Origin of the sequence: Micromonospora sp. NPDC093244 (genome assembly GCF_040683695.1) — a bacterium.
Taxonomy (GTDB): domain Bacteria; phylum Actinomycetota; class Actinomycetes; order Mycobacteriales; family Micromonosporaceae; genus Micromonospora.
The window spans coordinates 282,408-396,396 of record NZ_JBFBEO010000002.1 but is presented as its reverse complement, the minus strand read 5'-3'; the positions used below and the strand labels follow the sequence as shown (position 1 = coordinate 396,396).

The following is a 113,989-nucleotide window of genomic DNA, read 5'->3' as shown; positions in this document are numbered from 1 at the left end:
CCACAGTGGGGGCGAGGTTGACGGTGATGCCGAGCGCCGCCAGTTCCGCGCCGATGGCCTGGTAGACGCGGCGGGTGAGCGCCACGTCGCCGATCGCGCCGAGGGCGGCGTTGCCGGGGTACGGGCTGCCGGTGGCGTGCGCCAGCCGGGTCACGTCGCCGCCCTCCTCGTCGATGGCGATAAGCGCGTCCGGGCGGCCGGAGCGCAGCGCTGCCGTACTGGCCGCCACCTGGGCCGGGTCGTGCACGTTCGTGCCGAACAGGGTGTGCCCGGCCAGCCCGTCGGCCAGCAGGTCGACCGCCCAGTCCGGCGGGACCGGCCCCGGGTACGCGGCGAGCAGGGTGCCCAGCGCGAGCCGACGTAGTCCTGGATCCAGCCCCACGTGATCGTCCTCCTTCGGTGCCGGCGGGGTCGCACCTCGTACCGGCGGTGGTCTACGCCCTGCCGGGTCGGCCGAGCGCTCCGCCCACGGGTGGCCGTTACGCTACGGCTACCCGTTCGCAGGTCGGTTTACAGTTAGCAAAGTTTACTAAAACTAGAGGACGTGGCATGAGTGCGACCCGGCTGCCCGGTACCCCCCGTCTGTTGCGGGCGCTCAACGACCGAGCGGCACTGGAACTGCTCCTGGAGCGGGGCCCGCTGACCCGCGCCCGGCTCGGGGAGCTGACCGGGCTGTCCAAGGTCACCGCCTCCCAGCTGGTCGAGCGGCTGGAGGAGCGCGGTCTGGTCAGCCGGGTCGGCGAGCAGGCCGGCGGGCGAGGGCCGAACGCGCAGCTCTACGCCGTGCGCCCGTCCAGCGCCCACGTGGTAGGGGTGGACGTCGGCCCGGACCGGGTGGTGGCCGCCTGCGCCGACATCACCGGCGCCGTGATCGGCCGGGTGGAGCAGTCCACCCGGGACACCGACGACCCGGTGGGCGTGGTGCACAACGCCGTGGTGCAGGCCGCGAGCAGCGCCCAGGCGCAGCTGAGCAGCGTACGGCGGATCGTCCTCGGCACGCCGGGTCTGGTCGACCCCGGCACCGGCGACATCACCTTCGCCTTCAACCTGCCGCGCTGGCACAGCGGTCTGCTCGCCGCGCTGCGGGACGACCTGCACACCCCTGTGGTGTTCGAGAACGACGTCAACCTGGCCGCGGTCGCCGAGGCGCAGTCCGGCGCCGCGCAGGGGCTCGCGGACTTCGTGCTGGTCTGGGTGGGTGCCGGCGTCGGTCTCGCGATCATGCTGGGTGGGCGGCTGCACCACGGCAGCAGCGGCGCGGCCGGAGAGATCGGCTACCTGCCGGTGCCGGGCGCGCCCATTCCCCGCGACGTCTCCCGCCGCGCCAAGCCGGCCTTCCAGCAGCTGGTCGGCGGAGACTCGGTGCGTGCGGTGGCCCGCGAACACGGGTACCCGGACGCGGACGCCGCCGATGCCGTCCGCGCCGCCGTCGCCGACGGCGCCAGCGGTGGCGCGATGCTCGACGAGCTGGCCCGCCGGCTCGCGCTCGGTGTGGCAAGCACCTGCGTGGTGCTCGATCCGCCGCTCGTGGTGCTCGCGGGTGAGGTCGGCCAGGCCGGCGGCGCGGCCCTCGCCGAGCGGGTCCAGCAGGAGGTCGCCGCGATCACGCTGGTCCAGCCTCGGGTGGTGCCCACCGGGCTGACCGAGGAACCGATCCTGCACGGCGCGCTGCGCACCGCGCTCGACGCCGTCCGCGACGAGGTGTTCGGCTCCACCGTCGGCTGAGCGCGCTGGGCCGGTCATGTGAAGAAATATTTCACCGCTCGACGGCGGGTTGCAACCTCTTGCCGAGTCTGTGCGGGCCCGTCGGGCAGCCCGGGGCCGCCCGACGGGCCGGCGATCAGATCAGATCGCGACGACGGAACACGGCGAACGCCGCCGCCGTCAACCCACCGGTGATCAGGAGCAGGACCAGCAGCGCGGGCCCCCAGGTCAGGCTGTAGAAGCCCTCGCAGGTGACCCCCGGCCGGCTGCCGGCGCAGAGCTGGGAGTCCCAGAACCGGGCCTCACCGGTGAGCCACGCCCCGATGTGACTGGAGAGCATCAGCAGATCCGGCCGCCGGGCGTCGACGATCTCCAACACCAGACGGCCGCCCAGCTCCCACACCACCGCGTACGCGGCGACCGCGCCGAGCGCCGCCGAGGTGTGCCGACCCAGCGCCGCGATGGCGAAGCCCAACGCGGTGGCCAGCAGCACAAGCACCAGGCCCCGCCCGTGCACCGCGCCCAGGGAACGCCAGAAGTCACCGCTCAACCGGCCCGCCAAACCGGCGGTCTGCCCGATCACCCAGAACGTCGCGAGATAGAACAACGACGCCACCACCGACACCACAAGCACCCCGCCGAGCAGGGTGCCCAGCTTCGCGCCGAGCACCGTCAACCGACGCGGACGCCACAGCAGCAGGTTCACCACACCGCCGGAGTTCAGATCCGCGCCGATGTAGGAGGCGCCGACCAGGAACCCGAACAACACGAGGAACGCGATCAGGAAGTACAGCAGCGACTGGGCCTCTTTGGCGAAGCTGAAGACGCCCGGCAGGAAGTCGGCAGCGACCGGCAGCCGTTCGGACCGCAGCGGGTCCAACTCCGAGCAGTCCGCGGGGTACCAGGCACCTGTCTCGTCCACCGGCGTCAGGCCGTTCTGCCGGTCCAGGCACGCCTGGTGGGCGCGCTCCAGGTCCCGGCGAGCCTCAACCGCCTTCGCCCGCGCCGAGGCCACCTCGTCGGCGTTGGGCTTGTGCGAGCCGGCAAGCGTGGTCGCCGCGGTGACACCGAACGCCAGCACCAGCAGGACGACCATCAACTGCACGAAACGGCGCGCGGACAGCCGCTCCACCTCGGCCCGGACCAGGTTCACGCGTCCACCCCCCGTACGTCGAGATCGATCAGGTCGCCGTCGGCACCCGGCAGGGGCGTCGCACCGTCGACCTGGCGGGGCACCGAGGGATGCTCGCCGGCCCCGGTCAGCTCCAGGAAGACGCTCTCCAGATCCGGCCGCAACGGCGTCAACTCACCCACCCACAGCCCCTGCTCGCCGAGCACCCGGCTGATGACTGTCGAGTCGGTGACCCCGCCCACCACAAGCGCCTCAGCGTCGACGGCCACCACCAGTCCGGCCGCCCGCAGCAGCTCGACGGCGCGCTCCGGCTCGGCCACCCGGACCAGGAACTCGTGCCGGTCATGGCCGGCCAGCACCTCGTCCACCCGGCCGGTCGCCACCCGCCGCCCCCGCGAGATGATCGTGACGTGGTCGCAGATCAGCTGGATCTCGCCCAGGATGTGGCTGGACACCAGCACCGTCACCCCGGACGCCGCCAGCGACCGCATCAGGTCCCGCATCTCCCGGATGCCTGCCGGGTCCAGACCGTTCGCCGGCTCGTCGAGGATGAGCAGCCGAGGATCCTTCAACAGCGCCGACGCCACAGCCAGGCGCTGCTTCATGCCCAGCGAGTAACCCCTCACCCGTTCGTCACCCCGGTCGCGCAGACCCACCAGATCCAGCGCCTCGTCCACCCGCGACACCGGTACCCCACCGGCGCGGGCCAGCAGCCGCAACGTGCGGTACCCGGTGAAGTTGCCGAAGAACTGCGGGCTCTCCACGATGGCGCCGACCTGGGCCGCCACCCGGGGCAGCAACTCCGGCGACGGCTCGCCAAGCACGCTCATCCGCCCGCCGTCGGCCCGGACCAGCCCGAGCAGGGCGCGCAGGGTGGTGGTCTTGCCCGAGCCGTTCGGCCCCAGGAAGCCGTGGATCTGACCCTCCTCGACCAGCAGGTCGAACCCGTCGACCGCCACCCGTTTGCCGCCGCGCAGGCTGCGGAAGGTCTTCCGCAGGCCCTCGATCTCGATGACCGCGCTCATCCGCGCGGCTCCGTACCCCGACCGAGCATGGGTCGTCCTCCGGGTGTGGTGATCAACGACACGGTGCCCCACCCTATGGCCGGGGCGCCGCCCGTGGGGGGCGCCGCGACGTTGCGTGGTTGGATGGAGTGGTGACTGGTGACCTGATCCCCGGCGCTGCCGACACCACCTCCGGCGCCGCTACCGTGGACCCGGATCTGGTGGTCAGCCTCGACGGCGTCGGCGTACGCAGGTCCGGCACCGCGCTGTTGCAGGACCTGACCTGGCGGGTGGAGTTGGACGAGCGCTGGGTCGTCCTCGGGCCAAACGGGGCCGGCAAGACGACGCTGCTCAACCTCGCCGCCGGCCGGCTGCACCCCACCACAGGTGTCGCGCACGTGCTCGGTGAGCGGATCGGCCGCACCGACATCAACGAGCTGCGTACCCGGATCGGGCTCTCCACCGCCGCCCTCGCCGAGCGGCTGCCCGCCGACGAGCAGGTCAGCGACGTGGTCGTGACGGCCGCCTGGTCGGTGGTCGGCCGCTGGCGGGAGAACTACGAGCGCGGCGACGAGGCGCGGGCGCGAGCCCTGCTGAGTCAGCTCGGCATCGGCGGCCTCGCCGAGCGCCGCTACGGCACCCTCTCCGAGGGCGAACGCAAGCGGGTGCAGATCGCCCGTGCCCTGATGACCGACCCGGAGCTGCTGCTGCTCGACGAGCCGGCCGCCGGGCTCGACCTGGGTGGCCGCGAGGACCTGGTCGCCCGTCTCGCCGAGCTGGCGTACGACCCGGACGCCCCGGCCCTGGTGCTGGTCACCCACCACGTGGAGGAGATCCCGCCCGGGTTCACCCACGCGCTGCTGCTGCGCGAGGGCTCGGTCGTTGCCCAGGGACTGCTGGCCGAGACGCTCACCGGCGACAACCTCTCCAAGACCTTCGGCCTGCCGCTGGTGGTCGAGCGGTCGGGCGGCCGCTACACCGCACGCGCCAGCTGACGGGGCGGAGGGCCTGACGTGTCCCAGACCCGGGTGGTCGTGGTGGGCAGCGCCAACATGGACCTGGTCGCGATGGCGCCCTCGCTGCCCCGGCTGGGCGAGACGATGCTCGGCACCGACTTCGTGATGGTGCCCGGCGGAAAGGGCGCCAACCAGGCGATCGCTGCGGCGCGGGCCGGCGCCTCCTGCGCCTTCCTCGGCGCGATCGGCTCCGACGCGTTCGGCGTCACGCTCAGGGCGCGGATCACCGCGGCCGGCGTGGACACCGCCCAGCTGCGGGTCGCCTACGGCACCTCCGGGGTCGCCCTCGTGATGGTCAACGCCCAGGGGGAGAACGCCATAGTGGTCACCCCCGGCGCGAACGACGCGCTGGTCGGCCTCACCGACGAGGAGTTGGCGACGGTACGCGGGGCCGACGTCCTGGTCGCCCAGCTGGAGATCCCGGTGCAGACGGTGACCGCCGCCGCGACGGCCGCCCGGGCCGCCGGCACGCGCGTCATCCTGAACGCCGCACCGGCCCGGGACCTCCCTGCGGAGCTGCTCGCGGCGGTGGACCTGCTTGTCGTCAACGAGGGCGAGGCGCAGGCCCTCACCGGCCGGGGCCGGGAGGAGCCGCGGGCGCTGCTCGACCTGGCGCCCCGGGCCGTGCTCACCCACGGCGGCGCGGGCGCCTGGTACGTCGACCGGGACGGCACCGACCTGCACGTACCCGCGTTCCAGGTGGACGTGGTCGACTCCACGGCGGCGGGCGACGCGTTCACCGCCGCGCTCGCCGTCGGCTGGGGCGAGGGGCGTGACCTGGTCGACGCGGTGCGCTGGGCGTCGGCGGCCGGCGCCGCCTGCGTCCGCCGACTCGGCGCGTCGGTGGCGCTGCCTCAGCGCGCCGAGATCGACGAGCTGTACGCCAGGGGCTGACCCCCGCTCCGCTCAGCCGACGGGTTCCTCGCCGAGCCGCTCACCTCGGCGACGCAGCATGCCGAGGCCGGGGATGCCTGCGACGGCGAGCTTGAGGTCACGGGTGACGTCGAGCAGGTCGTGCAGGTCCGGTCCGACCCGGTCCAGGGTGGCAAGGATCGGCAGGATGTCGGCCGTCAGGTGTTCCTTGAGCTTCGGCAGTTCGTCGATGAGGTGGATCGCCGCGGTGATCTCCTCGTGGCTCAGTTCCTCGACGAACCTCCCGGCCATCGGGGCGGCACGGCGCAGCGCCGGCTCGTACGCCGACAGCAGTTCCGCGGCGGTGGCCGCCGCCTGCGCCGCGGTGCCCACTGTGCTCGCGGCGCTGCCCGCCACCGCGTCGGCCTCGGTGACAACCGTGGCGGCCTGCCGGGCGACCTGGTCGGCCTCGCTGACCACGGCGGCGGCTGCCGTCGCCACCCCGGTCGCGGTGTCGATGGCTGTGGTCGCGGCGGCGCTGATGACCGCCACCTCACGCACCGCCGCCTCGGCGTCGGTGAGCACCCGGTCGGTCCGGTCCAGGGTCCCCTCGATCCGGTCCACCACGCCGTTGATCCGGGTGAGCAGGGCTTCCACGCCGTCCAGCACCGCGAACGCGCGGGCCGGCACGGTGGCGAGCGAGGCCGCCGAGCCGAGCGCCTGGTCGACGGCGGAACGGGTCAGGCCGACCATCGCGGCCGGTGTGGGGAGGGGGATCGCCATGGGATCCAGTGTGCGTCGCCCGCGCCGCAACCGCTCGTCCGGCGTCACCTGCGGTGCCGCCCGCGGCGGTAGGGTGCCGGCATGCCGGCACCCTCGCCGCACCGTCGTCCGAGCAACCGGACCGCCGTCCTGCTGGCCGTGGTCGCGGCGGTCGCCGCCGCACTGGGCACGCTGGTTCTGGTACGCGCCGACGCCGGCCTCACCGTCCGCCACCTCACCGTCGACGGTGTGCCGTTGACCGAGGTGCGCGCCGAGCTGCCGACGCCCGACGTCCGGCGTCCCGGCGTGGTCGTCGCGCACGGCTTCGCGGGCTCGGCCCGCCTGATGCGCCCGATCGCCGACAGCGTCGCCCGTCGGGGGGCGGTCACGCTGCTCGTCGACTTCGCGGGGCACGGCGCCAACCCGGCGCGGCTCGACAGCGCCACCTCCGACACGACGCTCGCCGCCGACCTGGACGTCGCCGTCGGGTACCTGCGTTCCCGGCCGGACGTGGACCCGGAGCACATCGCGCTCGTCGGGCACTCGATGGGCGCCGGGGCGGTCACCCGCTACGCGGCAGGGCACACGGAGATCGCCCAAACGGTGGCGATCTCGCTGCCCGACGCCGGCGAACTGCCCCCGGGACGACCGACGCGGCTGCTGCTGATCGTCGGCGGCTTGGAGTTCCCCGGTTTCCGGCGTGCCGCCGACGACGCGGTCCAACGGGGTGCGGCGGTGGGCCGGCGACCGGCGGTGGTGGTACCGGGCGTGGAGCACATCTCGGTGCTGTTCGCCCCGCGCACCCACGAGGAGATCGTCAACTGGCTGCCCAGCCTCGACGGAACCGCCGCGCCACGGCCGCTCGTCCGGCTCGCCGGAGCGGCGCTGCTGCTTGTCGCGTTCGGGGTCGGCGTGGTTCCGCTCGCCGCCCTGCTGCTGCCTCGAAGGCCCACCGGCGGCCCGCCGGCCGATCCGGTGCCCGCGACAGCGGGCGGCCTGCCGGGCCTCGTCGAGGCCGTGCCGGCGCTGCTCGGGTTGGCTGCCGTCGCCGCTGGTGTCGGCGCGGTCGCCGCCGCGGTGCTTCCCACGGCCCGTATTCCACTCGCAGTGGGCGGCTACGTCAGCGTATTCCTGCTGGTCACCGGCCTGCTGGTGCTTGTCGGGCACAGGTGGTTGCCGGGCGGGCGACAGGCGACTCCCACGTCGGGATCCGGCCAGGCTGTGGCCGCCCGGCCCCGGGCCGTGGTCGCCGCCCTTGCCCTGACCGGGTACGCGGTCCTCTCCGTCGCGCTGCCGATCCACATTGGGCTGACGTCGGCGCTGCCGGTGGGCTCCCGCTGGTGGCTGCTCCCGCTGGTGGTCGCCTCCTGCCTGCTGTTCCTGCTCGGCGTCGAGGTGGTCGCCGCCGGCCGGGCCGGTCGGCACCTGCTGGTCGTAGCGGTCACCGTGCTGGTGCTGACCGGGTCGGCGCTCGTCGGTCTGGCACCCGGGTTCGTGCTCCTGGTGGTCCCGCTGTTCGTGGTTCTGCTCGGATGGCACGCCGCCTGGGCGGCGGTACTGCGGCGGTACGCGGTCCCGCGCTGGCTGCTGGCCACGCTCGGCGCCGTCCTGGTGGGCTGGCCGATCGCCACCACCCTGCCGTTGAGCTGACCGGTCATCGATGGTCGCCCTGCTGTTCGACGGCGCGCTGCACGGCCCGGTAGATCTGGCCGAACCGCAGCGCGTCAGGCGTGCTTAGCAGCAGATCCTCCCGGCCGTGGTGCTGCACCCACAGTTCGTGCACGTGGCTGCCGCGTTCGTAGGAGCGGTCCAGCCACCCGAGGGGAATCTCCAGGAACGGGATCGACGCCAACGCGCCCACCGCGAAGGCGGCGAGGACGACAAGCGTCACCTTCCAGTTGCCGCGTTCCTGCGCCGACCAGACCAGCGAGACGACGCAGATCAGCGCGACAAGCGGCGGCAGCGAGAGCAGCAGTACCAGGACACCGCGACCGAGCACCCGGCCGCGCACCGCGAGCGTCTTCGGACCGCGCGCGTGCCAGACGTACGTCACGTCGGAGAGGGCGACCACGTGACCACCCGAACGAATCGACTCGGAGGTCACCTGCACCGCGTCGTCCCGGTAATAGAGGGTCATCACTAAGCCTAACCACCGGCGGGCAACCCGCCCCGCGCGTTCTCCGCCGCCGCGACGGCGGCGCAGAACGCCCGCAGGCTTGTTGGCTAGCGTCGGCTGGTCGGGCGGGCCGGGTTGGTGTGCTCGACCGCGCGCTGCACCGCCCGGTAGATCTGACCGAAGCGCAGCGAGTCGCCGGTGCGCAGCAGCCGTACCGGCTGGCCACGCCAGCGGGCCCACATCTCCAGTTGACGGCTGCCCCGGGCGTACGAGCGGTCCAGGTGTTCGAAGAGGAAGTCGGCGACCGGCCCGACGGCCAGCCCGACGAGCACCGACGCGCCGACGATCGCGATCGTCACGGTGGGGGAGCGGTGCAGCCAGACGGCCACGGCGATGCCGAGTACCGCGGCGATCAGCGGGCCGGCCAGTGCGGCGCCTATCGCGCCCCGGCCGACGAGCACCCGCCATGAGCGGGTGCCCCGACGGTGCCAGACCATGGTGATCTCGGCCAGTGGGTAGCTACGGCCGTCCACCCGGACGGCGGTGGAGGTGACCTGCACCGACCTGTCGTCGTAATACGTGATCATGGCTGGACTCCCGCCCGCGGGGCTGACACCACACTACTTACCCAAACGAGCCGGGTCGTAAGGTTGGCACGCGACTTCGACGAGGAAGTGAGGGCAGCGTGGGCGACTTCGTTCGGCTGGAGACCACTGACGGCATCGGCACCATCCGGCTGGAGCGGCCGCCGATGAACGCGCTCAACACCCAGGTGCAGGAGGAGTTGCGCGCCGCCGCCACGGCGGCCACCGAGGACCCCGGGGTCCGCGCCGTGATCGTGTACGGCGGGGAGAAGGTCTTCGCCGCCGGCGCGGACATCAAGCAGATGGCCGAGATGTCCTACGTGGACATGGCCGACCGGGCCGCGAACCTGTCAAGCGCGCTCGGCGCGATCGCCCGGATCCCCAAGCCGGTGGTCGCCGCGATCACCGGGTACGCCCTCGGTGGCGGCTGCGAGTTGGCGCTTGCCTGTGACTGGCGGATCGTGGCCGAGGACGCCAAGCTCGGCCAGCCGGAGATCAAGCTCGGCATCATCCCCGGCGCGGGCGGCACCCAGCGGCTGGCTCGCCTGGTCGGCCCGGCCCGCGCCAAGGATCTGATCATGACAGGTCGGATGGTCGACGCCGAGGAGGCGCTGCGGATCGGCCTGGCCGACCGGGTGGTACCGGCGGCCGAGGTCTACGAGGCAGCTGTCGCGTACGTGAAGCCGTACCTGACTGGGCCGGTGCAGGCGCTGCGCGCGGCGAAGCTGGCTGTGGACGGCGGCCTGGACATGGACCTGAACTCGGGCCTGGCCTGGGAGAGTCAGCTCTTCGCGGCGTTGTTCGCCACCGACGACAGGCGTGAGGGCATGACGGCCTTCGTGGAGAAGCGCAAGCCGGACTTCACCGGCCGCTGACGATTAGTCGAGAACGGTTCACATTGTTCCTACCGGCCAGTAGCGTGGGGCCTCGGTCACGAGGGACGAAGGGGAGCGGCGAATGACGGAGCGGATCGAGGGTCACGGCGGAGAGTTGGCGCTGGCGGCGTTACGCGCGCACGGCATACGGGAGATGTTCACGCTGTCCGGCGGGCACGTCTTCCCCCTCTACGACGCCGCGCACAAGACCGACTTCCCGATCTACGACGTCCGGCACGAGCAGTCCGCGGTCTTCGCCGCCGAGGCGGTGGCCAAGCTCCAGCGCCGCCCCGGCCTCGCCGTGCTCACCGCCGGCCCCGGCGTCACCAACGGCATCTCCGGCATGACCAGCGCCTTCTTCAACGCCTCCCCGGTGCTGGTGTTGGGGGGCAGGGCGCCCGCGTTCCGCTGGGGCTCGGGCAGCCTCCAGGAGATGGACCACCTGCCGCTTGTCGCCCCGGTCACCAAGCACGCCGAGACGGTGTTCAGCACCGACGACATCCCGCGCGCGGTGGGCGCCGCTCTCACCGCCGCGCTCACCCCGCACCGCGGCCCGGCGTTCCTCGACTTCCCCCTGGAGACTGTCTTCTCCGTCGCCGAGGTCGAGCTGCCCGCCGTGGCGGGCGTCGACCCGGTCGTGCCCGACCCGGACGAGGTCGGCCGCGCCGCTCTGCTGATCGCCGCGGCGCAACGACCTGTCATCATCGCCGGCTCGGACGTGTACGCGGGTGACGCGGTCGCCGCCCTGCGCGAGGCGGCCGAGGCGTTGCAGGTGCCGGTCTTCACGAACGGCATGGGTCGCGGCTCGCTCCCGCCGGAGCACCCGCTCTCCTTCGCCAAGGCCCGTCGGGCAGCGCTCTCCGGCGCCGACGTGGTCGTGGTGGTCGGCACCCCGCTGGACTTCCGGCTCAGCTTCGGTGACTTCGGCGACGCCAAGGTGGTGCACATCGTCGACGCGCCCAGCCAGCGCGCCGCGCACGTGCAGCCGGCCGCCGCACCCGCCGGCGACCTGCGCCTGATCCTCTCCGCGCTTGCCGACCACTCCGGTGACCGGGCCGACCACAGCGACTGGATCGCGGACCTGCGCACCGCCGAGGACGCCGCCAAGGCCCGCGACGCCCAGGAGATGGCCGCCGAGACCGACCCGATCCGCCCGGCGCGCATCTACGGCGAACTGCGCCGGGTGCTGGCCCGCGACGCGATCACCATCGGCGACGGCGGTGACTTCGTCTCGTACGCCGGTCGCTACCTGGAGCCCGCGCAGCCCGGCACCTGGCTGGACCCGGGCCCGTACGGGTGCCTGGGCACCGGCATGGGCTACGCGATGGGCGCCCGGGTCAGCCACCCGGACCGGCAGATCTGCGTGCTGATGGGCGACGGCGCGGCCGGCTTCTCGCTGATGGACGTCGAGTCGCTGGTCCGCCAGAAGCTGCCCGTGGTGATCGTGGTCGGCAACAACGGCATCTGGGGGCTGGAGAAGCACCCGATGCGGGCCATGTACGGCTACGACGTGGCCGCCGACCTCCAGCCGGAGCTGCGCTACGACACGGTGGTCAGCGCGCTGGGCGGGGCGGGGGAGACGGTCGCGAAGGCCGCCGACCTGGGGCCGGCGTTGCAGCGGGCGTTCGACTCCGGTGTGCCGTACCTGGTGAACGTGCTCACCGACCCGACCGACGCGTACCCCCGCTCGTCGAACCTGGCCTGAGTCGCACCCGCCGCCGCCGTCGCCCCCAGCGGGGTGGCGGCGGCGCGCTCACACCTCGGGCCGGTCGCCCTCACGCGGGGGCTCACCGTCGCGTCGGCGCAGGTCGTCCTCACGCCGGCGCAGATCCTCCTCCCAGCGGCGGAACAGTTCCTGGTCCTGCTGCTGGGCGCGTTCCTGCACGGAGCGGAGGAATTCGGGGTCGTCGTCGGGAGCGAGCGGGCGACGCGGCCGTTCGACAGTGCCACCGCCGGTCGGCCTGGTCCCCCGGGTGCCGGGCTCCCTGCCGGCGACGAACCAGGCGATCGATCCGACGAGCGGGAAGAACAGGATGATCAGCACCCAGGCGATCCGGGGGAGGGTGCGGATCTGCCCCTCCTCGGCGGAGAGACAGCTGATCAGCGCGCAGACCGCGAGGACGATCTGCACCAGGAAGAGGAGTACGCCAAGCCGGGCCATCCACCCATCATGGCGCACCCGGTCGCGTCACCACAGTCCGCGAAGCGCGAGCAGCACGCCCAGCGCCGCGAGCGTGACGGTGCCGAGTGCGACGAGGGGCAGCGTGCGGCCGCCGGTACGTGCCGGTCCGGTGCCGGTGCCCCGGGGCCAGCACAGCGCGAGCAGGGCTCCCCAGACCAGCACGGCGACCCCGGCGGCCAGCGCGCCGGCGGTGCCGCCTGTCGACCCGAGCCGCACGGCCAGCGCGGTCACCACTGTCAACGCCAGCATCATGCGCCGCCACGACAACCGGGTCCGTTCCGGCTGCAACCCCGGATCGCGTCCGGCGCTCACCCTTCGCCGACCGCCCTGACCAGCACGGCGACCACCAGCAGCGCCGCGCCGGAGCCGACGGCGATGGCGAGCACAGCGGGAAACCGGGAGGCCGGCAGCTCCTGACCGAGCCGGATGGCCCGTTCGGTACGCGCCCAGTGGTCCACCGCGCGGATCGCGACGAGGCCGCCGAGCAGCAGCAGCGCTACCGCGATCACCTCCCGCAGGTGGCTCATCGGCAGCGGCGGAAGGAACTGCGCGGCGGCCAGCCCGCCGCCGACGAGCGCGAGGCCGGTACGCAGCCAGGCCAGGAACGTCCGCTCGTTGGCCAGCGAGAACCGGTAGTCCGGTGGCTCGCCGACCGAGCGCAGGTCCGCCGGGTCGAACCACCGTCTCATCGCCTCCCACACGCTGCCGATTATCCGCTTGATCTCCGGCTTAGCCTGAGCCGGTGACCGATCTCGACGTACTGACGCTGCGTGACGCCTACGACAACCAACTCCGTCCGGAGATCCCCGACCCGGTACCGGCCGGAGTGACGGTGGAGCGGGACGGGCCGCTGGTCCGGATCCTCGGGCTGGACGCGGGTGGATTCCTCACCTACCGCGACCTGGGCGGACTGACCGGCACCGAGCTCGACGAACTGATCGCCCGGCAGGTGCACCTGTTCCGCGAGCGTGGCCAGTCCGTCGAGTGGAAGCTCAACGAGCATGACGAGCCGACGGATCTGCCCGACCGCCTGCGCGCTGCCGGCTTCGTGCCGGAGGAGCGGGAGACCGTCGTGATCGGGCCGGTCGCGCCGCTGGCCGCCGCGCTGCCTGTCCCACCCGAGGGGGTACGCCTGCGTGAGGTGACCTCCCGGGAGGACCTGGAGCGGATCGCCGCCATGGAGGAGGAGGTCTGGCAGGAGGACCGCTCGCACCTCGTGTGGGGGCTGGCCAAGGAGATCGACGCCGACAGGCACTCGATCACCGTCGTGGTGGCCGAGGCGGACGGGACGGTGGTGAGCGCGGGTTGGGTGCGTTTCCCGGCGAACACCGGCTTCGCCACCCTCTGGGGTGGCTCGACCCTGCCGCAGTGGCGTCGCAGGGGCATCTACCGGGCGCTTGTCACCTACCGGGCCCGGCTGGCCGACCAGCGGGGTCGGACGCTGTTGCAGGTCGACGCGTCCGAGGACAGCCGGCCCATCCTGCAACGTCTCGGTCTCGTCCCGGTCACCACCACCACCCCGTACGTCTACACTCCGTGATCATGGAGCAGCGGTTGACGGACGAGGAGCGGTTGACCCTCAAGACCGGTGCGTTCGGCGCCGTCCTCCTGGTCACCAACGCCGATCCGGGGATGGTGGGCGTGTTCCGGGAGAGCTTCGCCGCCTCCGGCGCGCTGGCCGGCGCCAGCGGCGTGGTCAAGGAGGCGCTGACCACCGGCCCGCTGCCCCGGCTGCCCCGCGACTCCGAGTTGGAGATCGAGTCGGTGGTTCTTCCGGCGCTCACCGGGGCGGTCCGGATCCTGCGGGAGAAGGCGCCGGCGGACGTCGAGACGTACCGCTCGGTGGTGTTGACGGCGGCGGACCGTGCGGCCCGGGCGCACAACGGGGTGGCGCCGGCGGAGGTGGCGGTCATCGACCGGATCCGGGGCGCGTTGGCCGAGTGGGCCTGACCGCGCGGGTGTCGGTGAGCTGTGTCACTCTGAGTGCCCGGGAGCCGCAACCTACTGGCAGGTAACATGGCGTCGTGGGCAACCGCACAACAGCCCGCGGTTGACCAGGCGTCGACCGACGCGCGAGGCTGCGGCCCAGACCGGGCGAGCGAAATCGCATCACCACACAGGAGGGTCGTCGAAGCGCGATGAATATCGTCGTACTCGTCAAGCAGGTGCCTGATTCGGGCGCGGACCGCAACCTGCGCAAAGACGACAACACCGTCGACCGTGGTTCGGCGAACAACGTGATCAATGAGATGGACGAGTACGCCATCGAGGAGGCGCTGAAGATCAAGGAGGCGCACGGTGGCGAGGTCACAGTCCTGACCATGGGTCCGGACCGGGCGACCGAGTCGATCCGCAAGGCGCTCTCCATGGGCCCCGACAAGGCCGTTCACGTGGTGGACGACGCCCTGCACGGGTCCTGCGCGGTGGCCACCTCGAAGGTGCTCGCCGCCGCGCTCGGTCAGCTCAACGCCGACCTGGTGATCTGCGGCGCGGAGTCCACCGACGGCCGGGTCCAGGTCATGCCGCACATGATCGCCGAGCGGCTCGGTGTCGCGGCGCTCACCGGCGCCCGCAAGCTCACCGTCGACGGCGGCACGCTCACCGTCGAGCGGCAGACCGAGGAGGGCTACGAGGTCGTCACCGCCTCCACGCCGGCCGTGGTCTCCGTCTGGGACACCATCAACGAGCCGCGGTACCCCTCGTTCAAGGGGATCATGGCCGCCAAGAAGAAGCCGGTGCAGACCTTCTCCCTGGCGGACCTCGGCGTCGCGCCGACCGAGGTGGGCTTCGACGGCGCCACCAGCGCCGTGGTCGAACACTCCAAGCGTCCGCCGCGCTCCGGCGGCGCCAAGATCACCGACGAGGGCGAGGGCGGCGTCAAGCTGGTCGAGTTCCTCGCCACCGAGAAGTTCGTGTGAGAGCGGGTCTGGACATGTCTGAGGTTCTCGTCGTCGTCGAAGCCACCAAGGAATTCGGCGTCAAGAAGGTCACCCTGGAGATGCTCACCCTCGCCCGTGAGCTGGGTACGCCCAGCGCGGTCGTGCTCGGCGGCGCCGGCGCGGCCGAGGCGCTGAGCGGCAAGCTGGGCGAGTACGGCGCGGAGAAGATCTACGCCGCCGAGGGTGACGAGATCGACGGCTACCTGGTGGCCCCCAAGGCCACCGTGCTGGCCGAGCTGGTCCAGCGGGTGCAGCCGGCGGCCGTGCTGCTGGCGTCGGCTCAGGAGGGCAAGGAGATCGCCGCCCGCCTCGCCGTCAAGCTGGACAACGGCATCCTGACCGACGTCGTCGGCCTGGACGCCGACGGCACCGCCACCCAGGTGGCCTTCGCCGGTTCCACGATCGTCAAGTCCAAGGTCACCAAGGGCCTGCCGCTGGTCACCGTGCGACCCAACTCGCTCACCCCGAGCCCGGCCGCCGCCACCCCGGCGATCGAGCAGCTCACCGTGTCGGTCACCGACACCGACAAGCTGGCCAGGGTCGTCGAGCGGGTCGCCGAGCAGAAGGGCTCCCGCCCCGAGCTGACCGAGGCCGGCGTGGTCGTCTCCGGCGGCCGCGGTGTCGGCAACGCCGACAACTTCAAGCTGGTCGAGGAGCTGGCCGACCTGCTCGGCGGCGCCGTGGGCGCGTCCCGCGCAGCCGTCGACTCCGGCTTCTACCCGCACCAGTTCCAGGTGGGTCAGACCGGCAAGACGGTCTCCCCGCAGCTCTACGTGGCACTGGGCATCTCCGGTGCCATCCAGCACCGGGCCGGCATGCAGACCTCGAAGACCATCGTCGCGGTCAACAAGGACGGCGAGGCGCCGATCTTCGAGCTGGCCGACTTCGGCGTGGTGGGCGACCTGTTCAAGATCGTCCCGCAGGCCGCCGAGGAGATCCGCAAGCGTAAGTGACCCCCTGCGCGACAGTGGCCGCCCCGACGTGTCGGGGCGGCCACCGCCTTTTCCAACGAGGGAGCTGATCGGCGGGCCGGGGAGCTGAGCCGGCCCACCGATCAGCCCGTCAGGGTGCCCCTCAGCAGGCTGTCGCCGGAGTGGCGGGTGTTGTTGTCGAACTGCTCGGCGGAGACGTCGACCACCGAGTAGGTCTTGAGGTCGACGTTCGGGGGCAGCGGCAGCAGAGCATCGGAGCCGCCCCCCAGGGTGCCGACCGAGAACATCTCCATCGTCGTCGGGTTGATGAGCCAGACCTCGTAGTACCCCGGGACGCTCGGGAGATTCGCCACATGCAGATACAGTTGGCCGTCCTGCAGAACCCGGGCGTCACCAGTGGCCGCCGGCGGTGTCGATCCGTACGCCGCGAGTGGCGCGCGGGCCACCACCGCCTGCGGCGGAGCGGGAGTCGGGTCGTCCGAGCGCAGTACGGAGGCCGTCCCCACCACACCGACCGCCGCGGCGGCCGCCGCGGTCACCGCGACCGACGCCCAGCGGGACCAGCCCCGGCCCCGGCGGGACCGGCCCGCCGAATCCAGGCGGGTGACCGTCGTGCGGGTGGCCGGCTCGGCCGTCGTGCTGTTCGCCTGCTCAGGCACCTGTTGCCGGCGGGAGTCGGAGAGCGACGGCAGGGCTTCCGCTGCTCTGATCTCCGCCGCGATGCCCTGCCAGATGTGCTCCGGCGGGTCGGGCAGGTCGGCGAGGCCCTGCGTCTCGGCGCCGAGGCCGGCGACCTGCTGGAGCGTCGCCATCTCCGCCCGGCAGTGCGCGCAGGTGTCGAGGTGGGTGCTCTCGCCGTTGTCCGCCTCGCTCTCACCGAGCGCCAGAAAGACCAGCCGGTCGTGGTCCAGGTGCTGCACCGTCCACCTCCCATCTGCGTTTCAAGCTCGCCATGCCGCGCCGGATATGACTCTTCACAGTGCCCAGCGGTACGCCTGTCACCGCCGATATCTGCTGGTGTGTCAGGTCGTCGTAGAACGCCAACTCCAGCATGCGCCGTTGGTCGTCCGGGAGTCGGGCCAGCTCGTCGGCGATGACCAGCCGGTCCACCACCCGGTCGGGGTCCGGGCCCGTCTGCGCCGGCTCGGGCAGCTGGCGGACCGTCTCGGCCACCCGGGTCTCCCGGGCCGAGGCCCGCATCCGGTCGATCACCTTGCGCCTACCGATGCCGAGCAGCCAGCCGATCAGCGACCCCTTGGCTGGATCGAAGGTGTCCCTTCCCAGCCAGGCGGCGACGAATGTCGCCTGGGTCACGTCCTCGGCGTCGGCGCGGTTGGCCAGCATGGTGGTGGCCAGGTGCAGCACGGCGCGGCCGTAACGGTCGTAGGCCTCGCGCAGCGCCGCCTCGTCGCCAGCGCGGAACCGGAGGGCTGTGTCGTCCACCGGAGGGTCTGGATTCTGGGGTGGCGCCGTCATCAGGCGGCTCGCCTTCGATGGGGCATACCCGACTGTAGCTGCCACAGCCTCCGCCCCACTTTCCCGGTCGATGTCATCTCACCTGCTCTTCGTCTTTCGGCATCGATCTGGATGCGGACGAGACCGAAAAAGAAAAGTGCGTCCGGGCGCATCCGTCCGCCTCGGAGCCGGCGTAACCCGTTCTGCAAGCCAGGCCTGACGAATCAGCAGTAATCACCAGGAGGCAGACATGCAGCTCTCGTACTTCCGTCGGGTCGCCGCGGGCGGCGCCGTCGCCGCGCTGGCCTTCGCCGGCGTCGGCGCGTTCACCGCCACCCCCGCGTACGCCGCCACGTCGAAGGTCTCCGTCGTGCACGGCATCCCGGACACCCCTGTCGACGTGTACGTCAACGGCAAGAAGACGCTCGACAACTTCAAGCCCGGTGACGTGGCCGGCCCGCTGAACCTGGAGGAGGGCGACTACGACATCGCGCTGACCAAGCCGGGCGAGCCGGTCGGCAGCGCGATCCTCAAGGTCGACAACGCTGCGGTGCCGGGTGGGGCGAACATCAGCATCGCCGCGCACCTCGACGCCGCCGGCCAGCCGAAGATCACCCCGTTCGTGAACGACGTCTCCAAGGTCGACGCCGGTAAGGCCCGGCTGATCGTCCGGCACACCGCCGCCGCCCCCGAGGTGGACGTGCGCGCCGGTGGCACCCCGGTCTTCAAGAACCTCACCAACCCGAACGAGGCCAAGGGTGACGTCGACGCGGGCAACGTGAAGGCGGACGTGGTGCTGGCCGGCACCGACACCGTGGCCATCGGCCCGGCCGACCTCAACCTCAAGGAGGGCACCGCGACGATCGTCTACGCGATCGGCTCCGCCGAGGGCAAGACCCTCGACGTGGTCGCCCAGACCATCACCGGTCTGCACTCCGCCCCGGGTGGCGTGCCCAGCGGTGACGGCGGCCAGGCCGGCACGGGCGTGAACACCTGGTGGTACGTGCTCACCGGCGCCGGCGTGCTCCTGCTGCTCGGCGGTGGGGTGCGGATGGCCACCGCGCGGACCGGCCGCAAGTGACGGTGCGCAACCGCGGCGCGCTGGCGGCCCTGGCCGCCGGCGTTGCCGCGCTCACCGTCGCCACGCTCGTGGCGTGCGGCTCCCAGCCGGCCGGGGACGTGGGCGCCGACGAGGCGGCCAACCTCGCAACCGCCACCCCGACCCCGTCGGCCAGCGCGGCCGAGGGCCAGTCGGTCCCGGTGACCGCCGGGGAGCTGCCGGCCGGGGCGGAGATCGTCCCGCCGGTCCGGCTGGCGATTCCGGCGATCGACGTCACCGCCACGATCAACGCGGTGGGCATCAACAAGCGGACCAACGAGTTCGAGGTGCCGCCGAGCGTCGACAAGATCGGCTGGTACCGGTACGGCCCCGGCCTGGAGGCGGGCGCCGGCTCGGTGGTCATCGCCGGTCACGTGGACAGCGCCCAGCAGGGCAAGGGCGCGTTCTTCCGGCTGCGGGAACTCGACCAGGGCGACACCCTGACGGCGACCGGCAGCGACGGCAAGGCCCGCAAGTACCGGGTCGTGGCCCGGGAGGAGTACGACAAGACCAAGATCCCGTTGGACCGTTACTTCGCCCGGGACGGCAAGCCGCGACTGACCCTGATCACCTGCGGTGGGCCGTTCGACGCCAAGGCCCGTAAGTACCGCGACAACATCGTCGTCACCGCGGTGCCCGCCTGAGCGGGTGCGTGGTCGCGAGCGGTCGGGGTGGGGAGACCCACCCCGACCGCTCGCGCACAGGGCCCCTCCGCCCTCCGCATCCCGACCCCTCGGCCGTAGGCTGAACGGTGATGGCTTACCTGGATCACGCGGCGACGACTCCGATGCTCGACGAGGCACTGGAGGCGTACGTCGCCACCGCCCGCGAGGTCGGCAACGCGTCCTCCCTGCACGCGGCGGGTCGCCGTGCCCGCCGCCGGGTCGAGGAGTCACGCGAGCGGGTGGCGGCCGTTCTCGGTGCCCGGCCGTCCGAGGTGATCTTCACGGGTGGTGGCACGGAGAGCGACAACCTGGCGGTCAAGGGCATCTTCTGGGCCCGCCGGGACGCCGGCTCGGACCGTCGGCGGGTGGTGTCCAGCGCCGTCGAGCACCACGCCGTGCTGGACGCGGTCGACTGGCTCGCCGAGCACGAGGGCGCCGAACTCGGCCTGCTGCCTGTGGACGACGCCGGTCGGCTCCACCCGGAGACACTGCGCGCGGAGTTGGCCGCGCACGCCGACCGGGTGGCGGTGGTCACCGCCATGTGGGCGAACAACGAGGTGGGCACCGTCCAGCCGGTGACCGAGTTGGCCGCCGTCGCCGCCGAACACGGCGTGCCGTTCCACACCGACGCCATCCAGGCGGTCGGTCAGGTGCCTGTCGACTTCGCCGCGAGCGGGGCCGCCGCGCTGACCGTCACCGGGCACAAGCTGGGCGGCCCGACCGGCGTGGGCGCTCTCCTGCTCGCCCGGGACGTGGCCGCCACACCGCTGCTGCACGGCGGCGGTCAGGAACGCGACGTCCGCTCCGGCACGCTCGACACCGCAGGCATCGTCGCCTTCGCCGTCGCCGTGGAAGCGGCGGTGAAGGGCCAGCAGGAGTACGCGGCCCGGGTGGCCGCGCTCCGCGACGACCTGATCGAACGGGTCCGCCGGGCGGTGCCCGAGGTGATCTACAACGGCGACCCGGTCGACAGGCTGCCCGGCAACGCGCACTTCTCCTTCCCCGGCTGCGAGGGCGACGCCCTGCTGCTGCTGCTCGACGCCCACGGCATCGCCTGTTCGACGGGCTCGGCCTGCTCCGCCGGCGTGGCGCAGCCCTCACACGTGCTGCTGGCGATGGGCGCCGACGACGACCGCGCCCGCTCCTCGTTGCGTTTCACACTCGGCCACACCAGCACCCAGGCCGACGTCGACGCCGTCATCGCGGCCCTCCCGGCGGCGGTCGAACGAGCCCGCCGGGCCGCCGCACCCCGTACCCCTCGCTGACCAGCGGGGGAGCCCGCTCGCGCCGGTGCGACCGGGTGGGCGGGAGACCGGGGCGGTTCGGGGTGGCGGATAGGCTTGTGCGGGGCACGGCGAAGGCGCGCGGGGGGATGGGAGTGGGCTGGTGAGGGTTCTGGCGGCGATGTCGGGCGGGGTTGACTCGGCGGTGGCGGCGGCGCGGGCGGCGGCGGCCGGGCACGACGTGACAGGTGTGCACCTGGCACTGGCCCGCAACCCGCAGACCTACCGCACCGGGGCGCGCGGCTGCTGCACCCTGGAGGACTCCCGCGACGCCCGTCGGGCCGCCGACGTCATCGGCATCCCGTTCTACGTCTGGGACATGGCCGACAGGTTCCACGAGGACGTGGTGGACGACTTCGTGGCCGAGTACGCCGCCGGTCGTACGCCCAATCCCTGCCTGCGCTGCAACGAGAAGATCAAGTTCGCGGCGGTCCTGGACCGGGCGGTCGCCCTGGGCTTCGACGCCGTGGTCACCGGCCACCACGCCCGGCTCGGCCCGGACGGGCTGCTGCGCCGCAGCGTCGACGTGGCGAAGGACCAGTCGTACGTGCTGGCCGTGCTCACCCGCGAGCAGCTGGACCGGTCGATGTTCCCGCTCGGCGACTCGACGAAGGCGCAGGTCCGCGCGGAGGCCGCCGAGCGGGGCCTGGCGGTGGCCGACAAGCCTGACTCGCACGACATCTGCTTCATCGCCGACGGCGACACCAGGGGCTTCCTGGCCGGCCGGCTCGGCGAGGCGCCCGGCGATGTGGTGGACGCGAGTACCGGCGCGGTGGTGGGCAGCCACACCGGCGCGTACGCGTACACGGTGGGTCAGCGTCGGGGGCTGCACCTGGACCGGCCGGCGCCGGACGGGCGGCCCCGCTACGTGCTGTCCATCACGCCGAAGACCAACACGGTGACCGTCGGCCCGGCCGAGGCGTTGGAGGTGTCCGAGGTCCGGGCCGTCCGCCCGGTCTGGACCGGCGGCGCGCGCCCGGACGCCCCGGTGGAGTGCGAGGTGCAGTTGCGGGCGCACGGCGACGTGGTGCCGGCAACCGTCGCCCTCGACGGCGACCTCCTGCACGCCGAGCTGCGCCGGCCGGTACGCGGTGTCGCCGCCGGTCAGGCCATCGTGGCGTACCGGCCGGACCCGGCCGGCGACGTGGTCCTCGGCTCGGCCACCATCGCCGGCTGAACGTCCGGTCGCCGCACGGCTCGCGTCCGGACCGGGATAGCCTTCGGCCGTGACAGATCAGGCGTGGCCCTGGCCGGCTGGCGCGGCGACCGGAATTGGTTCGCTGCCCGGCACCGACATCGCCGAGGCGCAGAGAGTGGTCCTCGGTGAGCTTCCCGCGCTGCCCCATCTGCCCGAGTTGCCGGCCCGTGGTCCGGGGGCCGACCTGATCGGCCGTACGGCCGGGATGCTGGTCGAGCTGCCCGTGGAGCTGTACGCGGGCCGGTGGCGGGTCGCTCCCCGCCCCGGGCGGGACCTGCGGCGCTCCCGCGACCTGATGGAACGCGACCTGGACCAGCTGGCCGAGCAGGCCGAGGAGTACGCCGGCCCGATCAAGGTGCAGGCCGGTGGCCCGCTCACCCTGGCCGCCTCGCTGGAGCTGCCGATCGGCGGCCGGCTGCTGCGCGACCCGGGCGCGGTCCGGGACCTGACCGGCTCCCTGGCCGAGGGTCTGCGCGCACACGTGGCGGCGGTCGCCAGGCGGCTGCCCCGGGCCTCGGTGCTGCTGCAACTGGACGAACCGTCACTGCCGACAGTGCTGGCCGGGCGGGTGCCGACCGAGAGTGGGCTGGGCGCGTACCGGGCGGTGGAGTCGACGGACGCGGCGGACCTGCTGCGCACTGTCGTCGAGGCGGTCGGCGTGCCGACGGTGGTGCACTGCTGCGCTCCGGAGGTGCCGCTGGAGCTGATCCGTTCCACAGGCGCCGTGGCGGTGGCCCTCGACCTCGACCTGGTGACCGACCTGGATCCGCTGGGCGAGGCCATCGACGCCGGCCTCGGGTTGCTGGCCGGGGCCGCGTCGGCCCGGCCACCGTCGGCAGGTGGCGCGCCGACCTCCGCGCAGGTGGCCGACCGGGTACGTCAGCTCTGGAACCGCCTCGGCTTTCCTCGCCGGCAGCTCGCCGAGCAGGTCGTCGTCACACCCGCCTGCGGCCTGGCCGGGGCCACCCCGCAGTACGCCCGGGCGGTGCTCGCGGCGTGCCGGGACGCCGGCCGGCGGTTCACCGAGGACTGACGTTTTCCTGTCGTACCCGGTGGGCAGGATGACGGTCATGATTGGACAGCTGCGTTCAGTGGTGATCGACTGCCCCGACCCGCGGGGGTTGGCGGCGTTCTACGCCGAGTTGCTCGGTATCCCTCTGGGCGAGGGTGACTCCGACGACGAGTGGGTGGTGCTGGGCGGGCCACCCGGGCACCAGCCCCGGCTGGCGTTCCAGCGGGCGCTCAACCTGCGTCCGCCGGCCTGGCCCGATCCGGAGCGGCCCCAGCAGTTCCACATCGACGTGACTGTCGAGGACATCGAGGCCGCCGAGAAGGCGGCGCTCGCCCTGGGCGCCCGGCGGCTGCCCGGCGAGGGTGACGGCTGGCGGGTCTACGCGGATCCGGCCGGCCATCCGTTCTGTCTCTGCTGGGACTGACCCCGGCGGGGTTGCGGCGGCCGGGCATCATGGCCGCCGTGACTCCTCCCTCCGCCCTGCGCGCCTCCGGCTCCTTCTTCGGCCTCGCCTACGGTGACGCGCTGGGCAAGCCGACCGAGTTCCTGTCCGTGGCCGAGATCGAGCGCCGGTACGGCCCGACGGGTCCCCGGGAGTTGTCGGGCGAGCCGGCCCTGGTCACCGACGACACCCAGATGGCGTTGGCGGTGGGGTGGGCGCTGCACGAGGCGCCGTCGCTCACCCCGGAGGCGGTGGAGCCGTTGCTGCGGCGACGCTTCGTGGCCTGGTCGGTCAGTCCGGACAACAACCGCGCCCCGGGGATGACCTGCCTGCGGGCCTGCGCCGAGCTTGGTCGCGGGCTGCCCTGGCAGGCGGCGACAGTCGTCGGGTCGAAGGGGTGCGGGGCCAACATGCGGGTCACCCCGGTCGGGCTGCTCGACGTCGACGCGGACACGCTCGCCGGTCTGGCCCAGTTGCAGGCCGGGCTGACCCACGGGCACCCGACCGGGCTGGCCGCCAGTGAGCTGACCGCGTACGCGGTTCTCGCCCTGCGCGGCGGCGCCGCCCTGCCGGAGCTTCCCGCGCTCCTCGTCGAGCGGGCGCGGTCCCAGCGTGGGGTGTATCAGGAGCGTTGGCTGGGCGACCTGTGGCAGCGCGCGGGCGCCAGCTCCCCGGAGGCGTTCAGCGTCGAGGGCTGGGACGGGTGCCTGGCGGTGCTGGGTCGGCTGACGGCGGCGCTGGAGCAGCCGGACGACGGGGGCGACCCGTGCCGGGTCACAGGTGAGGGCTGGGTTGCCGAGGAGGCGCTGGCAACCGCGCTGCTCTGCGCCGTACGACACGCCGACGACCCGGTATCGGCGCTGGCCCGGGGTGCGACCACCGCCGGCGACTCCGACTCGATCGCCGCCCTGGCCGGCGCGTTCGTGGGCGCCGCGGCCGGGATGGCCGCCTGGCCGGCCGGGTGGGCCGACCGCATCGAGTACGCCGACCAGCTCGCCACCCTCGGCGCCGCCTGGGACTGACCGGGGCGGTCAGCTGGTGGGCAGGTGGCGCAGCGCGCGGACCTGCTGCCACAGGTCGGCGTCGCAGCTGCCGGCACGGTCGGCGAAGTCGGCCGAGCTGATCCGGATCGGCTCGGTCAGGCTCAGGTAGCTGTCGTGCTCGGCCCCGGGGTCCCAGTCCCGGGTGGGGATCCGGACGTGGTCGTCCCTGTCGCTCTTGTCCTGGCTGGTGATCTTCAGGACGTCGGCGCCCCGCGAGTCGGCGCGCAGCACGAGACAGGGGCGCACCTTCGATCCGCTGCCGTCGGCGTACGGCACGTCCGCCCACCAGATCTCGCCGGCTGCCGGAGTGCCGCCGGCCCGGTCGCTGTCGCCCGACCGCGGCCGGGGTCGGCCGGCGTCGCGTGGACGCGGTGGGGTGGGGCGACTGCCGCGGGTGTCCCGACCCGGTCGGGTGCTCGGAGGCCTGTTCGCCACCCGGTGCCGCCAACTGTTCCACGCCCAGCCGGCGGCCACCGCCAGCAGGATCACCGCCGCCCAGAGCAGACCGTCGCGCATGCGTACCTCCTCGTGCGACACCTGCCGCTTCGTCCGGCGATCCTCGCACGCGGCGGCCTGCCGCGCCCGGCAGCGCCCCGGCGGCCGTGGCGCCGCTCGGCGTCCGGTGGGCACGGGACGGCCGGGCTCCGACAGGCGCGGGCGGCCGGCGGATTGTCACCCCGGCCCGATACCGTGCCGGAGTAGCGTGATCAGGGAGGTCGCAGGCGTGTCCGAAGGTGGCGGGGTGTCCGAGGAGCAGATCGGCCAGCAGGTCAGCCCGGCTCAGGAGGCGGCGGCCGGCGTGGAGCCGCCGCCGCAGGCGCGCGAACGGCACGCCACCCTGAGCCGCGAGTTGACCGAACATCAGTACCGCTACTACGTGCTTGACGCGCCGACCATCGCCGACGCCGAGTTCGACAGGCAGTTGCGCGAGCTGGAGGCGCTGGAGGAGGAGTTCCCGGCGCTGCGTACGCCCGACTCCCCGACCCAACGGGTGGGCGGCACGTTCTCCACCGACTTCACCCCGGTCACCCACGCCGAGCGGATGCTGTCACTCGACAACGCCTTCGCCGACGAGGAGTTGGCGGCGTGGGCCGAGCGGGTCGAGCGGGATGCCGGCGGCCCGGTGCCCTACCTGTGCGAGTTGAAGGTCGACGGGCTGGCGATCAACCTCACCTACGAGGGGGGCCGGCTGGTCCGCGCGGCCACCCGGGGTGACGGGCGCACCGGCGAGGACGTCACCGCCAACGTGCGCAGCATCAGGGACGTGCCCGGGCAGCTCACCCCCAGCGCCGAATATCCCGACATCCCCGAGTTGCTTGAGGTCCGGGGCGAGATCTACTTCCCGGTCGCCGGGTTCGCCGACCTCAACGCGGGGCTTGTCGAGCAGGGTCGGGCACCCTTCGCCAACCCGCGCAACGCCGCGGCGGGCAGCCTGCGGCAGAAGGACCCACGGGTCACCGCCTCCCGACCGCTGCGCCTCGTGGTGCACGGCATCGGCGCCCGTCGGGGGTTCCAGCCCACGGCGCAGTCCGAGTCGTACGCGGCGCTCAAGGCGTGGGGGCTGCCGACCAGCGACCGCTGGCGGGTGGTTCCGGATCTGGCCGGTGTGGCGGAGTACATCGCCTACTACGCCGAGCACCGGCACGACGTCGAGCACGAGATCGACGGCGTGGTGGTCAAGGTCGATCCGGTCTCGATCCAGGGTCGGCTCGGGTCGACAAGCCGCGCGCCGAGGTGGGCCATCGCCTTCAAGTACCCGCCGGAGGAGGTGACCACCAAGCTGCTGGACATCGACGTCAACGTGGGGCGTACCGGCCGGGTCACCCCGTTCGCCGTCCTGGAGCCGGTGCGGGTGGCCGGCTCCACTGTCGCGCTCGCCACCCTGCACAACGCGCGCGAGGTGGAGCGCAAGGGTGTGCTGATCGGTGACACGGTGGTGCTGCGCAAGGCCGGCGACGTGATCCCCGAGGTGCTCGGCCCGGTGGTCGACCTGCGGCCGGCCGACGCCCGGCCGTTCGTCATGCCGACCAACTGCCCGGCCTGCGGCACGCCTCTCGCGCCGTCCAAGGAGGGCGACGTCGACATCAGGTGCCCCAACACCCGCAGCTGCCCGGCGCAGCTGCGCGAGCGGGTGTTCCACCTCGCCGGCCGGGGCGCCTTCGACATCGAGGTGCTCGGCTACAAGGGCGCCGCCGCCCTGCTCGACGCGGAGATCATCACCGACGAGGGTGACCTCTTCCAGCTCGATGCCGAGCAGCTGGCCCGGTCCCCGTTCTTCGTCAACAAGGACGGCAGCCTGGGCAGCAACGCGGTGAAGTTGCTTGACAATCTCGCGGTGGCCCGGGAGCGGGACCTGTGGCGGGTGCTGGTGGCGCTCTCCATCCGGCACGTCGGCCCGACGGCGGCCCAGGCGCTCGCCCGGCACTTCCGCTCGATGGACGCCATCGACGCGGCAAGCGAGGAGGAGCTGTCCTCTGTCGACGGGGTCGGGCCGACCATCGCGGCGAGCATCCGGGAGTGGTTCGCGGTGGACTGGCACCGCGAGGTGGTCCGCAAGTGGGCCGAGTCGGGCGTACGGATGGCCGAGGAGGCGGTGGACGAGGGGCCGCGCCCGTTGGAGGGGCTGACAGTGGTGGTGACCGGCACCCTCGCCGGTTTCTCCCGTGATCAGGCGGCCGAGGCGGTGCAGAGCCGGGGTGGCAAGGTCAGCGGGTCGGTCTCCAAGAAGACGAGCTTCGTGGTGGTGGGGGACAACCCCGGGTCCAAGGCCGACAAGGCGGCAAGTCTCAAGGTGCCGGTGCTCGACGAGGACGGGTTCCGGCTGTTGCTGGACGCCGGCCCCGACGCGGCCCGGGAGGTCGCCCGGGTCGAGGGCTGACCTCGCGGCGGGTCGGATGCGGCCGCTGGCGCGTATACCAACTTAATTACGACTACGACCGATTCGTGACTGTCATACCGGGAAAGCTGGGGCCGAGGGCGTTTCATTGGGTCACGGCGTGCGCACGGGCACGTCGACAGTCGGTCGGGAGGTGTGGTGGAGGTCGCCGACCCGCGCAACTCGCTCCCGCCTGGTCGGGTGGCGCCGTTCGCCACCTTCGTCGGTGGGATCCTGACGGTGGCCGCGCTGACCGCCGCCGGTCCACTCGCGACGCTCCCGGACGAGCTGCCCCGGCTGCCTGTGGCGTTCTGGACGATGGCAGCCCTCGCCGTGGTGTGCGACGCCCGCCCGTTCGTTCCTCCCGGGCGCCGGCAGACGTCGGCGGTCTTCCCGTCCACCTGCTTCACCTTCGCGATCCTGCTCGGCTGGGGCCTCGGCCCGGCGGTGGCGGTGCAGGCGGTGGGGGTCGTCGTGTCCGGTTGGCGGATGCGGCACGCCCCGTGGCGGACGGCGTTCAACGTCGGCCAGTACGCCTGCGCCCTCGCCGCCGCGTCAGGCGTCCTCGCGCTCGGGCCGGGCATGGTCTTCTCCGGCGGTCGGCTGCACTGGACCGACGTCGCCGCCGTCGGTGGCGCCACGGTGGCCTGGTTCGCTGTCAACTACGGGCTGGTCAGCTGGGCGGTACGACTGCGCTTCGGTGACCGGTGGTGGCCCACCCTGCGGCAGGGTCTCGGCTTCGAGCTGCTGTCCACCGGCTCGTTGCTGCTGCTCGCGCCGGTGCTTGTCGCTGCCGCGCGGGTCAGCGCGGCGCTGATTCCGCTGGTGCTGGTGCCGCTCTTCGCCGTGTACCGGATGGCCCGGCTGACCGTCGAGCAGCAGCACCTGGCGGCCGCCGACCCGCTCACCGGGCTGCCCAACCGCAAGGCGCTGCTGACCGAGGTGGCGGAGCAGGTGCACCTGCACGCCGAGCGGACCGCCCGTGGTGAGCCCGACGGTCACCTGGCGCTGCTCCTGATCGACCTGGACCGCTTCAAGAACGTCAACGACGCGCTCGGGCACGCGGTGGGTGACCGGCTGCTGGTCGAGGTCAGCGCCCGACTCACCGACGTTCAGCCGCGACCGCAGATGGTCGCCCGCCTCGGCGGGGACGAGTTCGCCGTCGTGATGACCGGTCTGACCGATGTGGGTCAGGCGCGTGAGCTGGCCGACCGGGTGGTGGAGGCGCTCGCCGAGCCGGTGCCGCTGGACGGGCTGCCACTGGACGTCGGCGGGTCGATCGGGATCGCCCTGTTCCCCGAGCACGGTGAGGACTTCGCCACCCTGATGCGCCACGCCGACGTGGCGATGTACGACGCGAAGCACCGCAACGACACGGTCGCCGTGTACGCCCCGGAGTCCGACCACAACTCCGCCGAGCGGCTCGGTCTCCTGGCCGATCTGCGTCGGGTGCTGGAGGCGGGGCCGTCGACGGACGACCTGTTCGACGCCCGGTCGGGTGGAGGCGACCAGCCGGCGGAGTCGACGCGATCCGAGGCGAGCGAGGCCGTGCCGGTCGAGGCGTCCGACGTACCCCTGGACACGGCGACGGAGGTGCGCGGCGGGGACGGCGCGGCCCTGCCCGCCGGGGCGCCGACCGGGGCCGTGTCGCCTGGGGACCAGGCGCCGGTGGTCGCCACGGCGCCGAGGCTCGGCGGCCGCTGGTGGGGTCGCCGCCGGCGCTCCGACGCCGACCTCGTGCACGCCGACGAGCTGATTAACCGGATCGCGACGAGCGCCGACCCGATCCGGGGGCGCAATGCCCGTGCGTTGGTCCCCGGCAGCCGCTCCGGTCCGGTGCGGGACCGGCACTCCGGGGGCGGCCGGCGGCCCCGGAACGGTGGCGCGGTGCCCGCGCCGGAGCGCGGCGGTCCCGCGCCGCGTGGTGACGGCGGGACGCAGCCGTCCGAGCCGTCCGGGTGGGCGCACCCGACCGGCGAGGCGGCCGACGACGCCGGTGAGATCACCATGTACTACCAGCCGCAGATCGCCATCGCGACAGGTGAGGTGGTGGGCGTCGAGGCGTTGCTGCGGTGGCGGCACCCGCGCCGGGGCATGGTCGACCCCGAGGAGCTGATCCGGGTCGCCGAGCAGAGCGCGGTGATGCGGCTGCTCACCCGCCGGGTCGTCGACGACGTGGTGGAGCAGCTCGCCAAGTGGTCGGCGGCCGGCATCGGGTTGCGCGCGGCGCTCAACGTGAGCGTCCGTGACCTGCACACCGGTGAGATCGCCGACCAGATAGCCGACCGGCTGGCCCGCTACGGGGTGCCGGCCGAGCGACTGCAACTGGAGATCACCGAGGGCGCGCTGATGGCCGATCCGCGCCGGGTGCTGGCCACCATCTCCCGGCTGCACCGGATCGGCGTGGCCATCGCCCTGGACGACTTCGGCACCGGCTACTCGTCGTTGCAGCACCTGCGCCGGTTGCCGCTGTCCGAGGTGAAGGTGGACCGTTCGTTCGTGCTCGGCATGGCCGACGACGCCGACGACGCGGCGATCGTCAGGTCGATGATCGAGCTGGCGGGCGCCCTCGGGCTGCGGGTGGTCGCCGAGGGCGTGGAGGACGAGCGGACGTGGCGGATGCTGCACGCCGCCGGCTGCGACGCGGCCCAGGGCTGGTTCTACGCCCGGCCGATGCCCGCCGAGGAGCTGGTCACCTGGCTGGCCCGGTACCGTCCGGTCCGCCCCAGCGGCGGCCCGGAGCCGGACGCGGGTCGTCGACTGACCCGCTGACCCGCCCGCCGACCCACCCGAGCAGCCGGCGGAGGGGGCGGAACAATAGACTCGCTCCGGTCACCGCGCGTCACGCCGTACGCGCCGCGCGGCAGGCACACCGCCCGATCAGCAGGACATCAGAAGGGGGCACGGATGGCCGCCATCTCCCGCGAGGAGGTCGCGCACCTGGCGCGCCTGTCGCGGCTCGCCGTCACCGAGGAGGAGCTGGACACCTTCGCCGGCCAGCTCGACGTGATCCTCCAGGCGGTCGCCCAGGTCGGTGAGGTCGCCGCCGCGGACATCCCGCCGACCTCGCACTCGGTGCCGCTGACCAACATCTTCCGCGAGGACATCGTCACGCCGTGCCTCACTCCGCAGGAGGTGCTGTCGGGTGCGCCGGACGCCGAGGACCAGCGTTTCCGCGTGCCGCGGATCCTGAGCGAGGATGTGGCCTCATGAGTGACCTGACCAGATTGACCGCGACGGAGATCGCCGCGCTGGTCGCCGGCGGCGAAACCTCCGCCGTCGAGGTGACCCGGGCGCATCTGGACCGGATCGCCGCCGTCGACGACCGGGTGCACGCCTTCCTGCACGTGGACACCGACGGCGCGTTGGCCGCCGCCCACGCCGTGGACGAGCGCCGGGCCGCAGGCGAGGAGCTGGGCCCGCTCGCGGGTGTGCCGGTGGCAGTGAAGGACGTGCTCGCCACCCGTGGCGTGCCCACCACCGTGGGGTCGAAGATCCTGCAGGGCTGGCGCCCGCCGTACGACGCGACGATCGTGCAGCGGCTGCGCGAAGCCGGCACTGTGATGCTCGGCAAGACGAACATGGACGAGTTCGCGATGGGTTCCTCCACGGAGTACTCGGCGTACGGGCCGACGCACAACCCGTGGGACCTGAGCCGGATCCCGGGCGGTTCGGGTGGTGGCAGCGCCGCCGCGCTTGCCGCGTACGAGGCGCCGCTGGCGATCGGCTCGGACACCGGTGGCTCGATCCGCCAGCCCGGCGCCGTCACCGGCACGGTCGGCGCGAAGCCCACCTACGGCGGCACCTCCCGCTACGGCCTGGTGGCGTTCTCCTCGTCGCTGGACACGCCCGGCCCGTGCGCCCGGAACGTGCTCGACGCGGCCCTGCTGCACCAGGTGATCGGCGGGCACGACCCGCGCGACTCCACGTCGATCCCGCAGCCGGTGCCGGACGTGGTGGCGGCGGCGAAGCTCGGCGCGATGGGCGACCTGACAGGCGTACGGCTCGGCATCGTCAGCGAGTTCGTCGGCGAGGGCGCCGAGCCGGGCGTGATGACGGCGTTCCGCGAGTCGGTGGACGCCCTGGCGAAGATGGGCGCGGAGATCGTGGAGATCTCCTGCCCGACGTTCGCGTACGCGCTGCCGGCGTACTACCTGATCGCGCCTAGCGAATGCTCCTCCAACCTGGCCCGGTTCGACGGCGTCCGGTTCGGCCTGCGGGTCGGCGACGACGGCAACCGGTCGCTGGAGGAGGTCATGTCGCTGACCCGGGAGACCGGCTTCGGCCCCGAGGTCAAGCGCCGCATCATGATCGGCACGTACGCGCTGTCGTCGGGGTACTACGACGCGTACTACGGGCAGGCGCAGAAGGTCCGGACGCTCATCACCCGGGACTTCACGGCCGCGTTCGAGCAGGTCGACGCGCTGATCTCGCCGACCACGCCGTCGGTGGCGTTCCCGATGGGCGCGCGGACCGCCGACCCGTACCAGATGTACCTGGCCGACCTGTACACCATTCCGACGAACCTGTACGGCGGGCCCGGCATCTCGGTGCCCTGCGGCCTCTCCGAGGGGCTGCCCGTCGGCCTTCAGGTGATGGCCCCGACGATGGCCGACGACCGGATGTACCGGGTCGCGGCCGCGCTGGAGTCCGCGGTCGGCACGTTCACCCCACCGGCACTGTGAGGCAGGAGCCCAGATGACGACGACGCTTCCCGCGTACGACGAGGTCGTCGCGCGCTACGAACCGGTGATCGGCCTGGAGACCCACGTCGAGCTGGGTACGAACACCAAGATGTTCTGTGGCTGCCCGACGGACTTCGGTGGCGAGCCGAACACCCGGGTCTGCCCGGTGTGCCTGGGGCTGCCCGGGTCGCTGCCGGTGGCCAACAAGGCGGCCATCGAGGCGATCATCCGGATCGGTCTGGCACTGAACTGCTCGATCGCCGAGTGGTGCCGCTTCGCCCGGAAGAACTACTTCTACCCGGACATGCCGAAGAACTTCCAGATCAGCCAGTACGACGAGCCGATCTGCGTCGACGGTTACCTGGACGTCGAGGTGGGCGGCGAGACGGTACGGATCGAGATCGAGCGGGTGCACCTGGAGGAGGACACCGGCAAGACGCTGCACGTCGGTGGCGCGACCGGCCGGATCCACGGCGCGACGGAGTCGCTCGTCGACTACAACCGGGCCGGCATCCCGCTCGTGGAGATCGTCACCAAGCCGATCGCGGGCACCGGGGCGCTCGCGCCCGACGTGGCGAAGGCGTACGTCGCCGAGCTGCGCGACGTGATCCGCACCCTCGGGGTCTCCGACGTGCGGATGGAGGAGGGTTCGCTGCGCTGCGACGTGAACACCTCGCTCAACCTGCCGGGGCAGGAGTGGGGCACCCGCACCGAGACGAAGAACGTCAACTCGTTGCGGTCGGTGGAGCGGGCCGTCCGCTCCGAGATGCTGCGGCAGGCGTCGGTGCTGGACGCGGGCGGCCGGATCACCCAGGAGACGCGGCACTTCCACGAGGACACCGGTGACACCACTCCGGGGCGCTCGAAGGAGACGGCCACCGACTACAGGTACTTCCCGGAGCCGGACCTGGTGCCCATCGCTCCAGACCCGGCCTGGGTCGCCGAGTTGAAGGCCGCCCTGCCGGAGCTGCCCCGGGTGCACAGGCGTCGGCTTCAGGAGCAGTGGGGCCTGTCGGACCTGGACATGCAGTCGGTGCTCAACGCCGGCGCGGTCGAGCTGATCGAGGCCACCGTGGCGGCCGGCACCACGCCGGCGGCGGCCCGCAAGTGGTGGCTTGGTGAGCTGTCCCGCCGGGCGAACGAGACGGGCGTGGAGCTGGCCGACATCGGGGCCACCCCGGCCCAGGTCGCCGAGTTGCAGGGTCTGGTCGACGCCGGCAAGCTGAACGACAAGATGGCCCGTACGGTGCTGGAGGGCGTGGTCGACGGTGAGGGTTCGCCCACCGAGATCATGACCAGTCGGGGCCTGGAGGTCGTGTCGGACACGGGCGCGCTGACGGCCGCCGTGGACGAGGCGATCGCCGCCAACCCCGGCATCGCCGACAAGATCCGCAGCGGCAAGGTGGCTGCGGCCGGAGCCCTGGTCGGCGCGGTCATGAAGACGACCCGTGGCCAGGCCGACGCGAAGACCGTCCGCGAGCTCATCCTGGAACGCCTCGGCGTCCAGGGCTGATCGGTTAGGAAGGGCCCCTTCTTATGCATTAGGCGTTAAGAAGGGGCCCTTCCTTGCACCCCCTGCACCCCCGTTGCTTGGGCGTCAACGGCGACGCCCGGATGGAGTCACCGTGAACCAGCACGACCTCGATGTCCTCGACGAGATCCAGCGACGGGTGCTCTGGCTTGCCACCCGGATCGTGGACGCCGCCAACCACGACCGGGTCACCGGCGACGGGGTGAAGGTCGGCGGTCACCAGGCGTCGAGCGCCTCCCTCGTCACCGCCATGACCGCGCTGTGGTTCGCGCATCTGGACGCCGAGGACCGGGTGGCCGTGAAGCCGCACGCCTCCCCGGTGTTCCACGCGATCCAGTACCTGCTCGGCAACCTGGACCGCTCCTACCTGCCCCGACTGCGGGCCCGGGGTGGCCTCCAGTCGTACCCGTCGCGCACCAAGGACCCCGACGAGGTGGACTTCTCCACCGGCTCGGTGGGCCTGGGCGCGGCCGCGCCGCTGTTCGCCTCCGCCACCCGCCGCTACGTCGACGCGCACTTCGGGGCCCGACCGCACTCCCGGTTCGTGGCGCTGATCGGCGACGCCGAGTTGGACGAGGGCAACATCTGGGAGGCCGTCGCCGACCCGGCCACCACGGGCCTGGGCAACGTGATGTGGCTCGTCGACTTCAACCGTCAGTCGCTGGACCGGGTGGTGCCCGGTATCCGGATCAACCAGTGGCGGGGCCAGTTCGAGGCCGCCGGCTGGCACGTCGTGGAGGTCAAGTACGGCCGCCGGCTCGCCGAGGCGTACGCCCGGCCGGGCGGCGGGGCGCTGCGCGACTGGATCGACGCGATGCCCAACGAGCAGTACCAGTCGCTGTTCGGGCTGGACGGCGAGGTGTTGCGCAAGCAGTTCCTGGACGGCGCTCCGGCCGAGGTGGCTGCCTTCGTGGAAGGCATCACCGACGAGGACCTCGGCCCGCTCGTCACCGACCTGGGCGGGCACGACCTGTCCGCGATGCTCGACGCGTACGCCCAGTGTGACGCGGTCACCGACCGGCCCAGCGTCGTCTTCGCGTACACGGTGAAGGGGTGGGGTCTGCCGATCGCCGGCAACCCGCGCAACCACTCGGCGCTGCTCAGCACCGAGCAGGTGGACACGTTGCGGGCCGCGCAGGGCCTGACCCGCGACACCGAGTGGGACCGCCTCGACCCGGCGTCACCGGCCGGCATCCGGGCCGGCGCCCGCCGGGAGGCGCTGTCCCGCGCGCCGCGCGAGCGCGCGCTGGGGGTCACCGTCCCGGAGAGCACGGGAGTACGCGCCAACAAGCCGATCTCCACGCAGGAGGTCTTCGGGCGGGTGCTCGTGGACCTGGCCCGGGACCGGGAGGTCGGCCGCTACCTGGTCACCACCGCCCCGGACGTGGCCACCTCCACCAACCTGGCCGGGTTCATCAACAAGACCGGGGTGTTCGCACCCACCGAGCAGCGTTCCTGGGCCGAGGACCGGATGCTGCGCTGGACCGAGAGCCCCGCCGGGCAGCACATCGAGCTGGGCATCTCGGAGATGAACCTGTTCCTCCTGCTCGGCCAGCTCGGCCTGTCCTGGGACCTGTCCGGGCAGCCGCTGCTGCCGGTGGGGACCGTCTACGACCCGTTCGTGCTGCGCGGCCTGGACGCCTTCCTGTACGGCACGTACTCCGGTTCCCGGTTCGTGGTGGCGGGCACCCCGTCGGGCATCACCCTGGCCCCGGAGGGCGGCGCCCACCAGTCCACGATCACCGCCTCGGTAGGCCTGGAGCTGCCCGGCGTGACGTTCCTCGAACCGGCGTACGCGGCGAGCCTCGACTGGCTGCTCTGCGACGCGCTCGGGCAGATCGCCGGCGGGTCGATCCCGGCGGCGACCGCCGCGCCGGCCGAGGACGGGGCGTACTACTTCCGGTTGAGCACCCGTCCACTGGACCAGGCGCCGTTCGAGGCCGCCCGGGCCCGGCTCGGCGACGCGGTGCTGCGCCGGCAGGTGGTCGCCGGGGCGTACCGGCTCGTCGACGCGCACCAGGCGTACCCGCACCTGGCCGACGCCCCTGTGGTGCAGCTCGCCGCGTCCGGCGCGGTGCTTCCCGAGGTGCTGGCCGCGGCCGCCGAGCTGGCCGAGGAGGGCGTCGCCGCGCACGTGGTCGACGTGACGTCGCTGGACCGGCTCTACCGGGCGTGGCAGCGCACCCTGCGTCAGGGCGTGCGCACGGCCACCGTGCCCAGCGTGCCGGGCGCGCTGCGGTCCGCGTTCGCCGACCGGGTGCCGGTGGTGACCGTGCACGACGCCGCATCGCACGCGATGGCCTGGCTCGGGTCGGCGCTCGGTGCTCCCGCGGTGCCGCTGGGCGTGGACGAGTTCGGTCAGTCAGGCACCGTCGCCGAGCTGTACGAGGTGCACGACCTGCTGCCCGGCAGCATCGTCAACGCCGCGCTGGCCGCCATCGCCCTGCGCTGACCGTCGACCCCCGACCCGGCCCGCGCTCAGCGGGTCGGGGTCGGGGTGACCGAGGCGGGCGCGCCGGCTGTCGGGGTCTGCACCACGTGCCGTTCCAGGTTGACCTGGGCCTGACCGGTGCCGCCGACGGTGATGTCGTCGTACGCCTGGAGCATCTTGTCCTGGTCGAAGTAGAGCACGCTCATCGACAGCGGGGTCGGCTTCTCGCCCTCCAGGCCGCGCAGCCCGGCGCCGCCCGTGGAGCCCTCCACCATCAGGGTGGTGGGCTGCTGCCCGGGGGCCTCGGGGAGCTTGGAGATCTGTCGCGCGTGGGTGTGCCCGGCCAGCACCAGCGGGCAGGTGCCGGCGAGCGGCCCGGCCGACGCCGGGTCGTGTACGAGCGCGATGTTCACCGGCCGGGGTGCGCGGCGCACAGTGGTGGCGAGCTGCTCGCCGGCGCCGATCACCTGGTCGGCGACCTGCTGGGTCAGGCCGCTGCCGGCCGGGGAGGTGTTCTTGTCCGGGGTGAAGCGGGGGTCGCCGATGCCGGCGATGGTCAGCCCGGCCACCGTCGTCGTCGAGTTGTTCAGGACTATCGCGTTCGGTTGGCGGGCGACGGCGGCGGCGGTCTTGCCGGAGTCGTGGTTGCCCCTGATGAAGATGTACGGCTTCTTGAGCAGGCCGATCGAGCCGACGAAGGACGCCTCCGGTTCGCTGCCCCAGTCGGTGATGTCGCCGGTGTCGATCACCACGTCGATGCCGAACTGCTCCACCACCGTCCGGATCAGCTGCCAGCCGGTCGGGTTGAGGTGCATGTCGGAGACGTGCAGCACCCGGGTGGTGCCGGGCGCGGGCTCGTACACCGGCAGCGCCGACACGGTCGTGTAGAGCTGGCTGACGTTGCCGACCAGGCGTTGCAGCTGCTCGGCGTACTTGGTGTAGTCGTTGGCGATGCGGCGGGCGTCACCGACGATTGCCGGCGCGTTGACCAGCAGCCCCTCGTAGCGGGGCTCCTCGATGGCCTGGGGCCGCAGGGTCGCCGCCGCCGCGCCGAGGCTGCCGGCCGTGACGAGCAGCGCCAACCCACCCGCCCACGCGGTCCGCCGTACGTTGCGGAAGATCAGCCCGGCCAGGACCAGGGTGACGAGCACCGTCGAGGCGAGGGTCCGCAGGCCGAGCCGCATCACCCCGGTACGGACGTCCTCCACGGCGCTCTGGCTGGCCCGGCTGATGCTGGCCGGGTCGTCGAGCAGCGCCTCGGTGCGGCTCTGGTCCAGCGCGCCCAGCCGTACGGTGAGGTGGACCGGCCCGTCGTGGCTGTCCAGCAGCAGCGCGCCGAGCGGCGGCACGTCGACGGTGGTGCCGCCGGCGCTGGCCGGCGTGAGGGCGAGGTTGGCCCGGAAGGGCCCGATGTCGGTGTCCACGTGCCCGCCGGCAAGCACCCCGAGCACCGCCCCGGCCAGGCCCACGGCGAGGACGGCGAGGATCACCCCGGTACGCCGCAGCGGGCCGGGCCGCCCGCCCACCGGCGGCGACGGGTCGGCACCGGTCACCGGGTCGTCGGCCCGGCCTCCGGTGTCGTCATGCTGCTCGTCGCGCTGCCCGTCCATGCTGAGATTCTGACCTGCCCGTCGGAAGATCTTGGCAAACCTGAACGGATGGTGAGAAGGATCAGCTGCGACCGCCGTCGCCGCCGGCGAACACCACACGCAGCAACCGGTCGTCGTCGGCCGCCGGATCGCCCCGCCCGTCGTGGTTCGAGGTGCTCACCCACAGCGAGCCGTCCGGCGCGGCGGCCACCGCGCGCAGCCGGCCGTACCTGTTGGTGAGCAGTTCGCTGGGCTGCCCGAGCAGCGTGCCCGTGTCGGTCACCTCCAGCACCCACAGCCGCTTGCCCCGCAGGCAGCCGGTGACCAGCAGCCGGTCCGTGGCGGCCAGCCCGGAGCAGGACGCGTCCGACGTCGCCCACTGGGTGATCGGGTCGACGTACTTACGGTCACCGGCCCGCCCCTCGACAAGCGGCCAGCCGTAGTTGCCACCCTTGGTGATCTGGTTGATCTCGTCCCAGGTGTTCTGACCGAACTCGACCGCGTACATCCGCTTGCCCGCGTCCCAGGTGAAGCCCTGCACGTTGCGGTGCCCGAGAGACCAGACCGGGGAGCCGGGGTACGGGTTGCCGGGGGCGGGTTTGCCGTCCCGGGTGACCCGCAGGATCTTGCCGCCGAGGCTCTTCGTGTCCTGGGCGAGGGGGCGCTCGCCGGCGTCGCCGGTGCTCACGTAGAGCTGCCCGTCCGGGCCGAAGCCCAACCCGCCGCCGTTGTGCACGTTGGCCTTCGGGATGCCGGTGAGGATCGGCGTCGGCTGCCCACCGAGTTGCAGCCGTACGACCCGGTTGTCCTTCTCGGTCGTGTAGTAGACGAAGAGCGTCCGGTCCTGGGCGTAGCCGGGGGAGACGGCGATGCCGAGCAGGCCTCCCTCACCCGCCGCCGCCACGTCGGTGATGGTCTGCGCCACCCGGACCCGCAGGCCGTCCGGCCCGGACTCGGGGCCGACCTGAAGGATCCGGCCGCTGTCGCGTTCGGTGACCAGCGCGCCGCCGTCCGGCAGGAAGGCGATGCCCCACGGCACCCGCAGCCCCTTGGCGAGAACCGTCGTCACGGCCTGCCGGTCGGCGCCGCCGGGGCTCGCCGACGTCGACGGCGTCGGCAGGTTGGGCGGCTCACCCGCCGGGTCCGGCTCCGGCTCACCGAAACTGCAACCGGTGGTGAACAGCAGCGCCGCGCAGGACGCCGCGAGGACCGCCCGGAGGCGGCGGACGCGAGGGTACGGGGGACGGGCGCTCACCCGGCCCAGGGTATCCCTCCCGGAGGCCCGGCCGGGGCCGACAGATGGGCACGGCGTCCGACGGGACCGCTCACCGGGCCCGTACGGCGAGCAGCGCGGTGTCGTCCTCCCGGTGCTGGATCGAGGCGAGCAGCAGGTCACACAGCTCGTCCAGGGGCACGCCGCCGGTGCCGGTGATCCGGTTGGCCAGCTCGGCAAGTCCGTCGTCGATCGACCGGTCCCGGCGCTCGATCAGCCCGTCGGTGTAGAGCAGCAGCGTGTCGCCTGTCGCCAGGCTGGCCGAGTGGCTGGACCGCCGTGACGGCCGGGCCAGGCCGAGCAGCGGTTCCGGTGTCGCCTCGAGAGCTTCGACGGTGCCGTCGGCGCGCACCAGCAGGGCCGGCGGGTGCCCGGCGTTCGACCAGGTCAGCTCGTGCACACCAGCGCGTTGGGGGCAGATCCGGACCAGCGTGGCGGTGGCCGCGATAGGCAGCCGCAGCCCCCGGATCGCGCCGTCCAGGTGGGTCATCAGCTCCCCGACCGCGTCCGGCCGGCCGAAGGCGTTGCCGCGTACCAGGTTGCGCAGCTGGCCCATCGTCGCCGCCGCCTCGATGTCGTGCCCGGCCACGTCCCCGATCGCCGCGATCAGATCCCCGTCGGGCTGGACGAAGGCGTCGTACCAGTCGCCGCCCACCTCCACCCGGTCGGCCGCCGGCTGGTAGCGGGCCGCCAGCTCCAGCTCGGTCACGGCGGGCAGTCGCGGCAGCATGCTGTGTTGCAGGACCTCGGCGACGTGCCGCTGCTCGCCGTACATCGAGCTGTTGCCGATGGCCTGCCCGGCGCGGCGGCCGATGTCGATGGCCGTGAGCAGGTCGCGGTCGTCGAACTGCTGACCGTCGGCCGCGTTGACGAGGGTGATGGCGCCCAGCACGGTGCCGCCCGCCGCGCGCACCGGGACGCTCAGGAACGAGGTGATGCCCAGCCGCTGGGCGATGGCGCCCATCTCCGGATCGGTGGTGCCGCGCCCCACGTCGGCCAGGGACGCCACGCTGCCGAGCCGGGGCTGGCCGGTCCGCAGCACCGCCCTGATGACCGACTCCTGGCTCAGGCCGCTACGCAGCAGCTGGGCGAAGCGGTCGACGTCGGCCGTCCGTTCCGGGTCGCGGTGCACGGCGACGACCTCGCGGGGCTGACCGGTCGGCCCGACCAGGGTGAGCAGGCACCAGTCGGCCAGCAGCGGCACCATGGTGTCGGCGAGTCGACGCAGCGCGACACCGACGTCCAGCGTGTCGGCAAGCGTCTCGCTCACACCGGCCAGCAGCTCGAGCCGTTCGTGCGCCTGCACGACCCGCCGGCGGGCCTCCTGCGCGCCGTCGAGCGCGATCCGCAGCCGCAGCTCCGACGAGCAGGCGGCCGCCAGGTCGGCAAGTGTCCGCAGCTGCGCCGCCGACCAGGCGCGGGGCTTGTTGTCGATGGCGCACAGTGAGCCGAGCACCCGGCCGGCGAGGTCGGTCAGGGGCATCCCGGCGTACGCGACCACCCCGAGGTCCTCGATGGCGAGGTTGGTGCGTACCCGGGGGTAGAGCCGGGCGTCCGGGAGCACCATCGGCACCTCGATGTCCACCACGTGTTGGCAGAACGAGTGGCTCAGCGGGGTCTGCCGGCGTTGCGACCAGGGTTCGGGCAGGCCGACCGCGCCCGGGAAGAACTGCCGGTCGGCGGAGACCAGGGACACCAGCGCGACCGGGACGTCCAGTAGGTCGCTGACCAGCCGGGCGAAGCGGTCGAACGCCTCGTCCGGGAAGGCGTCCAGCCCGGTGTCGGCGAGCGCGCGCAGCCGTGCCGGATCGCCGAGCGCCGGGGGCGGTCCGGGCGTTCGGTGGGGGCTGGCGGGGGAGCCGTCGGTCATCGAGCACCTGTCTGCCGGGGTGGAGGCCGACCGCCCTCCGGGCCCTTCGTTATACCTCGTTCGGTGCGTTGGCGAACATCGGTGTGCTGAGTCTCGCCCGCCACGGCGGCGGGCGCCACCGGCCGTGAGGTCGGATCGCGGCAGTGCCCGCGCGGCCCGTGGCGCCGGCGGCTATCGTCGGCGGACGTGAAGGTATGGATTCCGCACGAGGCCGGCCTGGATCTCATCGGCGAGTTGCCGTCGGACGTGACGGTGGAGGTCGTGGAGCACGCCGACCGGCTGCCCTCGTCGGGGGCCGGGGTGCGCTTCTGGGTGCCGCCGTTCCTGGGCGGTACGGACTCGACGGCGCTGGTGCGGAAGCTGCCCGACCTCGCGGTGGTGCAGCTGCTCTCGGCCGGCGCGGACGCGTGGGTGGGGCGGACGCCTGACGGTGTGACGCTCTGCGACGCCCGAGGGGTGCACGACCCGTCGACGGCGGAGTGGGTCGTCACCGCGATCCTGGCTCAGCTGCGGGCGTTCCCGGCGTTCGTCCGGGCGCAGGCCGACCGCCGGTGGGCGTACGACGGGGTCACCCCTACCGACGAGCTGACCGGTAAGCGGGTGCTGATCGTCGGGGCCGGTTCGATAGGTACGGCGGTGCGGGACCGGCTCGCGCCGTTCGAGGTGAGTTTCACGCTTGTCGCCCGTACCGCCCGCCCCGAGCAGGGGGTGCACGGCGTCGACGAGCTGCCCCGGCTGCTGCCCGAGGCGGACGTGGTGGTGGTGCTGGTGCCGCTCACCGAGCAGACCCGTGGGCTTGTCGACAAGGAGTTCCTGGCGGCGATGGCGGACGGGGCGCTGCTTGTCAACGCGGCCCGGGGGCCGGTGGCGCGTACCGAGGCGCTCGTCGCCGAGCTGGGCACTGGTCGGATCTCGGCCGCGCTGGACGTCACCGACCCGGAGCCGCTACCTGCCGACTCGCCGCTGTGGACGATGCCCAACGTGCTGCTCACCCCGCACGTGGCCGGGTCGGTACGCGGGCTGCTGCCGCGCGCCTACCGGCTGGTGGGTGACCAGGTGCGGAGGTTCGCCGCCGGCCAACCGCTGATCAACACGGTGGTCGACGGTTACTGACCGGGCGCCCCTGCCGTCCCGTCGGGAAGCGTCTGCCCGGTGGCCGAGACCAGGTGGGGCAGGTCCACACCGCGTACCGCCGGCAGGGTGACCTGCTGGCCGTCGTCGAGCCGGGCGACGGCCCGCCCGCGCGGGTCGGTGGCCAGCTCGACGACCTGGTCCCAGTCGATGCGACGCTGCCCGACAAGCGCGCGCAGGCGCAGCCCCCGGGCGTCGGCGTCGGTGCCGGCCCGCCAGGCCCACACCGCGACGCCGAGCGGGACGAGCAGCACCGGCAGCAGGTAGCCCCGCGCGTTCGCCAGGGGCAGCGCGCCGATGAAGGCGATCACCGCGGCGACCAGGATGGCTTGGTTGTGCCGGAAGCGGACCATGTCGGACTTACTCACCAGGCGATGATCCCACCCCCGGCGGATCCGGGTCGCGGCGGGCGGTGCCGGGGCAGCCCGGTCCGCCGTACAGTGACACAGGTCATTGCTTCCGTCCGATGACCAACGCGTAACTCTTTCAGCCTTTGGTCGTTCTCGACTGGTGGGCAGCGGACCCGCAACGTCCGATGCCGCCGCACCGCCGCACCGCCCCCGTGCCCCCTCACGAAGGCGACCGCCGTGCTCCTCGCGTACCCGTTCCGTGTCCACGTCCCCCGCCGTGCGCTCCCGGAGGCCGCCGTGTCCACGGCGGTGGCGCTGCTCGTCCTCGCCGGCGCCGCAGATCTGGTGCCGACCTCGGTGGTGATCGCTCTGGCCGGTGGGGCGGGCGCCACGCTCGCCGGTGTCCGGCTCTCCCGCCTGGCCATCAAACGTCCCGCCGGTCCCGGATCGCCGTCCGGGCGCGCGGCGGGCGTGCGGCTCGACGCGGCGGTGGTGGCGGCCGGTCTCGCCGCCGCCGTGCTGCCGCTGGTCGCCGACGGGCACCGTGCCGCCGCGCTGGCCGGATCGCTGGTCGTGGCGGTGCTGTCGGTGACCGGGCTGCGCCGGCTCCCCGGGTGGCGGCGACCACCGTCCGGGGTCCGGCTGCGGTCGCTGGTCGAGGCGGCCGGCCCGGCGCTCGGGTTGGCCCTCGCCGGCTGGCTGCTGCTGCCCGGCGGCTACCTGCCGCTTCCGGGCCGGCTGGCCGCCGCGCTGGTGCTGGGCGCGCTGGGGATGGCCGCGGTCAGCGCGTTCACCGGACCTGATCGGCACTCGCCCGCGGCGGTGTGCCGGGGCGGGGTGCTGCTAACGCTGCTCGGCCTGGCCCTGCTGGCGGCGCTGCCGCCCGGGGCGAACGGTCGGACGGCCCTGCTGGCCGTGCCGCCGCTGGTGCTCGGGATGCTGCTCACCGCCCTCGGCGCCGCCGCCGCGGTGGACGCCGCAGGTGCGGAGCCGCCGGAGGACCGGGCCGCCCCCGCGTGGCCCCGGGCGGTGCTCCCGGCGACTGTGGTGCTGCTGGCGGCGGGCCTGCACGTGGGGGCCGACCGGGCACCGGACCGTACGAGCGTGCTGCTGGCTCTGGCCGCGGTGCCACCGCTCGTGCTGCGGGAGCTGCTGCGGGCCGGTGACACGGCCACCCCGGAACGGCGCGCCGCGCACCGTAGGCGTACCGGCCGCCGGGTCCGGCACCGCCGCGCGTCGGGGTCACCCTGGCCGGGGGTGCAGCCGTCGCCGGGCGACCAGGCGTCCGGCGCGACAGGGAGTTCCGGCGCCTCGGCAGGTCTCGACGCGGCCTGGCCGTCGGACGACGGCGTGGACTGGGCGAGGCAGGGCCGGCCGCCCGTCCCGCCCGGCGACGGCCCGGGGGACCGGGCGGCCCTGCTGGACGCCCTCGCCACGATCGGCGACGTGCCCGCGCCGGCCGGCGCGCTGCTGCTTGTGGATCTGCACGGCGGTGACGTGCTCGGCCCGTCGGCCCGCGAGGACCTGCTGGCCGAGGCGGTCGCGCGCGCCCGCGCGGCCGTGGCACCCGGCGATCTGGTCACCTGCTGCACGGGCACCGGGTTCGCGGTGGTCACCGCCGCAGGACCGGTGCTGGCGTACGCGCTGGGCACCCGACTGCTGACCGCGCTCGCGCCGCCCTATCTGCTGGGTGGGTCTGCCGTGCGGGTACGCGCGAGCATCGGGCTGGCCGAGGTGGGGGGCGCCGGGCCGGCGGACGTGCTCCGCCAGGCCGAGCTGGCTCGCCGGCGGGCCGTGCAGCTGGGTCGGGACCGGGTCGAGTGGTACGACGCGTTCCTGGAGGAGCAGCTGGTCCGCCGGCTCGACCTGGAACGCGAGCTGCCCGGAGCGGTGGCGCGCGGCGAACTGGACCTCGTCTACCAGCCGGTGCTCGACCTGGCCGACCGGCAGCCGGTGGGGGCGGAGGCGCTGCTGCGCTGGCGTAGTCCGGTGCTCGGCACGGTGCTCCCCGCGGAGCTGCTGCCGGTGGCGGAGGACCTGGATCTGATCGGTGAGCTGGAGTGGTGGGTGCTGGACCGGGCCTGCCGGCAGCTGTCCCACTGGTCGGCAGGCGTCCGGGAGTTGTGGATGGCGGTGAACGTCACCCCACGGGAGCTGACCACACCCGACTTCGTGCAGCGCGCCGCTGCCGTGCTTGCCGCGTACGGGGTGTCGCCGGAGCGGCTGGTGGTCGAGGTGTCCGAGCCGAGGATCGCCGCCGACCTGTCGACTGTGGTGGCCCGGTTGGCGGGGCTGCGGTCGTTGGGCGTGCGTACCGCGCTCGACGATTTCCGGGCCGAACACGCCTCGCTGGCCCAGCTGCGCCGGCTGCCGATCGATCTGCTCAAGGTGGGCCCGGAGCTGGTGGGCTCGCGGCCGGACGGGCAGCCGCCGTTGATCGACGTGGTGGTGAACGTCGGCGAGCGGTTGGGGGTGGAGATCGTCGCCGAGGAGTTGGAGTCGGCCACCCAGGTCGAGGGCGCGCAGCGGGCCGGCTGCCGGTACGGGCAGGGCTTCGCGCTGGCCCGTCCGGCGACCGCCGAGCGGGTCGAGGCGTACTTCGAGGAGTTTCCGTCGGCGTCCCGCTGACGCTCCGCGCGGTGAACCGGTTCACCTCTCTCGAGGCGGTGCGGTGCTGCCGCGCGGGGTGAGGTGCGGTGTCTCGTCCTGCACCCGGCCGGCGGGCTGCCCGGCGATGACGGCGAGGAGTTGGCGGGCGGCGTGCGCCCCGTACGCCGGGATGTCCCGGCCCAGCGCGGTCAACGGCGGGTGCACGAGCCGGCAGAGCGGCGAGTCGTCCCAGGCCACGATGGACAGGTCACCGGGCACGGTGAGCCCCATCTCCTGGGCGACGGACAGCCCGGCGATGGCCATGACGTCGTTGTCGTAGATGACGGCGGTGGGCCGCTGGGCGGAGCTGAGCAGCCGGCGGGTCGCCCGCCCACCCTCCTCGCCCGTGTAGTCGGACCAGACGGTCACCGCGTCGACCAGGCCGAGCTGCCCGCACACCGCAGTGAAGGCGTCGGTGCGGGTCTGCGTGTGTCGCAGGTCGGGCAGGCCGCCGACCCGGGCGATCCGGCGGTGCCCGAGCGCGACCAGGTACTCCACGGCCTCGGTGAGCGCGGCGGCGTCGTCGGACCAGACGCTGGCCAGGTCGCCGGTGCCGCCGGGGCCGCCGATCACCACGGCTGGAAGTTGGAGCTGTTCGAGGGCGGGGATGCGGCGGTCGTCGGTGCGCAGGTCGCAGACGAGAACACCGTCGACCCGGCGTTCGCCCCACCAGCGTCGGTAGACGGCGATCTCGGCGTCCTGGTCGGCCACGACCTGGAGGGTCAGCGCGTACGAGCGGGCGGAGAGTTCCGCCTCGACGCCGCTGATCAGCTCCATGAAGAAGGGCTCGATGCCGAGTATGCGGGCGGGGCGGCACAGGGCCAGCCCGACCGCCCCGGCGCTGGCCCCGGAGAGGGCGCGCGCCGCGCTGCTCGGGCTGAACCCGATCTCGGTGGCGATGGCCAGGATGCGTTGCCGGGTGGCCTCGGAGACGCCGGGCTGCCCGTTCAGCGCGTACGACACGGCGCCCTTCGACACTCCGGCGCGTCGGGCGACGTCGGCGATGGTCGGCCGCTTCACCGGCGTCTCCTCTGTTGTTGCGGGGCGTCGATCGGCCGTTGACAGTTGGGGTATCGAACCATACGGTGAGCGAACTTATCCGGTTCAGTCAAGGCTGTGAGGGGCGGTGGCGTCGTGGGTCGACAGGCGCTCCAGGACGGGTGGACCGTGCGCGCGGCACCCGGAGCGCAGGTGCCGGCCGAGATCGCCGGGCGGGCCGTGCCGGCGACCGTGCCCGGTTGCGTGCACACCGACCTGCTCGACGCAGGGTTGATCCCCGACCCGTACCTCGACGACAACGAGCTGGCACTTGCCTGGATCGGGCGCACCGACTGGACCTACCGGACCACGTTCACGCACACGCCGGGCGGCGAGGACCGCATCGACCTGGTCTGCGCCGGCCTGGACACCGTCGCCACGCTCACCCTCAACGGGGTGCCCGTCGGCCGCACCGAGAACATGCACCGCGGCTACCGGTTCGACGTCCGGTCGTTGCTGCGCGACGGCGACAACGATCTGACAGTCTCGTTCGACTCCGCGTACCGCTACGCCGAGGCGCAGCGCGACCGGCTCGGCGACCGACCCAACGCCTACCCGGAGCCCTTCCAGTTCATCCGCAAGATGGCCTGCAACTTCGGCTGGGACTGGGGGCCCACGCTCGTCACCGCCGGCATCTGGCAGGACATCGGCCTGCACGCCTGGTCCACGGCCCGCCTGGCCACCGTCCGCCCGCTCGTCACCGTCGACGGCCGCGACGGCCGCGTCGAGCTGCACGTCGAGGTCGAGCGGGTCGCCGACGTCCCGCTAACCGTCCGCGCCACCGTCGCCGGCGTCAGCGCCGACGTGGTCGTCCCGGCCGGGCAGCGCACGGCCGTGCTGACCCTCGCCGTCCGCGAGCCCGCGCTGTGGTGGCCCAGGGGGTACGGCGAGCAGGCCCGCCACCTGCTGGAGGTGACCCTGCACGCGCCGGACGGCGACACGCTTGACACCTGGTCCCGGCCTGTCGGCTTCCGCTCGGTCCGGCTGGACACCACGCCCGACGAGCACGGCACCCCGTTCGCGCTGTCGGTGAACGACGTGCCGGTCTTCGTCCGTGGCGTCAACTGGATCCCCGACGACGTGTTCCCCACCCGGATCACCCGCGAGCGGCTGGCCGGGCGGTTCGAGCAGGCCGCCGACGCCAACGTCAACCTGCTGCGCGTCTGGGGCGGCGGCCGGTACGAGTCGGAGGACTTCTACGACCTCGCCGACGAACGAGGCCTGCTCGTCCAGCAGGACTTCCTCTTCGCCTGCGCCGCGTACCCGGAGGAGGAGCCGTTCGGCAGCGAGGTGGCCGCCGAGGCCACCGAGCAGGTGATCCGGCTGGCGCCGCACCCGTCGCTCGTGCTGTGGACCGGCAACAACGAGAACATCTGGGGCTGGCACGACTGGGACTGGCAGGAGCCCCTGGCCGGGCGCACCTGGGGGCGCGGCTACTACCTCGACGTTCTGCCGCGCATCGTCGGAGAGCTGGACCCGACCCGCCCCTACTGGCCCGGCAGCCCCTGGTCCGGCACCGACGACATCCACCCCAACGACCCGGCGCACGGCACCACCCACATCTGGGACGTGTGGAACACCGACGACTACACCAGATACCGCGAGTACGTGCCGCGTTTCGTCGCCGAGTTCGGCTACCAGGGCCCACCCGCGTACGCGACGCTTCGCCGGGCGATTTCGGACGAGCCCCTGGCCCCCGACTCGCCGGGCATGGCCCACCACCAGAAGGCGACAGGCGGCGACGCCAAACTCCAGCGGGGCCTGGACGCGCACCTGCCCGTCCCGGCGGACTTCGACGACTGGCACTACCTCACGCAGCTCAACCAGGCCCGGGCCATCCAACTCGGAGTGGAGCACTTCCGCTCCTATCGGGGCGTCTGCGCCGGCACCATCGTCTGGCAGCTCAACGACTGCTGGCCGGTGACCTCCTGGTCGGCGGTCGACGGCGACGGCCGCCGCAAACCCCTGTGGTATGCGCTGCGCCACGCGTACGCCGATCGGCTCCTGACCGTGCAGCCCCGCGACGGAGGGTTGGCCCTGGTCGCGGTCAACGACGGCGGTACGTCGTGGCGGGCGTCGGCTGCGGTGACCCGGGTGACCCTCGCCGGCGAACCGCGAGCCAAGACGACGATGGAGCTGGACGTCCCCGCGTACTCGGCGGTGACGCTGGCACTGCCGGCGGAGGTGGCCCGACCGGACGAGGTCCGGCGCGAGCTGCTGGTGGCCGAGGCGGGGGAGACCGCCGAGCGGGCGCTCTGGTTCTTCGCCGAGGACCGGGACGTGGACTGGCCGTCGGCGGCCTGGGACGCGACTGTCGAGCCGTTCGACGGCGGTCAGCGCGTGCGGGTCACCGCCCGCTCGGTGTTGCGCGACCTGACGCTCTTCCCGGACCGGCTGGACGCCTCCGCCTCTGTGGACCGAGCCCTGGTCACCCTCCTGCCGGGCGAGTCGGCCACGTTCACGGTGCGAGCCGACGGTCTGGTGGACGAGGCGGCTCTCGTCGCTCGCCCGGTGCTGCGCTGCGTCAACGACCTGGGCTGACGCCCCATGATCGCGCTCGATCAATGAAGTAGTGGCCCTCCCATTGCGAGGAGGCCACTACTTCGATGTTCGAGCAGGATCAGCACGGGAACGGCGCTCCAACCGGTCGACTAGGAGTTGAAGATCGACCAGGTCCTGGCCACCCTCGGGCGTGGCCGACGACCTGCGCCACGAGGCTCGTCTTCACCGACACCCCGGCCGCGATCCGGTACGCCCGCGCCGCCGCGCTCCCCGCGGCCGGCCAGCCGACGGTCGTAACCGCCGAATGAGCGCAAGGGTCGGTCCGGGCTCAGCGTGGGGGGTGGCCGAACTGGCCGCTCAGCGCCGTGCCGGCCGAGCAGGGCAGTTCTCCGGGGGCGAGTTGGGTGTGCGACGGGCGCCAGGTCTGCGCGCCTGTCGCGTCGACACGGGCCAGGAGGCAGTCGTACTGCGATGCGCGCAGGGCCACACCGACGGTGCCGCCCTCGGTCGCGACGTCCCGGCGCACGGCAGGGTCCAGGTCGAGCGCGTTGACGGCGGCGCGGACCCGGGCCTCGTCCGGACCGGTGACACCGAGGGTCTGCTTGAGGCGTGCGTCCACTGCGTCCAGTGACGGTTCCGGGCGGATCGGCAGTGGGGTACCGGCGGGGCAGTCGATGCCGTCGTCGCGGCTGTCCCGTTCGGGGCCGAGCCGGAACCGGAAGCAGACCTTCTCGTCCCCCTTGACGACGACGTCGCCACTGACGCCCTCCCCGTGCCCGGTGACCCGGAGTACCAGGGTCACCCCGGTCTGCCAGTGAGTCTCGCCGGTGACCGACAACACGGCCACGTCGGGCTCCCGCGCCGCCGTGCGCGCGTAGTCGGCCGCCTTGTACAGATGGTCGTACTCGAACCGCGCCTCGATCCGGTCGACGGTGCTGATCGCGTCCGCCACCGCGCTGTCGTGCCAGACCGGCTCGGGCGGGCGCAGCGACCACCACACCACGCCGGCCAACAGGAACGGGGCGAGCGCGAACGGAGCTGCGATGGCGAGCAGCGTACGGGTGCGCATCCCGGGAAGTATGCCGGGCGGCGGCAGGCGCCGCCGCCCCGTGGACCGCTACTCCGGGACGCGGCGGTAGGCGCCGTCGCTGGCCGAGGTGGCCATCGAGGCGTACGCGCGCAGGGCCGCCGAGACCGGGCGCTGCCGGTCGACCGGGGTGTACGGCCTGTCGCGCTTCTCCTCGGCGACGCGTCGCGCCTCCAGCTCGTCCTCCGGGACGTTGAGGGAGATCGACCGGGCCGGGATGTCGATGACGATCTCGTCGCCCTCGCGGACCAGGGCGATCAGCCCACCGGAGGCGGCCTCGGGGGAGGCGTGGCCGATGGAGAGCCCGGAGGTGCCGCCGGAGAAGCGGCCGTCGGTGAGCAGCGCACAGGAGCGGCCCAGCCCGCGTCCCTTGAGGAACGAGGTGGGGTAGAGCATCTCCTGCATCCCGGGGCCGCCCTTCGGGCCCTCGTACCGGATCACCACGACGTCGCCGGCGACGATCTCCTTGGCGAGGATCGCGGTCACGGCGTCGTCCTGCGACTCGTAGACCTTCGCCGGGCCGCGGAAGGTCAGGCACTCCTCGGGCACGCCTGCGGTCTTCACGACGCAGCCGTCCGGCGCCAGGTTGCCGTGCAGGATGGCGAGGCCGCCGTCGGCGGAGTACGCGTGGTCGCGGTCGCGGATGCAGCCGCCGGCCGCGTCGGTGTCCAGGGACGACCAGCGGTTGGTGGTGGAGAAGGGTTCGGTGGTGCGCACGCCCCCGGGTGCGGCGTGGAACAGCTCGACCGCCGTCGGCGTGGGTGAGCCGCCACGCACGTCCCAGTCGGTCAGCCACTGCGCCAGCGAGGGGGAGTGCACGGCGTGCACGTCCCGGTTGAGCTGACCGGCCCGGTCCAGTTCGCCGAGGATGGCGGGGATGCCGCCGGCCCGGTGCACGTCCTCCATGTGGTAGTTCGGCGAGTTCGGGGCGACCTTCGCCAGGCAGGGCACCCGCCGGGAGATGGCGTCGATGTCGGCGACGCCGAAGTCCAGTTCCGCCTCGCGGGCGGCGGCGAGCAGGTGCAGCACCGTGTTGGTGGAGCCGCCCATCGCCACGTCCAGGGCCACGGCGTTCTCGAAGGCGGCCTTGGAGGCGACAGTGCGGGGCAGCACCGAGTCGTCGTCGCCGTCGTACCACCGCTTGGCGATGTCCACGACGGTGCGGCCGGCCTCGACGAAGAGCGACCGGCGCGCGGCGTGGGTGGCAAGCGTCGAACCGTTGCCGGGCAGCGCCAGGCCGATGGCCTCGGTGAGGCAGTTCATCGAGTTGGCGGTGAACATGCCGGAGCAGGAGCCGCAGGTGGGGCAGGCGGAGCGTTCGATTTCGCCGAGCTGTTCGTCGGTGACGGACTCGTTCGAGGAGGCGATCATCGCGTCGATCAGGTCGATCTTGCTGTGCACGACGCCCTCGATCGCCATCGTCTTGCCGGCCTCCATCGGGCCGCCGGAGACGAAGACGGTAGGGATGTTGAGCCGCAGTGCGGCCAGCAGCATCCCCGGGGTGATCTTGTCGCAGTTCGAGATGCAGACCAGGGCGTCCGCGCAGTGCGCGTTCACCATGTACTCGACCGCGTCGGCGATCAGCTCGCGGCTGGGCAGCGAGTAGAGCATCCCGCCGTGGCCCATCGCGATGCCGTCGTCGACGGCGATGGTGTTGAACTCCCGACCCACGCCGCCGGCCTCGGCGACCGCGTCGGCGACCAGGCCACCCATGTCCTTGAGATGTACGTGACCAGGGACGAACTGGGTGAAACTGTTGGCGATGGCGACGATCGGCTTGCCGAAATCGTCGTCGGTCATCCCGGTGGCCCGCCAGAGGGCCCGGGCGCCGGCCATCGTCCGACCGTGCGTGGAGGTCTTCGACCGCAGCTCAGGCATGTCTATCAGCATGACACCGCCCCGGCGCCCGCCACCGGCCGTGTGCGCCGTGTCCCAACAGATGCACACCTGGTCCCCCACGGCGAGCGCTCATCCGGCACTCTGGAGGACGTGCATCTCCCCCCGGGCATGGTCGCGGTCGCGGCGCTGAGCGGCCTCGTCGCCGCGGTGGCCGTGGCCCTGCTGACCGCGGTGGTCACGCGCCGCAGCGGGCCCTGCCGGCCGGCGCACGTGCTCCTCGCGGTGGCCGCCGGGATCTCCCTGTCCAGCCTCGTGGTCGGCGTGGGGGCGGCGCTCGCCGCCAACGACCACTGGGCCCACGAGCAGGGGCAGCGCACCGGCTGGGCCACCATCGCGGCGATCGGCACGGCGGTGAGCGGGTTGGCGTTCGCGGCCGGTCTGCTCCGGCTGCCCGGGGTGGCCGCCACCGCTGCGGGGACCGCCCGCCTCGCCCTGGACGGCCTGACCGTGGCCGCCGCGCTGTGGTTCGTCGGCTGGGTGCTCTTCTCCGAACCGACCCGACTGCTCGGCGACGCCACTCCGATGGCCTGCCCCGCGATCCTGCTCGCCACGGTGAGCGCCGCGATCGGCGTCGGGCTCGCCGTGATCATCGTCTTCCGGGCCGCCGCGCCGCGTCGGCGGCTCGCCGTGCTCGGCGGCGGCATCAGCGCGGTGAGCGTCGGCGGCCTGGGTCTGAGCGCGGGGCTCTGCCAGGCCGGGCCGGTGCTGGCGATGGCCGGCGGGGCGGTGCTCGCCGCCGGCCTGCTGAGCGTCGCTCTCGCGGTGTACCGGGCCGACCGGCCGGGCCAGGTCGAGCTGGACCTGATCGGCCGCGACGGGGAGTACGCGCTCGCCCCGATGCTGGCGATGGCCGCCTCGGCGATGTACCACCTGCTCCAGGACGGCCGGTTCACGGCGCCGGGCATCGTGGCCGGCAGCGTGGAGGGCTTCGCCCTGGTGGCCCGCCAGTACCTGACGCTCAAGGACGTCCGGGACTACGCGGGTCGGTTGGCCGAGCGCGAGGCGCACTTCCGCGAGCTGGCGCACACCGATCCACTTACCGCGTTGGCCAACCGGCGCGGGCTGCTGCGCGCGCTGCACGACAGCGCGGCCGCTGGCACCCCGTGCGTCCTGCTCGGCCTCGACCTGGACGGTTTCAAGCACGTCAACGACATGCGCGGCCACGACGTGGGCGACGCCGTGCTGGCCGAGGTGGGTCGACGGCTGCGCGGCAACCTGCGCCCCGGCGACGTGGCGGCCCGGCTCGGCGGTGACGAGTTCGCCGTCCTCATGCAGGGCCGGCCGGCCGACGCGGACCGGGTCGCCGAGCGGCTGCTCGGGGTAATCAACAGGCCGTACGACCAGCCGGAGGGGCCGGTCTTCCTGTCGGTGAGCATCGGGGTGGCCGGTTGGGCCGACGAGCCGGACGTGGAGCTGCTGCTGCGCCACGCCGACCTGGCGCTGCGGTACGCCAAGCAGCGCGGCAAGAACCGGATCGAGCGGTACGACGCCGCCTACGACCAGCTGCTGCGCCGGCGGACCACGCTGGAGCACGAGCTGCGCGGCGCGATCGACCGCGACGAGCTGCGGCTGGCCTTCCAGCCGGTGGCGTCGCTGCCGTCGGTGCGTCCGGTCGGCGCCGAGGCGCTGCTGCGGTGGCACCATCCGGAGCTGGGCAACGTGCGCCCGGACGAGTTCATCCCCCTGGCCGAGGAGTGCGGGATGATCTCCACGCTCGGCGCGTGGGTGCTGCACCAGGCCTGCTACCAGCTGTCCCGTTGGCTGGCCGACGGGCACGATGTCTGGGTCTCGGTGAACGTGTCCCCGCGCGAGCTGCACGCTCCGGAGTACGTGGTGCAGGTCGCCGAGGCGCTGCGCGCCCACCACGTGCCGCCGCAGCGGCTGGTCCTGGAGGTCACCGAGCACGCGGTCGCCACCGACCTGGACGAGCTGATCCGCCGGCTGACCGCGTTGCGGCTGACCGGTGTGCGGATCGCGTTGGACGACTTCGGTGCCGGCTACTCCTCGCTGGGGCAGCTGCGTCGCCTGCCGATCGACATCCTGAAGATCGACCACAGTTTGGTGGCCGAGCACGAGCCGGTCCGCCCGGTGGGCAAGGACGGTCCGGCGTTCGCGCCGATGGTCGACATCGTGATGCGGCTCGGTCACCAGTTGGGGCTCGAGGTGATCGCCGAGGGGGTGACCACGCCCACCGAGTTGGCCGCGGTGGTGGCCGCCGGTTGCCGGTTCGGTCAGGGCGCGCTCTTCGGCTGGGGAGTGCCGGCGGAGCACCTGGAGGCGATGCTGGAGGCGGCGACGTCACCGGGTGCGCGTCCCGCTCCGCTGCCCACTCCACGCCGGGTCTCCGGCGGGTCCGGGCCTGTCAAACCGGCTGGTGATGGCGCGTCGCGGGCCGACGCGCCGTCCTCCGTTAACCAACATGTGGGATCAGTTGACTCATCGCGTGAGATGCGTCAGGCTTAGCCGCATGTCGTCCCGGTCGCTGCGAGTACTTACCTGAGCGCACTCTCCTCCATCGAGAGTGCGCTGGCCCCGTGCATCTGCACGAGGGCCGTTTTTATTGCCGTCGGAACCTGTCGCGACGGGCCCACCGCCCGGTCGCATCGCTGAACAAGCCCCAGCCGCTCCAGCCGAAGGCCAGACCCACAATGACGAGACCCACGCCCGAGACCCTCGCCCACACCGCCCGGCGGGCCCGCGCGTCCGCCGAGCCGGCCGCCGACGTCGACCAGACCGCCGCGCGCACCCCGGCCAGCCCGGCCACCCCGGCGGTACGCCCCACAGCTCCGGCCCAGGTGTCCGGCGCCGGCTCGCTGGTGCGGTCCCTCGAGGCGCTCGGCGTCGACGTCGTCTTCGGCATCCCGGGTGGCGCGATCCTGCCGGCGTACGACCCGCTCTACGACTCCAGCGTCCGGCACATCCTGGTCCGGCACGAGCAGGGCGCGGGGCACGCGGCGACCGGGTACGCGCAGGCGACCGGCAAGGTCGGCGTGTGCATCGCGACCTCCGGCCCGGGCGCGACGAACCTGGTCACGCCGATCGCCGACGCGTACATGGACTCGGTGGCGATGGTGGCGATCACCGGCCAGGTGGCCCGTGCGTCGATCGGCACGGACGCCTTCCAGGAGGCGGACATCCAGGGCATCACGCTGCCGATCACGAAGCACAACTTCCTCGTGCAGACCGCCGAGGAGATCCCGCAGGTGCTGGCCGAGGCGTTCCACCTGGCGAGCACCGGGCGGCCCGGGCCGGTGCTCGTCGACATCCCCAAGGACGTGCTCCAGGCGCCGACGACCTTCACCTGGCCGCCCACCCTCGACCTGCCCGGTTACCGGCCCACCCTGCACCCGCACGGCAAGCAGATCCGGGAGGCGGCCCGGCTGATGGCCGCCGCCCGCCGGCCGGTGCTCTACGTCGGCGGCGGGGTGCTCAAGGCCGGTGCCACCGACGGGCTGCGCCGGCTGGCCGAGCTGACCGGAATTCCGGTCGTCACCACGCTGATGGCCCTCGGCGCGTTCCCCGACTCGCATCGCCAGCACCTGGGGATGCCCGGCATGCACGGCACTGTCGCCGCGAACTACGGCATGCAGAAGGCGGATCTGATCGTCGCGCTGGGCGCCCGCTTCGACGACCGGGTCACCGGCAAACTGGACTCGTTCGCCCCTGACGCGACGGTGGTGCACGCCGACATCGACCCGGCGGAGATCGGCAAGAACCGGCACGCGGACGTCCCGATCGTGGGCGACGCCAGGCACGTCATCGACGAGTTGATCGCCGCGGTCACCGTCGAACGGTCGACGGGGCGCGGCACCGACCTCGGTGACTGGTGGACGCAGCTGGACGACCTGCGCAACCGCTACCCGCTGGGCTACGAGGAGCCGGCCGACGGCACGCTCTCCCCGCAGTACGTCATCAAGCGGCTGGGCGAGATCGTCGGCTCGGACGCGATCTTCGTGGCCGGGGTCGGCCAGCACCAGATGTGGGCGTCGCAGTTCATCTCCTACGAGAAGCCGTACACCTGGTTGAATTCCGGTGGTCTCGGCACGATGGGTTACGCGGTGCCGGCGGCCATGGGCGCCAAGGTCGGCATGCCGGACACGGTGGTGTGGGCGGTCGACGGGGACGGGTGCTTCCAGATGACCAACCAGGAGTTGGCCACCTGCGCGTTGGAGGGCATCCCGGTCAAGATCGCCGTGATCAACAACGGCAACCTCGGCATGGTCCGGCAGTGGCAGACGCTGTTCTACGACGAGCGGTACTCCAACACCGAACTGGGCACCCACAAGCACCGCATCCCCGACTTCGTCAAGCTCGCCGAGGCGTTGGGGTGCGTGGGGCTGCGCTGCGAGAACGCCGACGACGTGGACAAGACCATCGCCGCGGCCATGGAGATCAACGACGCCCCCGTGGTGATCGACTTCGTGGTCGGCAAGGACGCCATGGTCTGGCCGATGGTCGCCGCCGGCACCAGCAACGACGAGATCATGTTCGCCCGCGGCGTCCGCCCGGTCTTCGACGAGGATGACATCTGATGACGATGCACACCCTGTCCGTGCTCGTGGAGAACAAGCCAGGCGTTCTCGCCCGGGTCTCCGGCCTCTTCTCCCGGCGCGGGTTCAACATCGACAGCCTCGCCGTCGGCGAGACCGAGAACCCGGACGTCTCCCGGATCACCATCGTGGTCAACGCCGAGTCGTCCCCCCTGGAACAGGTCACCAAGCAGCTCAACAAGCTGGTCAACGTACTCAAGATCGTTGAGTTGGACCCGCAGGTCTCGGTGGCCCGCGAGTTGCTGCTGGTGAAGGTCCGCGCCGACCGGTCGGCGCGGACCCAGGTGCTGGAGACGGTCAACCTGTTCCGCGCCCGGGTGGTCGACGTCGCACCGGAGACGCTGACCATCGAGGCCACCGGCACCCCGGACAAGCTCGACGCGCTGCTGCGCGACCTCGAGCCCTTCGGCATCAAGGAAATGGTCCAGTCCGGGTTGGTGGCGATCGGGCGCGGCTCGCGTTCGATCACCGCCGGTCCCGCGCTGCGGGCCGCCTGACCTGCCGCTGGCCGGCTCCGGCGGGCCACGAACCCCATCCGCACAGACCACGACGGGCCACCGAGGCCGTCGTACGAAAGGGAAGTCTCATGAGCGTTGAGGTGTACTACGACGACGATGCCGACCTCGGCCTGATCCAGGCCAAGAAGGTCGCGGTGATCGGCTACGGCAGCCAGGGTCACGCCCACGCGCTGTCGCTGCGGGACTCCGGCGTCGACGTGGTGATCGGTCTGCCGGAGGGCTCCAAGAGTCGTCCCAAGGCCGAGGAGCAGGGCCTGCGGGTGGCCACGCCGGCGCAGGCCGCCGCCGAGGCCGATGTGATCATGGTGCTCGCACCGGACACCGCCCAGCGCAAGCTCTACGCCGAGTCCATCGAGCCGCACCTGGCTCCCGGCAAGGCGCTCTTCTTCGGCCACGGCTTCAACATCCGCTACGGCCTCATCAAGCCGCCGGCCGAGGTGGACGTGGCGATGGTCGCCCCGAAGGGCCCCGGCCACCTGGTCCGCCGCCAGTACGCCGACGGCAAGGGCGTGCCCTGTCTCGTCGCCGTCGAGCAGGACGCCAGCGGTAACGCCCTCGCCCTGGCCCTGGCGTACGCCAAGGGGATCGGCGGCACCCGTGCCGGCGCGATCCGCACCACCTTCACCGAGGAGACCGAGACCGACCTCTTCGGCGAGCAGGCGGTGCTCTGCGGTGGCGCGGCGGCCCTGGTGCAGACCGGTTTCGAGGTGCTCACCGAGGCGGGCTACGCCCCCGAGGTGGCCTACTTCGAGTGCCTGCACGAGTTGAAGCTGATCGTCGACCTGATGTACGAGGGCGGCATCGCCAAGATGCGGTACAGCATCTCCGACACCGCCGAGTACGGCGACCTCTCCCGCGGCCCGCGGATCATCGACGCCCGGGTCAAGGAGGAGATGCGCAAGATCCTCGGCGAGATCCAGTCCGGCGAGTTCGCCCGCGAGTGGGTCGCCGAGGACGAGGCGGGCCGGCCCAACTTCACCAAGTGGCAGGCCGAGGGTGCGGCGCACCCGATCGAGGAGACCGGCCGCAAGCTGCGCGGCATGATGAGCTGGGTGGACCGCCCGATCACCGAGACCGCCTGACCCCGCTCTGACAAACACGGTTCCACGGCCCCGGGCCGCGCTCTCCCCAGCGCACGCCCGGGGCCCCGCGCGGCCCACGCTCTCCCGCCCTGCCCCGCCTCTCCCGCCCTGCCCCGCCGATCTTGCACTTCTGAACGTCGATTTGTGGCCCCCTGCCCTTTGTGTCGGGGCAGAAAGCGCAAGATCGACGCAGGGTGGGGCGGGAAAGGCGAGGCGGGCGGGGCGTTTCGGGGTGGTGAACGGGGGATGTCCGGCGCCTCGCCGGGCGTGTGAGGGCACTCACCCCGGAGAGCGGAACACGCCAGGCAGCGCGGCCCCTACGATCGCGGGTAGGTGCGCAGAGCCGGCACCTGACGGCCACGGCACGGACCAGCGCGGGGCGCAGTGCGGCGCCCCGGCCGCCGAGCCGATCGCAAACACGACGTCTACGAGGACCGATGAATCCTGTCGTACTGATCGCCGAAGAACTCGCCCCCGCCGCCATCGAGGTGCTCGCCCACGACTTCGACGTCCGTCACGTCGACGGCACCGACCGTCCGGCCCTGCTCTCCGCGCTCTCCGAGGCCGACGCCGTCATCGTGCGCAGCGCGACCCAGATCGACGCCGAGGCGGTCGCCGCCGCGCCGCGACTCAAGGTGGTCGCCCGCGCGGGCGTCGGGCTGGACAACGTCGAGGTGCCGGCCGCCACCGCCCGGGGCGTCATGGTCGTCAACGCGCCCACCTCGAACATCGTCTCCGCCGCCGAGCAGGCCGTCGCGCTGCTGCTCGCGGTGGCCCGCAACACCGCGAGCGCCAGCGCCGCGCTGAAGGCGGGGGAGTGGAAGCGGTCCAAGTACACAGGTGTCGAGGTGCAGGGCAAGACCGTGGGCGTGGTCGGGCTCGGCCGCATCGGCGTGCTCTTCGCCCAGCGCATCGCCGCGTTCGGCACCCGGCTGATCGCGTACGACCCGTACATCCAGCCGGCGCGGGCCGCGCAGCTCGGCGTCCGCCTGGTCGGCCTGGACGAGCTGCTGCGCGAGAGCGACTTCATCTCGATCCACCTGCCGAAGACCCCCGAGACGGTGGGCCTGATCGGTGAGAAGGAACTGGCGATCGTCAAGCCGGGCGTCCGCATCGTCAACGCCGCCCGCGGTGGCCTGGTCGACGAGCAGGCCCTGGCCGACGCCATCGCCGAGGGCCGGGTCGCCGGCGCGGGCGTGGACGTGTACAGCAAGGAGCCCTGCACGTCCTCTCCGCTGTTCGCCTTCGACAACGTGGTGGCCACCCCGCACCTGGGTGCCTCCACCCACGAGGCGCAGGACAAGGCCGGCCTGGCGGTGGCCAAGAGCGTGAAGCTGGCGTTGCAGGGCGAGTTCGTTCCGGACGCCGTCAACGTGCAGGTCGGCGGCGTGGTCGCCGAGGACGTGCGGCCGCTGCTGCCGCTGGCCGAGAAGCTCGGCCGGGCGTTCACCGCTGTCGCCGGCGGCGTCGCCGCGAGCGTCACCGTCGAGGTTCGCGGCGAGATCGTCGCGCACGACGTGTCGGTGCTCAAGCTCGCCGCGACGAAGGGCCTGTTCAGCTCCGTGGTCGAGGAGCAGGTCACCTACGTCAACGCGCCGCACCTGGCCGCCGAGCGTGGCGTCGAGGTCACCCTGGCCAGTCTCGCCGAGACGGCGGAACAGCCCACCCTGGTCACCGTGCGCGGCGCGCTGCCGGACGGCCGGACGGTGAGCGTCTCCGGTACGGTCACCCACTCGGGCGCCCGCGACGTGCTGAAGCTGACCGAGGTGGACGGCTTCGACGTGGAGATCGGCGCGGAGGGCATCCTGCTCTTCCTCCGCTACGCCGACCGGCCGGGCGTCGTCGGCGTCGTCGGCACCCTGCTCGGCGAGTCGGGCATCAACATCGCCGCCATGCAGGTGGCCCGGCGCGAGGCGGGCGGCGAGACGCTCATGACGCTCACCGTCGACCAGGCGCTCGGCGCCGACCTGCTCACCTCGGCGGCCGAGTCGATCGGCGCGACGGCGGCCAGCGCCGCGGACCTGCGCGACGAGTAGTCACCGCAGCACCACGGGGGGCCCGGCGATCCGCCGGGCCCCTTCGTCGTACCCGGGGTGGGTGTGCCGCCGCCCGGTCGGGTCAGCCGGGCATCCGCGCCGGGGGCGGATAGACCGAGCCGTCCTGCGGGTCGAAGAGCATCAGCCCGTGTTCGCCGGCCAGCCGTTCGATGTCCAACAGCACCTGGTCCGGGCAGGTCGGATGCAGGTTCAGCTCGACGTGGTCGTGGGCGGCGTGCAGTGGCGCCCGTGCCCACGGGCTGTCCGGGCCGGGGTGCCGGTCCGGGTAGGAGGCGGTGATCGCCCGGTAGAAGGCGACCACTCGCGCGTCCGGGTAACGGTCCACGTGCCGCCCCTGCCGGCAACCGTCGACAGCTGCCCGCACGTCCTCGGGCGTCGCCCCGTCGTCCAGGGCCCACACACTCAGATCGAAACTCACGGCGGACAGCGTGCCATCCGGCGTTCACCATGTCGAAACTGCCTCGCCTCAGGCCAATCGCTGAACCGCCACGGTCCGTCCGGGACGGTCCGCTGTGGAGACTCTTGCGTCGAGTTGCGTCGATTCGCTAGCGTACGACTGCGGTCACTGGCCGAGTTCGCGGCGCCGGCCCGTCTTCGGGTGGCGCGGTCGACGTCCGGCCCGACCGGTCCGCACCCCTCGATTGTGCGAGCCACGCGCACTCGTCGCTGACCGGCCCCCACGGCCGTTGCCGAGGCTGTGGGGGCCGATCGCAGGCCCGACCGGCCGTCCGAGGGCGGCCGAGGTGCGAATCGGGCCGGAGCGCCGCGGGGAGACGACGCGGTGGGGCGACGTTCCGCTCAGCGCCGGTGGGCGAAGAGCGCCCGGTAGTCGGAGTTTCCCCGGAAGCAGCCCAGACCGGTGGGGCCGGCGGCGTACAGCGCGGTGGCGTAGGCGTCGGCGACCGTCAGGTCGGGGCCGACGACCGTCGCGGCGACGAGGTGGTCGGCCGGCTCGCCGGTGTGCGGGTCCACCACGTGCCCCTGCCGTCCGGTCACCCCGGAGGTGCCGACCGCACCGGCGGTCATCTCCAGCACCATCGGCGCGCGTTCGGGCGTGGTCGGGTGGTGCACGGCGACCCGCCACGGTCCGCCGTGCGGGGCGTGGCCACGGACCACCAGGTCCGCGCCGGTGAGCACGGCGTAGTCGTGGACGCCTGCGGCGCGCAGTCGCTCGGCGGCGCGTTCGACGGCCCAGCCGCCGAGCAGGCCACCGGGATCGAAGCCGCCCGGCACCGCCCAGGCGTCGAACCATCCGTCGGTGGCGGCGCGCATCGCCGCGCAGCGGTCCACCAGGTCCGCGAGCGGGGGGTACGAGTCGGGGCTGATCTCACCTCGGCGCAGCCGGGAGACCAGACTCTCCGGCCGGTTGGGGCCGTAGGTGAGGTCGATGGCGCGCAGCTCGGCGACGCTGTCCCGCAGGGCCTCGCCGACACCCCGACGGCCGAGCCACTCGGGAGCGTTGAGGATCAGGGTGTACTCGGCGGTGCCGGTGCGGACGGTGTGCCGTACGGCGATCCGGCCGTGGGTGGCGCCGGACGGGTCGACCCGGTGCCGCCGGCCGCCGAGCCGGAAATCCGGACGACGGTTGCGGAACGCTGACGGGTCCGGCCAGCGGGTACGCGGCTGCTCGTCGATGCGCATCGCATCTGCCCCCTCGCAGTTGGCGCCGCGTCGTCGCGACGCCCGTCGCGGGCCCCCTGACCCGCAGACCCTCACCCTAGGCAGCGGAGATGATCGCTCGATGAATCTTCGCTGAGAGGGTGCTGTGGATCCGCGCTTCCCAAATGGTGGAACCTTCGTACCGGGAGGCGGGACGGCGACGTACCGTGGCCGGACGGGCAGTCGAGACGTGGGGAGTTGGGCGTGGCGCGCATCGCGGTGGTGGCCGGGGACGGCATCGGGCCTGAGGTTGTCGCGCAGGCCCGCAAGGTCCTCGACGCGGTGCTGCCCGGCGTGCAGGCCACCGAGTACGACCTCGGCGCCGCCCGCTGGCACCGTACCGGAGAGGTGCTGCCCGACTCGGTCCTGGCCGAGCTGGCCGGGCACGACGCGATCCTGCTCGGCGCTGTCGGTGACCCGACGGTTCCGCCGGGTGTCCTGGAGCGCGGGCTGTTGCTCAAGCTCCGCTTCGCCTTCGACCAGTACGTCAACCTGCGTCCCTCCCGGCTCTGGCCCGGCGTCGCCGGTCCGCTCGGCAACGTCAAGCCCGGTGAGGTCGACCTGGTAGTGGTCCGCGAGGGCACCGAGGGGCTCTACGCGGGCGCGGGTGGCTCGCTGCACCGCGACACCCCGGCCGAGGTCGCCACCGAGGAGAGCCTCAACACCCGGCACGGCGTGGAGCGGGTGATCCGTGACGCGTTCGTCCGCGCCGGTCGCCGGGAGCGCCGCAAGGTCACGCTGGTGCACAAGACGAACGTGCTCACCCACGCCGGGTCGCTGTGGGCGCGCGCCTTCGACGCGGTCGCCGCCGAGCACCCGGACGTCGCCACCGAGTACCAGCACGTCGACGCGGCCGCGATGTTCCTTGTCACCCAGCCGCAGCGCTACGACGTGGTGGTCACCGACAACCTCTTCGGCGACATCCTCACCGACATCGCCGCCGCCGTCACCGGCGGTATCGGGCTGGCCGCGAGCGGCTGCATCAACCCCGAGGGGGCGTACCCCTCGATGTTCGAGCCGGTGCACGGCTCCGCGCCGGACATCGCCGGTCAGGGCGTCGCCGACCCGGTCGCCGCGGTGCTCTCTGTCGCGTTGCTGCTGGAGCAGCTCGGGCACGCCGAGGCCGCCACCCGGGTCAACGCGGCGGTCGCCGCCGAACTGGCCGGCCGGACGCCTGGTGTGGCACTGCGGACGGCCGAGGTCGGCGACCGGCTGGCGGCCCACGCCGTAGCCTGACCGCCCCGGCCCACCAGCGCCGGGGCGGTTTCCGCCTGTCCCGGGCACTCCGCCCCGCCCCGAGCGGCGCTACCCGCTGAACGACCGTTCGGGGTAAGTTTCTGGCACAGCCATGTCGGTGTGCGATCCCGCATGCCGTTGTCCCGCAGGGAGGTCAGCGCGATGAGCGGTGGTGACATGCTCGACTTCGAGATCCGTCCGAATCCCGCGCCGGTATCCGCCGCCGACCGGGCCGCCCTGCTGGTGAACCCCGGGTTCGGCCGGGTGTTCACCGATCACATGGTCACCGTCCGGTACGCGGACGGCAAGGGCTGGTACGACGCCCGGGTGGAGGCGCGGGGGCCGATCCCGATGGACCCGGCGAGCGCGGTCCTGCACTACGCGCAGGAGATCTTCGAAGGGCTGAAGGCGTACCGGACGGCAGACGGTGGCGTGACCATGTTCCGGCCGGACGCCAACGCCGCGCGGTTCGTCACGTCGGCGCAGCGGATGGCGATGCCGGTGCTGCCGCCCGAGGTCTTCGTCGACTCGCTGCACAGGCTCATCGAGATCGACAAGGACTGGATCCCGACCGGCGAGGACGGCAGCCTCTACCTGCGGCCGTTCATGTTCGCCAGTGAGGTCTTCCTCGGCGTCCGCCCGGCGAACGAATACCTGTACGTGGTGATCGCGTCGCCGGTCGGGGCGTACTTCACAGGCGGGGTCAAGCCGGTCACCGTCTGGGTCTCCCCGGATTACACCCGGGCCGCGCCCGGCGGCACCGGCGCCGCCAAGTGTGGCGGCAACTACGCCGCCTCCCTGGCCGCGCAGGCCGAGGCCATCGAGGCCGGGTGCGACCAGGTCGTCTTCCTGGACGCGGTGGAGCGTCGCTTCGTCGACGAGCTGGGCGGGATGAACGTCTTCTTCGTCTACGACGACGGCTCGGTGGTCACCCCGCCGCTTACCGGCACGATCCTGCCGGGCATCACCCGCGACGCGATCATGACGCTGGCCGGCGAGGCCGGGCACCGGGTCGAGGAGCGGCCTGTCTCCTTCGCCGACTGGCAGGCCGACGCGGCCAGCGGCCGGCTCCGCGAGGTCTTCGCCTGCGGCACTGCCGCGGTGATCACGCCGATCGGCGGGGTGCGCTTCCCGGACGGCGAGTTCCTCGTCGGCGGTGGCGAGCCGGGCCGGGTCACCATGTCGTTGCGCCAGCAGTTGGTCGACATCCAGCGGGGCAAGGCCGCCGACCCGCACGGGTGGGTGCGCCAGGTCCTCTGACCTCCACCGCTGACCGGCCCGTCCGTGCGGGCGGGCCGGTCAGCGTGGCAGGTCAGGCCTCGTCGAGCAGGTGCTCGCGCAGGGCCGCCAACTGCTCGTCGGTCACCCCGGCGTGGCGCAGGTACGCCTCGACCGAGCCGTGGCCCGCGCGCAGCTCGTCCAGGAAGATCTGCATCGCCTCGGCGGGCGAGGCAAGGAACGGTTTCGGCACCTCGCCCGCGTCCGGGAAGGTCGCGGCCAGCCAGGCACTGAACCGGGCCGACGCCTTGGTGCTGAGCGCGTAGTCCGCGACGACGTCCGCGTCGTCCACGCCCAGCACGGAGAGCGTCAACGCGCACACGATGCCTGTGCGGTCCTTGCCCGCGACGCAGTGCACCACCACCGGGGCGTTCGCGGAGTCCGCGATCAGTCCGATCGCCTCGGCCAGCCCGGCGGTGCCGGTCTGGGCCAGGTCGGCGTAGCGGTCCGCGAGGTAGCGCGCCAGATCGGTGCCGTCCTCGTGGGGTGTGCCAGCCCAGTCCTCGTGCTCCGGGTGGATGTGCCGGTAGGTGAGCCCCGGGTACGCAGGCACCCGACCGTCGCGCTCCACCTCACTGGGCCGGCGCAGGTCGATGACGGTGCGGACGCCGATCGCGGCGAACGCGTCGCGGTCCTGCTCGTCGAGGCGGTGCAGGGAGTCCGAGCGGTAGAGCCGCCCCCGGCGTACGGTGCGGCCGTCGTGGCCGACGTAGCCGCCGACGTCGCGGAAGTTGAAGGTCGCGGGCAACGGGATGTGTCGGTTGTCGTCGATGGCGTCCACGCTGACACGGTAACGGCCGGCGGGGTCCGCCCCCACCGGCCGTCGGCCCGATCGTCAGCGCGCGGTTCCGGGCGGGAGCGCGCCGTACGTCTCGTCGTAGTAGCCGCCCAGCCGGTCCCGGTAGGTCGGGTCGCTGTGGCTGGTCTCGTCGTACTCCGGGGCGGCCTTGATCTGGTCTCGGGTCCGGTCCACGGAGACGGTGCGCTGGTCGTGGTCGACCTGGTTGACGGTGCCCGCTGGCAGCATCACCTTCTTGCCGAAGATCCACGGGCCGGTGTCCACCACCAGGTAGCTGCCGTCCACCTCGTGGCTGGCGCTGTCGATCTTGCCGATTCCGCCGTCGCTGGCCTCGACCTTGTAGCCGACCAGGTCGGCGTCGGCCACCTCGGTCTGGTCCCGGTAGCGCCAGGGGTCGAAGGTGCCGGCCGGCGCGCCGCCGGCCACGGCGCCCTGGTCGCCGCCGCGCAGCGGGTCCGGCCCGGCGTGGGCGGCGTGCCTGTCGATCCTGTCCATGCCGTTCTCCTGACTGTCGCCGATCGGCTCGGCGGCGGTGGGTGCGGTGCCTCCCCGCAGGAGCTACCCGGCGGTCGGGGGCCGGAAACGGCACCGTGCCCACCGCGGCGTCGGGGCCGTACCGGCTCAGGCCAGTGCGGCCTCGGCGTCGAGGGTGACCGCGGCGGCGTGCACCACGGCGGAGATCCGCAGTGCCTCGTTCACCTGCTCAGGGGTGAAGCCGCTGTCGCGCAGCGTCTTCTCGTGCGACTCCAGGCAGATCCCGCAGCCGTTGATCGCCGACACGGCGAGGCACCACAGCTTGAAGTCGCCCTTGTCCACCCCGGGCCGGGCGACCATCCGCATCCGCAGTCGGGCGGGGATCGAGGCGTACCGCTCGTCGCCGATGAGGTGCTTGGCCCGGTAGTACGTGTTGGTCATCGCCATGACGGCGGCGGCGCCCTTGGCCGCCTCGACACCGTCCGGCCCGAGGTGACCGAGCGCCTCGGCGGCGATCTCGCGCAGCACCACCGGGTTGCGGGCGGCGACCGCGCAGGCAAGCGCCGTGCCCCAGGCCTGTACCGGAGTCAGGGTGGAGGTGCCGACGGTGGAGTCCAGGTTGAGCGCGATGTCCCTGGCGTACGCCGGCAGGGCTTCCCTTATCGCGTCCAGGCCCATGGTCAAGCCCCGGTGCGGTTGCGGAGAGTGGGCACGGGTCCTCCTCGATAGCGGCACGCGTACGCATGGTGCCACCGTGGGTGGCCAGGTGAGCGGTGAGACCGGTCACCGGCGGGCGAGCCACCCCCGGAAGCCACGCTCAGTGGTCATCCCGCGATATGGATAGGCCCTCCCAAAATCGGGGGAGGAGTGGCAGAGTAGCTGTCGTGACCAGCACCGCCCTGATTATTGCGACCTAGCGCGCCGGCTCTCCCCTCCGCCGAGCGCGCAGACCTCCCGCACCCGCGGGAGGTCTTTTTGTTGCTCCGAGAAAGGATCCTGATGACGTTCCAGGTCTACGACACGACGTTGCGCGACGGCGCCCAGCGTGAGGGGCTCACCTACTCGGTGGTCGACAAGCTGGCGGTGGCCCGGCTGCTCGACGAGTTCGGCGTCGGCTTCATCGAGGGCGGCTGGCCGGGAGCGGTGCCCAAGGACACCGAGTTCTTCCGCCGGGCGCGCACCGAACTGAGCCTGCGGCACGCCGTCCTCGTGGCCTTCGGCGCCACCCGCAAGGCAGGCGTCGCCGTCGCCGACGACCCCCAGGTTCGCGGCCTGCTGGACGCGCAGACCCCGGCGATCGCTCTGGTCGCCAAGGCCGACATCCGGCACGTCGAGCGCGCTCTGCGCACCACCGGCGCGGAGAACCTGGCGATGATCCACGACACCGTCAGCCACCTCGTGGCCGAGGGACGTCGGGTCTTCGTCGACGGTGAGCACTTCTTCGACGGCTACCGGCACGACCCGGCGTACGGCGCCGCGGTGGTGCAGACCGCGCTCTCCGCCGGCGCGGAACGCATGGTGCTCTGCGACACCAACGGCGGCATGCTGCCCTCCCAGGTGACCGCCGCGATCGTCGACCTCACCGACAAGCTCGGTGTCGACGCCGGTCTGCTCGGTATGCACGCGCAGAACGACACCTCCTGCGCGGTGGCCAACACCATCGCCGCCGTCGAGGCAGGCGTGCGCCACGTCCAGGGCACCGCCAACGGGTACGGCGAACGCCCCGGCAACGCGGACATCTTCGCCGTCGTCGCCAACCTCCAACTCAAGCTGGGCATGCCCGTCCTACCCGACGGCTGCCTGGCGCAGATGGTGCGGGTCTCGCACGCCATCGCCGAGATCGCCAACATCGCCCCCGACACCCACCAGGCGTACGCCGGGGCCGCCGCCTTCGCCCACAAGGCGGGGCTGCACGCGAGCGCGATCAAGGTCGACCCGTTGCTCTACAACCACGTGGACCCGTCGGTGGTGGGCAACGACATGCGGATCCTGGTGACCGAGATGGCCGGCCGGGCCAGCGTCGAGCTCAAGAGTCGGGAACTCGGCCTTGACCTGGCCGGCCGTCCGGAGGCACTGACCGCGGTCACCAGGCGGGTCAAGGAGCTGGAGGCCGGCGGCTGGTCGTTCGAGGCGGCCGACGCGTCGTTCGAGCTGCTCGTCCGCTCCGAGCTTCCCGAGGGCGGGCCGGCCCGACCGTTCGCCCTGGAGTCGTACCGGGTGCTTGTCGAGCACCGCGAGGACGGCGCGGTGGTCTCCGAGGCCACCGTGAAGATCCGGGTACGCGGCGAGCGGGTGATCGCCACCGCCGAGGGCAACGGCCCGGTCAACGCCCTCGACGAGGCGCTGCGGGTGGGGCTGGCCCGGCACTACCCGCAGTTGCGCGACTTCGAGCTGGCCGACTACAAGGTGCGCATCCTGGAGGGCAGCCACGGCACCGGCGCGGTCACCCGGGTCCTTCTGGAGACCGCCGACAGCGACGGCCGGGACTGGACCACGGTGGGGGTCCACCCCAACGTGGTGGAGGCGAGCTGGCACGCCCTGGTGGACGCCCTTACCTACGGACTGTCCCCGACCCGCGTCTGACCCCTCTCCCCGCCCGCCCCACCGGGCGGGCGGGGCGGTCAGCGGGCGGGGAGCGTGAGGGTGGCCAGGACGGGGCGGTGGTCGCTGCCGGGGAGGTCGTGCACCCGCACCGAGCCCACGGCGATGCGGCTGTCGACCAGGACGTGGTCGATGGTGACCGGGGGGATGAGGTCACCGTCGTACGGGCCCCAGGTGCCGGTGAGCCCCGCGCCTGTGGCGTCGGCGGCGTCCACGTAGCCGGTGCGCAGGAGGGCACGCAGTGGGCTGTGGTCGAGGGTGGCGTTGAAGTCCCCGGCGAGGATGCGCAGCTCACCGTCCCCGGTGGCCGGTGGCTGGGCGGTCAGGTCGGCTCGCCAGGCGCCCACCTGGTCCAGCGCGTACGGCGCGGAGGGGTGGGCCGACTCGACGCGTACCGGTGGTGCGCCGGGGACGGTCACGGTGCCGTACGCCTGGGTGAAGCCCCAGCCGCGCCGGTTGGTGCGGATGCCGGCGTCGCTGATCGGCCAGCGGGAGTAGAGCCCCGAGCCGGGGGTGCCCACCTGGGCGTTGAGGTTCCGGTAGGGCAGCAGGCGGTCGAGGCCGAGCCGGTCCAGGGCGGCCTGCGCGTCCGGGGTGAACTCCTGCACGGTGAGCACGTCGACCTGCCGGGTGCGGACCAGGTCGACGAGGGTCCGGGCGTCGGCGGCGCCGGCGAGCAGGTTCGCGGTGAGCAGCCGCAGGGTCGGCCCGGCCGCCGCCGGCTGCGGGGCGGGCAGCGCCCGGGGCACGACCAGGCCGAGCAGCGTCACGGCTGCCACTGCCGCAACCGCCGCCGGCCACCAGCGCCGCAGGGCGAGGGCGGCGGCGAGGGCCAGCACGCTCCATCCCGCGGCGTACGGGGTGAAGGCGAGGGCCTGCACCAGCGGCCCCCGGTCGAGGCCGGCGAGCCGGACAGTGGCCCAGGCGGCCACCGGGCCGACCGCCAACCAGCTGAGAACGGTGCCGACCCGCCGCAAGCGGCGTCGGATCGGCGGCGCCGCCCGGGTGTCCACGATCATGGCGGTCAGCGTAGCGGGACTCCCCGATGCATTTTGTGAATGTTTCTGCGCTCACATTTCACAATTGACTGACGGCTGACCGACAGTGCGTCAAAGTGAGATCAACTATTGACGATCAGCTTTTTACGGTGCTACGTTCCATCTGGCCTAAACGACGCAACTCTGAGTAGTAACTCCAGCTCAGGCGGGATGCAGATCGCAGAAGAATCCAATCCCGTAATGGTCGTGACCCTATTTTCAGGCAATCATCCGTCCCGCCCCGCGGGTCGGCCGAATTCGCACGGTCACACAAGGGGGACCTGTCATGAGCACATTCTTCCGACGTAAGGCGGCGGCGGTCACGTTCGCCGTTCTGGCGCTGACCCTGGCCGGGGGTGGGATCGCCGCCGCGCAGGCGTCGGCCAAGGCGCCGCAGGAGGCCGTCCAGCCGGCGGCACGCGGCACGAACGCCCAGCCGCCGGTGACGGCGGAGTCGGCACGCATGGCGAAGGCCGCGCTGAAGGCCAACACGACACTCGTCGCCACCACCACCACGATCGTCGTCAACTCCAACGGCACGAGGGCGCGGGGCACCGGCACCGTGATCAAGTACGGCGTCGGCCAGTACGAGGTCCAGTTCGGTTTCACCGTCTCGAACAGCGTCTACGTGGCCACCGTCGGCCGCGCTGACGCGTGCTGCATCCCGCCGGCCGGCGAGATCTCGGTCGCGCCCCGGCTCAGCACGCCGAACGCGGTCTTCGTGCAGACCCGCAACTCGGCCGGAACACCTACCGATCTCGGGTTCCACCTGGTCGTCCACACCGCCTGACCGAACTGATCCGGCCCCCGCGTCCCGCACGCGGGGGCCGGATCGCTTTTGATGATCGCGGACGTCGGGTGCATGGGCATATCGCCAGTTGCTCGTGCCGGCCGAGCCCACTTGCGACCCGTCTGCCCCCGCTGACCGACTCGTGCCGCTCGTACCCCGTCCGGGCGGCTCATCCCCGTCCGGGCCGCAACGGGCCCGTCCGGCGCTCACAATCCGACGTTTGCCGGCCCCCCGCCACGGGAAGCAAGCACCGTGACGGACATCTCGGACACCCTGGCCAGCATGCCCAGCCCGGTCGATCCAGAGCCGACCGGCGTCGAGCTGGAACAGACCCTCTTCGAGGTCAAACGCGTGATCGTCGGGCAGGATCGGCTCGTCGAACGACTGCTCACCGCACTTGTCGCCAACGGGCACTGCCTCCTGGAGGGGGTTCCCGGCGTGGCCAAGACGCTTGCCGCGCAGACTCTCGCCACAGTGGTCGGCGGCACCTTCTCGCGGATCCAGTTCACGCCGGACCTGGTCCCCTCCGACATCGTCGGTACCCGGATCTACCGGGCCTCCAAGGAGACCTTCGACATCGAGCTGGGCCCGATCATGGCGAACCTGGTGCTCGCCGACGAGATCAACCGCGCCCCGGCAAAGGTCCAGTCGGCGCTGCTGGAGGCCATGGCCGAGCGGCAGGTCTCCATCGGCGGGCGCAGCTGGCCGGTCCCTGCCCCGTTCCTGGTGCTGGCCACCCAGAACCCGATCGAGTCCGAGGGGGTCTACCAGCTCCCCGAGGCGCAGCGCGACAGGTTCCTGATGAAGGTGGTCGTCGACTATCCCAGCGACGCCGACGAGCTGGCGATCCTCTACCGGATGAGCACCGACCGGCCGACCCCGCGCCGGGTGCTCGACGCGCAGCGGCTGCGTGACCTCCAGGCCCAGGCGGAACGGGTGTTCGTCCACCACGCCCTGGCCGAGTACGTGGTCCGGCTCATCCTCGCCACCCGTGACCCGGGGCGCTTCGGCCTGGCGGAGATCGCACCGATGCTTGCGTACGGCGCCAGCCCCCGGGCCACCCTCGGCCTGGTCGCGGCCGCCCGGGCGCAGGCGCTGCTGCGGGGACGGGAGTACGTGCTGCCCGAGGACATCCGTGAGTTGGCCGTGGACGTGCTCGCCCACCGGCTGGTGCTCTCCTTCGACGCGGTGGCCGACGGGGTGTCGGCCGAGAGTGTGGTCCGGCGACTGGTGGAGGCCGTCCCACCGCCCCGGCTCGCCCACGGCCACCCGCAGCAGGCTCCCGACCTGGCGGCGGCATGAGACGCGCGGCTGTCGCGTCGGCCGACCCGGGGTTGGTGGAGCTGGCACCGGACCAGCGGCTGCGCCGCCTGGAAATGACTGTCACCCGCCGGCTGAACGGTCTCCTGCACGGCCAGTACCGTGGCCTGCTGCCCGGCCCGGGCAGCGAACCCGCCGGCAGCCGGGAGTACCGGCCGGGTGAGGACGAGGTCCGCCGGATGGACTGGGCGGTGACCGCCCGGACCACGGTGCCGCACGTACGGCAGGTCGACGCCGATCGGGAGCTGACCACCTGGCTCCTTGTCGATGCCAGCGCCAGCATGGAGTTCGGCACCGCCGAGCTGGACAAGCGCGAGCTGGCCGTGGCGGCGGTCGCCGCGATCGGTTTCCTGACCGCAGGTGTCGGCAACCGCCTCGGCGCGCAGGTGCTGGGCGCCGACGGGGTGCGCCGGTTCCCGGCCCGCAGCGGGCGTACCCATCTGCTCGGTCTGCTGCGCGCGCTGCTCGCCGCCCCGCGTGCCACCGCGCCCACCGACCGGTCGGCGCGGGGGCCGTCGACGCCACCGGAGCTGGTGGACGGGCTCGACGCGCTGCACCGGGTCGCCAACCGGCGGGGCCTGGTCGTGGTGGTCTCGGACTTCCTCGACGGTCTGCCCGACGATCCCGCCGAGCAGCCGCCCTGGGAACGGACCCTGCGCCGGCTCACCGCCCGGCACCAGGTGCTGGCGATCGAGGTGACCGACCCGCGCGAGCTGGAGCTTCCCGACGTCGGCATCATCACGCTCGTCGATCCGGAGACCGGCCGCCACCGCGAGGTGTGCACATCGGATCGTGGGCTGCGCGAGCGGTACGCGGCGGCGGCCGAGGCCCAGCGTGACCAGGTACGCCAGGCGCTGCGCCGCAGCGGGGCCAGCCACCTGGCGCTGCGGACCGACAGGGACTGGAGCGCCGACATCGTCCGGCACGTGCACACCCAACGTCGGCTGGCCGCGGCGCCCGCCGGGACCCGGGGAGGCGCCGCGTGATCTGGCAGTCGCCGCTGCGGCTCTGGCTGCTGCTCGGCGTTCTCGCCCTGGTCGTCGCGTACCTGGTCATGCAGCGGCGGCGCAGCCGGTACGCGGTCCGCTTCACCAACCTGCGGCTGTTGGACCGGGTGGCGCCGCAACGACCGGCCTGGCGCCGGCACGTACCGGCGGGCCTGTTCCTGGCCATGCTGGCGCTGCTCGTTGTCGGTTTCGCGCGACCCACAGCCGAGGTCCGGGTGCCCCGGGAACGGGCCACGGTGATGGTGGCCGTCGACGTGTCCACGTCCATGCTCGCCACCGACGTGGATCCGGACCGGCTGGCGGCGGCCAAGCAGGCGGCCCGCCGCTTCGTCGAGGGGCTGCCCGACGAGTTCAACGTGGGCCTCGTCGCGTTCGCCGGCAGCGCCGCCGTCCTGGTGCCTCCGGGCACCGACCGGGGAGCCCTGGACGAGGGGATCGGCCGGCTCGCCGAGGGGGTCACCGGTGTGCAGGGCACCGCGATCGGCGAGGCCATCAACACCTCGCTCGGCGCGGTCAAGGGGCTGGACAGCCAGGCGGCGAAGGAACCACCCCCGGCCCGGATCATCCTGCTCTCGGACGGGGCCAACACGTCAGGGATGGACCCGATGGAGGCGGCCGCGGACGCGGTGGCGGCGAAGGTGCCGGTGCACGCGATCTCCTTCGGCACCCCGTCCGGGTTCGTGGACCGGGGCGGCCGGCCCATCCAGGTGCCCGTCGACGGGCAGACCCTGCGGGCCGTCGCCGACGAGACCGGCGGGATGTTCCACGAGGCCAGCACCTCCGACGAGCTGCGGGCCGTCTACGACGACATCGGCAGCTCGGTCGGCTACCGCACCGAGCGGCAGGACGTCTCGGCGCGGTTCATCGGCCTCGGACTGGTGTTCGCGATGGGAGCCGCCGCCGGCTCGATGCGCTGGTTCTCCCGCCTGCCCTGACCGCCGCGCACAACCGACGTCGACCGTGAGGAGTACGCATGGCAGTGCAGACCGGACTGGGCGAACCGCGCGGTCCCTGGTTCATCTCGCCGGAACTCGACAGGGACGGGCGCGGGTGGTGGGACGCGCCGGGGAACGGTCGGGACCCGGGCGGGCGGCGACCACGCCGCCTCCTCGCCGTCCTGGCGGTGGTGGCGCTGTCCACCGTCTCGGGTGCGGTGGCCGGCGGCGTGGTCGCCGGCCGGGACGGCGGTGCGGGTCCGGCCGCCGCGTCCGCGGCCCCGGTGCCGGCGGAGCTCGTGACCGCCGCCGAGCGGACCGTGCCCGGGGTGGTGTCGGTGCTCGCCGGTGGTGGGAACGGCGCCTCCGCGACGGGTTCCGGATTCGCCGTGGACGACCAGCAGCACCTGATCACCAACGACCACATCCTGGCCAAGGGGGGTGGCGGGCCGGTGACGGTGGAGCTGCCCGACGGTCGCCGGTTCGCCGCCGAGGTCGTCGGCCGGGAGCCGCGCAGCGACCTGGCGGTGCTGAAGGTGCCGCCGTCGGCCGGGCTCACCCCGTTGCCGCTGGCCAAGCCGGGCGCGACCCGCGTCGGTGAGCCGGTGCTGGCGGTGGGTTCGCCGCTCGGCCTGTCCGGAACGGTCACCGCCGGCATCGTCAGCGCGTTGGACCGCGAGGTGCGGCTGGGCAACAACCGGCACAGTGCCGTGCAGACCGACGCGTCAATCAACCCCGGCAACTCCGGTGGCCCGTTGGTGAACGCCCGGGGGGAGGTGGTCGGGGTGAACACCGCGATCGCCACCATCGACGGCAACGGCTCGATCGGCATCGGGTTCGCCATTCCGATCGAGCAGGTGCAGCAGACCGCCGACACGATCATCGGGAAGGGCGGCTGAGCTGCCCGGACGCCCGGTGGGGCGGGTGCGACTGTCGGATATCCGGCCCGAAGGGATCGGGCCATGGAAATATCACGCTCGGTATGGATACTGGCGGAGGTGGAGAGTCCCCTTCTTGCGGTCCTCCTGCTGGTGGGCCTGGCAATCGGATGTGCGGTGGGGTCGGCGTACGCCCGGGCGCGACGCGGGTGGGCCGATTACCAGACGGTGAAGAAGACGGTGCCCACGGCTCGCCGTGGCGCCTGGTTGCTGATCCGTGGCGTCGCCGTGAAGGCGGCGGTGATCGGGCTGCTGCTCTTCGGCGCCGTGGCGTACGCCGCCGTCGGCTCCGACGACGAGACAGCCGGCCCGGCGCCCAGCCCGTCGTCGACGCAGAGTGAACCCGCGCACCGCTGACCTTTGGCGGCGCGTCGGGGGTTAGCCTCGGGGCGTGGACGATGGGCTGCGGGTGACCGACAGGTGGGTCGTCCCCGCCGGGGAGCTGCGGGAGCGCTTCTCCCGTTCGTCCGGGCCGGGTGGGCAGGGTGTGAACACCGCCGACTCCCGGGTGGAGCTCAGCTACGACGTGGCCAATTCCCCCTCCGTGCCCGACTGGATCCGGTCCCGGGTGCTGGACCGCCTCGCCAACCGGCTGGTCGACGGCGTTCTGACGATCGCGGCAAGCGAGCACCGGGCGCAGCTCGCCAACCGGGAGGCGGCCCGCGACCGGATGGTGGCGCTGCTGCGGGAGGCTGCCGCGCCCCCGCCGCCGCCCCGCCGGGCGACCCGCCCGTCCCGGGGCGCCAAGGAGCGCCGGCTGGCCGAGAAGAAGCGGCAGTCCCAGCGCAAACGCGACCGCCGCGTGGACGGCGAGTAGGTCGAATCGTCTCTGCGACGGGGTGACAGGCGTCTCATCGGTGACAGAATCTGGAATCTGTCATCCGGATGTTGTACGTTGAGGACGTCACCCAGGCGAGAGGAACGACCCATGGACACCCGCACCCTCGGCACGACAGGCCCCACCGTCTCCGCCCTCGGGCTCGGCCTGATGGGCATGTCCGACCTCTACGGCGCCGCCGACGAGGCCGAGAGCATCGCCACCATCCACGCCGCCCTGGACGCCGGCATCACCCTGCTGGACACCGGCGACTTCTACGGCATGGGCCACAACGAGATGCTGCTGCGCGACGCGCTGCGCGGCCGCAACCGCGACAACGCCGTGATCAGCGTGAAGTTCGGCGCTCTGCGCGACGTCGACGGCGGCTGGAACGGCAGCGACCTCCGACCCGTCGCGATCAAGAACTTCCTGGCCTACACCCTGCGCCGGCTCGGCACCGACCACGTCGACATCTACCGTCCCGCCCGGCTCTCCCCGGACGTCCCCGTCGAGGAGGTGGTGGGCACCCTGGCCGAGCTGGTCAAGGCCGGCCACGTCCGGCACATCGGCCTGTCCGAGGTGAGCGCGCAGACGCTGCGCCGGGCCCACGCCGTGCACCCGATCAGCGACCTCCAGATCGAGTACTCGCTGATCTCCCGCGACCCGGAGGCCGAGATCCTGCCGACCGCCCGCGAGCTGGGCGTCGGGGTCACCGCGTACGGAGTGCTGTCCCGCGGCCTGATCAGTGGTCACTGGACGGCCGGCCGGCAGACCACCGGCACCGACTTCCGCAGCCACCTGCCCCGGTTCGCCGGCGCGAACCTGGACCGCAACCTCGCCCTGGTGGACGCGCTGCGCGTCATCGCCGAGGCGCGCGACGTCACAGTGGCGCAGATCGCCATCGCCTGGGTGCTCGCCCGGGGCGAGAACATCGTGCCGCTGATCGGCGCCCGCCGCCGGGAGCGGCTCACCGAGGCGCTTGGCGCCGCGACGGTCACCCTCACCGACGCGGACCTGGCCGCCATCGAAGCCGCCGTCCCCGCCGGTGCGGCGGCCGGCAGCCGGTACGACGAGGCGCAGATGGCGTTCCTGGACAGCGAGCGCGCATGACCGCCCGGCCGTGGCGCGACCGCCGGCCGGGGGCCGCGCCACGGCCGGCCACGCCGTCAGGGAGGCTGGACCGATGAGCGACGCCACCGCCCTGACCGCCGACCGCATCCTCGACACCGCCGAGGAGGTGCTGCGCCGGTACGGGCTGGCCAAGGCCACAGTCCTGGACGTGGCCCGTGCGCTGAGCGTCAGCCACGGCAGTGTCTACCGGCACTTCGCCAGTAAGGCGGCGCTGCGCGAGGCGGTCGCCGAACGCTGGCTGGCCCGTGTCTCCACGCCACTCATCGAGGTGGCCACCGACACCGAGCCAGCCCCGCAGCGGCTGCGCCGGTGGCTGGCCGAGCTGAGCGGCACCAAACGCCGCATGGCCCGGGAGGATCCGGAGCTGTTCGACAACTTCCACCAGCTCGCCACCCTCTCCGAGGGCGCCGTCGCGAACCACCTGGAGGTGCTCGCCGGTCAGCTCGCCATCATCGTCGCGGACGGGGTGGCTGCCGGCGACTTCAGCGTGCCCGACGCCGCAGTGGCCGGGCGGGCGCTGCTCCAGGCCACAGCCCGTTTCCACCACCCGTCCCACCGGGCCGAGTGGAGCGAACCGGGCCTCGACGACGACCTGGAGGCCGTTGTCGCGCTGCTCCTCAACGGGCTGCGTACCCGCCCGACCGGCTGAGCGACGCCCTCCCGGTCAGGCCGGTACGGCGGCGAGCAGCCGGTCGCGCAGCACCGCCGCCCGCTCGGCGAACCCGCGCTGCGCCACCGCGTACTCCGCGCGACCCTCAGGGGTCTCCACGGGCACCGGTGGACAACCGAGCGCCGCCAGGTCGTACGGGCTGGCCCGCATGTCCAGCGTACGGATGTCCCGGGCCAGCTCGAAGCAGTCCGCGACCAGCTCGGACGGCACCAGCGGCGACATCTTGTACGCCCACTTGTACAGATCCATGTTGGCGTGCAGACAGCCCGGCTGCTCGTGCGCGTGCTGCGTCTCCCGGGTCGGGGTGAGGACGTTCAACGGCCGGGCCGGCGGGGTGAAGAAGCGGTACGCGTCGAAGTGGCTGCACCGCACACCCCGCTCCTCGACAACGGCGGCCGTCCGCTCCGGGGTCAGCCGCAACGGCCACGCGTTGTGCCGCAGTTCCTCGTGGGTCTGCCGGTAGACCATCGCCCACTCGTGCATCCCGAAGCAGCCGAAGTGCGGTGCCCGCCCGGCGGTGGCCGTCAGCAGCGAGCGGATCCAGGCGATCGACTCGCCGCGCCGCGCGCGTACCCCGTCGGTGTCGAGGGTGACCCCGGCGGCGGTGGCGCGGTAGTCCCTGCCGAACTCGGCCGGGTCGGCGCCCCGCAGCTCGACCCCCGCGCCGGGGTGCCAGCGACGCAGCTGGGCCGGGCGGTGCGAGTAGTAGGTGAACAGGAAGTCGGCCACCGGATGCCGCTCACCCCGCCGGCGCCGGGCCAGGTGCGGGGAGAGCCACACGTCGACCCGCTCCTCGTGTGCCTGGCGGCGGGCCTGCCAGGCCGCCACGTCGAGCACGGCGGGGGCGAGGGCTGCGGTCACGGACCCCAGGGTACGACCGCCGCCCGCCCGCCGGTCAGGGCATGTCCACCCGGACGCCTGCGGAGAACACCCCGCTGCGCAGCTCCAGCTGCCGGGGCGGCTCCCGCCCGTCGACGGTGAAGACCAGCGGCAGCACCACCCTGCTGCCGGCGGCCACCGGAGCGGCGAAGACGTCCCGACCCAGGTTCGCCGACCGGGTGGCCGGCTCGTCGATGCTGACCCAGCGCCCGCCCGGCAGGTACGCCCGTTGCAGCTGGCCGTGCCAGGGCTGCTGGTCGCCGGTGAGGTTGCGCACCCCCACGGTGGCCTGGCAGCGCCGCCCGGAGGCCGGAGCCGCGCCGCCGCCGTCGGTCGACCCGGCGGCGCCGGGCGATCCGCAGGTCATCCGGTACACGGTGAACTCGAACGCCGACTCCCGCAGCGGCACACCCATCGGCCCGGAGACGCCCGTGCCCCGCCACGCGCCGCTTGTCGGCTGCTTCTGGGTGTCGATCGCCGCCACCCGTCGGGTCGCCGTCCAGCCCGCCGTGCCGACCACACCTGCCAGCACGGCCACCGCCGCACCGACAAGCAACCAGACCGGAGGGGTACGCCGCCGCCTCGGCGCGCTCGGGGCGGCCGGACGCGGGTAGATCGTTCCGCGTCCGCCGTCGGGTCCGGCGCCGCTGGCCAGCGCGGCGGCGGTCACCCTGCGCCGCCCGCGCCGCCGACGCCACAGCCAGACCCCGCCGGCGGCGAGCAGCAGCAGGACGGCCAGCCCGGCGAGCAGCACCGGGTACCGCCGCCAGGCCGGGGCCTCGGTGACCTCGGCCGGCGTCGCCGCGCCCTGCCAGGTGGCGGTGGCGCAGTCGTACGGGCGGCTGCCGTCGCTGGTGAACGCGCATGCCGGTGCGGTGAGCGCCTGACCGGGCGCGGTGGCGGTGAGCGCGGTGCCCAGGGTCGTGGTGCTGTGCGCGGGCAGCCGCAAACGCCAGGTCACCTCGTTCGTGGAACCCCCCACGCCTGTGGATCGACCGCCCGCGGTGATCGCGGTGGCCGACGCGCCGGGCGGCAGCCCCTGGCGGACCGTGGTCTCGATGGGCGAGCTGCCCACGTTGCGGACCTGGATCCGGTAGCGCGGCGCCGGACTGCTCTCCGGGGCCACCGCCACGGTGACCGGCTGCGGAAGCCTCGCCGCCGGTGTCGGCGACGGCGGGGCCACCGCCGGCGGCGCCGAGGGCGGGGTGGGCTCCGCGCTCGCCCGTGCGGCCACCGCCGTCGGTGGCCGGGGCGCGGCTGCCGCCTCCTGCGGTGCCGCCGACGGCAGGGCCGGCACGGCGGCGAGGATGCCGAGGCAGTGCACGAACACTGCGAGGGCTCTGTGGTGTCGTGTCGATGCAGGCATACGAACGAACCTCCGGAGCCGACGCTAGGGGCCTGTCGCCTCCGTGCGGGTACGAAGTGCGGAAGTCCGCCCCCGTCACCAGCGCCTCGGGTAGGGTGCCGCGCGCTGACAGCTTGCGCACACCCACCGGCCCGTACTGGCCGGTGGACGGGTCCGCGGGGCTAGATTGGCCGGGTGCGTATCGCTCGTTTCGCTCATGCCAAGGGAATGTCGTTCGGGGCCGTCGAAGGCGAGCCGGAGGCCGGGCCGCAGGGCCTGACCATCGCCGAGATCGAGGGTCACCCGTTCGGCAAACTCTCCTTCAGCGGGGCCCGGTGGGCCCTCTCCGACGTCCGACTGCTCTCGCCGATCCTGCCCAGCAAGGTGGTCTGCGTGGGTCGCAACTACGCCGACCACGCCGCCGAACTCGGCAACGACGTGCCCAAGGAGCCGTTGCTCTTCCTCAAGCCGTCCACCTCGGTGATCGGCCCCCGGGACGCCATCAGGCTGCCGATCTTTTCCAAGCAGGTCGAGCACGAGGCCGAGCTGGCGGTGGTGATCGGTGCTCCCGGCGCGCGCCGGGCCGACCGGGCCGCCGCCGAACGCGCCATCTTCGGCTACACCTGCGCCAACGACGTCACAGCACGGGACCTGCAGCGCTCGGACGGGCAGTGGACCCGGGCCAAGGGCTTCGACTCGTTCTGCCCGATCGGCCCGTGGATCACCACCGGCCTGGACGTCTCCGACCTGGAGATCCGGTGTGAGGTGGGCCGCAATCCGGACGAGATGGAGGTACGCCAGCTCGGCCGGACGAAGGACATGGTCTTCGACGTACCGGGGCTGGTGTCGTACATCTCGCACGTGATGACGCTGCTGCCCGGCGACGTGGTGCTCACCGGCACGCCGGCGGGGGTTAGCCCTCTCGTTGAGGGGGATACCGTCGCCGTGCGGATCGAGGGCATCGGCGAGCTCAGCAACCCGGTGGTCCCTGTCGCCTGATCCGCAAGTTGCCCCTGTTTCCGCAGCTCACAGGCGGTTCGGGGGGATCGGATTTGGCCTGCCGGCACCGGGAGGGTAAAGTTCACTCCCGGCGCCGCAAGGGGCCAATGGGGTATGGGGTAATTGGCAGCCCGACTGATTCTGGTTCAGTTAGTCTAGGTTCGAGTCCTGGTACCCCAGCGCAGTCGGAATTCGCGAGAATTCCGGACGCTGGATTCTGACGGAGTTCCGCTCCGCCCCTGAGGGGGCGGAGCGTGGCCTCTGGTAGAGTGCAGCTCCTCCGCCCGCGAGGGTGGGGGAGCGAGAAGTGGTTCTGGCCCCGTCGTCTAGCGGCCCAGGACGCCGCCCTCTCAAGGCGGTAGCGCCGGTTCGAATCCGGTCGGGGCTACATTGTGCACAGCCCGTCTCACCTGGTGAGGCGGGCTGTTTCGTGTCCGCCGTAGGCCCGCCGGGCGGCCCCCACCCCGTGCTCGCCCCCGGTGATGGTGCCGCTAGACTACTGCCGCACCGCCCGCGAGGGCGGTGAACGGAAGAAGTTCTGGCCCCGTCGTCTAGCGGCCCAGGACGCCGCCCTCTCAAGGCGGTAGCGCCGGTTCGAATCCGGTCGGGGCTACAACGAAAAAGGCTCACCTCGCTGCGCGAGGTGAGCCTTTTTCCGTACCCCATCGCGTTGATCATGAAGTTGTTGTCACGACACGCCGCCGTCGAGGGCAACAACTTCATGATCAACGCGCCGAGGGGTGGGTGGGGGGTGGGGGGGTGGGGTCAGAGGCCGGAGAGGCGTTGGCCGGCTCGGACCACCGCCATGGCATGGCGTTCGCCGGGGCGACGGCCGAGGCGCTCGATGGGGCCGGAGATGCTCACCGAGGCGATCACCCTCCCGGTGCGGTCGCGGATCGGGGCGGAGACGCTCGCCACACCGGCCTCCCGTTCCGCGACGCTCTGGGCCCAGCCCCGGCGGCGTACCTCGGCCAGGGTGCGGCCGGTGAACTTGCTGCGCGGCAGCAGGGGCATGACCGCCTCCGGGGGCTCCCAGGCGAGCAGGATCTGGGCCGCCGAGCCGGCGGTCATCGGCAGCACCGAGCCGACCGGGACGGTGTCCCGCAGGCCGCTGGCCCGCTCCGCGGCGGCCACGCAGATGCGCTCGTCCGCGCGGCGCAGATACAGCTGGGCGCTCTCCCCGGTGGCGTCGCGCAGCGCGGCCAGCAGCGGCTCGGCGGCGGTCAGCAGGACGTCCGGGGCGGCGTTGGCCAGCTCGCCGAGCCGGGGGCCGGGGCGCCAGCGGCCCTGGGTGTCCCGGACCAGCATCCGGTGGATCTCCAGCGCCTGCGCCAGCCGGTGCGCGGTGGCCCGGGGCAGCTTCGTACGGTCAACAAGTTCGGCAAGGCTGGCGCCGTCGACACAGGCGGCCAGGATGACCACCGCCTTGTCGAGAACGCCGACACCGCTCATACTGTGTCCCACAAGCCGAAACTTACCTCCCAGAATTTAGGATGTCCAGATGGTGGGAGTCACTCCTGAGCCGAGGACCCTGGCCGAGAAGGTCTGGGACGCGCACGTCGTACGGTCCGCCGCTGGTGAGCCGGACCTGCTCTTCATCGACCTGCACCTGCTGCACGAGGTGACCAGCCCGCAGGCGTTCGACGGGCTCCGGCTCGCCGGGCGCCGGGTGCGCCGTACCGACCTGACGCTCGCGACCGAGGACCACAACACCCCGACCGGGTACGCCGATCCGGCGTTCCGGTCCCGCCGTGGTGACCTGCTCACCATCGCGGACCCCACGTCGCGGACGCAGATCGAGACGCTGCGCCGCAACTGCGCCGAGTTCGGCGTGCGACTGCACCCCCTCGGCGACGACAACCAGGGCATCGTGCACGTCATCGGCCCGCAGCTCGGGCTCACCCAGCCGGGCATGACGATCGTCTGCGGCGACTCGCACACCGCCACCCACGGCGCGTTCGGTGCGCTCGCCTTCGGCATCGGCACCAGCGAGGTGGAGCACGTGCTGGCCACCCAGACGCTGCCGCAGAGCCGGCCGAAGACGATGGCCGTCAACGTCACAGGTCAACTCGCTCCCGGCGTCACCGCCAAGGACCTGGTGCTCGCGCTGATCGCGCAGGTCGGCACCGGTGGCGGTCGCGGGCACATCGTCGAGTACCGCGGCGAGGCGATCCGGGCCCTCTCCATGGAGGGGCGGATGACGATCGCCAACATGTCCATCGAGTGGGGCGCCAAGGCCGGCATGATCGCGCCGGACGAGACCACCTTCGCGTACCTCAAGGGTCGGCCGAACGCGCCGCAGGGCGCGGACTGGGACGCGGCGCTGGCCTGGTGGCGGACGCTGCCCACCGACGAGGGCGCGCGCTTCGACGCCGAGGTGACCCTGGACGCGAGCCGGGTCACGCCGTTCGTCACCTGGGGCACCAACCCCGGGCAGGGCTCGCCGCTGAGCGCGCCGGTGCCCGACCCGGAGGAGTTCACCACCGACTCGGAGCGCACCGCGGCCCGCCGGGCGTTGGAGTACATGGACCTGCGCCCCGGCACCCCGCTGCGGGAGCTGCCGATCGACGTGGTCTTCGTGGGCTCCTGCACCAACGGCCGCCTGGAGGACCTGCGGGCCGCCGCCGACGTGCTGCGCGGCCATCGGGTCGCCGACGGGGTCCGGATGCTCGTGGTGCCCGGCTCGGCCGCCGTCCGCGAGGCCGCCGAGGCCGAGGGGCTGGACAAGGTCTTCGCCGACGCCGGGGCCGAGTGGCGGTTCGCCGGCTGCTCGATGTGCCTGGGCATGAACCCCGACACGCTCAAGCCCGGCGAGCGCTCCGCGTCCACCTCCAACCGCAACTTCGAGGGCCGGCAGGGCCGGGGCGGGCGTACGCACCTGGTCTCCCCGCCGGTCGCCGCCGCCACCGCAGTGGTCGGTCGGCTGGCCGCCCCCGCCGACCTGTAGAAGGGACTTGAGATGGACAAGTTCACCACCCACACCGGTACGGCAGTGCCGCTGCGGCGATCCAACGTGGACACCGACCAGATCATCCCGGCCGTGTACCTCAAGCGGGTGACGCGGACCGGTTTCGCTGACGGGCTGTTCAGCGCATGGCGGGAAGACCCCGCATTCGTGCTCAACGATGAATCCTATTCCGGGGCGTCGATCCTCATCGCCGGGCCGGAGTTCGGCACCGGATCTTCTCGGGAGCACGCCGTCTGGGCGCTGCGGGACTGGGGCTTCCGCGCGGTCGTGGCCCCCCGCTTCGGCGACATCTTCCGGGGCAACGCCCTCAAGGAGGGGCTGTTGCCGGTCGAGTTGGAATTGAAAGCCGTCGAAGAATTGTGGGACCTTGTCGAGGCCGACCCGACCACCCAGGTGACCGTCGACCTGACCGCCCGCCAGCTCCGCGCGGCTGACGCGAACTGGTCGTTCCCGCTTGACGACTTCAGTCGCTGGCGCCTGCTGGAGGGTCTGGACGACATTGGACTCACCCTCCGCAACGCGGCCGACATCGACTCGTACGAGGCGCGTCGACTGCCGTTCCTGCCCTCTGTGGCATAGCCGTACGTCCTCCCGCACAGCCGATTTCGCCCCCACCGGTCCAACCGGTGGGGGCGAATCCGTTACGACACAAGGGCTTTTTTCCACCGAATGTTTGTGTCCCGGCAGCACAGGGCATACCGTGCGCGCAGAATGGCTCGCGTCGAGTCAGTTGCACAATCGGGAGGAAGTCGTGAACAAGGCCGAGCTCATCGAGGCGCTCGCCGTTCGCCTGGGGGACCGGAAGATGGCGACGGCCGCGCTCGACGCGGTCCTCACCGAGGTCCAGGCGGCGGTCACCAAGGGCGAGAAGGTGGCGATCACCGGATTCGGAGCATTCGAAAAGCGTGTGCGTGGCGCGCGAACAGCGCGCAACCCGCGTACCGGCGAGGCGGTGAAGGTCAAGAAGACCTCCGTGCCGACCTTCCGCCCCGGCGCCGGGTTCAAGGAGATGGTGGCCAGCGGCAAGGTGCCGAAGGCCACGGCAGCGGTGAAGAAGACCGCCGCCGCGACGACGGCGAAGACCGCCGGCGCCAAGGCGACGGGCACCAAGGCCACCGCCGCCAAGGCGGCCAGCAAGAAGACCGCCCCGGCCAAGGCGAGCAAGACCGCGGCGGCGACCAAGACCGCCGCCAGCAAGAAGACCGCCCCGGCCAAGGCGAGCAAGAGCACCACGGCGACCAAGACGGCCGCCAGCAAGAAGACCACGGCGGCGAAGAAGACCACCGCGGCCACCAAGTCCAGCGCGGCGAAGAAGACCACCGCGTCGGCCAGCAAGAGCACGGCGGCCAAGAAGGCGCCCGCGAAGAAGGCTCCGGCCAAGAAGGCGGCCAGCAAGCGCTGACCGACCCTGCCGAAAGGGCGTCCACCCGTGTGGTGGGCGCCCTTTCGGCGTACGGTCCGCCGTTGACCGGGCCGTCGGGTACGCGCAGAATCGCCGTGCCGGCCCCCTCCGCCGGCCCGCCGACGGGAAATGGGGCGCCGGTGCGCTACCGCCAATTCGCCACCGCGTCGCTCGCGCTCGGCGTTCTCCTGCTCATCGACGTGCTGCGGGTGTGGCTGCCCGGCATCATCACCATCTTCGGCCAGGCCGCGTCCACCCCTGCCGAGCTGATGGGCGCCTTCGCCCTCGGCTGGTTCGTCCTGGCGCTGGCCGCGCCGGCCGTCGTCCGCCGCCTGGGCGCCCGACCGGTCACCGTCGCCGCAGCCGTCGCGCTTGCCGGCACCCGCCTCGCGCTCACCGCCACCCCCGGCGGGCGTACGCAGCTCTGGGTGGCCACCGCCGGCCTGCTCGCCGGGCTGGTGTGGCTGGTAGGCGTCGCCGCCGGCACGGACCGCCCGGTGCCGGGTCTGTCGCTGGGCCTGGCCGTCAACGCGGCCGTCCACGCGGTGCTCGACACCTACGACCTCGTCTGGCGCGGCGACTGGGTGGCGTGGCTGCTCAGCGCCGTGGCGGTGACGCTGTTCCTGCTCGGCACGACGCGGCCCACCCCGCCGGCGGGCCCCCGAGGGGCGCGGGCCTGGCTGTTGGCCGGGCCGGCGCTGCTGCTGGCCGGAATGGTGGCTCTCGCGCCGGCGCTCACCCAGACCGGGATGTCGTACCTGGCCGGTGGGGACGGGGTGGCCCGTTCTCCGCTGTTCGGGATGGCCCCGGTGCCGGTCGCGGTCGCCGTGTTCCTCCTCGCGGCGCTGACCGCGCCACCCCGCCGGTGGGGTCGGCTGCTCGGCCCGGTGGCGTTGCTGGCCGGCGCGGTGCTCTTCGCCCTCGACCGGGGCGACCTGCTTCTCGTGGCGGTAGGTCTCGCGGCCGGCGGTCTCGGCGCCTGCCTGGCCCTGACCGACGACGCCGGTCGGGACGACAGCAGCGCCGACGCCGACGACGCGCGGTCGGCGGCCCGCCGGGGGTACGCGGCGGCCGCCGGGATGCTCGTCTTCGTCCTCGGGGCGGTCGGCTACTACTCCGCCTACGACCTCGGCTACCCCAACGCGGCGGTGCCGGTGGTGGTCGCCGGACTGGTCGCCGTGGTGGCGTTCGCCGCCCGCCCCAGCACACCCCGGGTCGCGGGGCCGTTCCCGGCGCTGCGGACCACGTCGGTGGTCACCGCGGTCGCCCTGCTGGCCCCCGTGCTCGCCGACGAACTCCCGGTGGCCAGCAACCGGGACGGCCCGCCGCAGCGGCTGACAGTTGTGGCGTACAACATCAGGATGGGCTTCGGGCTGGACGGCCGGTTCGACCTGGCCGGCCTCGCCGGCGCCATCGAGCGGCAGCGGCCCGACGTCGTACTGCTCAGCGAGGTGGACCGGGCGTGGCTGCTCAACGGCGGCCACGACACCCTGGACCTGCTGTCCGACCGGCTCGGCATGCCGTACGTCTTCGGGCCGGCCGCCGACCCCGTCTGGGGCGACGCGGTGCTCAGCAGGTGGCCGGTGACCGACCCGCGGACCCTGCCACTGCCGGCCGTCGGCGCACCCACCGGGGCGCAGGCCCTCGCCGTCACCCTGGACCTCGGCGACGGCGTGCGTACCGCCGTGGTCAGCACCCACCTGCAACCGCCGCCGGATGAAGGGCCTGTGGTCCAGGCCCGCGCGGTGGCCGACTTCGCCACCGGGTACGCGGCCGGCCGTCCCCTGGTGGTGGCGGGTGACCTGAACACCGAGCCGGGCGACGAGGCGTTCGGGCAGTTCACGGCCGCCGGCCTGGTGGACGCGTTGAGCAGCGCCCGACCGCTTGCCACCAGCCCCGCCGACGATCCGCGGCAACAGATCGACCACGTCTTCGTCTCGCCCGGCCTGACCGCCTCCGCGCCTGTCGCGCCGCGCGGCACTGCCAGCGACCACCTGCCGGTCGCGGTGACCCTCACCCTGCCGCCCCGCTGACCGGCGCTACAGGCGGTCGGTGGCGAGCAGCCCGTCGGCGGTGAACGCGAGCAGCCACCCGCCGCCCTTGGGCGTCGTGAAGTCCTCGTCGGCACGGCCGGACAACCGCTCCAACGCCCCCGGCAGCACCTTGCCCTGGCTGCACACCGCCACCTGCCCGCCGGCCTGGGCCAGCTCCAGCACCCGGGCGGCGGTGGCGAGCACCTGTTCGTCGCCCTGCTGGCCCGGCTGGGGCTCGTCCAGGTCGCCGCAGATCTCGATGGGCAGGTCGAGCAGCGCGGCGGCCGGGTCGAGGGTCTGCACGCAGCGGCGCGGCGACGCGGACACCAGCCGGCCCGGCCGGACCAGGACGATCAGGTCGGCCAGGGCGGACGCCTGGGCCCAGCCCTCCGCGTCCAGGGGGCGAGCCGTGTCCGGGCCGGTCCAGGTGGCGCGCTTTCCGGCGTGCGCGTGGCGGACCAGCGCGACGGTCGCGGTCACCTGCGGCAGCGCGGCGAACGCGCCGAGCACCTCGGCGTCGTGCGGATAGCTGACCAGCCGGATCGCCTCGTCCACGGCGAGCCACCGGATGTCGTCCACCTCGGTGCCCGGCTGGAAACCGCCGTTGGCGACCGCGAGCATGGACCAGTAGTCGACAAGCTTCGCCTGGCCCTCACTGCGGTAACGCACCGACGGCAGCCGCACCTGCGGTACGCCCCGCACATCGGCCTCCTCGGCCACCTCGCGGACCGCAGCGACCATCGGGTGCTCGCCCGGCTCCAGCTTGCCCTTGGGCAGTGTCCAGTCGCCGTAGCGGGGGCGGTGCACCACGCAGACCCGTACGCCGTCGTCGGACGGGCGCCAGGCCACCCCACCGGCCGCCCGGATGCCCGTCACGGCAGCCAACGGGTCCGCCGCCGCCGGGTCGCCCGGTGCCACGCGGCCGGGAACCGGGCCCGCATGAGGCGTACCGACTCCCGTTCCCGTTCGGCCAGCCGGCCGGCGGTGACCGCCACCTCGTGGTCGGCCGGCCGCTCGGCGGCCAGTTCCAGCCAGGTGTCCGCGGCCACGGCCGCGTCCTGGTGCTCGCCGAGCACGTCCTGCACGCCGGCCAGCGCGCGGGACAGCCGTCGCGCGGCCCTGTCGACAGCCGGGGCCACCGCGTTCACCGCGTACCGGGTCTGCTTGCCCTGCTTGCGGACGGCGTGCCAGCGCGCGTCCGGCGACGACGGGTCGAGCCCGTCGACGCCGTCCGGGCCGGTCAGCCGCCGCCACGGCCGGGCCACCAGTTTGGGCAGCGCCCGCGCCGCCGGGGTGGCCGCCCGGCGGGTGAGCCGGGGCGCGCGTGCGGCAAGCACCAGCGCGTCGACGAGGGCCAGGTAACGGGGGGAGCGCAGCGCCTCGTCGATCGCGGCGTGCGCCACCCGCTGCCGTGCGGCGAGCGCCTCGTCCAGCCGGTCCACCGCACCGGCGTCGAGCGGGCTGAGCGGGTCGGCGTCCGCGGTGCCGCGCAACCGCTCGCGCAGCACCTCGGCGTCCCGGGCCGCGCCGAGCACCCCGGCCAGCCAGTGCAGCTCGTCGCGCAGCGGACGGGACCAGCTCTTGCGGACCAGCGGTTGGAAGGTGCGCAGGTCGCTGCGCAGCCGCCGGCAGGCCACCCGCATCTGGTGCACTGCGGTGTCACCGGTGTCACCGGTGGCGGCGGGGGCGCGCAGCCGCACCAGCGGATCGTGCGTCAGCAGGCGGCGTACCTCCTTGCGGACCGCCTCGGTGACCACGTCGCCGGCGCTCGGGTCGTCCGGCAGCCTGGCCGGCGCGACCAGGTCCGGGTCGGCCTGCGCCGCCGGGCCCAGGGCGCGTACGTGCTTCGGGGTGAACGAACCGCCCCGCGCGCCGGCCTCGCGCAGCACCGAACCGGCCCGCTCCAGCAGCTCCCGGTCGCCGGACTTGAGTTCCACCTCCAGTTCGCGGAACGCGTCGGTGGCGGTGCCCGAGGCGTCCAGCACCCGCACCCGGTCGTCCACCACCTCGACGAGCACCGTGCCTGCCTCGTCGCACACCTCGTGGGCGTGCCGGACGGTGCGTACCACTGTCACCGGGGCCAGCGGCGCGCCCCGGTGCAGGGCGGTGACCAGCTCCACCAGCTCGGGCGGTGGTTGCCCCTTCGGGCCGGGGCGGGAGATCTCGTGCCGGACACCGGGGGTGCCGGTGGGCAGCTTCACCGTCCAGGGCAGCTCGTCGCCCTTGCGGTGCCGCAACGACGCGCCGGCCCGGGCCAGCCGCAGGTCGACCGTGTCGAGGTAGCGGGCCACGAGTGTCACAGGCGGCAGCGCCCGTACCCGGCCGCCGGCCGGGGCCACGGGGGACAGGTCCGGCAGCACGTAGGTGTCGTCCACCTCGTACTTCTGCTCCTCCTCCACCATCAGCTCAGCCTATGCCGCGATCGGTCAGCCGGCCGTGCCACCGACGCGGCGCAGCAACAGTTCCTGCAGATGCGTACCGGCCGTCTCGTCGCCGCCGGCACGCCTGGTCCAGGTGCCGTCGCCGGCCAGCTCGAACGCGTCCACGTCCGGGCCCATCGCGGCGGTCAGCACGTGGTCCAGCTCGGCCCGCGCCACCGGGTCGCTCACCTGCACCAGCGCCTCCACCCGGCGGTCCAGGTTGCGGTGCATGAGGTCCGCCGAACCCATCCAGAACTCGGCCTCGCCGTTGTTGCCGAACCGGAACACCCGCGAGTGCTCCAGGAACCGGCCCAGGATCGAGCGGACCCGGATGTTCTCCGACAGCCCCGGCACCCCCGGGCGCAGCGTGCACATGCCCCGGATCAGCAGGTCCACGTGCACGCCGGCCTGGGAGGCCCGGTACAGCGCGTCGGTCACGCCCTCGTCGACAAGCGAATTCACCTTGAACTGGACCAGCCCCGGCATGCCGAGGCGGACGTGCGCGATCTCCCGCTCGATGCGCTCGATGAGGCCGCTGCGGATGCCCTGCGGCGCGACCAGCAACCGCCGGTACGCGGTCTGCCGGCTGTACCCGGTGAGCACGTTGAACAGGTCGGTGAGGTCGGCGCCGATCTCCGGGTCGGCGGTGAGCATGCCGAAGTCCTCGTACAGCCGTGCGGTCTTCGGGTGGTAGTTGCCGGTGCCGATGTGGCAGTAGCGGCGGATCTGGTTGCCCTCCTGCCGGACCACGAGCGCGGTCTTGCAGTGCGTCTTGAGGCCCACCAGGCCGTACACGACGTGGCAGCCGGCGCGTTCCAGCGTGCGCGCCCAGCCGATGTTCGCCACCTCGTCGAAGCGGGCCTTCACCTCCACGAGCACCACCACCTGCTTGCCGGCGGCGGCCGCGTCGACGAGCGCGTCGACGATCGGCGAGTCACCGCTGGTGCGGTAGAGGGTCTGCTTGATGGCCAGCACGTTCGGGTCGGCGGCGGCCTGCTCGATGAAGCGCTGCACGCTCGTGGCGAACGAGTGGTACGGGTGGTGCACCAGGATGTCCCCGTCGCGCAGGGTGGAGAAGACGCTGCGCGGCACCTCGCCCTCGGTGAGTCGGGGATGGGTGGCCGGTACGAACGGCGGGTCCTTCAGATCGGGGCGGTCGGCCTCGCCGTACACCTGCCAGAGGGCGGAGAGGTCCAGCAGGCCGGGCACCCGCAGCACGTCCTGGTCGTCCATGTCCAGTTCGCGTACGAGCAGCTCCAACATGTGGTCGGAGATCGACGCGGCGACCTCCAGGCGCACCGGTGGGCCGAACCGCCGCCGGGCCAGCTCCCGCTCCAGGGCCTGGAGTAGGTCCTCGTCACGGTCCTCGTCGACCTCCACCTCGGCGTTGCGGGTGACCCGGAACAGGTGGCACTCGACGACCTGCATGCCGCTGAACAGCTGCCCCAGGTGCACCGATATCAGGTCCTCGACCGGCAGCATCCGGACGCCCGGCTGGTCCCGGTCCACGCGGACGAAACGGGGGACGTTGTTGGGCACCTTCACCCGGGCGAACAGCTCCGAGCCGCCGTCCGGGTCCCGTACCGCCACCGCCAGGTTCAGCGACCGCCCGGAGATGTACGGGAACGGGTGGGCCGGGTCGACAGCGAGGGGGGTCAGCACCGGGAAGATGTGCTCGCGGAAGTAGGTCCGCAGCCGCTCCCGCTCGGGGTCGCCCAGCTCGGCCCAGCGCAGGATGCGGATGCCCTCGTCGGCGAGCTTGGGCAGTACGTCGTCGACGAAGCAGGCGGCGTGCCGGGCCACCAGTTCGGCGGTCCGCTCGGCGATCAGCTCGAGTTGGGTCCGCAGCGGCAGCCGGTCCCCGCCGCGTACCGGCAGGCCGGCGGAGAGCCGCCGTTTCAAGCCGGCGATCCGCACCATGTAGAACTCGTCGAGGTTGCTGGCGAAGATGGCCAGGAACTTCGCCCGTTCCAGCAGGGGGGTGCGCTGGTCCTCGGCGAGGGTGAGCACGCGCGCGTTGAAGTCGAGCCAGGAGAGTTCCCGGTTGAGGAACCGGTCCTCGGGCAGCGGCGGGGCGGCCGGCACCTCGTGGTCCTCGTCGTCCTCGTCGACGCTCGGCGCGGCGGGCTGGACGACTCCACCGGCGGCCGGACCGTCGGTCTCGGTGGGGCCGACGGCGGGGTCGAGGACCTCGTCCAGTCCGGAGGAGGCGGCTCCCGGGTCGTCGCCGAGGGTGTCGGCGCGGGCGGCACCGGCCCGTTCGGCGCGGGACGGACGGAAACGGCCGTCGGCGCCACGGATGCGGGCGCCGTTGAGGGGTTCGGTGGCTGACGGGGTGGCCGGGTGCTCGCGAGGGGTGCTCACCCGCTCATAATCACCCGATTCGGGTTAACGCAAAATGAACTTGGGCTCGCCGGCTCAGATCATGGTCGGCAATGTCACCCGGACGACCTCGCCGTCGGGATCGGTGTCGATGCGCACCCGCTGGCCGAGCCGGAGCAGCCGCAGCCCGGAGGCGTCGAACGCCCGCGCGGGGAAGCGCAGCTCGGTGCCGTCGTCGAGCAGCAGGACGCCGCTGCGCGTCGCCGCGTCGTAGCTGGCCACCGTGCCTTGCATGCTGGCACCGTACACCCGTGGGTCAGCTCGCGGAGGCGGCCGGGCAGCCGGAGTCGAGCAGCGCGGCCGTGCCCGGCCCGAGCCCGAGTCGCGCGGCGGCCGCCAGGTCCGCCGCGGTGTCCACGTCGCGGCGCAGGCTGGGCCAGTCCCCGGTCAGCGGCAGCGCGCCGCTTGCCGCGTGCGCCGCTGCCGAGCCCACCCCGAAACGCGGGTCCAGCGCCACCCCTGGCGGCGCGGCGAGCAGCACGGTGCCGTCGCCTGGCGCGTCCGGCACGAACCGGCGTACCCCGTCTGGATCGGCCTGAGCCGCGAGCAGCGCGGCGGCCAGCTCGGCCGGGCGCAGCGCCGGCAGGTCGGCGGTGAGCCCGGCCACCCAGCCGGCGGGCCCGGCCGTCGCGCCGTGCCGGAACGCGGCGTTGAGCCCGGCGTCCGGCTCGTCGGGCAGCACCCGCGCGCCTGCCGCCCGGGCCACCGCCGCCACCCGGGCGTCGTCGGTGACCACCCGGGCCTCGGCGACCGCCGGGCAGGCCAGCACCGCGCGGAGCGTGTCGGCCGCCAGCGCCAGTGCCAGCTCCTCATGGGGTACGCCGGGAAGAGCGCCCCGCAGCCGGCTCTTGGCGGCGGTCAGACGCTTCACCGGCACCACCACTGCCCACCTCGGCTGACTCACGTCCGCAATCCTGCCAGCAGGACGGTGGGACCCTCACTGGCCGTACCGGGGGCGAGCAGGCATGATTTCCGCTGCGGGTGTCGCGGGCGGGGTTCGCGGCGGGGACGGGCGCGACGAGGAGGCACAGTGGCACGGCGGAGGCTGGGGTTCTGGCAACGGTTCGCCGTGGTGCTGGTGAAGCCGGTGATGCTCGTGTGGACCCGGCGTACCTGGCGTGGCCAGGAGCACCTCGGCCGGGACGGCGGCGTGATCATCGTGGCGAACCACATCTCGCACGCCGACCCGCTGGTCTCCGCGCACTTCATCTACGACTCCGGACGCTGGCCGCAGTACCTGGGCAAGGCAAGCGTGTTCCGGGTGCCGGTGATCGGCTGGATCCTGCACCGCTGCCTGCAGATCCCCGTCGAGCGCGGCAGCGTGGACGCGGTCCGCTCACTGGACAAGCTGGTCGCCGCGCTCGACCAGGGTGGCGCTGTGGTGATCTACCCCGAGGGCACCACCACCCGGCAGCCGGACCTGTGGCCGATGAAGGCCAAGACCGGGGCGGCCCGGCTGGCGCTGGCCACCGGCGCGCCAGTGGTGCCGCTGGTGATGTGGGGGCCGGAGCGGATCTTCGACCCGCGGACGGCCCGGTTGAACCCCCGACCCCGCATTCCGGTGACAGTGGTCGCCGGGGAACCGGTCGACCTGAGCCGGTGGGCGGACGCCCCGCCGACCCGGGAGACCCTGGAGGAGATGACGGACGCCATCATGCTGCGGTTGCGGGACATGCTCGCCGAGATCCGTGGCGGCACCCCGCCACCGCTGTGGGAACGGCCGGCCCGGCCGTCCGTCCGGCACCAGCAGGGCGAAGCCGCGTGAGCGGCCACGTCGCGGTGCTCGGCGCCGGCTCCTGGGGCACCGCGTTCGCCAAGATCCTCGCCGACGCCGGGCGGGACGTGACCGTGTGGGCCCGCCGCGCACCGGTGGCCGAGAGCATCCGCACCGAGCGCCGCAACCAGGAGTACCTGCCGGACCTGCTGCTGCCGGCCCGGGTCACCGGCACCGCCGACGCCGCCGAGGCGATCACCGGCGCCGAGCTGGTGGTGCTGGCCGTGCCCTCGCAGACCCTGCGCGGCAACCTCGCCGAGTGGGCCGGGTACCTGCACCCCGACTCGACCCTGGTGTCGCTGATGAAGGGCATCGAACTGGGCACCACGAAGCGGATGAGCGAGGTCATCGTGGAGACCGCGGGCGTGGCCGCGGACCGGGTGGTGGTCGTGTCCGGCCCGAACCTGGCCCCGGAGATCGCCGCCGAGCAGCCGGCCGCCACAGTCGTCGCAGGGACGAGCAGCCACCGCACGGTGCTCGTGCAGTCGTCGATCCGAACGCCCTACCTGCGCCCCTACACGAACGACGACGTGATCGGCTGCGAGCTGGGCGGTGCCGTCAAGAACGTGATCGCCCTGTCGTACGGCATCGCCACCGCGATGGGCTTCGGCGACAACACCAGGGCCATGCTGATGACCCGGGGGCTCGCCGAGACGGCCCGCCTGGGCGTGGCGCTGGGCGCCGACCCGATCACCTTCGCCGGCCTGGCCGGCATGGGTGACCTCGTCGCCTCCTGCTCGTCCCCGCTCGCCCGGAACCGCACCTTCGGCGAGCACCTGGGTCGGGGGGAGACGCTCGAGCAGGCCCAGGCCGCCACCCGGCAGACCGCCGAGGGCGTGAAGAGCTGCCTGGCGATCCGTGACCTGGCCCGGGCGCACGGTGTGGAGATGCCGATCACCGAGCAGGTCGAGCGGATCTGCCACGAGGGGATGGACCCCCGGCTGGCCGTGGACACGCTGATGAGCCGGACCGCCAAACCCGAGTCGTACGAATGAGGATCCGATGACTGATCTGGGAGACGGCACCCGCTGCGTACGCGCCGGACTGCCCGAGCCGGCGCCGGGGGACCCGTTCCTGCCGGGGCCGGTCCTCGCCGCGCCGTACCACCTCGACCCGTGGCAGGGCCCCGCCGCCTCGCCGAACGGCTACGGCCGCCCCGACAACCCGACCCGACGCCTCCTGGAGGCGGCCGTGGGCGAGCTGGAGGGTGGCGAGTGCCGGGTCTTCGCCAGCGGTCAGGCGGCCATCACCGGCATGCTGCTCGCCCTGCTGCGCCCGGGTGACACGGTGCTGCTGCCCAGCGACGGCTACTTCCCGGTCCGGTCGTTCGCCACCGACGTGCTGGAGACGACAGGCGTCCGGGTGGTCTTCGTACCGACCGCCGGGCCGTACCCGTCCCTCGACGGCGTCCGGCTGGTGCTTGTGGAGACCCCCGCCAACCCGGGTCTGGACGTGGTCGACGTGGCGGTCCTGGCCGAGCGGGCGCACGCCGCCGGCGCGCTGCTCGCCGTGGACAACACCACTGCCACCCCGCTCGGGCAGCGTCCACTGGATTTCGGCGCCGACCTGGTGGTCGCCTCCGGCACCAAGGCGCTCACCGGGCACTCCGACCTGCTGCTCGGCTACCTGGCCAGCCGGAACACCGAGCTGGTCGAGGCGGTGACGCTCTGGCGTACCACCACCGGTTCGGTGCCCGGCGCGTTCGACGCCTGGCTGGCGCACAGGTCGCTGGCCACCCTCGACCTGCGGCTGGCCCGGCAGAGCGCCAACGCCGCCGCGGTCGCCGACCTGCTCGCCGCCCGCGCGGACGTGACGGGTCTGCGCTGGCCGGGCCGACCCGACGACCCCGCGTACGCGGTGGCCTCGGCGCAGATGCGCCGGATGCCCGGGGTGCTCTCGTTCGACCTGGGCGACGCCGACCGCGTGAGCCGGTTCGTCGAGGCCGCCCGGCTGGTGGCGGCTGCCACCTCCTTCGGCGGCCTGCACACGACAGCGGACCGCCGGGCGCAGTGGGGTGACGACACGTCGCCGGGCTTCGTCCGGCTCTCCTGCGGCGTGGAGGACACGTCGGACCTGTTGGCCGACATCGCCGCCGCGCTGGACGCCGCAGGAGAGGCCTGAGTGGAGTCCGTCCCCGTCGAGAGGTCCGCCCTCGTGGACCGGCTGCGCGCCGCCGGCTGCGTCTACGCCGAGGACGAGGCGGACCTGCTGCTGGCCGCCGCCGCCGATCCGGCGACGGTGGCTGCCCTGACCGAGCGTCGGGTGGCCGGCGAACCGCTGGAGTACCTGCTCGGCTGGGCGGAGTTCTGCGGCCTGCGGATCGCCGTCGACGCGGGTGTCTTCGTGCCGCGCGGCCGGACCGCTCTGCTGGTCGAGGCGGCGGCGGCGCTGACCGGCCCGGCGCCGGCCGTCGTCGACCTGTGCTGCGGGTCCGGGGCCACCACCGTCGCGCTGGCGCACCGGCTCGCGCCGCGTTGGCTGGCCGCCGCCGACATCGACCCGGCGGCCGTGGCGTGCGCCCGCCGCAACCTCGCCGGGTTGGCCGCCGAGGTGTTCGAGGGTGACCTGTTCGCGCCGCTGCCGCCGCACTGGCGGGGGCGACTCGACCTGGTGGTCGCCAACGCACCGTACGTCCCTACCGACGCGGTGGCGCTGATGCCGCCGGAGGCGCGGCTGCACGAGGCGCCGGTGGCGCTCGACGGTGGCCCGGACGGGCTCTCGGTGCTGCGCCGGGTGGGCGCCGAGGCGGTCGACTGGCTGGCCCCCGGCGGCCACCTGGTGGTGGAGGTCGGTGTCACCCAGGTGGACGCGCTCGGCGAGGCGTTCGCCGCCGCCGGGCTGCTGCCGAGCGTCCGCCACGACGACGACCTGGACGCCACGGCCCTGACCGCCCGCCGCCCCTGACCCCTCACCCCCGCGATCTTGCGGTTTCGGTTGTCGAAATGGGTGCGATACGCCTCGTGTCGCGACAGCAGGTGCACGATCGCGGGGACGGCGGGCGTGGCGGGGGAGAGGGCTTGGCACTAGCCTCGGCTCACACTCATGACGGCGGGAGGCGGTTTCGGTGGGCAGCGCAGGGGTGCCGGTGGTCGTCGGGCTGGACAACGGCGGCACCAGCAACAACGCCACAGTGCTGACGGTGGACGGCCGGTTCCTGGTGGACGGCCTGCTGGAGATCCCCAGCGAGGTGCGCGCCGGGCCGGAGGCGGCGATCGAGGCGTTGGCCCGGGCGCTGGACGGCGCGTTGGCGCACACCGGGGTGCCCCGCGAGCTGGTCCGGGCTGTCGGACTGGACACGCCGGGCCCGGCCAGCGCCGCAGGCGTCATCTCCTCGCGGGGCTCGACCAACTTCTCCCAGTCGGCCTGGCGGGGCTTCGACGTGCGGGGCGCGGTGGAGCGGCGGCTCGGCCTGCCGGTGATCTACCACAACGACGGCAACGCGGCGGCGCTCTACGCCCACCACGTGTTCTTCGGCGCCGAGGCGATGAACCGATCGTCGGTCGCCGCGATCGTCGGCACCGGCCTGGGCGGCGGGGTGGTCGAGAGCGGACGGGTGATCGCCGGCGCGGCCGGGATGGCCGGGGAGCTGGGTCACGTGCACATCCCGCTGAACGGGCTGCTCGGTCCCGGCCAGTCGGACCCCACCTGCGCCTGCGGCTTCACCGGCGACGTGGAGAGCGTCGCCTCGTTGACAGGCATCGAGCGCAACCTGCTGCCGTACTGGCTGACCCGCCACCCCGACCACCCGCTGGCCGCCGAACCGGTGGCTCGGGCGGCGAAGCTGGTCCGTGGGTACGGCGAGCGGGGCGACGTGCTGGCCCGGGAGCTGTTCACCCAGCAGGCGATGGCGTTGGGCAGGCTGTTCACCGTGGCGGCCAACTTCACCGACCCGCACGCGTACTTCGTGGGTGGCGGGGTGGTGGAGGCGGCGCCGGAGTTCCGCGACTGGTTCCTGGCGACGGTCCGCGAGCACACCGTGCTCCGGGAGGAGCAGGCGGCCGTGGCGACCTTCGCCCTGGTGCCGGAGCGGGACATGGCAGGTGCCCGGGGAGTGGCGATCGCCGCCCTGGAGGCGCTGCGTACCGTGCCGGAGTCCCGTCCGCTGGTGGCCTGAACCCGGCAGGCCGTGCGCCCCGACGGATCGGCGAACGACCCGCCGGGGCCTGGCCGGCCACGCCGGTGAGCGACCTGCAGGGACCTGGCCGGCCGCGTCGACGGCCGGTCAGCTACGGGGTGGAGCCTGGGTGAAGGCGGCCCAGGCGGCCGGCGGGAACAGCAGGGCCGGACCGGCCGGGTCCTTGGAGTCGCGGACGGCCACCAGCCGCGGGATCGCGGCCACTTCCACGCAGGCGCCCTGGTCGCCGCTGCGGCTGCTCTTGCGCCACGCCGCCACGGCCAACGCCGCGGTGATCGTCGGTGTCATCGGTCCTACCGTCCCTTCAGGGCTTCCAGGAGCATCGCCCGGCTGTCCGCCGGGCTGAGCGCCACGCTGCGCAGATGCTCCATGATCTTGGTGCAGGTACGCGTCTCGCCAGCCCGGTCGAGGATCATCTGCCCGGCGACGGTCTCCACCGAGGCGATGATCGGGTCCTCCGGATCGGCGAACTCCAGGATGTGCAGCGAACCCCGGGTGCCGCGGTGGTAGCCGGCGGAGAGCGGGATCACCTGGACGGTGATGTTGGGCAGCTCGGCCATCTTGACGAGGTGGCGGAGCTGACCGTCCATCACCGACTGGTCGCCGACCGGCCGGAGCAGCGCGCCCTCGTCGATGACCGCGTCGAGGATCGGCGGGTCGTCGCCGGTGAGGCGCTGCTGACGGTCGAGGCGGACCTTGACCCGTTGCTCGACGAGGTCGTCGCCGAGGGTGTGGGGACCACCGCGCATCACGCCGCGGATGTAGTCGGCGGTCTGCAGCAGGCCGGGCACCACCGAGGGCTCGAAGTTGGCGATGGCAGTCGCCTCGGCCTCCAGCGCGATGAAGTCGATGGTGCGGGGGTCCAGCAGGTACGAGTACGACACCCACCAGCCCGGCTTGCGGGCGTCCTTGGCGAGCTGCACCGCCGAGGCCACCTCCTCGGCGCTCACCCCGTACGAGGTCAGCAGGGCGCGCACGGTGGCAGGCGTGATCAGTGTCTGGGCGTTCTCGTAGCGGGACAGGGTGCTGCGGGTGCTGTTGATCTCGTCCGCTGCGGTCTCCAGCGTCAGGCCGGCGGCTTCCCGGTGGTGGCGCAGGGCGATGCCGAGTCGGCGGGCGCGGGCGGTCTTCGGGGCCATGCATCGATGGTCGCACACATTTGTGGGAACGTCTGCATGAGAGAACGTCGATGAGAGTTGCATTCACGGCTGTCCACGTGTCAATCTGTCATCGCGTCCTCACCGCCGGTTGTCGTGGCGACGGTGGTGGTGAGCGACCGGAGGGGATGGGGCGCGCGGCGATCGGGTTTCTCCCCCGTGCCCGATCGCCGCGTGCCGCAGCCATCCCGCCCCGCCGGAAGGAGACGACGTGCGTGACGGTCCGCAGCCCCCCGCCCTGCATCCGGGTGGCCGGCGATGACCCGCTTCCTGGTGGTGCTCACCGACGTGCGTCCCGTCGAGGGCATCGAGCGCAACGAGCGGGTCGCCCCCGAGCGGCGTCGGCAGGTGGTCGGCGCCAACAGCCGGGAGGCCGCCGACCGGATCGCCGGGGCCTTCATGGCGCTGGGCATGGTCCGGGCCGGCCGGCAGCGGGTCAAGGTGATCGCGGTCGGCCGCCGGCACTCCCGCGACTGAGCGGACTCGCGCCGCCGATCGATGTGGCAGCCTTCCTCCCGTCACGCACCGTATAACCTCTGTTGACCGATTGCCGCGTACCGCTGTGGCTCCCCGGGTATCGCCTCGCCCTACCGCCACGCACAGTAAGGTCAACCGGGTGAACGCCACCGGCGAGCACGACCAGCCGCAGTCGCGTACGAAGAGGTGACCGGAGTGACCACCCCAGGCAAGACCCGCGTGGCGATCGTCTTCGGCGGCCGCAGCCCGGAGCACGGCATCTCCTGTGTCAGTGCCGGCAGTGTGTTGGGCGCCCTGGACCCCGACGAGTTCGAGGTGGTGCCGGTGGGCATCACCCGGGCCGGCCAGTGGGTGCTGACCAGCGGCGATCCCGCCCAGCTCGCGATCAACGCCCGGCAACTGCCGGAGATCACCGCCGACTCCGGCGACGACATCGTGCTGCGCGCCGACCCCACCGGCAACGGGCTGATGGTGCTCGACCCGACCGAGGGTCCCCGGGTGCTCGCCGACGTGGACGTGGTCTTCCCCGTGCTGCACGGCGCGTACGGCGAGGACGGCACGATCCAGGGAATGCTGGAGATGGCAGGCATCCCCTACGTGGGCGCCAACGTGTTCGCCTCCGCGGCCGCCATGGACAAGGAGTTCACCAAGAAGCTCTGCGCCGTCGAGGGCATCCCGGTCGGCCCGTACGCGGTGCTGCGCAACGGGATGACGCTCAGCGAACAGGACAAGGACCGGCTCGGCCTGCCGGTCTTCGTGAAGCCGTCGCGGGCCGGCTCGTCGTTCGGCATCACCCGGGTCACCGACTGGGCGCAGCTCGACGCGGCGGTCGCCACCGCGCGACAGATCGACCCGAAGGTCATCATCGAGGCGGCGATCGTCGGCCGCGAGGTCGAGTGCGGCGTGCTGGAGGGCGAGGCCGGCGGCGCTCCCGAGGCGTCCGTCCTGGCCGAGGTGCGGGTCGTCTCCGACCACGACTTCTACGACTTCGAGGCGAAGTACCTCGACGACTCCTGCGAGTACGACATCCCGGCCGGGCTGCCGGAGAAGGTGACCCGCCAGGTGCAGGAGTACGCGGTCCGCGCGTTCACCGCACTGGACTGCGCCGGCCTGGCGCGGGCCGACTTCTTCGTCACCCCCGAGCTGGACATCTACCTCAACGAGATCAACACGATGCCCGGGTTCACCCCGACGTCGATGTTCCCGCGGATGTGGGCGGCCGCCGGCCTGGAGTACCCAAAGCTGGTCAACCGCCTGATCCGTACCGCCCAGCGGCGCGGCGTCGGCCTGCACTGAGACCGCGTGCCCGCCCGCGCCGAGAGGGCGCCTGTCGGGTCAGCCCCGGCAGCCGGCGGGGGCGGCGCCACCCGAGGGCACCGTCGCCACGATGGTGTTGGAGATCGGTGCCGCCCACTGCAACGGCTGCTCGTACGAGTGCGGAATGCGCAGGGTGACAGGTGTCTCCCGGTCGACAGCGGTGAGCACCGTCGCGTCGGCCTGTTCGACCGGGTGCCAGCAGACCGAGTTCACCCGCCAGACCTCGTCGGTGGCCGGAACGGTGGGCGCGGGGCCGCCGCAGGCGACGGTGAGGGCCGGGTCGCCGTACGCCGCGTTCTGCTCCGGGCCGGCGGTGACCGGACGCTGGGCCAGGTCGCGGATGGTCTGCGGCAGCTGGGAGACCAGCGCGCGGCAGACCGTGGCCGGGCGGTCGGCCAGCGCCGGGGCGGCCATCTCCACGGGTGCGGTGGACTGCGCCCGCACGCTTGTCGCCGACGGGCTCGGCGCGGCGGCCGGAGTGTCAGGCGAGAGCTTCGAGAAGGCCAGCAGGGCAACCAGCAGGGTGACAGGCAACGCGATCAATGTGGCGACCAGCGCGGCTCCACGGATCGTCCGGTCCCGGCCGCTCGGCGCGTCGGCGCCCGGCTCGGCGGACTCGCGGATACCGTCAGCCGGCTCGGGCGTCCCGCCGGCCGTGCCGCGCGTCTCGTCGTCATCCAGAGCAGCGGAGGAGGTAGTCATCTCGTCCACTTACAACCGCACCACCGAACACGTGAGGGTGCGGGTGATGCCGGGCACCATCTGCACCTTGCTGACGATGAGTTTGCCGAGCTCGTCGACGGTGTTGGCCTCGGTGAGGACGACCACGTCGTACGGCCCGGTGACGGCGTCGACGCGTACCACGCCGGCAAGGTCCGCGATGAGACCGGCCACGTCACGTGCCCGGCCGACCTCGGTCTGGATGAGGATGTACGCCTGTACCACGACTCGACCTCCGTCCGTCGCCGCCGCGGGGCGGCCCGAAGGGTGAAACTACCTTACGGAGCAGGTCGGATCCCTATCGGTGGTCAAGGAGCAGCGGTGAGCGAGCGCGGCGGTGCCGGGCAGAACGGACGGAACGTCGGCGGCGGCGCCAGCGTGGCCGGTATCGGCGAGTTCGGGTTGATCGGGCGGATCACCGCCCGGCTGCCGGTCGGGCCGACGACCCTGCTCGGCCCGGGGGACGACGCGGCCGTGGTGGCCGCGCCGGACGCCCGGGTGGTGGCCTCCACGGATGTGCTCGTCGACGGACGGCACTTCCGGCGCGACTGGTCGTCGGGGCGTGACGTCGGACACCGCGCGGCGGCGGCGAACCTGGCCGACATCGCGGCGATGGGCGCCACCCCGACCGCCCTGCTCGTCGCCCTCTGCATGCCTGCGGACCTGCCCACGGGCTGGGCGGAGGAGCTGGCCGACGGGCTCGCGGCGGAGGCGGGCACGGTCGGCGCGAGCGTCGTCGGCGGGGACATGTCGGCCAGCCCCACCCTGACCGTCGCGGTGACCGCGCTCGGCGACCTCGACGGCCGCGCGCCCGTGGTGCGCTCGGGCGCCCGCCCGGGGGACGTGCTCGCCCTGGCCGGGCGCACCGGGTACGCGGCCGCCGGGCTGACCGTGCTCACCCGCGGTTTCCGGACGCCCCGGCTGCTGGTCGAGGCGTACCGGCGGCCACTGGTGCCGTACCAGGCGGGGCCGCAGGCCGCCCGGCTGGGCGCCACCTCGATGATCGACGTGTCGGACGGCCTGCTCGCCGACCTCGGGCACGTGTCGACGGCCAGCCGGGTGGCGATCGACGTGCGCCGGGACGCGTTCGAGGTGCCCCGGCAGATGGCCGACGCGGCGCAGGCCCTCGGCGTCGACCCGTACACCTGGATCCTGGCCGGTGGCGACGACCACGCGCTGGCCGCGACCTTCCCCCCGGCGGTGGCGTTGCCGCCGGAGTGGCGGCCGATAGGCGTGGTGACGGAGGGTGCCGGCGTGACAGTCGACGGGGGGCCCTACGACGGCCCGACCGGCTGGGACCACTTCCGGTGAGGCCCGGTGGCCGCCGTACCCTGGACACCGTGAGTGAGATCGAGATCCGGCTGGTGCGGTTCGACGCACCTGTGGCGCAGCAGTTGATCCGTGACGCGCTGGCCGACCTCGGTGTCCGCTACGGCGGCACCGGCGACGACACCCCGGTGGCCGCCACCGAGTTCGAGCCGCCGGACGGCGCCTTCCTCGTGGCCTACCTGGCCGGCGAACCTGTCGGTTGCGGTGGCTGGCGCAGCCACGGCGCGGACACCGCGGAGCTGAAGCGGATGTACACCGCCCCGGCGGCCCGGGGGCGCGGCGTCGCCCGCAGCGTCCTCGCGGCGGTCGAACGGTCGGCGCGTGAGCAGGGCCGCAAGCGGATGGTCCTGGAGTGCGGCGACAAGCAGCCCGAGGCGATCGCCATGTACACGGCCGCCGGCTACGAGCGCATCCCGAACTTCGGCTTCTACAAGGACGCCGAGGGCTGCGTCTCCTTCGGCCGCACCCTCTGACCTGCCCGAGGAAACGGACGGCCGGGCGCGGACCGGACAGGGAAGCGCCCGTCGGCGCGCACGACAAAAGCCGGCGGACCGCAGCGGTCCGCCGGCTGAGCCGTATCGAAGAGGGTGGTGCCGCGCGTCAGGCGCGGGTGACCTTGCCGGCCTTGATGCACGAGGTGCAGACCTGCAACTTCTTGGTGTTGCCGCCACCGGCCGGGGTACGCACCGACTGGATGTTCGGGTTCCAGCGGCGGTTGGTCCGCCGGTGCGAGTGGGACACGTTGTGGCCGAAGCCCGGTCCCTTGCCACAGACGTCGCACACGCTAGCCACGGGATACTCCTGGGATTGATACGTTCACGGGGTCGCCGGCAGGTGCTGCCCGGGCAACCTGGTCAGGTTACCCGATGACCCGCCGACCCGGCCAACCGCCCCGGTCCAGCGGACACGCCGGACGAGTCCGACGGGTGTCAGTCAGCGCCAGTAGGCTTCTGGCCGTGCTGGACACCCTCGACGCCGCAGCGGTCCGCCGCTGGTGTGTGGGTGGGTTGGCCGCGCTGAAACGCCACCAGAGCGAGATCGACCAGCTCAACGTCTATCCGGTGCCCGACGGCGACACGGGCACCAACCTGGTGCTCACCCTCACGTCGGCCCAGCAGGCTCTCGCGATGGATCTGGACACGCTGCCCGACAGCGGGTCGACCGCGCACGGGCACGCGTCGCGGCTGATGGCGCAGGGCGCCCTGCTCGGGGCACGGGGCAACTCCGGGGTGATCCTGTCGCAGATCCTGCGCGGCTTCGCCGACGGCGTCGCCGCCGTGCCCGTGGTGCGCGGTCGGGAGCTGGCAGTCGCGCTGCGGTCCGCGACCACCGCCGCGTACGGCGCGGTCGGCCGCCCGGTGGAGGGTACCCTGCTCACGGTGGTCGCCGCCGCCGCCGACGCGGCCGAGCGCGCGGACACCGACGACCTGTGCCGGGTGGCCCGCGCCGCGGCGCGGGCGGCGGCCGAGGCGCTGGCGCGTACGCCGCAGCAGTTGCCGGCCCTGGCCCGCGCCGGCGTGGTCGACGCCGGCGGCAGAGGACTCTGCGTGCTGCTCGACGCCCTGGTCGAGGTGCTGTCCGGGGAGGGCACGGCACCGGTGGCGCCGACCCCACGCACCGCCCGCCCGGCGGCCACAGTCGCCCGCGAGACAGGTTCCGAGGAGTACGCCTACGAGGTCCAGTTCCTGCTCGACGCCACGGCCGAGGCGGTCGACGAGATGCGCCTGACGCTTGACGCGCTTGGCGACTCCCTGGTGGTCGTCGGTGACGGGCGGGAGCCGGTGGGCACCTGGAACGTGCACGTGCACGTCAACGACGTGGGCGCGGCGGTCGAGGCGGGTGTCGCCGCCGGCCGTCCGTACCGGATCTCGGTGACCCGCTTCGCCGACCAGCGGGAGTCGCCAGGCCCGGCCACGGCCAGCCGGGCGGCGGTGGTGGTCGCCACCGGCATCGGGATCGCCGAGCTGTTCGCCGCGGAGGGCGCCACAGTGGTGCCGGGCAACCCGTCGACGGGCGAGCTGCTGGACGCGGTGCGCAGCACCAACGCCGCCCGGGTGGTGGTGCTGCCCAACGATCCCAACACGGAGGCGGTGGCGAGTGCGGCGGCCCGCGAGGCACACCGGTACGGCATCAAGGTGAGCGTGGTGCCGACCCGCTCACCGGTGCAGGCCCTGGCCGCCCTCGCGGTCCGCGACGGCACTCGCCGCTTCGAGGACGACGTGATCGCGATGGCCGAGGCCGCCGGCGCCTGCCGCTACGCCGAGGTCTGCCACGCCAGCCGGGAGGCGCTTACCGTCGCCGGCCCGTGCCAGCCCGGCGACGTGCTGGCGCTCGTCGAGGGGGAGGTGCACCTCATCGGCGCCGACCTCACCGACATCTGCGCCGCCGTCGTCGACCGGATGCTCGGCGGCGGTGGGGAGCTGGTCACCCTCCTGGCCGGGGTGGACGCCCCGGCCGGGCTCACCGACGCCGTCCGCGCGCACGTCGCGCGGCGCTGGCCGTTCGTCGAGGTGCACGCGTACCCGGGCGGTCAACCGTTCTATCCACTGCTGGTGGGGGTCGAATGAGCGAGCCGGCCACCGTGGACACGCCGCTGAAGAAGCTCGTCGGGGACAAGACGGCCAAGGCGCTGGCCTCCGCCCTCGACCTGCACACCGCGGGTGACCTGGTCTACCACTTCCCGCGCCGGTACGACGAGCGCGGCGAGCACACCGACATCCGCTCCCTGGACGTGGGCGAGCAGGTCACCGTGCTGGCCCAGGTGCAGCGCACCGCCGTACGGCCGATGCGGCAGCGCCGGGGCAACCTGCTGGAGGTGACAGTCGGCGACGGCTCCGGAGGTGTGCTCACGCTGACGTTCTTCGGCAACCAGGCCTGGCGCGAACGCGAGCTGCGTCCGGGCCGGTGGGGTCTGTTCGCCGGCAAGGTCACCGAGTTCCGGGGCAAACGCCAGCTCAACGGCCCGGAGTACGTCCTGCTCGGCGAGGGCGGCGAGGGCGAGGCGGCGGTCAACGACGAGATCGAGGAGTTCGCGGGCGCGCTGATCCCCGTGTACCCGGCCGCGGCGGCCGTGCCGACCTGGGTGATCGCCCGCTGCGTACGCGTCGTCCTGGACACGTTCACCCCGCCGGAGGATCCGCTACCGGCGTCCGTACGCGCCGGTCGTAACCTGGTCGACCTGGGCGCCGCGCTTCGGGAGATCCACCGACCGTCCACCAAGGAGGCCCTCTACCGGGCGCGGCGGCGGCTCAAGTGGGACGAGGCGTTCGCCGTCCAGCTGACCCTGGTGCAGCGCAAGCACCGGGCCGCCGACTGGCCGGCCCGGCCCCGCCCGCCGCGCCCCGGCGGGCTGCTGGACGCGTTCGACGCCCGACTGCCGTACGAGCTGACCGCCGGGCAGCGCGACGTGGGCGTGGAGATCGCCGAGGACCTGGCCACGCCGCACCCGATGCACCGCCTGTTGCAGGGCGAGGTGGGCTCGGGCAAGACGGTGGTGGCGCTGCGGGCGATGCTCCAGGTGGTCGACGCGGGCGGGCAGGCGGCGCTGCTGGCGCCCACCGAGGTGCTCGCCGCGCAGCACCACCGGGGGATGCTCGACCTGCTCGGGCCGCTCGGGCGTGCCGGTGAGCTGGATTCCGCCGAGCACGCCACGAGGGTCGAGCTGGTCACCGGCTCACTTGGCGCGGCGGCCCGCCGCCGGGCGCTCGCCGAGGTGGCCAGCGGCGCGGCCGGCATCGTGCTCGGCACCCACGCCCTGCTGTACGAGGGTGTCGACTTCGCCGACCTCGGCCTCGTGGTGGTCGACGAGCAGCACCGCTTCGGTGTGGAGCAACGCGACGCGCTGCGGGCCAAGGCGGACCAGCCGCCGCACACGCTTGTGATGACGGCCACCCCGATCCCGCGCACGGTGGCGATGACCGTCTACGGCGACCTGGAGGTCTCCACCCTCTCCCAACTGCCCCGGGGCCGTTCGCCGATCGCCTCGCACGTGGTGCCGGCCGCGGAGAAGCCTGCCTTTCTGGACCGGGCGTGGCGCCGGCTGCGCGAGGAGGTGGCGGCCGGGCACCAGGCGTACGTCGTCTGCCCGCGGATCGGTGACGGACCGGTATCGGACGAGGAACCGCCACCCGAGGACGACAACGGCCGCCGTCCACCGCTGGCCGTGACCGAGGTGGCCCCGCTGCTGGCCGAGGGGCCGCTGCACGGGCTGCGGATCGGGGTGCTGCACGGCCGGCTGCCCGCCGACGAGAAGGACGCGGTGATGCGGTCCTTCGCCGCCGGCGACCTGGACGTGCTGGTCGCGACCACCGTGATCGAGGTCGGCGTGGACGTGCCGAACGCCACCGTGATGATCGTGCTGGACGCCGACCGGTTCGGTGTCTCCCAGCTGCACCAGCTGCGCGGCCGGGTCGGCCGGGGCTCCGCCGCCGGGCTGTGCCTGCTGGTCAGCGAGGCAGCCGAGGGCTCGTCGGCGCGGGAACGCCTGGACGCGGTGGCGTCCACAGGCGACGGTTTCAAGCTCGCCGAGCTGGATCTGGAGCAACGCCGCGAGGGTGACGTGCTGGGCGCCACCCAGTCCGGGCACCGCTCGCACCTGCGCCTGCTGTCCCTCAAACGCGACGCGGACCTGATCCGCGACGCCCGCGCCGAGGCGATCACCCTGATCGAGGACGACCCGGAGCTGACCCGCAACCCGGCCCTCGCCGCGTCCGTCGCGGCCCTGGTCGACGAGGACCGCGCGGAGTACCTGGAAAAGGGCTGACGCCGTCGCCCTCACCTGACCGGAGGCAGGCGCGTCCGTGCGGACACCGGGACCACGACGACCGAGGGCGCGCCGACCGGGATGGTCGACGCGCCCTCGGGCTTCAGCGCAGGTCAGGTCAGGCGGTGAAGGTCACCCGACGCCGACGGGCGATGACGAAGAGCACCGCGCCCGCGATCAGCAGCGCGATCGCGCCGGCGGCGATGCCGCCCGCCGCCGCACCGGTGACCGGAAGGCCCGGCTCCTCGCCGCCGCCGCCCGAGCCGCCGCAGTTGCCCTCCGGCGCGTAGGCCGCCTGCAGCTCGAGGTCAAGCTCGGGCAGGGTGACCAGGGCCGTCTCGGACTTGCCGGCCTTGAAGGTCACCGTCTCCGACGCGCCGGCCGCGACCGTACGGGTCTCGGTCTTGTCGCCGTAGGTGAACGTCGCCTTGACCGGCATACCACCCTCGGGGTTGGTCACGGTGAGGGCGAACTCCTTGCAGTCGGCCTTGGTGGTGACGGCCGGCAGCGGGCAGTCCTCGGGGCGCTCCCACGAGTACGTGCCGTTCTCGATGACCTTGCCGTTGACCAGCACCTCGATCTTGCCGGCGTCGGCGGCGGGCACCACGATGCTCGTGTCGGCCTTACCTGGCGCGACGGAGACCTTCTTGGTGAAGCCGTTCTCGCCCTTGACCTCGAACTCGACCGCGTACTTGCTGATCTTGCCGTCGTTGCTCAGCGAGACGGCGACGGAACCGTCGCAGTTGGACGCGAAGGTCGAGGCCGGGGTGGTGCAGCTCTTGCTGCCGCCGTTGTACCAGCCCTGCGGGCCCTTGGACCGGTTGCCCGGGGCGCCCGGGGAGCCGAGCTTCTTGTTGTCGTAGCGCTTGCCGCCGTCGACGATCTCGTCGATGACCTGGTCCTTGCCGCCCCAGATGAGGTCGACCTGGGTGTGGCAGTCCGGGATCTCCACGTTCAGCGTGATCTCGGTCTGGCTGCTGCTGACGAAGTCGCTGTCCGGCGTGCCGTAGACGTACTGCGGGGTGGCGAACTGCGGCCGGGGCGCGAAGTAGGAGACGAGCGTGAACCACTGCTTGCCCTCGCCGCAGAGCGGCAGGTCACCGTCGAGCTTGACGGTGGCGGTGCCCTTCGGACCGTCGAAGGTGTGGCTGTACTTGGCCTTGTCGACCTCGACGCACTTCGGGGCCGGCGTGCAGGACCTGTCGGCGGCGAGGTTGATGCTGCCGTCGTTGGTGTTCTTCTCGGTCTTCTGACCCTCCTTGTACCACCTGCCGTCCACCGTCAGCTTGGCGCTCGCGGTGTTGCCGGGGACGCGCTGGGTGGCCTCGACGAAGGAGCCCTCGGGGATGACCCAGCCCTGCAGCGGGGTCGTCTTCGCGCCCTCCACTGCCACGGTCACGGGGGTGTTCGGCTCGGCGGTCACCTTGCGGAGCGTCGCGCCCTTGTTGACCTCGCTGTTCACCACCTTCCACGTGATCACGCGCTCGCCGGTGAGCCGGTCACAGTCGGCCTTGGCGGTGATCGTGGTGTGGTGGGCGCTGGCTGGGGTGGCCACCGCGACGACCCCGGTGAGGCCGATGAGGGCGGCTCCCAGGATGGCCAGCGGTCGCCGGAGCGACAGCTTGGGACGGATCACGGGTACTCCTGGAGTGCTGAAGCGTCAGGGGGGTGGCACGGGAGCGACAGTGGACGGTCACTGCACGTCGATGGAGAGGCGCCCTCCCGAGCCGTGGGCCGGTGGGTTGCCGCCGACACCCGGCAGACCCTAGCGAGATCGCCGCGTGTGTTACAGCGCTCAGGATTTGTTAAGACGGATGTTATGAACTTGAGATCATTGATATACGAGAAGTGATCATGTCGTCCTCCTGGCGGTACCGACCGTGTCGAACGCCCGCTCCCGGGGGTCGCGTAGCGTCGAGGTCATGAGCAGGAGGAGACCGTGACCCGGATCGTGGCCGGGACGCTCGGCGGCCGGCGGATCGCCGCGCCGCCCGGCGCCGGCACCCGACCCACCTCCGACCGGGTCCGGGAGGCGCTGTTCAGCGCCGTCGAGTCCGAGGTCGACCTCGACGGCGCGCGCTTCGCCGACCTGTACGCGGGCTCCGGCGCGGTCGGTCTGGAGGCGCTGTCCCGGGGCGCCGGGCACGTGCTGCTCGTCGAGTCCGACCCCCGGGCGGCCCGGGTGATCCGGGAGAACGTGACGACCCTGCGGGCCGGCTCGGCCGTCCGGCTGGTCACCGGCAGGGTCGCGACGGTGCTGGCCGCCGGACCGGACGGCGGCCCGTACGACGTGGTCTTCGCCGACCCGCCGTACGCGGTGCCGGAGGCGGAGATCACCGCGCTGCTGACCACGCTTGTCGAGGAGGGTTGGCTGGCGCCCGACGCGCTGGTGGTGGTGGAGCGTTCCCGGCGGACCAGGGAGTTCGACTGGGTGGAGGGGATCACCCCGGAGCGCAGTCGCCGTTACGGCGAGACCACTCTTTGGTACGGTCGCCGATCATGAGACGTGCGGTGTGTCCCGGCTCCTTCGACCCGGTCACCAACGGACACCTCGACATCATCGGTCGGGCCAGCCGGCTGTTCGACGAGGTGATCGTCGGCGTGCTGATGAACCAGTCGAAGAGCGGCCTGTTCACCGTCGAGGAGCGGATCGAGATGCTCCGCGACGTGACCGCCTCGTACGGCAACGTGCGGGTCGAGTCGTTCCGCGGGCTGCTCGTCGACTTCTGTCGGGCGCAGCAGGCAAGCGTGCTGATCAAGGGTCTGCGGGCGGTCAGCGACTTCGACTACGAGTTGCAGATGGCCCAGATGAACATCGGTCTGGCCGGTGTCGAGACGTTGTTCATGCCGACCAACCCGCTCTACTCGTTCATCTCGTCCAGCCTGATCAAGGACGTGGCGAAGTGGGGCGGCGACATCTCCGCGCACGTCCCCGACCCGGTCCGCGAAGCCCTCCAGGCCCGCCTGACCCCCCACCCTCACCCCTGACCCACCCCACGCCCCCGCGATCTTGCAGTTTCGGTCGGTGGAATGTGCTCAGCTGCGGCATTTGTCGACGCAGAAAGTGCAAGATCGGCGGGGTTGGGGGGTGCTCTCATCGCTCAGCGCGATGACGGCGCGACGCGCCGGGTTGGGGTGGATGGGGCACGTGTGGGGTGGGCACGACATGATTGGTCAAGCGGGGGACCGGCCGTAGCCCGCATCATGGAGGTCGGCCGACGAACGACAGGAGTGAGGTACCGGTGGACCCGCTCGATCGCATCGACGAACTGATCGCCATGGTGGAGCAGGCCCGCTCCGTCCCGATGTCGCGCAACAACTGCATGGTCGACAGGGGCGAGATGATCGCGGCCCTGGACGAGATGCGCGCCGAACTCCCCGCCGACCTGCGCCGGGCCGCCGCCCTCCTGGAGGAGCGGGACAAGATCATGGACGCCGGCAAGCGCGAGGCGGACCGGATCATCAGCGAGGGTGAGGCAGAACACGCCCGCCTCGTGTCGGTGAACGAGATCACCGTGTCGGCCGAGCACGAGGGCGCCCGGATCATCGCCGAGGCCCGCGCCGAGGCGCAGCGCCTGCGTGAGGAGGTCGACGACTACGTCGACACCGCGCTCGCCAACTTCGAGCAGTTCCTCACCCGGGCCCTGGCGTCGATAGAGCGTGGCCGCGACAAGATGCACGCGCTGCGCGAGATCGGCACCTTCGGTGGGGATGAGGCCGAACGCCCGCTACCCTTCTGAGCGGCACCTCACCAGCCGACATTCTCGGGCAGGCGTCGCCCCCGGTTCGACGGTCCGGCGGTCGCCCAGGTAACCTTTTTTGTCGGCCTCTCACCGGCCGGAGTCTGACTATGCCCAAGCACTCGCCATCGACACTCGACCCCAGGTCGCCGCTGGTCCTCGACACGAGGGACCTGCCGCGCCGCCCTGGTGCGTTGCGTGAGGTCCAGCGGGTCGTGCCGGCACCGACGGACCTCGGTGTGGAGTTGATCGGCGTGCCGGAGGGCGCGGACCTCGACCTCGATCTGAGGTTGCAGTCGGTGTCCGAGGGTGTGCTCGTCTCCGGGACCATCACCGGTCCCATCCGGGGCGAGTGCGGGCGTTGCCTACGCGAGATCAACGAATCGATGGCCGTGACGATCCAGGAGCTGTACGCGTACGAGAACAGCACCACGGACGCCACGACCGACGAGGACGAGGTGGGCCGGATGCAGGGCGATCTGATCGACCTGGAGCCGGCGCTGCGGGACGCGTTGGTGCTCACGCTGCCGACCAACCCGCTCTGCCGGGAGGACTGCCCAGGACTGTGCCCCGAATGCGGGGCGCACTGGGACGATCTGCCGGCCGACCACAGTCACCAGCAGATCGACCCGCGTTGGGCGGGCCTGTCGCAACTGACCCGTACAGAGGAGTAAGAACCGTGGCCGTCCCGAAGCGCAAGATGTCGCGCAGCAACACCCGGTCCCGCCGGGCGAACTGGAAGGCGACAGTGGTCGCGACCGTCGCGTGCCCGCAGTGCAAGTCCCCGAAGCTGCCGCACGCCGCCTGCTCCGTCTGCGGCACCTACAACGGCCGCCAGGTCATCGAGGTCTGACCTGGACGCCGAGTGACGCCCCCGACCCCGGGTCGGGCGGCGCGCGCACCCTGGCATTCGCCCGGTGCCCCGGCTCCCTCCGACGCCGGCCGGCCCAACCCGGTCGGCGTTCCGGTGGAGCCGGGCACCGCGCGGATCGCCGTTGACCTCCTCGGCGGGGACGATGCTCCCGCCGTCGTGGTTGACGGCGCTCTGCGGGCCGTGCGCGCCGACCCTGACCTGCACCTGCTGCTCGTCGGTCCGACCGAGGTCGCCGACGAGATGATCGCCGCGCTCGACCCGGCCCAGCGGTCCCGGATCACCGTGCGGCCGGTCCGTGCCGTCGTCGGCATGGCCGACCATCCCAGCGCCGCCCGGGCCGAGAGCACCGTGCGGGCCGCGGTCACCGCCGTGCGCGACGGGACCGCCGACGCCCTGGTCTCGGCCGGCGCGACCGGCGCGACAGTCACCGCCGCCGTGCTCGGTCTCGGCCGCTGGCCGGAGATCCGCCAGCCCGCCCTGGCTGCCACCCTGCCCGCGCTCACCGGGCCGGTCGTGCTGCTCGACGTCGGCGGCTCGCTGGAGCCCCGCCCCGCCACCCTCGCCCGGCACGCCGTGCTCGGCGCCGCGTACGCCGAGGTGGCGCACTCGATCGCCGCGCCCCGGGTCGGCCTGCTCTCGGTCGGCACCGAGGCGGGCAAGGGAGACCGGGTCCGCCGCGCCACCGACCCGCTGCTGGCCGTCGAGCCGCTGCCCGGCGGGGCACGCTACGTCGGCCTCGTCGAGGGGTACGACGTGACGCTCGGCGCGCGCGCCGATGTCGTGGTCACCGACGGCTTCACAGGTAACGTGCTGCTCAAGGCCATCGAGGGCGCGTACGCCATGGCCGGCGGCCCGCCCGCCGGGGGCGGCGCCCCCCGCGCCGCCGCACTGCTGGGCGTGGCGGGAACCGTGGTCGTCTGCCACGGTTCCGCCCGCGCCGACGATGTCGCCTCCGGCATCGCCCTCGCCGCCCACCTGTGGCGGCGGCACGCCACCGACCTGGTCTCCGCCCTGCTCGACGGCGACGTCGCGACGGAGAACACCGACCGTTCCACCGACACCGAGGTACGCACATGAGCAACGACAAGCGGCGGCGGGCGTCCGTCGGTCACCTGGAAGCCGCGTTCGGCGTGAGCCTGGAACCGGAGCTGCTGCAACGCGCGTTGACCCACCGCTCGTACGCGTACGAGAACGGTGGTCTGCCCACCAACGAGCGGCTGGAGTTCCTCGGCGACTCGGTGCTCGGCGTGGTGATCACCACGGCGCTCTTCCACAACCACCCGGATCTGCCCGAGGGGCAGTTGGCGAAGTTGCGTGCCAGCGTGGTCAACATGCGGGCGCTCGCCGACGTGGCCCGTGGGCTGGGCCCGGACGGCCTCGGCGCGTACCTGCTGCTCGGCAAGGGCGAGGAGACCACGGGCGGCCGGGACAAGGCGAGCATCCTGGCCGACACCCTGGAGGCGCTGCTCGGCGCGATCTACCTCCAGTACGGGCTGGACACCGCAGGGATCGTCATCCACCGGCTCTTCGACCCGCTGATGGCCGAGTCGGCCGGTCGGGGCGCCGCGCTGGACTGGAAGACCAGCCTCCAGGAGCTGACGGCCGCGCTCGGGCTCGGGGTGCCGGAGTACCGGATCGAGGGCACCGGCCCGGACCACCTCAAGACGTTCACCGCCTGGGTGGTGGTGGCCGGCAACCGGTACGGCGGCGCCGAGGGGCGCAGCAAGAAGGAGGCCGAGCAGCGGGCGGCGGAGGCGGCCTGGCGGACGCTCGCCGACCAGAACGACAAGGACGGGTCGGCTGGCCGGGACGGGTCGGCCGACCGGGAGTCGGTGGGTCCGCTGGAGCGGGCCGAGCGGGCGGCCCGGACGGAGGAGGCCGACCACCTGGCGCAGGTGATGCCGGCCGACGTCGCGGCCCAGCAGTCGTCGGGCGATGGCGCGCAGGACCGCGTGGGGGCGGCAGTCGACCGCGACGCGGGGGCGGGGCGTGCCTGAGCTGCCCGAGGTGGAGACCGTCCGGCAGGGACTGGCCCAGTGGGTCATCGGCCGCCGGATCGGCTCGGTGGAGGTCCGCCACCCGCGCGCCGTCCGCCGGCACGTCCCCGGTGGCGCGCACTTCGCGGACGTGCTCACCGGCCGTACGGTGCTCGACGTGCGGCGGCGCGGCAAGTACCTGTGGCTCCCGCTGGACAGCGGTGACGCCGTGATCGGTCACCTGGGCATGTCCGGTCAGCTGCTCCTGCAACCGCCCGGCACCGCTGACGAGACGCACCTGCGGGTGCGGTTCCGGTTCGCCGACGACGGGCCGGAGCTGCGCTTTGTCGACCAGCGCACGTTCGGTGGACTGTCGGTGAGCGAGGGCGGCGCCGAGCTGCCCGCGGAGATCGCGCACATCGCCCGCGACCCGATGGATCCGGAGTTCTCCGACACGGCGTTCGTCGCCGGGCTGCGCCGCCGGCGGACCGAGGTGAAGCGGGCCCTGCTCGACCAGAGCCTGATCTCCGGGGTGGGCAACATCTACGCCGACGAGGCGCTGTGGCGGGCCCGGCTGCACGGCGTGCGCCCCACCGACGCGTTGACCGGCCCGGCGGCGCAGCGGCTGCTCGGTCACGTCCGGGACGTGCTCGCCGAGGCGATCACACAGGGCGGCACCAGCTTCGACGCCCTCTACGTCAACGTCAACGGTGAGAGCGGCTACTTCGACCGGGAGCTGAACGTCTACGGGCGTGAGGGCCAGCCCTGCCGGCGGTGCGGCACGCCGATCCGCCGCGAGGCGTTCATGAACCGTTCGTCGTACAGCTGCCCGCGTTGCCAGCCGCGACCTCGGGGTGCCGCTCGGGGATGACCCGGAGCCGGCTCCGGGTCGGCATCGGCGGGTCGCGGCCTGACGCTCCGGGCCGTACCCCGGCGCGTGCCCGGATCGTCGGTCAATGGCCGCCGGACGGGCCGGCCTCCCTTGTGTACGGGTTCCGGGGCGGGCCAGGGCCGATCCCCGATGTGACCGCCTCGTCACGCCCCTAGCGTCAGCACAGTTGACAGGGGGTTGACGTGACAGGGGGACCCGAGATGGCTGGCAGACCGGTGACGGTGCGGATGGCGAGGTGGAGCGCCGAGCACCCGTGGCGGGCGATCGCCCTGTGGGCGGTGTTCGTGGCGGTGTGCTTCGTCGG

Annotated in this window: 107 protein-coding genes and 3 tRNA genes (2 of these 110 only partly in view); 71 read left to right on the top strand and 39 right to left on the bottom strand. The window is 72.9% G+C overall.

Features of this window, described 5'->3' with window-relative positions; genetic code table 11:
* On the bottom strand, window positions 1-382 hold the 5' end (the start) of the coding sequence (locus AB0N27_RS11830; RefSeq protein WP_364367175.1) for a glycoside hydrolase family 3 N-terminal domain-containing protein. 1,073 nt of this gene lie to the left of the window's left edge; the window shows 382 of its 1,455 coding nt (coding positions 1-382); it begins with the start codon at window positions 380-382; its stop codon lies off the left edge, out of view.
* Window positions 383-549: 167 nt separating this feature from the next.
* Between AB0N27_RS11830 and AB0N27_RS11825 the strand changes: the two genes are divergently transcribed.
* Entirely contained in the window at window positions 550-1,725 is a 1,176-nt protein-coding gene (locus AB0N27_RS11825) for an ROK family transcriptional regulator (protein WP_364367172.1), read from the top strand.
* A gap of 115 nt (window positions 1,726-1,840) precedes the next feature.
* On the opposite strand, the gene AB0N27_RS11820 is transcribed toward AB0N27_RS11825, so the two are convergent.
* Together AB0N27_RS11820 and AB0N27_RS11815 are read right to left on the bottom strand one after the other, a co-directional pair.
* Window positions 1,841-2,857 carry an ABC transporter permease subunit gene (locus AB0N27_RS11820; RefSeq protein WP_364367169.1) on the bottom strand — a complete coding sequence of 339 codons (1,017 nt, stop codon included), beginning with the start codon at window positions 2,855-2,857 and terminating at the stop codon, window positions 1,841-1,843.
* Entirely contained in the window at window positions 2,854-3,861 is a 1,008-nt protein-coding gene (locus AB0N27_RS11815) for an ABC transporter ATP-binding protein (RefSeq protein ID WP_364367166.1), read from the bottom strand. Before AB0N27_RS11815 ends, AB0N27_RS11820 begins: the two co-directional genes overlap by 4 nt.
* A 131-nt stretch (window positions 3,862-3,992) precedes the next feature.
* Here AB0N27_RS11815 and AB0N27_RS11810 point away from each other — a divergent pair, with 131 nt between their 5' ends.
* On the top strand, window positions 3,993-4,835 hold the full coding sequence (locus AB0N27_RS11810) for an ABC transporter ATP-binding protein (protein ID WP_364367162.1): 843 nt from the start codon (window positions 3,993-3,995) through the stop codon (window positions 4,833-4,835).
* An 18-nt stretch (window positions 4,836-4,853) separates the two neighbouring features.
* Entirely contained in the window at window positions 4,854-5,750 is an 897-nt protein-coding gene (locus AB0N27_RS11805; RefSeq protein ID WP_364367159.1) for a ribokinase, read from the top strand.
* A gap of 12 nt (window positions 5,751-5,762) precedes the next feature.
* Here AB0N27_RS11805 and AB0N27_RS11800 read toward each other — a convergent pair whose 3' ends face one another.
* Window positions 5,763-6,491, bottom strand: coding sequence for a hypothetical protein (locus AB0N27_RS11800; protein WP_364367156.1), 729 nt, complete (start codon window positions 6,489-6,491; stop codon window positions 5,763-5,765).
* Window positions 6,492-6,572: 81 nt separating this feature from the next.
* On the opposite strand from AB0N27_RS11800, the gene AB0N27_RS11795 reads away from it, so the two are divergent.
* Window positions 6,573-8,120 (top strand): alpha/beta fold hydrolase, encoded by a 1,548-nt coding sequence (locus AB0N27_RS11795; protein WP_364367153.1) that lies wholly within the window; start codon window positions 6,573-6,575, stop codon window positions 8,118-8,120.
* Window positions 8,121-8,124: 4 nt separating this feature from the next.
* Here AB0N27_RS11795 and AB0N27_RS11790 read toward each other — a convergent pair whose 3' ends face one another.
* Together AB0N27_RS11790 and AB0N27_RS11785 are read right to left on the bottom strand one after the other, a co-directional pair.
* Entirely contained in the window at window positions 8,125-8,607 is a 483-nt protein-coding gene (locus AB0N27_RS11790; RefSeq protein ID WP_364367150.1) for a DUF6232 family protein, read from the bottom strand.
* 86 nt (window positions 8,608-8,693) lie between these two features.
* Complete coding sequence (locus tag AB0N27_RS11785) at window positions 8,694-9,173, bottom strand: DUF6232 family protein (protein ID WP_364367147.1); 480 nt, start codon at window positions 9,171-9,173, stop codon at window positions 8,694-8,696.
* Window positions 9,174-9,271: 98 nt separating this feature from the next.
* Here AB0N27_RS11785 and AB0N27_RS11780 point away from each other — a divergent pair, with 98 nt between their 5' ends.
* A complete protein-coding gene (locus AB0N27_RS11780; protein ID WP_364367145.1) occupies window positions 9,272-10,045 on the top strand; it encodes an enoyl-CoA hydratase-related protein in 774 nt (257 codons plus the stop codon).
* Between the two features lie 82 nt (window positions 10,046-10,127).
* Entirely contained in the window at window positions 10,128-11,750 is a 1,623-nt protein-coding gene (locus tag AB0N27_RS11775) for an acetolactate synthase (RefSeq protein ID WP_364367142.1), read from the top strand.
* Window positions 11,751-11,798: 48 nt separating this feature from the next.
* Here the strand turns inward: AB0N27_RS11775 and AB0N27_RS11770 are convergent, their stop codons facing one another.
* Genes AB0N27_RS11770 through AB0N27_RS11760 form a run of 3 tightly spaced genes read right to left on the bottom strand, consistent with a single transcriptional unit; the run spans window position 11,799 to window position 12,928 of the window.
* Window positions 11,799-12,206, bottom strand: a complete 408-nt coding sequence (locus tag AB0N27_RS11770; RefSeq protein WP_364367139.1) for a PLD nuclease N-terminal domain-containing protein — start codon at window positions 12,204-12,206, stop codon at window positions 11,799-11,801.
* A gap of 27 nt (window positions 12,207-12,233) precedes the next feature.
* On the bottom strand, window positions 12,234-12,539 hold the full coding sequence (locus AB0N27_RS11765; RefSeq protein WP_364367136.1) for a DUF202 domain-containing protein: 306 nt from the start codon (window positions 12,537-12,539) through the stop codon (window positions 12,234-12,236).
* Window positions 12,536-12,928 carry a DUF202 domain-containing protein gene (locus AB0N27_RS11760; RefSeq protein ID WP_364367133.1) on the bottom strand — a complete coding sequence of 131 codons (393 nt, stop codon included), beginning with the start codon at window positions 12,926-12,928 and terminating at the stop codon, window positions 12,536-12,538. Before AB0N27_RS11760 ends, AB0N27_RS11765 begins: the two co-directional genes overlap by 4 nt.
* Window positions 12,929-12,969: 41 nt before the next feature.
* Between AB0N27_RS11760 and AB0N27_RS11755 the strand changes: the two genes are divergently transcribed.
* The 4 genes from AB0N27_RS11755 to AB0N27_RS11740 all read left to right on the top strand — a co-directional run bounded on the left by AB0N27_RS11755 (window position 12,970) and on the right by AB0N27_RS11740 (window position 16,119).
* Window positions 12,970-13,767 (top strand): GNAT family N-acetyltransferase, encoded by a 798-nt coding sequence (locus tag AB0N27_RS11755; RefSeq protein WP_364367130.1) that lies wholly within the window; start codon window positions 12,970-12,972, stop codon window positions 13,765-13,767.
* Window positions 13,764-14,177 carry a hypothetical protein gene (locus tag AB0N27_RS11750; protein WP_364367127.1) on the top strand — a complete coding sequence of 138 codons (414 nt, stop codon included), beginning with the start codon at window positions 13,764-13,766 and terminating at the stop codon, window positions 14,175-14,177. The genes AB0N27_RS11755 and AB0N27_RS11750 overlap by 4 nt, the downstream gene beginning before the upstream one ends.
* Window positions 14,178-14,365: 188 nt before the next feature.
* Entirely contained in the window at window positions 14,366-15,145 is a 780-nt protein-coding gene (locus AB0N27_RS11745; protein WP_364367124.1) for an electron transfer flavoprotein subunit beta/FixA family protein, read from the top strand.
* Between the two features lie 14 nt (window positions 15,146-15,159).
* A complete protein-coding gene (locus tag AB0N27_RS11740; protein WP_364367121.1) occupies window positions 15,160-16,119 on the top strand; it encodes an electron transfer flavoprotein subunit alpha/FixB family protein in 960 nt (319 codons plus the stop codon).
* Window positions 16,120-16,220: 101 nt separating this feature from the next.
* Here the strand turns inward: AB0N27_RS11740 and AB0N27_RS11735 are convergent, their stop codons facing one another.
* Together AB0N27_RS11735 and AB0N27_RS11730 are read right to left on the bottom strand one after the other, a co-directional pair.
* A complete protein-coding gene (locus AB0N27_RS11735; protein ID WP_364367118.1) occupies window positions 16,221-17,018 on the bottom strand; it encodes an anti-sigma factor in 798 nt (265 codons plus the stop codon).
* On the bottom strand, window positions 16,972-17,574 hold the full coding sequence (locus tag AB0N27_RS11730) for an RNA polymerase sigma factor (RefSeq protein WP_364367115.1): 603 nt from the start codon (window positions 17,572-17,574) through the stop codon (window positions 16,972-16,974). Before AB0N27_RS11730 ends, AB0N27_RS11735 begins: the two co-directional genes overlap by 47 nt.
* 229 nt (window positions 17,575-17,803) lie before the next feature.
* On the opposite strand from AB0N27_RS11730, the gene AB0N27_RS11725 reads away from it, so the two are divergent.
* The 7 genes from AB0N27_RS11725 to AB0N27_RS11695 all read left to right on the top strand — a co-directional run bounded on the left by AB0N27_RS11725 (window position 17,804) and on the right by AB0N27_RS11695 (window position 24,274).
* The gene (locus AB0N27_RS11725) at window positions 17,804-18,634 is read left to right on the top strand and encodes a DUF4397 domain-containing protein (RefSeq protein WP_364367112.1); all 831 of its coding nucleotides are present in this window, start codon (window positions 17,804-17,806) and stop codon (window positions 18,632-18,634) included.
* A complete protein-coding gene (locus AB0N27_RS11720) occupies window positions 18,631-19,296 on the top strand; it encodes a class F sortase (protein WP_364367109.1) in 666 nt (221 codons plus the stop codon). Before AB0N27_RS11725 ends, AB0N27_RS11720 begins: the two co-directional genes overlap by 4 nt.
* A gap of 110 nt (window positions 19,297-19,406) precedes the next feature.
* Window positions 19,407-20,582 (top strand): cysteine desulfurase family protein, encoded by a 1,176-nt coding sequence (locus AB0N27_RS11715; RefSeq protein ID WP_364367106.1) that lies wholly within the window; start codon window positions 19,407-19,409, stop codon window positions 20,580-20,582.
* Between the two features lie 121 nt (window positions 20,583-20,703).
* A complete protein-coding gene (gene mnmA / locus AB0N27_RS11710) occupies window positions 20,704-21,777 on the top strand; it encodes a tRNA 2-thiouridine(34) synthase MnmA (RefSeq protein WP_364367103.1) in 1,074 nt (357 codons plus the stop codon).
* Between the two features lie 49 nt (window positions 21,778-21,826).
* Complete coding sequence (locus AB0N27_RS11705; protein WP_364367100.1) at window positions 21,827-22,831, top strand: methionine synthase; 1,005 nt, start codon at window positions 21,827-21,829, stop codon at window positions 22,829-22,831.
* Window positions 22,832-22,868: 37 nt separating this feature from the next.
* Window positions 22,869-23,234 (top strand): VOC family protein, encoded by a 366-nt coding sequence (locus AB0N27_RS11700; RefSeq protein ID WP_364367097.1) that lies wholly within the window; start codon window positions 22,869-22,871, stop codon window positions 23,232-23,234.
* 29 nt (window positions 23,235-23,263) lie between these two features.
* The gene (locus AB0N27_RS11695; protein ID WP_364367094.1) at window positions 23,264-24,274 is read left to right on the top strand and encodes an ADP-ribosylglycohydrolase family protein; all 1,011 of its coding nucleotides are present in this window, start codon (window positions 23,264-23,266) and stop codon (window positions 24,272-24,274) included.
* A gap of 9 nt (window positions 24,275-24,283) precedes the next feature.
* On the opposite strand, the gene AB0N27_RS11690 is transcribed toward AB0N27_RS11695, so the two are convergent.
* On the bottom strand, window positions 24,284-24,811 hold the full coding sequence (locus AB0N27_RS11690) for a type II toxin-antitoxin system PemK/MazF family toxin (RefSeq protein WP_364367092.1): 528 nt from the start codon (window positions 24,809-24,811) through the stop codon (window positions 24,284-24,286).
* 226 nt (window positions 24,812-25,037) lie between these two features.
* On the opposite strand from AB0N27_RS11690, the gene ligA reads away from it, so the two are divergent.
* The 6 genes from ligA to AB0N27_RS11660 all read left to right on the top strand — a co-directional run bounded on the left by ligA (window position 25,038) and on the right by AB0N27_RS11660 (window position 35,838).
* Window positions 25,038-27,173, top strand: a complete 2,136-nt coding sequence (gene ligA / locus AB0N27_RS11685; protein WP_364367089.1) for an NAD-dependent DNA ligase LigA — start codon at window positions 25,038-25,040, stop codon at window positions 27,171-27,173.
* 156 nt (window positions 27,174-27,329) lie between these two features.
* On the top strand, window positions 27,330-29,942 hold the full coding sequence (locus AB0N27_RS11680; RefSeq protein WP_364367086.1) for an EAL domain-containing protein: 2,613 nt from the start codon (window positions 27,330-27,332) through the stop codon (window positions 29,940-29,942).
* 135 nt (window positions 29,943-30,077) lie between these two features.
* Entirely contained in the window at window positions 30,078-30,383 is a 306-nt protein-coding gene (gene gatC, locus AB0N27_RS11675; RefSeq protein ID WP_364367083.1) for an Asp-tRNA(Asn)/Glu-tRNA(Gln) amidotransferase subunit GatC, read from the top strand.
* Window positions 30,380-31,855 carry an Asp-tRNA(Asn)/Glu-tRNA(Gln) amidotransferase subunit GatA gene (gatA, locus tag AB0N27_RS11670; protein WP_364367080.1) on the top strand — a complete coding sequence of 492 codons (1,476 nt, stop codon included), beginning with the start codon at window positions 30,380-30,382 and terminating at the stop codon, window positions 31,853-31,855. The genes gatC and gatA overlap by 4 nt, the downstream gene beginning before the upstream one ends.
* Before the next feature lie 13 nt (window positions 31,856-31,868).
* Window positions 31,869-33,368: an Asp-tRNA(Asn)/Glu-tRNA(Gln) amidotransferase subunit GatB gene (gene gatB, locus AB0N27_RS11665; RefSeq protein ID WP_364367078.1), complete on the top strand. Its 1,500-nt coding sequence runs from the start codon at window positions 31,869-31,871 to the stop codon at window positions 33,366-33,368.
* 112 nt (window positions 33,369-33,480) lie between these two features.
* Window positions 33,481-35,838, top strand: a complete 2,358-nt coding sequence (locus AB0N27_RS11660) for a pyruvate dehydrogenase (protein WP_364367075.1) — start codon at window positions 33,481-33,483, stop codon at window positions 35,836-35,838.
* 26 nt (window positions 35,839-35,864) lie between these two features.
* Here AB0N27_RS11660 and AB0N27_RS11655 read toward each other — a convergent pair whose 3' ends face one another.
* From AB0N27_RS11655 to AB0N27_RS11645, 3 genes are all read right to left on the bottom strand, one after another.
* Window positions 35,865-37,427 (bottom strand): metallophosphoesterase, encoded by a 1,563-nt coding sequence (locus AB0N27_RS11655; RefSeq protein WP_364367072.1) that lies wholly within the window; start codon window positions 37,425-37,427, stop codon window positions 35,865-35,867.
* 61 nt (window positions 37,428-37,488) lie between these two features.
* Window positions 37,489-38,661, bottom strand: coding sequence for a PQQ-dependent sugar dehydrogenase (locus tag AB0N27_RS11650; protein ID WP_364367069.1), 1,173 nt, complete (start codon window positions 38,659-38,661; stop codon window positions 37,489-37,491).
* Between the two features lie 70 nt (window positions 38,662-38,731).
* Window positions 38,732-40,549 carry a SpoIIE family protein phosphatase gene (locus AB0N27_RS11645; protein ID WP_364367066.1) on the bottom strand — a complete coding sequence of 606 codons (1,818 nt, stop codon included), beginning with the start codon at window positions 40,547-40,549 and terminating at the stop codon, window positions 38,732-38,734.
* Window positions 40,550-40,735: 186 nt separating this feature from the next.
* Between AB0N27_RS11645 and AB0N27_RS11640 the strand changes: the two genes are divergently transcribed.
* Entirely contained in the window at window positions 40,736-41,662 is a 927-nt protein-coding gene (locus AB0N27_RS11640) for a 2-hydroxyacid dehydrogenase (RefSeq protein ID WP_364367063.1), read from the top strand.
* On the opposite strand, the gene AB0N27_RS11635 is transcribed toward AB0N27_RS11640, so the two are convergent.
* Window positions 41,656-42,048 (bottom strand): PH domain-containing protein, encoded by a 393-nt coding sequence (locus AB0N27_RS11635; RefSeq protein WP_364367060.1) that lies wholly within the window; start codon window positions 42,046-42,048, stop codon window positions 41,656-41,658. The genes AB0N27_RS11640 and AB0N27_RS11635 overlap by 7 nt on opposite strands.
* Before the next feature lie 279 nt (window positions 42,049-42,327).
* Here AB0N27_RS11635 and AB0N27_RS11630 point away from each other — a divergent pair, with 279 nt between their 5' ends.
* The gene (locus AB0N27_RS11630; protein WP_364367057.1) at window positions 42,328-44,658 is read left to right on the top strand and encodes a GGDEF domain-containing phosphodiesterase; all 2,331 of its coding nucleotides are present in this window, start codon (window positions 42,328-42,330) and stop codon (window positions 44,656-44,658) included.
* 21 nt (window positions 44,659-44,679) lie between these two features.
* On the opposite strand, the gene AB0N27_RS11625 is transcribed toward AB0N27_RS11630, so the two are convergent.
* Window positions 44,680-45,699: a LacI family DNA-binding transcriptional regulator gene (locus AB0N27_RS11625; protein ID WP_364367054.1), complete on the bottom strand. Its 1,020-nt coding sequence runs from the start codon at window positions 45,697-45,699 to the stop codon at window positions 44,680-44,682.
* 114 nt (window positions 45,700-45,813) lie between these two features.
* Here AB0N27_RS11625 and AB0N27_RS11620 point away from each other — a divergent pair, with 114 nt between their 5' ends.
* On the top strand, window positions 45,814-48,258 hold the full coding sequence (locus AB0N27_RS11620; protein ID WP_364367051.1) for a glycoside hydrolase family 2 protein: 2,445 nt from the start codon (window positions 45,814-45,816) through the stop codon (window positions 48,256-48,258).
* Between the two features lie 289 nt (window positions 48,259-48,547).
* Here AB0N27_RS11620 and AB0N27_RS11615 read toward each other — a convergent pair whose 3' ends face one another.
* Both AB0N27_RS11615 and ilvD read right to left on the bottom strand, forming a co-directional pair.
* Window positions 48,548-49,288, bottom strand: coding sequence for a hypothetical protein (locus tag AB0N27_RS11615; RefSeq protein ID WP_364367048.1), 741 nt, complete (start codon window positions 49,286-49,288; stop codon window positions 48,548-48,550).
* A 48-nt stretch (window positions 49,289-49,336) separates the two neighbouring features.
* Entirely contained in the window at window positions 49,337-51,184 is a 1,848-nt protein-coding gene (gene ilvD / locus AB0N27_RS11610; RefSeq protein ID WP_364367045.1) for a dihydroxy-acid dehydratase, read from the bottom strand.
* A 111-nt stretch (window positions 51,185-51,295) separates the two neighbouring features.
* Here ilvD and AB0N27_RS11605 point away from each other — a divergent pair, with 111 nt between their 5' ends.
* The 5 genes from AB0N27_RS11605 (at window position 51,296) to serA (ending at window position 59,391) form a co-directional block, all read left to right on the top strand.
* Window positions 51,296-53,668, top strand: coding sequence for an EAL domain-containing protein (locus tag AB0N27_RS11605; RefSeq protein WP_364367042.1), 2,373 nt, complete (start codon window positions 51,296-51,298; stop codon window positions 53,666-53,668).
* A gap of 185 nt (window positions 53,669-53,853) precedes the next feature.
* Window positions 53,854-55,737 (top strand): acetolactate synthase large subunit, encoded by a 1,884-nt coding sequence (locus tag AB0N27_RS11600; RefSeq protein WP_364367039.1) that lies wholly within the window; start codon window positions 53,854-53,856, stop codon window positions 55,735-55,737.
* Window positions 55,737-56,252, top strand: coding sequence for an acetolactate synthase small subunit (gene ilvN / locus AB0N27_RS11595; RefSeq protein WP_364367036.1), 516 nt, complete (start codon window positions 55,737-55,739; stop codon window positions 56,250-56,252). The genes AB0N27_RS11600 and ilvN overlap by 1 nt, the downstream gene beginning before the upstream one ends.
* An 89-nt stretch (window positions 56,253-56,341) precedes the next feature.
* The gene (gene ilvC, locus AB0N27_RS11590; RefSeq protein ID WP_139586495.1) at window positions 56,342-57,355 is read left to right on the top strand and encodes a ketol-acid reductoisomerase; all 1,014 of its coding nucleotides are present in this window, start codon (window positions 56,342-56,344) and stop codon (window positions 57,353-57,355) included.
* A 437-nt stretch (window positions 57,356-57,792) separates the two neighbouring features.
* A complete protein-coding gene (gene serA, locus AB0N27_RS11585; protein WP_364367032.1) occupies window positions 57,793-59,391 on the top strand; it encodes a phosphoglycerate dehydrogenase in 1,599 nt (532 codons plus the stop codon).
* A gap of 82 nt (window positions 59,392-59,473) precedes the next feature.
* Here serA and AB0N27_RS11580 read toward each other — a convergent pair whose 3' ends face one another.
* Entirely contained in the window at window positions 59,474-59,830 is a 357-nt protein-coding gene (locus tag AB0N27_RS11580) for a hypothetical protein (protein ID WP_139586497.1), read from the bottom strand.
* 380 nt (window positions 59,831-60,210) lie between these two features.
* The gene (locus AB0N27_RS11575; protein WP_364367028.1) at window positions 60,211-61,053 is read right to left on the bottom strand and encodes an FAD:protein FMN transferase; all 843 of its coding nucleotides are present in this window, start codon (window positions 61,051-61,053) and stop codon (window positions 60,211-60,213) included.
* Between the two features lie 222 nt (window positions 61,054-61,275).
* Between AB0N27_RS11575 and AB0N27_RS11570 the strand changes: the two genes are divergently transcribed.
* Together AB0N27_RS11570 and AB0N27_RS11565 are read left to right on the top strand one after the other, a co-directional pair.
* Complete coding sequence (locus AB0N27_RS11570) at window positions 61,276-62,307, top strand: 3-isopropylmalate dehydrogenase (protein ID WP_364367025.1); 1,032 nt, start codon at window positions 61,276-61,278, stop codon at window positions 62,305-62,307.
* Window positions 62,308-62,469: 162 nt separating this feature from the next.
* Window positions 62,470-63,567 (top strand): branched-chain amino acid aminotransferase, encoded by a 1,098-nt coding sequence (locus tag AB0N27_RS11565; RefSeq protein ID WP_364367022.1) that lies wholly within the window; start codon window positions 62,470-62,472, stop codon window positions 63,565-63,567.
* A 52-nt stretch (window positions 63,568-63,619) separates the two neighbouring features.
* Here AB0N27_RS11565 and AB0N27_RS11560 read toward each other — a convergent pair whose 3' ends face one another.
* The 3 genes from AB0N27_RS11560 to AB0N27_RS11550 all read right to left on the bottom strand — a co-directional run bounded on the left by AB0N27_RS11560 (window position 63,620) and on the right by AB0N27_RS11550 (window position 65,536).
* Window positions 63,620-64,366 carry a tyrosine-protein phosphatase gene (locus AB0N27_RS11560; RefSeq protein ID WP_364367019.1) on the bottom strand — a complete coding sequence of 249 codons (747 nt, stop codon included), beginning with the start codon at window positions 64,364-64,366 and terminating at the stop codon, window positions 63,620-63,622.
* A gap of 54 nt (window positions 64,367-64,420) precedes the next feature.
* Window positions 64,421-64,879, bottom strand: a complete 459-nt coding sequence (locus AB0N27_RS11555; RefSeq protein WP_364367016.1) for a PRC-barrel domain containing protein — start codon at window positions 64,877-64,879, stop codon at window positions 64,421-64,423.
* Window positions 64,880-65,005: 126 nt separating this feature from the next.
* A complete protein-coding gene (locus AB0N27_RS11550; protein WP_364370631.1) occupies window positions 65,006-65,536 on the bottom strand; it encodes a carboxymuconolactone decarboxylase family protein in 531 nt (176 codons plus the stop codon).
* Window positions 65,537-65,857: 321 nt separating this feature from the next.
* Between AB0N27_RS11550 and cimA the strand changes: the two genes are divergently transcribed.
* Window positions 65,858-67,441, top strand: coding sequence for a citramalate synthase (gene cimA, locus AB0N27_RS11545; protein WP_364367013.1), 1,584 nt, complete (start codon window positions 65,858-65,860; stop codon window positions 67,439-67,441).
* A 38-nt stretch (window positions 67,442-67,479) separates the two neighbouring features.
* Here cimA and AB0N27_RS11540 read toward each other — a convergent pair whose 3' ends face one another.
* Window positions 67,480-68,478 (bottom strand): endonuclease/exonuclease/phosphatase family protein, encoded by a 999-nt coding sequence (locus AB0N27_RS11540; protein ID WP_364367010.1) that lies wholly within the window; start codon window positions 68,476-68,478, stop codon window positions 67,480-67,482.
* Window positions 68,479-68,782: 304 nt separating this feature from the next.
* Between AB0N27_RS11540 and AB0N27_RS11535 the strand changes: the two genes are divergently transcribed.
* The 9 genes from AB0N27_RS11535 (at window position 68,783) to AB0N27_RS11495 (ending at window position 76,083) form a co-directional block, all read left to right on the top strand.
* Window positions 68,783-69,286 carry a hypothetical protein gene (locus AB0N27_RS11535; protein WP_364367008.1) on the top strand — a complete coding sequence of 168 codons (504 nt, stop codon included), beginning with the start codon at window positions 68,783-68,785 and terminating at the stop codon, window positions 69,284-69,286.
* A 252-nt stretch (window positions 69,287-69,538) separates the two neighbouring features.
* The gene (locus AB0N27_RS11530; RefSeq protein WP_364367006.1) at window positions 69,539-70,588 is read left to right on the top strand and encodes a MoxR family ATPase; all 1,050 of its coding nucleotides are present in this window, start codon (window positions 69,539-69,541) and stop codon (window positions 70,586-70,588) included.
* Window positions 70,585-71,592 carry a DUF58 domain-containing protein gene (locus AB0N27_RS11525; protein WP_364367004.1) on the top strand — a complete coding sequence of 336 codons (1,008 nt, stop codon included), beginning with the start codon at window positions 70,585-70,587 and terminating at the stop codon, window positions 71,590-71,592. Before AB0N27_RS11530 ends, AB0N27_RS11525 begins: the two co-directional genes overlap by 4 nt.
* Window positions 71,589-72,548: a VWA domain-containing protein gene (locus tag AB0N27_RS11520; RefSeq protein WP_364367002.1), complete on the top strand. Its 960-nt coding sequence runs from the start codon at window positions 71,589-71,591 to the stop codon at window positions 72,546-72,548. Before AB0N27_RS11525 ends, AB0N27_RS11520 begins: the two co-directional genes overlap by 4 nt.
* Before the next feature lie 38 nt (window positions 72,549-72,586).
* The gene (locus AB0N27_RS11515) at window positions 72,587-73,447 is read left to right on the top strand and encodes a trypsin-like peptidase domain-containing protein (RefSeq protein ID WP_364367000.1); all 861 of its coding nucleotides are present in this window, start codon (window positions 72,587-72,589) and stop codon (window positions 73,445-73,447) included.
* Window positions 73,448-73,546: 99 nt separating this feature from the next.
* Window positions 73,547-73,843, top strand: coding sequence for a hypothetical protein (locus tag AB0N27_RS11510; RefSeq protein ID WP_364366997.1), 297 nt, complete (start codon window positions 73,547-73,549; stop codon window positions 73,841-73,843).
* A gap of 34 nt (window positions 73,844-73,877) precedes the next feature.
* The gene (arfB, locus tag AB0N27_RS11505) at window positions 73,878-74,303 is read left to right on the top strand and encodes an alternative ribosome rescue aminoacyl-tRNA hydrolase ArfB (RefSeq protein ID WP_364366994.1); all 426 of its coding nucleotides are present in this window, start codon (window positions 73,878-73,880) and stop codon (window positions 74,301-74,303) included.
* A gap of 111 nt (window positions 74,304-74,414) precedes the next feature.
* A complete protein-coding gene (locus AB0N27_RS11500; RefSeq protein ID WP_364366991.1) occupies window positions 74,415-75,413 on the top strand; it encodes an aldo/keto reductase in 999 nt (332 codons plus the stop codon).
* 73 nt (window positions 75,414-75,486) lie between these two features.
* Window positions 75,487-76,083: a TetR family transcriptional regulator gene (locus AB0N27_RS11495; protein WP_364366989.1), complete on the top strand. Its 597-nt coding sequence runs from the start codon at window positions 75,487-75,489 to the stop codon at window positions 76,081-76,083.
* A 15-nt stretch (window positions 76,084-76,098) separates the two neighbouring features.
* Here AB0N27_RS11495 and AB0N27_RS11490 read toward each other — a convergent pair whose 3' ends face one another.
* Window positions 76,099-76,965, bottom strand: coding sequence for a 3-methyladenine DNA glycosylase (locus AB0N27_RS11490; protein WP_364366986.1), 867 nt, complete (start codon window positions 76,963-76,965; stop codon window positions 76,099-76,101).
* A gap of 34 nt (window positions 76,966-76,999) precedes the next feature.
* On the bottom strand, window positions 77,000-78,349 hold the full coding sequence (locus AB0N27_RS11485) for a hypothetical protein (RefSeq protein ID WP_364366983.1): 1,350 nt from the start codon (window positions 78,347-78,349) through the stop codon (window positions 77,000-77,002).
* Between the two features lie 174 nt (window positions 78,350-78,523).
* Here AB0N27_RS11485 and AB0N27_RS11480 point away from each other — a divergent pair, with 174 nt between their 5' ends.
* From AB0N27_RS11480 to AB0N27_RS11465, 4 genes are all read left to right on the top strand, one after another.
* On the top strand, window positions 78,524-79,327 hold the full coding sequence (locus AB0N27_RS11480; RefSeq protein WP_203177396.1) for a fumarylacetoacetate hydrolase family protein: 804 nt from the start codon (window positions 78,524-78,526) through the stop codon (window positions 79,325-79,327).
* A 108-nt stretch (window positions 79,328-79,435) separates the two neighbouring features.
* Window positions 79,436-79,507, top strand: a tRNA-Gln gene (locus AB0N27_RS11475).
* A gap of 135 nt (window positions 79,508-79,642) precedes the next feature.
* Window positions 79,643-79,715, top strand: a tRNA-Glu gene (locus tag AB0N27_RS11470).
* A 152-nt stretch (window positions 79,716-79,867) separates the two neighbouring features.
* Window positions 79,868-79,940: transfer RNA gene (locus AB0N27_RS11465), tRNA-Glu, on the top strand.
* 152 nt (window positions 79,941-80,092) lie between these two features.
* On the opposite strand, the gene AB0N27_RS11460 is transcribed toward AB0N27_RS11465, so the two are convergent.
* A complete protein-coding gene (locus tag AB0N27_RS11460) occupies window positions 80,093-80,779 on the bottom strand; it encodes an IclR family transcriptional regulator (RefSeq protein WP_110562481.1) in 687 nt (228 codons plus the stop codon).
* Between the two features lie 49 nt (window positions 80,780-80,828).
* Here AB0N27_RS11460 and leuC point away from each other — a divergent pair, with 49 nt between their 5' ends.
* From leuC to AB0N27_RS11440, 4 genes are all read left to right on the top strand, one after another.
* Window positions 80,829-82,274, top strand: a complete 1,446-nt coding sequence (leuC, locus tag AB0N27_RS11455; RefSeq protein ID WP_364366979.1) for a 3-isopropylmalate dehydratase large subunit — start codon at window positions 80,829-80,831, stop codon at window positions 82,272-82,274.
* A gap of 12 nt (window positions 82,275-82,286) precedes the next feature.
* Complete coding sequence (leuD, locus tag AB0N27_RS11450; protein ID WP_364366976.1) at window positions 82,287-82,874, top strand: 3-isopropylmalate dehydratase small subunit; 588 nt, start codon at window positions 82,287-82,289, stop codon at window positions 82,872-82,874.
* Between the two features lie 172 nt (window positions 82,875-83,046).
* Window positions 83,047-83,697, top strand: coding sequence for an HU family DNA-binding protein (locus AB0N27_RS11445; RefSeq protein WP_364366973.1), 651 nt, complete (start codon window positions 83,047-83,049; stop codon window positions 83,695-83,697).
* Window positions 83,698-83,837: 140 nt separating this feature from the next.
* Window positions 83,838-85,730 (top strand): endonuclease/exonuclease/phosphatase family protein, encoded by a 1,893-nt coding sequence (locus tag AB0N27_RS11440; protein WP_364366970.1) that lies wholly within the window; start codon window positions 83,838-83,840, stop codon window positions 85,728-85,730.
* Between the two features lie 6 nt (window positions 85,731-85,736).
* Here AB0N27_RS11440 and AB0N27_RS11435 read toward each other — a convergent pair whose 3' ends face one another.
* From AB0N27_RS11435 to cofC, 5 genes are read right to left on the bottom strand one after another with little or no spacing between them, the layout of a single operon-like run.
* Window positions 85,737-86,615: an NUDIX hydrolase gene (locus tag AB0N27_RS11435; protein WP_364366968.1), complete on the bottom strand. Its 879-nt coding sequence runs from the start codon at window positions 86,613-86,615 to the stop codon at window positions 85,737-85,739.
* Window positions 86,603-88,132: a CYTH and CHAD domain-containing protein gene (locus tag AB0N27_RS11430; protein WP_364366965.1), complete on the bottom strand. Its 1,530-nt coding sequence runs from the start codon at window positions 88,130-88,132 to the stop codon at window positions 86,603-86,605. The genes AB0N27_RS11435 and AB0N27_RS11430 overlap by 13 nt, the downstream gene beginning before the upstream one ends.
* A gap of 24 nt (window positions 88,133-88,156) precedes the next feature.
* Window positions 88,157-90,514 carry an RNA degradosome polyphosphate kinase gene (locus AB0N27_RS11425; protein ID WP_364366962.1) on the bottom strand — a complete coding sequence of 786 codons (2,358 nt, stop codon included), beginning with the start codon at window positions 90,512-90,514 and terminating at the stop codon, window positions 88,157-88,159.
* Window positions 90,515-90,568: 54 nt separating this feature from the next.
* On the bottom strand, window positions 90,569-90,766 hold the full coding sequence (locus AB0N27_RS11420) for a cold-shock protein (protein WP_139585579.1): 198 nt from the start codon (window positions 90,764-90,766) through the stop codon (window positions 90,569-90,571).
* A 22-nt stretch (window positions 90,767-90,788) separates the two neighbouring features.
* Complete coding sequence (cofC, locus tag AB0N27_RS11415) at window positions 90,789-91,436, bottom strand: 2-phospho-L-lactate guanylyltransferase (protein ID WP_364366959.1); 648 nt, start codon at window positions 91,434-91,436, stop codon at window positions 90,789-90,791.
* A gap of 126 nt (window positions 91,437-91,562) precedes the next feature.
* Here cofC and AB0N27_RS11410 point away from each other — a divergent pair, with 126 nt between their 5' ends.
* The 5 genes from AB0N27_RS11410 to AB0N27_RS11390 all read left to right on the top strand — a co-directional run bounded on the left by AB0N27_RS11410 (window position 91,563) and on the right by AB0N27_RS11390 (window position 96,420).
* Entirely contained in the window at window positions 91,563-92,297 is a 735-nt protein-coding gene (locus tag AB0N27_RS11410; RefSeq protein ID WP_364366956.1) for a lysophospholipid acyltransferase family protein, read from the top strand.
* Window positions 92,294-93,301, top strand: coding sequence for an NAD(P)H-dependent glycerol-3-phosphate dehydrogenase (locus AB0N27_RS11405; protein ID WP_364366953.1), 1,008 nt, complete (start codon window positions 92,294-92,296; stop codon window positions 93,299-93,301). Before AB0N27_RS11410 ends, AB0N27_RS11405 begins: the two co-directional genes overlap by 4 nt.
* Before the next feature lie 7 nt (window positions 93,302-93,308).
* Window positions 93,309-94,427, top strand: a complete 1,119-nt coding sequence (locus AB0N27_RS11400) for a cystathionine gamma-lyase (RefSeq protein ID WP_364366950.1) — start codon at window positions 93,309-93,311, stop codon at window positions 94,425-94,427.
* Entirely contained in the window at window positions 94,428-95,210 is a 783-nt protein-coding gene (locus AB0N27_RS11395) for a putative protein N(5)-glutamine methyltransferase (protein WP_364366947.1), read from the top strand.
* A 160-nt stretch (window positions 95,211-95,370) separates the two neighbouring features.
* Complete coding sequence (locus AB0N27_RS11390; RefSeq protein WP_364366944.1) at window positions 95,371-96,420, top strand: ROK family protein; 1,050 nt, start codon at window positions 95,371-95,373, stop codon at window positions 96,418-96,420.
* Between the two features lie 108 nt (window positions 96,421-96,528).
* Here AB0N27_RS11390 and AB0N27_RS11385 read toward each other — a convergent pair whose 3' ends face one another.
* On the bottom strand, window positions 96,529-96,729 hold the full coding sequence (locus tag AB0N27_RS11385) for a DUF397 domain-containing protein (protein WP_354818686.1): 201 nt from the start codon (window positions 96,727-96,729) through the stop codon (window positions 96,529-96,531).
* Between the two features lie 5 nt (window positions 96,730-96,734).
* On the bottom strand, window positions 96,735-97,580 hold the full coding sequence (locus AB0N27_RS11380; RefSeq protein WP_364366940.1) for a helix-turn-helix transcriptional regulator: 846 nt from the start codon (window positions 97,578-97,580) through the stop codon (window positions 96,735-96,737).
* A gap of 276 nt (window positions 97,581-97,856) precedes the next feature.
* Here AB0N27_RS11380 and AB0N27_RS11375 point away from each other — a divergent pair, with 276 nt between their 5' ends.
* Complete coding sequence (locus AB0N27_RS11375; RefSeq protein ID WP_088991877.1) at window positions 97,857-98,075, top strand: hypothetical protein; 219 nt, start codon at window positions 97,857-97,859, stop codon at window positions 98,073-98,075.
* Between the two features lie 195 nt (window positions 98,076-98,270).
* Window positions 98,271-99,371: a D-alanine--D-alanine ligase family protein gene (locus AB0N27_RS11370; protein ID WP_364366936.1), complete on the top strand. Its 1,101-nt coding sequence runs from the start codon at window positions 98,271-98,273 to the stop codon at window positions 99,369-99,371.
* Between the two features lie 39 nt (window positions 99,372-99,410).
* On the opposite strand, the gene AB0N27_RS11365 is transcribed toward AB0N27_RS11370, so the two are convergent.
* Both AB0N27_RS11365 and AB0N27_RS11360 read right to left on the bottom strand, forming a co-directional pair.
* Window positions 99,411-100,103, bottom strand: a complete 693-nt coding sequence (locus AB0N27_RS11365) for a DUF3515 family protein (protein WP_364366933.1) — start codon at window positions 100,101-100,103, stop codon at window positions 99,411-99,413.
* Window positions 100,104-100,337, bottom strand: a complete 234-nt coding sequence (locus AB0N27_RS11360) for an Lrp/AsnC ligand binding domain-containing protein (protein WP_013284547.1) — start codon at window positions 100,335-100,337, stop codon at window positions 100,104-100,106.
* Between the two features lie 96 nt (window positions 100,338-100,433).
* Here AB0N27_RS11360 and AB0N27_RS11355 point away from each other — a divergent pair, with 96 nt between their 5' ends.
* Together AB0N27_RS11355 and AB0N27_RS11350 are read left to right on the top strand one after the other, a co-directional pair.
* Complete coding sequence (locus AB0N27_RS11355; protein ID WP_364366929.1) at window positions 100,434-101,423, top strand: thiamine-phosphate kinase; 990 nt, start codon at window positions 100,434-100,436, stop codon at window positions 101,421-101,423.
* Window positions 101,424-101,452: 29 nt separating this feature from the next.
* Entirely contained in the window at window positions 101,453-101,914 is a 462-nt protein-coding gene (locus AB0N27_RS11350) for a GNAT family N-acetyltransferase (RefSeq protein ID WP_364366926.1), read from the top strand.
* A gap of 127 nt (window positions 101,915-102,041) precedes the next feature.
* On the opposite strand, the gene rpmB is transcribed toward AB0N27_RS11350, so the two are convergent.
* Entirely contained in the window at window positions 102,042-102,233 is a 192-nt protein-coding gene (rpmB, locus tag AB0N27_RS11345; protein WP_007456456.1) for a 50S ribosomal protein L28, read from the bottom strand.
* A 164-nt stretch (window positions 102,234-102,397) separates the two neighbouring features.
* On the opposite strand from rpmB, the gene AB0N27_RS11340 reads away from it, so the two are divergent.
* A complete protein-coding gene (locus AB0N27_RS11340) occupies window positions 102,398-104,008 on the top strand; it encodes a DAK2 domain-containing protein (protein ID WP_364366922.1) in 1,611 nt (536 codons plus the stop codon).
* A complete protein-coding gene (recG, locus tag AB0N27_RS11335) occupies window positions 104,005-106,203 on the top strand; it encodes an ATP-dependent DNA helicase RecG (protein WP_364366920.1) in 2,199 nt (732 codons plus the stop codon). Before AB0N27_RS11340 ends, recG begins: the two co-directional genes overlap by 4 nt.
* Before the next feature lie 118 nt (window positions 106,204-106,321).
* Here recG and AB0N27_RS11330 read toward each other — a convergent pair whose 3' ends face one another.
* Window positions 106,322-107,839 (bottom strand): cell wall anchor protein, encoded by a 1,518-nt coding sequence (locus AB0N27_RS11330; protein ID WP_364366917.1) that lies wholly within the window; start codon window positions 107,837-107,839, stop codon window positions 106,322-106,324.
* A 303-nt stretch (window positions 107,840-108,142) separates the two neighbouring features.
* Between AB0N27_RS11330 and rsmD the strand changes: the two genes are divergently transcribed.
* The 9 genes from rsmD to AB0N27_RS11285 all read left to right on the top strand — a co-directional run.
* Window positions 108,143-108,706: a 16S rRNA (guanine(966)-N(2))-methyltransferase RsmD gene (gene rsmD / locus AB0N27_RS11325; RefSeq protein ID WP_364366914.1), complete on the top strand. Its 564-nt coding sequence runs from the start codon at window positions 108,143-108,145 to the stop codon at window positions 108,704-108,706.
* Window positions 108,703-109,191, top strand: a complete 489-nt coding sequence (gene coaD / locus AB0N27_RS11320) for a pantetheine-phosphate adenylyltransferase (RefSeq protein ID WP_364366911.1) — start codon at window positions 108,703-108,705, stop codon at window positions 109,189-109,191. The genes rsmD and coaD overlap by 4 nt, the downstream gene beginning before the upstream one ends.
* A 254-nt stretch (window positions 109,192-109,445) precedes the next feature.
* A complete protein-coding gene (locus AB0N27_RS11315) occupies window positions 109,446-109,943 on the top strand; it encodes a hypothetical protein (RefSeq protein WP_354818719.1) in 498 nt (165 codons plus the stop codon).
* Between the two features lie 110 nt (window positions 109,944-110,053).
* The gene (locus tag AB0N27_RS11310) at window positions 110,054-110,617 is read left to right on the top strand and encodes a YceD family protein (RefSeq protein ID WP_139587729.1); all 564 of its coding nucleotides are present in this window, start codon (window positions 110,054-110,056) and stop codon (window positions 110,615-110,617) included.
* A 5-nt stretch (window positions 110,618-110,622) separates the two neighbouring features.
* Window positions 110,623-110,796 carry a 50S ribosomal protein L32 gene (rpmF, locus tag AB0N27_RS11305; protein ID WP_074317731.1) on the top strand — a complete coding sequence of 58 codons (174 nt, stop codon included), beginning with the start codon at window positions 110,623-110,625 and terminating at the stop codon, window positions 110,794-110,796.
* A gap of 114 nt (window positions 110,797-110,910) precedes the next feature.
* Window positions 110,911-111,894 (top strand): phosphate acyltransferase PlsX, encoded by a 984-nt coding sequence (locus tag AB0N27_RS11300; RefSeq protein ID WP_364370628.1) that lies wholly within the window; start codon window positions 110,911-110,913, stop codon window positions 111,892-111,894.
* Window positions 111,891-112,814: a ribonuclease III gene (gene rnc, locus AB0N27_RS11295; RefSeq protein ID WP_364366906.1), complete on the top strand. Its 924-nt coding sequence runs from the start codon at window positions 111,891-111,893 to the stop codon at window positions 112,812-112,814. The genes AB0N27_RS11300 and rnc overlap by 4 nt, the downstream gene beginning before the upstream one ends.
* Window positions 112,807-113,664 (top strand): bifunctional DNA-formamidopyrimidine glycosylase/DNA-(apurinic or apyrimidinic site) lyase, encoded by an 858-nt coding sequence (mutM, locus tag AB0N27_RS11290; protein WP_364366902.1) that lies wholly within the window; start codon window positions 112,807-112,809, stop codon window positions 113,662-113,664. The genes rnc and mutM overlap by 8 nt, the downstream gene beginning before the upstream one ends.
* Window positions 113,665-113,885: 221 nt before the next feature.
* Window positions 113,886-113,989, top strand: the beginning of a protein-coding gene (locus AB0N27_RS11285; RefSeq protein ID WP_364366899.1) for an MMPL family transporter. It continues 2,116 nt past the right edge of the window; the window shows 104 of its 2,220 coding nt (coding positions 1-104); its start codon is at window positions 113,886-113,888; the stop codon falls past the right edge of the window.

Bases quoted from the DNA above. Each gene is read 5' to 3' on its own strand.
- AB0N27_RS11550 (WP_364370631.1), bottom strand. From the start codon at position 65,536: ATGGGCCTGGACGCGATAAGGGAAGCCCTGCCGGCGTACGCCAGGGAC.
- AB0N27_RS11655 (WP_364367072.1), bottom strand. From the start codon at position 37,427: ATGGACGGGCAGCGCGACGAGCAGCATGACGACACCGGAGGCCGGGCC.
- AB0N27_RS11540 (WP_364367010.1), bottom strand. From the start codon at position 68,478: ATGATCGTGGACACCCGGGCGGCGCCGCCGATCCGACGCCGCTTGCGG.
- gatB (WP_364367078.1), top strand. From the start codon at position 31,869: ATGACGACGACGCTTCCCGCGTACGACGAGGTCGTCGCGCGCTACGAA.
- AB0N27_RS11795 (WP_364367153.1), top strand. From the start codon at position 6,573: ATGCCGGCACCCTCGCCGCACCGTCGTCCGAGCAACCGGACCGCCGTC.
- serA (WP_364367032.1), top strand. From the start codon at position 57,793: ATGAATCCTGTCGTACTGATCGCCGAAGAACTCGCCCCCGCCGCCATC.
- AB0N27_RS11800 (WP_364367156.1), bottom strand. From the start codon at position 6,491: ATGGCGATCCCCCTCCCCACACCGGCCGCGATGGTCGGCCTGACCCGT.
- AB0N27_RS11645 (WP_364367066.1), bottom strand. From the start codon at position 40,549: ATGACCGACGGCTCCCCCGCCAGCCCCCACCGAACGCCCGGACCGCCC.
- AB0N27_RS11815 (WP_364367166.1), bottom strand. From the start codon at position 3,861: ATGAGCGCGGTCATCGAGATCGAGGGCCTGCGGAAGACCTTCCGCAGC.
- AB0N27_RS11740 (WP_364367121.1), top strand. From the start codon at position 15,160: ATGTCTGAGGTTCTCGTCGTCGTCGAAGCCACCAAGGAATTCGGCGTC.
- recG (WP_364366920.1), top strand. From the start codon at position 104,005: ATGAGCGAGCCGGCCACCGTGGACACGCCGCTGAAGAAGCTCGTCGGG.
- AB0N27_RS11730 (WP_364367115.1), bottom strand. From the start codon at position 17,574: ATGACGGCGCCACCCCAGAATCCAGACCCTCCGGTGGACGACACAGCC.
- AB0N27_RS11575 (WP_364367028.1), bottom strand. From the start codon at position 61,053: ATGCGCATCGACGAGCAGCCGCGTACCCGCTGGCCGGACCCGTCAGCG.
- AB0N27_RS11770 (WP_364367139.1), bottom strand. From the start codon at position 12,206: ATGGCCCGGCTTGGCGTACTCCTCTTCCTGGTGCAGATCGTCCTCGCG.
- AB0N27_RS11495 (WP_364366989.1), top strand. From the start codon at position 75,487: ATGAGCGACGCCACCGCCCTGACCGCCGACCGCATCCTCGACACCGCC.
- AB0N27_RS11430 (WP_364366965.1), bottom strand. From the start codon at position 88,132: ATGGTGGAGGAGGAGCAGAAGTACGAGGTGGACGACACCTACGTGCTG.
- ilvN (WP_364367036.1), top strand. From the start codon at position 55,737: ATGACGATGCACACCCTGTCCGTGCTCGTGGAGAACAAGCCAGGCGTT.
- AB0N27_RS11700 (WP_364367097.1), top strand. From the start codon at position 22,869: ATGATTGGACAGCTGCGTTCAGTGGTGATCGACTGCCCCGACCCGCGG.
- AB0N27_RS11785 (WP_364367147.1), bottom strand. From the start codon at position 9,173: ATGATCACGTATTACGACGACAGGTCGGTGCAGGTCACCTCCACCGCC.
- AB0N27_RS11615 (WP_364367048.1), bottom strand. From the start codon at position 49,288: ATGCGCACCCGTACGCTGCTCGCCATCGCAGCTCCGTTCGCGCTCGCC.
- AB0N27_RS11600 (WP_364367039.1), top strand. From the start codon at position 53,854: ATGACGAGACCCACGCCCGAGACCCTCGCCCACACCGCCCGGCGGGCC.
- ilvD (WP_364367045.1), bottom strand. From the start codon at position 51,184: ATGCCTGAGCTGCGGTCGAAGACCTCCACGCACGGTCGGACGATGGCC.
- AB0N27_RS11715 (WP_364367106.1), top strand. From the start codon at position 19,407: ATGGCTTACCTGGATCACGCGGCGACGACTCCGATGCTCGACGAGGCA.
- AB0N27_RS11535 (WP_364367008.1), top strand. From the start codon at position 68,783: ATGAGCACATTCTTCCGACGTAAGGCGGCGGCGGTCACGTTCGCCGTT.
- AB0N27_RS11310 (WP_139587729.1), top strand. From the start codon at position 110,054: ATGCCCAAGCACTCGCCATCGACACTCGACCCCAGGTCGCCGCTGGTC.
- leuD (WP_364366976.1), top strand. From the start codon at position 82,287: ATGGACAAGTTCACCACCCACACCGGTACGGCAGTGCCGCTGCGGCGA.
- AB0N27_RS11385 (WP_354818686.1), bottom strand. From the start codon at position 96,729: ATGACACCGACGATCACCGCGGCGTTGGCCGTGGCGGCGTGGCGCAAG.
- AB0N27_RS11690 (WP_364367092.1), bottom strand. From the start codon at position 24,811: ATGCGCGACGGTCTGCTCTGGGCGGCGGTGATCCTGCTGGCGGTGGCC.
- AB0N27_RS11380 (WP_364366940.1), bottom strand. From the start codon at position 97,580: ATGGCCCCGAAGACCGCCCGCGCCCGCCGACTCGGCATCGCCCTGCGC.
- gatA (WP_364367080.1), top strand. From the start codon at position 30,380: ATGAGTGACCTGACCAGATTGACCGCGACGGAGATCGCCGCGCTGGTC.
- AB0N27_RS11775 (WP_364367142.1), top strand. From the start codon at position 10,128: ATGACGGAGCGGATCGAGGGTCACGGCGGAGAGTTGGCGCTGGCGGCG.
- AB0N27_RS11525 (WP_364367004.1), top strand. From the start codon at position 70,585: ATGAGACGCGCGGCTGTCGCGTCGGCCGACCCGGGGTTGGTGGAGCTG.
- AB0N27_RS11825 (WP_364367172.1), top strand. From the start codon at position 550: ATGAGTGCGACCCGGCTGCCCGGTACCCCCCGTCTGTTGCGGGCGCTC.
- AB0N27_RS11695 (WP_364367094.1), top strand. From the start codon at position 23,264: ATGGCCGCCGTGACTCCTCCCTCCGCCCTGCGCGCCTCCGGCTCCTTC.
- coaD (WP_364366911.1), top strand. From the start codon at position 108,703: ATGAGACGTGCGGTGTGTCCCGGCTCCTTCGACCCGGTCACCAACGGA.
- cimA (WP_364367013.1), top strand. From the start codon at position 65,858: ATGACGTTCCAGGTCTACGACACGACGTTGCGCGACGGCGCCCAGCGT.
- AB0N27_RS11745 (WP_364367124.1), top strand. From the start codon at position 14,366: ATGAATATCGTCGTACTCGTCAAGCAGGTGCCTGATTCGGGCGCGGAC.
- rnc (WP_364366906.1), top strand. From the start codon at position 111,891: ATGAGCAACGACAAGCGGCGGCGGGCGTCCGTCGGTCACCTGGAAGCC.
- AB0N27_RS11565 (WP_364367022.1), top strand. From the start codon at position 62,470: ATGAGCGGTGGTGACATGCTCGACTTCGAGATCCGTCCGAATCCCGCG.
- gatC (WP_364367083.1), top strand. From the start codon at position 30,078: ATGGCCGCCATCTCCCGCGAGGAGGTCGCGCACCTGGCGCGCCTGTCG.
- AB0N27_RS11460 (WP_110562481.1), bottom strand. From the start codon at position 80,779: ATGAGCGGTGTCGGCGTTCTCGACAAGGCGGTGGTCATCCTGGCCGCC.
- AB0N27_RS11485 (WP_364366983.1), bottom strand. From the start codon at position 78,349: ATGCCTGCATCGACACGACACCACAGAGCCCTCGCAGTGTTCGTGCAC.
- leuC (WP_364366979.1), top strand. From the start codon at position 80,829: ATGGTGGGAGTCACTCCTGAGCCGAGGACCCTGGCCGAGAAGGTCTGG.
- AB0N27_RS11555 (WP_364367016.1), bottom strand. From the start codon at position 64,879: ATGGACAGGATCGACAGGCACGCCGCCCACGCCGGGCCGGACCCGCTG.
- AB0N27_RS11375 (WP_088991877.1), top strand. From the start codon at position 97,857: ATGACCCGCTTCCTGGTGGTGCTCACCGACGTGCGTCCCGTCGAGGGC.
- AB0N27_RS11515 (WP_364367000.1), top strand. From the start codon at position 72,587: ATGGCAGTGCAGACCGGACTGGGCGAACCGCGCGGTCCCTGGTTCATC.
- AB0N27_RS11790 (WP_364367150.1), bottom strand. From the start codon at position 8,607: ATGACCCTCTATTACCGGGACGACGCGGTGCAGGTGACCTCCGAGTCG.
- AB0N27_RS11420 (WP_139585579.1), bottom strand. From the start codon at position 90,766: ATGCAAGGCACGGTGGCCAGCTACGACGCGGCGACGCGCAGCGGCGTC.
- AB0N27_RS11725 (WP_364367112.1), top strand. From the start codon at position 17,804: ATGCAGCTCTCGTACTTCCGTCGGGTCGCCGCGGGCGGCGCCGTCGCC.
- ilvC (WP_139586495.1), top strand. From the start codon at position 56,342: ATGAGCGTTGAGGTGTACTACGACGACGATGCCGACCTCGGCCTGATC.
- AB0N27_RS11400 (WP_364366950.1), top strand. From the start codon at position 93,309: ATGACTGATCTGGGAGACGGCACCCGCTGCGTACGCGCCGGACTGCCC.
- AB0N27_RS11500 (WP_364366991.1), top strand. From the start codon at position 74,415: ATGGACACCCGCACCCTCGGCACGACAGGCCCCACCGTCTCCGCCCTC.